Source organism: Bacillus sp. AY18-3 (assembly GCF_008042305.1).
GTDB classification, from domain to species: Bacteria; Bacillota; Bacilli; order Bacillales; family Bacillaceae_G; genus Bacillus_A; species Bacillus_A wiedmannii.
Genome location: NZ_QKQR01000015.1, coordinates 172353 through 287695 on the forward strand (window position 1 = coordinate 172353; position 115343 = coordinate 287695).

The following is a 115343-nucleotide window of genomic DNA, read 5'->3' on the forward strand; positions in this document are numbered from 1 at the left end:
TGGTGATCATGAAGTAAACGATGTAAAAGTGAAAAATGTATACGGCGCTTCAGTTGTTGAGCTTGCTTCTCATGAAGAAGTGAAAGAGTTATTAAACTGTGAAGTTGGTTCTTTAGGACCGATTGGTGTAACAGGTGATATCGAAATTATCGCAGACCATGCTGTAGCATCAATTGTTAACGGATGTTCAGGAGCGAACGAAGAAGGGTTCCATTATGTAAATGTAAATCCAGAACGTGACTTTAAAGTAAGTCAATATACAGATTTACGCTTCATTCAAGAAGGAGACCAGTCTCCAGATGGAAATGGAACAATTCTTTTCGCACGCGGAATTGAAGTTGGCCATGTATTCAAATTAGGAACTCGTTATAGTGAAGCAATGAACGCAACATTCCTAGATGAAAACGGAAAAACACAACCACTTATTATGGGTTGTTACGGTATCGGTGTATCTCGTACAGTGGCAGCAATCGCAGAGCAGTTTAATGATGAGAACGGTTTAGTTTGGCCAAAAGCTGTTGCACCGTTCCATGTGCATGTAATTCCAGTAAATATGAAATCTGATGCGCAACGTGAAATGGGTGAAAACATCTACAACTCATTACAAGAGCAAGGGTACGAAGTATTACTAGATGATCGTGCAGAACGTGCAGGTGTTAAATTTGCAGATGCAGATTTATTCGGCCTTCCAGTTCGCGTGACAGTTGGTAAAAAAGCAGACGAAGGTATTGTAGAAGTGAAAGTACGTGCTACAGGCGAGTCTGAAGAAGTGAAAGTAGAAGAACTTCAAACATATATTGCAAATATTTTAAAATAAGAAGAGGTACCTCGTAATGAGGTACCTTCTCTTTCTTTGTAAACGTATTTTGTAAAAGAAGAAGGGAGAAATCTTTCTTTGTAGTACGTTTCAATTTATAATAGCAAATGGAAGGAGAGTGCTTATGTCTTTAACAAATGAACAACAAGAGCGATTTCAAATTTTGCTCCAGCAGTTGCAAATACCAGACGACCTTATAAATCAATATTTACAAGGTGGTGGCATTGAAAGGCTCGTTATTGATAAAACGAATAAAAGTTGGCATTTTGATTTACAAGTGCCACGAATTTTGCCTACAGAATTATATGAATTGCTAGAAACAAAGCTTAAGCAATCATTTTCTCATATTGCAAGAACAACATTTGCATTAGAAACAGAGAATAAACAATTTACAGAAGAAGAAGTGAGGGCGTATTGGCCACTTTGTACGGAACGAATTACATTTTCACCTATGTTTGCTTACTTAAAAAAGCAGCTTCCGCAGGTGAATGGAGTGAAGTTGCTAATAAATGTGAATAATGAGCTGGAATCTACTGCTTTAAAGAAAAACGTTGCGAAACCAGTAGGGGATCAATACGAAACTTTTGGATTCCCGCGTTTTCAGTTAGACACACATATACAGCAAAATACAGAAGAAATGCAAAAGTTTCGTGAGCAAACGCAGCAAGAAGATCGTGAACGTGTTATACAAGCTATGGAAGAAATGGCAAAGAAGCAAGCTGAAGAAAGTAGCGTTGTGCATGAAGGACCGGTTGTACTCGGATATCTTATTAAGCCGGATGAAGAGATTACACCGATGCGAGAAATTCAAGATGAAGAAAGAAGAAAAACAGTTCAAGGGTATGTCTTCCATGTAGAAACGAAAGAGCTACGTAGTGGCCGTACGTTATTAACTTTAAAAATAACAGACTATACGGATTCAATTATGATCAAAATGTTCTCGCGTGACAAAGAAGATATTCCAATGCTGCAATCCTTGAAAAAAGGAATGTGGGTGAAAGCGCGTGGTTCTGTTCAAAATGATACATTCGTTCGAGATTTAGTAATGATTGCAAATGATATAAATGAAATAACAGGACCGTCTCGTAAAGATAAAGCGCCAGAAGGTGAAAAACGTGTAGAGCTGCATCTTCACACACCGATGAGCCAAATGGACGCTGTTACTCCTGTTTCTAGACTTGTTGCCCAAGCAGGTAAATGGGGACATGAGGCAATCGCTGTTACAGACCATGCTGTTGCGCAGTCTTTCCCAGAGGCATATTCTGCGGGTAAAAAGGCTGGGGTTAAAGTTATATATGGTGTAGAGGCGAATTTAGTTAATGATGGTGTACCGATTGCATATAACGAAGCGCATCGTTTACTTGCAGAGGAAACTTATGTTGTTTTCGACGTTGAGACGACAGGTTTATCAGCTGTATATGATACTGTTATCGAGTTAGCGGCTGTAAAAGTAAAAGGTGGCGAAATTATTGACCGCTTTGAATCTTTCGCAAATCCACATCAACCATTATCTGCGACGATTATTGAATTAACAGGTATTACAGATGATATGTTAACGGATGCACCAGAAGTGGACGAAGTGTTTAAAAAGTTTGAAGAATGGATGGGCGACCATACACTTGTTGCTCATAACGCAAGTTTTGATATGGGCTTTATTAACGTAGGTTTTAAAAAGGCTGGACTAGAAAAAACGAATAATCCTGTTATTGATACGTTAGAACTTGCAAGATTCTTATTCCCGGAAATGAAAAACCATCGATTAAATACGATGTGTAAAAAGCTTGATATTGAATTAACGCAACATCACCGTGCGATTTATGATACAGAAGCAACGGGATACTTACTTGTGAAAATGTTAAAAGATGTGATTGAAAAGGGATTTGAATATCACGATCAATTAAATGATAGCATGGGGCAAGGGGATGCGTATAAGCGTGGACGTCCAAGTCATATGACGTTACTTGCGACATCAGATGTAGGGTTGAAAAATTTATATAAACTTGTTTCCTATTCTCACCTAAATTACTTTTACCGTGTACCACGAGTACCAAGGTCACTATTAAAAAAATATCGTGAAGGAATTTTAGTAGGAACGGCTTGTGATAAAGGTGAAGTGTTTGAGGCGATGATGCAAAAAGCTCCTGAAGAGGTAGAAGAAATTGCGCAGTTCTATGATTACATTGAAGTAATGCCTCCAGAGGTGTTACGTCATTTAGTAGAGCGTGAACTTGTTCGAGATGAGGGACAATTAAAAACAATTATTTCTAACTTAGTAAAACTAGGTGAGACGTTAGATAAACCAGTTGTTGCTACAGGAAACGTGCATTATATAGATCCAGAGGATGCAATGTATCGCAAGATTTTAGTCAGTTCGCAGGGCGGAGCCAATCCGTTAAACCGACATTCATTACCACCTGTACATTTCCGTACAACGGATGAAATGTTAGAGTGTTTTTCATTCTTAGGTGAAGACGTAGCGAAAGAAATTGTTGTAACGAATACACAAAAGATTGCATCATTAATTGGTGATGTTCATCCAGTGAAAGATGATTTATATACACCGAAAATTGAAGGTGCAGATGATGAGACGCGTGATATGAGTTATAAAATGGCGCGTAGCATTTATGGTGAAGAGTTACCTGAAATTGTAGAAGCGCGTTTAGAAAAAGAATTAAAAAGTATTATTGGGCATGGATTTGCCGTAATTTATTTAATTTCACATAAGCTTGTGAAAAAATCGTTAGTAGACGGATATTTAGTAGGTTCGCGTGGATCGGTAGGTTCATCATTCGTTGCAACGATGATGGAAATTACAGAAGTAAACCCATTACCACCACACTATGTATGTCCGAAGTGTAAGCAATCAGAATTCTTTAATGATGGTTCTGTAGGTTCTGGTTTTGACTTGCCGGATAAAGAATGTCCTGCATGTAATGTTCCATACGTGAAAGATGGACATGATATTCCGTTCGAAACGTTCCTTGGATTTAAAGGAGATAAGGTACCCGATATCGATCTGAACTTCTCCGGGGAATACCAACCACGTGCCCATAACTATACGAAAGTACTGTTCGGTGAAGATTATGTATACCGTGCGGGTACAATAGGTACAGTTGCGGAAAAAACGGCTTATGGATATGTAAAAGGTTATGCAAATGATCATAATTTAACGATTCGAAATGCAGAGATTGACCGCTTAGTAGCAGGATGTACGGGCGTAAAACGTACAACTGGACAGCATCCAGGTGGTATTATCGTTGTGCCAGATTACATGGATATCTTTGATTTCTCACCAATTCAGTTTCCGGCAGATTCAATAGGGGCTGAGTGGAGAACGACACACTTTGATTTCCACTCCATTCATGATAATTTATTGAAACTTGATATACTAGGACACGATGATCCTACTGTTATTCGTATGTTACAAGATTTAAGTGGTATTGATCCGAAAACAATCCCAACAGACGATCCGGAAGTAATGAAAATTTTCTCAGGCCCGGAATCGTTAGGGGTAACGGAAGAACAAATTAACTGTAAAACAGGTACACTTGGTATACCAGAGTTTGGTACGAAATTCGTAAGGCAGATGTTAGAAGAGACGAAACCTACGACATTCTCTGAGTTAGTCCAAATCTCTGGACTATCACATGGTACAGACGTATGGCTTGGTAATGCAAACGAGTTAATTTATAACGGTACATGTACGCTGAGTGAAGTTATCGGTTGTCGTGATGACATCATGGTATATTTAATCTATCAAGGTTTAGACCCATCATTAGCCTTCAAAATCATGGAGTCAGTTCGTAAAGGTAAAGGTGTACCGGAAGAATGGGAAGATGACATGAAAAGTAATAATGTACCAGGTTGGTATATTGATTCATGTAAGAAAATAAAGTACATGTTCCCTAAAGCCCATGCGGCTGCTTACGTACTTATGGCTGTACGTATTGCATACTTTAAAGTACATTTCGCGCTTCTATTCTATGCGGCATACTTTACAGTTCGTGCAGATGACTTTGATGTAGAGGCGATGGCGAAAGGTTCAGCATCTATACGTGTAAGAATTGATGAAATTGCGCAAAAAGGTTTGGATGCAGCGCCGAAAGAGAAAAGTTTATTAACAGTACTAGAAATGACACTTGAAATGTGTGAGCGTGGATACTCATTCCAAAAGGTTGATTTATACCGTTCGCATGCAACAGAATTTATTATTGATGGGGATACTTTAATTCCTCCATTTAATGCAGTGCCTGGACTTGGTACAAATGCAGCTTTAAGTATTGTAGAAGCACGCAAAAATGGAGATTTCTTATCAAAAGAAGATTTACAGCAGCGCAGTAAGGTTTCGAAAACAATTATTGAGTATTTAGATAGTCAAGGTTGCTTAGGCGATCTACCTGATCAAAACCAGTTATCACTGTTCTAATAGGTAGGAAAATTCTTTGCAAATCAACATTTGCTATGGTATACTATTAACCGAGATAACCATGTCATGTATATTGTGTAAAAAAAAGAGTGGGGAAACCCACTCTTTCGTGTTACTATCTACGTTTTATTGATGTGGAGAGGTAAGAAATTTCTGTCGTATATACATATTTTGTTACAAGTTTTACTTCTTAAATTTGGTAATACTAAGACAGATATTCCCTGCTTAACGGCAGGGGCTTTTGTTAGCTAACGAGAAAGAATAAGATGGACCGTTTTTATGGACGGGGTCTTTTCTTGTAAATGGTACATGGCGGCAGGAAGGAGGCTGTTTATGGATAAGAAAGTCACAGAAGTTGTAGAAGCATTTGCGCAGCCAATCGTTGAAGAGTTAAATCTTGAACTTGTAGATGTAGAGTATGTGCAAGAAGGACAAGACTGGTTCTTACGCGTATTCATCGATTCTGAAAAGGGAGTCGACATTGAAGAATGCGGTGCGGTAAGTGAGCGTTTAAGCGAAGCTTTAGATAAAGAGGATCCAATTCCTCATCTTTACTTTTTGGATGTATCATCTCCTGGAGCGGAACGCCCATTAAAGAAAGAGAAAGACTTCCAGCAAGCGGTAGGAAAACAAGTGGCAATTAAAACATATGAGCCGATTGATGGTGAAAAAATGTTTGAAGGAAAGCTACTTTCCTACGATGGTACTACAATTACATTATTATTAACAATTAAAACACGTAAAAAAGAAATCCAAATTTCAATGGATAAAGTTGCAAATGCGCGACTTGCTGTTACGTTTTAGTTAGAAGGGGGATCTTCATGAGCACTGAGTTGTTAGATGCCTTGCTCGTATTAGAGTCAGAAAAAGGAATTAGCAAAGATATTATTATTGATGCGATTGAAGCAGCGTTAATCTCTGCTTATAAACGCAATTTTAACCAAGCACAAAACGTTCGTGTGAGCTTTAACCCAGAAGTGGGAACAATTCAAGTTTTAGCACGTAAAGACGTTGTTGATAATGTGTTTGATCCACGTCTTGAAATTTCTGTTGAAGAAGCAAGACAAATTAATCCAAACTATCAAGATGGTGACGTACTAGAGATTGAAGTAACACCAAAAGATTTCGGTCGTATTGCAGCACAAACTGCAAAACAGGTTGTAACACAACGAGTGCGCGAAGCAGAGCGTGGTGTTATTTACTCTGAGTTTAGTGACCGTGAAGAAGATATCATGGTGGGTATCGTACAACGTCAAGATGCTCGTTTCATCTATGTAAGCTTAGGGAAAGTAGAAGCTTTATTACCTGTAAGTGAGCAAATGCCAAACGAACAGTACAAACCACATGATCGTATTCGCGTATTCATTACGAAAGTAGAAAAAACAACGAAAGGACCACAAATTTACGTATCACGTACACATCCTGGTCTTTTAAAACGTTTATTCGAAATGGAAGTTCCTGAAATTTATGATGGAACTGTTGAAATTCGTTCTGTAGCACGCGAAGCAGGCGATCGCTCTAAAATTTCTGTACATGCAGAGAACATTGATGTTGATCCAGTAGGTTCTTGTGTAGGACCGAAAGGACAACGTGTACAACGCATTGTAGACGAACTAAAAGGCGAAAAGATTGACATCGTTCGCTGGTCAAATGATCCAGTAGAATATGTTGCAAATGCTTTAAGCCCATCACAAGTTGTTAAAGTGCTTGTAGATGAAGAAGAAAAAGCAACAACAGTTGTTGTTCCAGACCACCAACTGTCATTAGCTATTGGTAAGCGTGGACAAAATGCACGTCTTGCAGCTAAATTAACAGGTTGGAAAATTGATATTAAGAGTGAGTCTGATGCGAAACAACTTGGTATTGTAACAGAAGAAGATAGCGTAATCGCATTCGGATTCGATTCAGTTGAAGACGAAATCGAATAGAGGTGATGAGTATGAGCAATCGAAAAGTTCCGTTACGAAAATGTGTTGCAACGCAAGAAATGAAATCAAAACGAGAGCTCGTTCGCATTGTTCGTTCCAAAGAGGGAGAAGTGTCCATTGATTTAACTGGAAAGAAATCAGGACGAGGTGCTTATTTATCAAAAGATAAAGAAAGTATTCTTCAAGCCCAAAAGAAAAATGTTTTGGAACATCATCTAAAAGCGAAAATCGACGGTTCTCTATACGAAGAGCTTCTTGAGCTTGTTGAGAAGGAGTCGAAATAAGTGTCCGATTGGAAATCGTTTTTAGGACTAGCAAACCGGGCTCGGAAAATTATTTCGGGTGAAGAACTTGTTTTAAAAGAAGTACGAAGTGGCAAAGCAAAACTTGTATTGCTATCTGAAGATGCGTCAGCAAATACTACAAAACGCATCACGGATAAAGCGACGTATTACAACGTACCAATGAGAAAGGTCGAAAATCGACAACAATTAGGGCATGCGATTGGGAGAGACGAGCGAGTCGTTGTAGCTGTGTTAGATGAGGGCTTTGCGAAAAAGCTGCGTAGCATGCTCGATACAAATTACCGGGGGTGAAGGTATGAGTAAAATTCGAGTGCATGAATATGCAAAACAACATAATATCTCAAGTAAAGATCTTATGACAAAACTAAAAGAAATGAATATCGAGGTTTCGAATCATATGACAATGTTAGAAGATGAAGTAGTAAATAAATTAGATAATGCGTATCAAACTGAAAAACCTTCTGTTGCAGATGAGTTTGAAGTAGAAGAAAAAGTTGTTCGTAGTAAAAAGAACAGCAATAAGAAAAAGAAAAAAGGCAAAGGAAATGAAGACAAACGTCAAGATAACTTTGCTGGAAGACAACAAACACAAACTGTAGAAACACCAGATAAAGTTACTTTCTCTGGAAGTCTTACAGTAGGTGAGCTTGCTAAAAAATTAAGCAAAGAGCCATCTGAAATTATTAAGAAGCTCTTTATGCTTGGAATTATGGCAACAATTAACCAAGACTTAGATAAAGATACAATTGAGTTAATTGCTACTGATTATGGTATTGAAGTAGAAGAAGAAGTAGTTGTAAGTGAAACTGAATTTGAAACATTCATCGATGAGCAAGATGATGAAGAGAACTTAAAAGAGCGTCCAGCTGTAGTTACAATTATGGGGCACGTTGACCATGGTAAAACAACTTTACTTGACTCTATCCGTAATTCAAAAGTAACTGCAGGCGAAGCAGGTGGAATTACTCAGCATATTGGTGCATACCAAGTTGAAGTAAATGACAAGAAGATTACATTCTTAGATACGCCTGGTCACGCGGCATTTACAACGATGCGTGCTCGTGGTGCGCAAGTAACGGATATTACAATCCTTGTTGTTGCAGCTGATGACGGTGTTATGCCACAAACAGTTGAAGCAATTAGCCATGCGAAAGCAGCTGGAGTACCAATTATTGTAGCTGTGAATAAAATGGATAAACCAGCGGCAAATCCTGATCGTGTAATGCAAGAATTAACAGAATATGAATTAGTTCCAGAAGCTTGGGGCGGAGATACAATTTTCGTACCAATTTCTGCAATTCAAGGTGAAGGAATTGACAACTTATTAGAAATGATTCTTCTTGTAAGTGAAGTAGAAGAATATAAAGCAAATCCAAACCGCTATGCAACTGGTACTGTAATCGAAGCACAGCTTGATAAAGGTAAAGGAACTATCGCGACATTACTTGTTCAAAACGGTACACTTCGAGTTGGAGATCCAATCGTTGTTGGTACTTCATTCGGACGTGTTCGTGCAATGGTAAGTGATATTGGTCGTCGTGTAAAAGTTGCTGGTCCATCAACTCCTGTTGAAATTACAGGTTTAAACGAAGTACCACAAGCGGGAGATCGTTTCATGGCATTCGCTGATGAGAAGAAAGCTCGTCAAATCGGTGAATCACGTGCACAAGAAGCGTTACTTGCTCAGCGTGGTGAAAAATCTAAATTAAGCCTTGAAGATTTATTCCAACAAATCCAAGAAGGCGATGTAAAAGAAATTAACTTAATTGTGAAAGCAGACGTACAAGGTTCTGTAGAAGCAATGGCAGCGTCACTTCGTAAAATTGATGTTGAAGGTGTTAAAGTTAAAATTATCCATACAGGCGTAGGTGCGATTACAGAATCTGATGTTATTTTAGCTTCTGCATCTAATGCAATTGTAATTGGATTTAACGTACGCCCTGATGTGAATGCGAAGCGTACAGCTGAATTAGAGAATGTTGATGTTCGTTTACACCGTATTATCTATAAAGTAATCGAAGAAATCGAATCAGCAATGCAAGGTATGCTGGATCCAGAATTCGAAGAAAAAGTAATCGGTCAAGCGGAAGTACGCCAAACATTCAAAGTAACAAAAGTTGGAACAATCGCAGGTTGTTACGTAATTGACGGTAAAATTACACGTGATAGTGGCGTGCGTATTATCCGTGATGGCGTAGTAATTTTCGAAGGACAACTTGATACGTTAAAACGTTTCAAAGATGACGTAAAAGAAGTTGCACAAAACTATGAGTGTGGTATTACAATTGAGAGATATAATGATCTTAAAGAAGGGGACATCATTGAAGCGTACATTATGGAAGAAGTGAAGCGATGATTATCGCTTCACTCTCATTCGAGTGTATGATTTACGATGTGCATTCTTTAAAAGAGAAACGAGCAATTTTGCAACGGGTGCTAACTCGTGTGAAGCAGCGTTATAATGTAGCTGTTTCAGAAGTAGGGCATCAAGATGTATGGCAACGTACAGAAATTGCAATTGTTTCTGTATCCTCTAATCGTGTTATTTGTGAAAAAGAAATGAATCGTGTACTCGAGTACATCGATTCATTTCCTGAAATTGAACGTACAATAACACAATTGGAATGGTATTGAATGAGGTGAAGAGTTATGAAATTACGTGCAAACCGTGTAGGCGAGCAAATGAAAAAAGAATTAGGCGACATCATCAGTCGTAAAATTAAAGATCCACGTGTTGGATTTGTTACAGTAACAGATGTACAAGTGAGTGGAGATTTACAAATTGCTACAGTATATATTTCTGTTTTAGGTGATGAGGAACAGAAAGAAAGTACATTAAAAGGTTTAGCGAAGGCAAAAGGTTTCATTCGTTCAGAAATTGGCCAGCGTATTCGTCTTCGTAAAACACCGGAAATTTCCTTTGAGTTTGATGAGTCTATCGGATATGGTCATCGAATTGATACACTTTTACATCAAATTAATAAAGACGGTAAACGTGAAGAATAATGGATAGACATTTGTCTATCCATTTTTTCAATGCAAAATTAAATTTGGATAATTACTATGAAAGAATTATGATGAGGTGAACATATATGGAAGGTGTAGTATTATTACATAAGCCAAAAGGCATGACATCACATGATTGTGTATTTAAATTAAGAAAGATATTGCGTGAGAAACGAATTGGTCATACAGGAACATTAGATCCAGATGTAACAGGAGTATTACCTATTTGTGTAGGACGAGCAACGAAGATTTCACAATTTTTAACAAGTGAGACGAAAACATATGAAGGTGAAGTAACACTTGGATTTTCAACGACAACTGAAGATGCTTCTGGTGAAGTTGTTGAAAGGAAAAATGTAGATCGTGTTATTACTCGTAAGGAAGTAGAAGGGGCTCTTGCTGCATTAACAGGTACGATTGAACAAATGCCTCCGATGTTTTCAGCTGTAAAAGTTAACGGAAAAAAATTATATGAATATGCAAGAGCAGGACAAGAAGTTGAACGTCCAGTTCGTACAATTACAATTCATGAATTTGTATTACTAGATGACCGTGAAGTGTTTGAGGGAGAAAATATTTCATTCCGTTTCCGTGTAACGTGTAGTAAAGGGACATATGTAAGAACGTTAGCAGTAATGATTGGTGAAAAACTTGGTTTCCCATCACATATGTCTCACCTTGTAAGAACAGCTTCTGGTGAGTTTTTATTAGAAGATTGCATATCATTTGAAGAAATTGAAGAAAACGTGCAAAATGGAACAGTAGAGTCTATCTTCATTTCAATTGATGAAGCATTAAGTAAGTTTCCGAAAATGGTTGTAGATGAAAAGCAAGCAGAGAAAATAAAGAATGGTATGTTCTTAAAAAATGAATTGCAAATAACGGCGCCATTTATAACAGTGTTTGATACAAATAATCGTTGCCTTGCAATTTATGAGCACCATCCAAAACACCCTGGTATGCTAAAGCCGATGAAAGTACTTGTGAATAATCAAGAACTAAAGCTATAATGAATTATTGGAAGGATTATTACAGAAAAAGGTGAATTCAAGCGTGAAACTTATTCATTTAACTCATCCACATGAACAAAATAAATTAGAATTACCACCTACTGTAATGGCATTAGGATTTTTTGATGGCATTCATTTAGGACATCAATGTGTGATTCGAACTGCGAAACAAATAGCTGATGAACGAGGATATAAAAGTGCAGTTATGACATTTTATCCGCACCCATCTGTTGTTTTAGGAAAAAAGGAAGCGCATGCGGAGTATATTACACCAATGTGTGATAAAGAAAAAATAGTCGAAAACTTAGGGATCGATATATTATATGTTATTAAATTTGATGAATCGTTTGCAGGCTTATTGCCACAACAATTTGTAGATGATTATATTATTGGTTTGAATGTAAAGCATGTAGTAGCAGGGTTTGATTATTCATATGGACGTTTAGGAAAAGGAAAGATGGAGACTTTACCATTTCATGCAAGAGGGGAGTTTACACAGACTGTGATTGAAAAAGTTGAATTTCAAGAAGAGAAAGTAAGTTCTACAGCATTACGAAAGTTAATTCGAAATGGCGAAATGGAACAAATTCCATCTATTTTAGGTAGAGCATATACAGTAGGGGGAACGGTTGTACACGGTGATAAGCGTGGACGTCAAATTGGTTTTCCCACAGCTAATATAGGTTTAAGTGATGAGTATCTATTACCACCTGTAGGTGTTTATGCAGTGAGATTAAAAGTTCAAGATGAATGGTACGATGGTGTATGTAATATTGGATATAAACCAACTTTTAAAGAAGATGAGCGTCAATTATCTATTGAAGTGCACTTATTTGAATTTAACAAAGACATATATGATCAAAATGTTACAGTAGAGTGGCATATGCGTATAAGAGAAGAAAAGAAATTCAATGGCATCGATGAGTTAGTTGAACAAATTGCAAAAGATAAGAAAATAGCACAAGAATATTTTGCGAACGAAAAGAATATACTTGCTTTTTCAAATGAAAAGTAGTATTCTATGTTATGTACTTTATGACAACCATTGCTTGGCATTGCGACTCACCGACGCTTGCTAGGTAATTGGGGGTTTAATTAATAGGAGGTGAAATAGGATGGCTTTAACACAAGAGCGTAAAAATGAAATCATTGCACAATTTAGAACTCATGAGACTGATACTGGTTCTCCAGAGGTTCAAATTGCTGTCCTAACGGAGCAAATTAACACTCTAAACGAGCACTTACGTACTCACAAGAAAGATCATCATTCACGTCGTGGTCTATTAAAGATGGTTGGTAAACGTCGTAACTTACTAACTTACCTTCGTAATAGCGATATCACACGTTACCGTGAATTAATCACAAAGCTTGGCTTACGTCGATAGTCAAAGAAGCGGGAATATTCCCGCTTTTTTGTTAGGTAAAAATATATCTTCTACCCTTTATAGCTTACTTCATTTTCGGTAATACTAGAGGTAGAATATTGTGATATACTATCCATTTACATAGAAGAATTGAATACTTTAAATTGAGAGGGGTACTTAAATGAGTCAAGAAAAGCAAGTCTTCTCGATAGATTTAGCTGGTCGTCAGCTAACAGTTGAAACAAGTCAGCTTGCGAAGCAAGCGAACGGAGCAGTATTAGTAAGATATGGCGATACAGCGGTTCTATCTACAGCAACTGCATCAAAAGAACCAAAAAATGTAGATTTCTTCCCACTTACAGTAAATTATGAAGAGCGTTTATATGCAGTCGGAAAAATTCCTGGCGGTTTCATTAAACGTGAAGGTCGTCCGAGTGAAAAAGCAATTTTGGCAAGTCGTTTAATCGACCGTCCAATTCGTCCGCTTTTCGCAGATGGTTTCCGTAACGAAGTACAAGTTGTCAGCATAGTAATGAGTGTTGATCAAGATTGTTCTTCTGAAATGGCAGCTATGCTTGGTTCTTCATTAGCGTTATCGATTTCAGATATTCCATTTGAAGGCCCAATCGCGGGTGCAACAGTTGGTCGTATTAACGGCGAATTCGTTATTAATCCAACAGTAGAACAGCAAGAACAAAGTGATATTCACCTTGTTGTAGCTGGTACGAAAGATGCAATTAACATGGTTGAAGCAGGAGCAGATCAAGTGCCTGAAGAAACAATGTTAGAAGCAATTATGTTTGGACATGACGAAATTAAACGTCTAATTGCATTCCAAGAAGAGATTGTACAAGCTGTAGGTAAAGAGAAATCAGAAGTGAAACTTTATGAAGTTGACGCTGATCTTAATCAAGCTGTACGTGAAATGTCTGAGAAGGATATGCATTCTGCAATTCAAGTACATGAGAAACATGCACGTGAAGATGCAATTAACGAAGTGAAAAAGCGTGTAATTGAGCATTACGAAGCGCAGGAAGCTGACGCTGATACATTAGGACAAGTAAGTGAGATTTTATATAAAATTGTAAAAGAAGAAGTACGTCGTCTTATTACAGTTGAAAAAATCCGCCCAGATGGCCGTAAAGGTGACGAAATCCGTCCATTAGCATCAGAGGTTGGTATTTTATCTCGTACACACGGTTCTGGTTTATTCACACGTGGACAAACACAAGCATTAAGTATTTGTACATTAGGTGCATTAGGCGATGTACAAATTTTAGATGGTCTTGGTGTAGAAGAATCAAAACGTTTTATGCACCATTACAATTTCCCATCATTTAGTGTTGGTGAAACAAGACCGATGCGTGGACCAGGTCGTCGTGAAATTGGTCACGGTGCACTAGGAGAACGTGCTCTTGAGCCTGTAATTCCATCTGAAAAAGATTTCCCATATACAGTACGTCTTGTATCTGAAGTTTTAGAATCAAATGGTTCTACTTCACAAGCAAGTATTTGTGGTAGTACTTTAGCAATGATGGATGCTGGTGTTCCGCTTAAAGCTCCAGTTGCAGGTATTGCAATGGGTCTAGTTAAAACTGGTGAGCATTACACAATTTTATCTGATATTCAAGGTATGGAAGATCATTTAGGTGATATGGACTTTAAAGTAGCAGGTACAGCAAAAGGTGTAACTGCACTGCAAATGGACATTAAAATAGATGGTCTATCTCGTGAAATTTTAGAAGAGGCATTACAACAAGCAAAAGTTGGTCGTGTGCACATTCTAAATCATATGTTATCTGTTATTGCAGAGCCACGTACTGAATTATCAGCTTATGCTCCAAAGATTATTACAATGACAATTAACCCAGATAAAATCCGTGACGTTATTGGGCCGAGCGGTAAACAAATCAATAAAATTATTGAAGAAACTGGCGTTAAAATTGACATCGAGCAAGATGGTACAGTATTCATTTCTTCAATAAATCAAGAAATGAATGACAAAGCTAAGAAAATTATCGAAGATATCGTTCGCGAAGTACAAGTAGGTGAAATCTACGAAGGAAAAGTGAAACGTGTTGAGAAATTCGGTGCTTTCGTTGAATTATTCAGCGGTAAAGACGGATTAGTTCACATTTCTGAACTTGCACTTGAGCGTGTAGGTAAAGTAGAAGACGTTGTGAAAATCGGTGATGTAATTACAGTTAAAGTTATCGAGATTGACAAGCAAGGTCGCGTGAATCTATCTAGAAAAGTATTGCTAAAAGAAGAGCAAGAAAAAGAAGCTGCTAAAGAAGAAAACAAACAAGAGCAGCAATAAGTAAAAGCCAGTTAAACTGGCTTTTTTTGTTATGTAAAAAATATGATTTACATATATTTTTATGTCAGTATAGGTATAGTTTTCATTATAACGCTCAAATTAACAAAGATAAGAAGAAAAAAGGTTTTTATATAGTTAATGGGAGGGTTTATATGAAAGCTCGAGTATTGGCATACATATGTATATTCTTTTTATATGTCAGTGTAGGCTCTTATTCCGTTTTTGCACAGGATAACTTATATGAAGAAATTCAAAAACATGCAAAACAATATGAGATTGCACCTCAAAATGCGATGATTGATAAGATATGGAAATCAACACCAGGATATAATGGAAGACAAGTTGATATCGAAGCATCCTATAATAATATGAAGAAACTAAAGAAATTTGATCAAAGAAATCTTGAATTCAAGGAAGTATCACCGAGTGTCCACTTAGAAGATTTATCACCAGCCCCAATTTATAGGGGACATCCAAATAAAAAGATGGTGGGATTAACAATAAATGTGGCGTGGGGAAACGAGTATTTGCCTCGTATATTAGAAATATTGAAAAAACATGATGTGAAAGCGACTTTCTTTTTAGAAGGACGTTGGGTGAAGGAAAATTTGCGATTTGCCAAAATGATTGTTGATGCAAATCAAGAAGTCGGAAATCATTCTTACACACACCCTAATATGAAAACGCTATCTTCTGATGAAATCCGAGATCAGTTACAAAAAACAAATCGAATGATCGAAGCAGCTACGAATCAAAAGGTAAGATGGTTTGCTCCGCCGAGTGGAAGTTTTCGGGATGAAGTCGTGAAAATTGCAGATGATTTCCAAATGGGAACGATTATGTGGACTGTAGATACAATTGATTGGAAGCGACCTGAGCCAGAGGTACTATTGCAGAGAGTGATGAGAAAAATACATCCAGGTGCTATCGTATTAATGCATCCAACGTCATCTACAGCAGAAGCATTAGATACAATGATTACAAAATTGAAGGAACAAGGATATAAAGTAGGGAATATAACAGAATTACTGGATGAAAAACGTGTGGATTAAATACATTTGCATGACATTCATCCTTAAACTTGTTATCATTAAATAATAGCACTTATTTAGAGAAACTGGCAGTAGGAGGAAAGTTTTTGATTAAAAAATATACTTGTAAAAATGGTGTAAGAATTGTTATGGAGAATATACCAACTGTAAGATCGGTTGCGATTGGTATTTGGATCCATGCGGGATCAAGAAATGAAAATGAAAAAAATAACGGGGTTTCCCACTTTTTAGAGCATATGTTCTTTAAAGGAACAGAAACACGTAGTGCACGCGAAATTGCAGAATCATTTGATAGCATTGGTGGGCAAGTGAATGCTTTTACTTCAAAAGAATACACTTGTTATTATGCAAAAGTGCTAGATGAGCATGCTAAATATGCTTTAGATGTATTAGCAGATATGTTCTTTAATTCAACATTTGATGAGGAAGAACTGAAAAAAGAGAAGAATGTCGTATGTGAAGAAATTAAAATGTACGAAGATGCTCCAGATGATATTGTGCATGATATGTTAACGAAAGCAACATATGAAACGCATCCGCTTGGATATCCTATTTTAGGAACAGAAGAAACGCTTGATACGTTTACAGGTGATACGCTACGCCAATATATCAAGGATCATTACACACCTGAAAATGTCGTTGTTTCAGTTGCAGGAAATATTGATGAAGCCTTTTTACAAACAGTAGAGCAATATTTCGGTAGTTATGAAGGAACAACAAATCGTGAACAAGTACATAGCCCAATTTTCCATTTTAATAAGGTAGCACGTAAAAAGGAAACAGAACAAGCTCATTTATGTTTAGGATATAAAGGCTTACAAATGGGACACGAAGATATTTATAACTTAATTGTATTAAATAACGTTTTAGGCGGTAGTATGAGTAGCCGTTTATTCCAAGAAGTACGTGAGCAACGCGGGTTAGCCTATTCAGTATTTTCTTACCATTCTTCTTATGAAGATACAGGTATGTTAACGCTGTATGGTGGAACAGGTAGCCAACAATTAGATACACTGTATGAAACAATGCAAGAAACATTAGAAACATTGAAAAATACAGGTATTACAGAAAAAGAGCTTATTAATAGTAAAGAGCAATTAAAAGGAAACTTAATGTTAAGTTTAGAAAGTACGAATAGCCGTATGAGCCGTAATGGTAAAAATGAATTGCTACTTCGTAAGCATCGTTCACTTGATGAGATTATTGAAAGTGTAAACACAGTAACAAAAGAAAATGTTGATGAGTTAATTCGTAACATGTTTACAGATGAATTCTCTGCAGCATTAATTAGTCCAGATGGAAAACTTCCAAAAGGAATAAAACTATAATTGCTTTATATGAAGTATGTAAAAATAACCGTATCTCTTTTAAATGAGATACGGTTATTTTTTTTGGATATACAGAATAGGTACTGATTATAGATAACTTAAATTCATAATTCGGTAGGGGGAGAGTGTATGCGATTAAGTGAATTAAGTGGCAAAGAGATTGTAAATTTAGAAAGAGCAGAAAAAATGGGAGTTTTAGGTTATGTTGATTTAGAGATTGATGAGAAGGATGGCCAAATACAGGCTCTTATCATACCGGCTGGGAAATGGGGAGGTTTTAAAAAGGAACCACAAGAAGTAAGAGTCACGTGGAGCCAAATTAAGAAAGTAGGGCACGATATGATCCTTTGTGATATTACGGATCATTCAAATTCGAAGTGAAAGGTGGCCATTTTGGTCATCTTTTTTTGTTTATTCTCCTCTGAGTAAAAGCTCACATGAATCGAGCGTTTACCGGAAATCAATTTCCCGTATAATGTCCTCTTATATGTCGAATGTTGAGATGGAGGTCTAACTGCATACAAATAGCGGGATAAATCATACTTGCTTTTGTTTTTCAATCACCTAAAACTCGTACATTACATATGATGTGGAGGAAAAAGAAAAAGTAGGCACTTTTCTTATAAATGACAGAAAAAGAAGGTGAATTAGGGAATGTTGACTGAGATGCATATTGCTGTCATAGGAGGAGATGCAAGACAGCTAGAAGTAATTCGCAAGCTAGTTGAATTGGATGCGAAACTTTCATTGATAGGGTTTGATCAGTTAGATCATGGCTTCACAGGGGCAGCAAAAGAAAGTATACAAAATTTAGATTTCACTTCTGTAGATGCAATTATTTTGCCAGTTGCAGGTACAAATGCCAAGGGAGAAGTAGATACTATTTTTTCAAACGAAAAAGTTTCTATAACGAAAGAACAAATTGAAAATACACCAGAACACTTTACTATATATTCAGGTATTGGTACGCCTTACTTGGAAAATCTCGTATCTACTACAAACCGCAAACTTGTTAAATTATTTGATCGTGATGATGTGGCAATCTACAATTCTATACCAACTGTAGAAGGTACATTAATGATGGTAATTCAACATACCGACTATACAATTCATGGTTCCAATGTAATGGTTTTAGGATTTGGTAGAACAGGGATGAGTGTTGCCAGAGCATTTCAATCATTAGGAGCCCATGTCAAAGTTGGAGCAAGACGATCGGAACATATTGCACGTATTACAGAAATGATGTTTTCCCCTTTTCATATGCAAAATATTGAGAAAGAAGTAGGAAATATCGATATTGTCATTAATACAATTCCGCATCTCGTCGTGACAGCGAATGTTATTTCGAAAATGCCGGCTCATACGTTAGTAATTGATTTAGCTTCTAAACCAGGCGGTACCGACTTTAGATATGCGGAAAAAAGAGGAGTCAAAGCGCTGTTAGCACCTGGATTACCAGGTATTGTTGCTCCAAAAACAGCAGGACAAATTTTAGCGAACGTTCTTTCTCAGTTACTAGCAGAAGACGTAATAGCAAGAAAGGAGAATGGGGAATGAATTTAAAAGGGAAAAGAATAGGGTTTGGTTTTACTGGTTCACATTGTACGTACGAAGAAGTAATGCCTCATTTAGAAAAATTAATTGCTGAGGGAGCAGAAGTACGCCCCGTTGTTTCTTACACTGTTCAATCAACAAACACGAGATTTGGAGAAGGAGCAGAGTGGATTAAAAAGATTGAAGAAGTAACAGGATTTAAAGCAATTAATTCAATCGTTGGCGCAGAACCACTAGGACCTAAAATTCCACTAGATTGTATGGTAATTGCACCACTAACAGGAAATTCTATGAGTAAATTTGCAAATGCAATGACAGACTCTCCAGTACTAATGGCAGCGAAAGCGACGTTAAGAAACGGCAAGCCTGTCGTATTGGCTGTTTCGACGAATGATGCTTTAGGGCTGAATGGAGTAAATCTAATTACACCAACAAGGTGACAACAAAGCACGAACGCTTATATGTCGCCAGCTTGAGGGAGCTTAGGGTAAAGCACAAGTTCGAAATCATCGAGTCTTTGCCACTTTTCCTTTTTATAAACAGCCTTTTCTAAAACTGACTTTAGGAGGCTGTTTTTCTTTTTGGGATCATCTGTTTTAAAGTACAGATCAAGAACATGCTCTACTTGAGGTATTGTATCTTTCTTCACTTTTTCTTTCTTAATTTCTGTTTTAATTTCTTTCTTTAAGTTTTCCATCGTGGAAGTAATTTCAGTAATACGATCAGAAACTACATTCGAGCGTTCTAAAAACATATCGACTGTGTAAACACCACGTTCTAATAAATCATGTAAATTATTTTTTTGTTTTTGGACATCCACTAATTCTTTTTCAAGTTTTCGTAATGCAGCTTCATTCATTTGAATAACTTGAGTTTCTTTTAATTTGTCATCTTGCTTATGTTTTTCAAAATCAGCTTTATAATTGATGTACCATTCTTTTAGTGCCTCGAGTAAACGCTTCTCAATTAATTCAGTATAACTTGATTTGTTTTCACAGCCACGGTGTTTACAATCCATCGTTTCTTTTCGGTTCTTCGGATAACGTTGTACCATGCTATAACCACATTTACTACATTTGATAATGCCAGCTAGAGGATTTTTAATTCCGTTCGTATTGTAAGGAACATGATATCTTGAGTTTAATTTTTCTTGTACTTGTTCAAATAAACTTTCAGGTATGATTGGTTCATGTTTGCCATCAGCAATAATCCAATCTGATTTATCTTGACGAGCACAACTTCTTTTTACGGCATCAGGCTGTTTTACTTCTTTTCGTTTTTGCCACGTTACTTTTCCGATGTACACATTATTTTTTAATATATCCAAGATGCTGTAGGGGTTCCATTCATTACCTAGCTTACTTTTGTAGCCAAGATCATTTAACTTGCTTCTAATTGCATTTGCTCCCATATCCTCATGTGCATACCAATCAAATATCATTCTTACAACTGAAGCTTCTTCTGGATTAATCGTTAAAGTACGTTCTCGCTTATTTAAGCGATGGATATCATATCCGAATGGTGCATGTGTGCCAAGATAATTCCCAGCCTCTACACTGGCAACACGACCTCGTTGCATACGTCGTGTAATAATCTTTAACTCCTTACGGGCCATAAACGCTTCAAATTCGCTGTATTCTTCATCCCACTCATCATTAAGGTCATAAGTCTTCCTAGGTGTCATAATCTTCGTATTCGAGCGTTTAAACGTCTCTAAAATGATTCCTTGTTCTTTCATACCACCACGACCTAAACGGTCCATATCCATACAAAGAACAACATCATATTTGTTATCTTCAATTTCTTCGAGCAGTGCTAACATCTCAGGACGTTTCACTAAGCTCTCACCAGAAACGATTTCCTCACGGACAGATAAAACATTTAGGTTCATTTCCTTGGCAATTTTCAGCAGGGTAGTGCGGTGCTTTGCTAAAGTTTCACCTTCGCCACGTGCTTCGGCTTCGAGGTCGGCACGGGACTTTCTAAGGTAGATTGCGGTTTTCATAGTTAAACCTCCTTATTGATATGTATTATATGAATTGTAATGATTGGAATGAAGTAAATGATAATATAAAAAGCTAGCCGGATTTAATATGATTCAAAAAGCCCATGAATTGGACTTTCTAATCATGAATTACTTTATTGTATTCAAGCCAGTTTTTTGTTTCTGGATTATAAAGAAAAATTGTATTTTGTTCCTGTAAATCATTTACTCTTACTAGAACCCATTCTTTAGTTGAACGAGTATGGAGATGAATTAATTCTTCATTTTTGACATTAGTTTCTGAAATGAACTTTACAGTATAGTAAACTTTTTTTAATTCACCTATTTCTTTAAGATAGAGATACATAATCGCAATTAGGAAAACCCAAATTACTATTGGACCAACTAAAAATTGAATAGCCTGTTGAGATGTTAGATCAAATTTTAGTATTTGTTCTTTAGCTAAATAGAAATGCATGGCTTGGGTAAGTAGACTAGCAACCACAAGTATAATATATATAAGTTTGTTTAGACCCAAATACATAAAAATGATGCCATTTTTGATAAAAATAAGAGCATTTTTAGTTTTATTATGTTGGTTTAGCCACTCATTTTTTTTGTTAATAAAATTTTGGTAACTGTTAATTGTGTATAAATAATTTAAAGCGGTACGAATTATTTTAAATACAATATAGATTAATATAGAAATGATTAAGGTGAAAACTAACATAATATCTATAGTATATATTGTATTTAATTTAACTTTTGTTGGTTTAGGAAGACCAATAAAATATAAGGAGAACGATACAAGTTGGAATAGAAGATAAAATCCAATAAAGGCCGTAATAGATTGTGTCATCTTTGTTAAAAATCTAATGTGTTTTCCTTCAAATATTAAATCAAAATTGGTTTTCTTATTATAGAGAATTAGAACGCCCAAAAAAGAGGCTATGGATAGAATTATTGGAAAAGCTTTAGATAATCCTTCAGAAAAAGAAGCTATATCTTTTATAAAAGTCATTTATATCAGTTCCCTTCTACAACTTTATATAACAATGAATATTAATATGTAACTAATATGTATCGGTCTTTAAATGAACGTGTGAGTTGCTTAATCACCTGATTTGTTGCACCTTGCTATTTTATCTTGATAATCAAGTGCCTGTTTTTTTGCAATCGGATTGTCATCCATTTTTTCTAATTGAGATAACGCAGAACGTGCTGTATCGCAATCCATTCTTTCAATTTCTTGTCTCTCGAATCGTTCACGGCGAGAGGCTGCAGCCCTATCGAAAGCTTCTTCTTTTTCCTTTGGATCAGCGGCTTGAATTTTCCTTATTTGCTCCTCCTTGAACCGCTCCATTTCGGGCCCTTCTATTTTTGGTGCTGATTGATTACTGGAAACATTTTCTTCGAGTTGTTTTTCTTGATTCTGATGTTGTTCTACTTTGGCTGCTTGTTCTTGCTTCGCTTTTGCTCCCGCTTGGCGTTGGACTTCAGCTTCCTGACGTTGTTGTTCTTCTTGTTTTACTTTTTCCTCTACCTGATGTTGTTCTTCTGCATTCTTTGTTTCTTCTTGTGCGTGTTGTTCGTCTTCTTTAACTGGATTGTTAGTATCACAACCAACTAGTCCAATAGATAAAAAGAGCGCTGTAAATGGTACTAGGTACTTTTTCATTATTAACCCTCCATAAGTTAATAGAATTGCATCTGCTTTCTTAACAAATATAGGTTTTTAAACGGGCGAATCCTCCAGGAATCCCATAAATCTCCGCAACTTCTTGAATAGATAAACGAGTATCCTTATAAGCAGAAATCATTTCATCGGTAAGTAACAATTCCACAGCAAATGTATTTGCTTCAATTTCTAATCGATCCACTGAAAAGAAGGTTTGGTTACGCAAGAAGGGAGTATTTGCTTTGGGATGAAGTACAGCATGACCTAATTCATGTGCACAAACAAATCGTTGAGTAGTTTCGTTAATTTGATTATTAATATGAATGAATTTAAAGCGTTTATAAGTGTTGTAAAAACCAAGAGTATTCCCTAGGTCTTCAAACAACACTATAATATCTTTTCGTTTAGCAATTTCAAAGGGGTTTGTTGTGCCGTGTTTTTTTACGATTTTCAGTACGTAGTCTTTAATCTTCATTTCTCGCTCCGTTCAATCTTTTTTGTACTTGTTTGGAGTGAATTTTTGTTTGGCTAATTGTTTTGCCATGCGCATAGAGTTTTCTAGAGAAATACGAATCATTTCTTTTGTGTGTTCATCTATCGGTTCTCCATCAAACATTAAAGCATCTTCGCTATTTTCTAAGTCTTTTAAAGTCTTTTCTAAGTCACGAGCGATATCACGAGTATCTTTTTTGTTTAAATCAGGAAGTGCATTAGACACTCTCGATTCATCTTCTCTTCCTAATAAATAATCTGTTGTTACTCCTAAAACATTCGCTAAATCTTTTAGCATTTCGTTTGAGGGAGTGCTATGACCATTCTCATAGTTACTAATGGTGCCTTTAGTGGTATTTACTTTATCTGCTAATTCTTGCTGAGTGAGTTTACGCGTTTTACGTGTTTCTTTTAGTCTTTGTCTCAACACTTTTAGCACCTCCCGTTAATAAAAAGTACAAAGATATTGTACCTTATATAGATTAATTGTAAAACTTTGTACAAGATAATTGTACAAATGTATTGACGTACAAGTATCTTATACTTATAATAAAAGTACAAAATACTTATACAAGGAGCGAGACAGTGATCAAAAATATCAAATTAATTAGAGCTAGGAAAAAAATTAAGTTAACCCAACAAGATCTTGCAAATAGAATGCAAGTTACAAAATCTACAATAAGTAATTGGGAAAATGGTTATAGTAATCCAAATCTTGAAAAGGCTATCAGATTAGCAACTATTCTTGGTCGTGATATAAAGGATTTAATTTGAGGTACAAGAGTACAAGAATCTTATACTTTATGGTGGGAAGTAGGTGAGGAAATGCCAACAACTAACATGGCAGTACCAACAGACCCGTCGCATAAACATATAAAAAGCACTTCAAGAGGTGACACCATGAGCCAACAAGAAGAATATGCGGCGACTTATGAATTTGGAAAAACGAAAGTCCATGTTGTGGCTCCTGAGCCAAAATCACAAAAGGATATTGATAAAATCCGTCAAGCATATTACAAGGCTGGTTGGGCCATCATCAAAGAAATACAAGTGAAAGAAAATGTTGAGGATTAGTTCCTCTCTTTTACATGAAAAATAGACAAGTTAGGTATGTACTAAATTCATTGTAACCATTTGAAAACTAAATATGGAGGCGAACAGATATGGGAACAAGCATATACTGCAATTCAGCAATAGGAGAATTATTACAGAATGCTAGAGAATGTTGTGATAATGTTCAGCTGAAAACGAAGAAAGGATTATCTAAGTACCTTGGTATTACACATGAAAGATTAACCCGTATTGAATCTGGACTTTCTAAACCAGAATTTGAGCTTGCGATGGATTGGTGCCATGCAACAGGAGCAAAGTTGAATCAACAAGCGATTAAACATATTTATGGTGTTGGATTACCGCCTACAGATCCACGTTTAACTCAAGATGTAAATCTACAATTGATGAACTACATTAAACAAGCTGAAGAGGGGATTGCGGCAGCAAAGGAAATCATGAACTTACAAGTTTCAACAAGGTCATGGAAGTTAGATGAAAAGAAGAAACATGAATACGCAGTTCATGCAAAAGAAATCTTCGATACAATCCAAGCTACTCAGTGTGTAGTACAAGCTCTGGAACAAGTTCATTTTGGCATTATGGAACAAATACAAAGAAGTTGGTTGCAAAAAGCTATGTCAGAGAACGTTATTATTCAATCGGTGGATAGCTTAATGGCTTTAACAAAAATGCTGTAAAGGAGGAAGAAAAATGACAGTAGATTATAAGAAACCAAGTTTAAGAGAATATAAGGAATTAATTCGCTATGATGCAAAACTAACTGGTGAAATTAAAACAGCGCAAATACTTGGCGAGGATTCAAAATCAGTTGAGTTAAAACAAGAGAAGAAATTGTTGGGGATTCGAATCAAAATTATTGAAGCATCATTCATTTTGAAACATAAATGGGCAAAAGAAAAAGCTACCGCCTAGACAACAGTAGCTCTGAAAAATATCGTAAAGCAATTATAACATTATATAAATCATTTGGACAAGCCACTGTGCTTGTCGTTATGACCAGAAAGGGGATTGTTCCTCCCATACCCCTACAACGTTCCTTTCTGGTTGTAACGATGCGTACAGCATTAATTTAATTAGAAAGGAGATGTAATTCATGAATGATAAAAACAATCGTCTTCAAGATCTAGTTCTTCCAGGAGATTTCTCATTCGCTAATAAACTTCATAACTGTATGGCTGTATGTATTCATAACATGTTTAATGCAGAATCAACCGAAGAATCAAATCACTGGGAAGAAGAGCTGGAGCGATGTATGAGGGAATTTAAAATGCTTCGTGATACAAAAGAGGAACATGAGGCATCGATGAGTTATCGTGTAGTGATTAAAGGTTTAAGAGCAAGAGGAGTTAACGCTTCGTTAGTAACACGTAGAAAATAAAAAGATCTATCACTTGGCAGAGTGATAGACAAACGGTTTTGCAAAAGATCTTAGGATTAATTATATCAAATTAGCATTCGTATAACAACGGAGTGTGCTACATGCTTTTAAACAAATCATTACATAGGGTGTTGCTGAACCCTAAAGTGTCTCAACAAGCAACATCAGAGCAACATCTAATTTACTTAGCAAAACAATATCTCAAAATAGGATACAAGAATTATCGCTTATTACGTGTAGAGGACGGATTCGCGATATGTAAACGGGAGGATGAATAATATGGCAGTTTATAGACCAGTACATGTTTCATTTTGGCAGGATTCATTTGTTTTAGATCTTACACCGGAGGAAAAGTATTTCTACTTATATTTGATGACAAACAGTAAGACGTCTCAATCAGGAATCTATGAGCTTCCACTTCGAATCATTGAAACTGATACAGGCTACAATCGTGAAACTGTTATGAAGCTATTAGAACGTTTTGCTGAGTACGGAAAAATTAATTACAACCAAAAAACAAAAGAGTTGTTCCTAATCAACTGGTTGAAATTCAATCCGATTAAAAATGTAAACATTGAAAAGTGCGTCTTAAAAGAGATTCAATCTGTGAAGGACCAGGATTTTTTAGTTGATTTCTATGAAACTTGTTTGCAATTAGAACGAGAACAAGATTTTAAAATCCCTCGTATTAAGGAGTATTTATCAGTCCGTTTGGAGGGGCTTATAAGGGGCTTACAAGACCCTAGCAAGGAAGAAGAAAAAGAAAAAGAAGAAGAAAAAGAACAACAACAAGAAGAACGCGCAGATGCGGAAGATGTTGTTGAGGTTAATCCAATTTCTTTTTATGAACAGAACTTCGGATTGGTTACACCTTTTATTGCAGACGGTATTTATGCTTGGGTAGATGATTTAAATGCAGAGCTTGTTATAAAGGCCATGCAAATTGCTTTAGAGAAAAACACGAGAAATATGAATTACGTAAATACGATTTTAAGAGATTGGCATCTTAAGGGATTGAAAACAGTAGCAGATGTTGAAGCCGCTGATCAAGCATTTCGCGCTCAACGATTAGCAAAAGGACAACAAACTATGCAAGCACCTTATCAAAATAAAGGTTTATCAGCATCGACTCAAAACGTATTGCAGCAGCAAGAAGCATGGAAACAAAACATTCCAACAGAAGAAGAACTTGCAGTACTTAACCAACAAAATGCGTGGTTGGCCCAATGAGTAACGCTATGATTCGTAATGTAGAAGCTGAACAAAGTGTTTTAGGTAGCATTATCCAAGAAGGCGATTTAATTAAAGATTGTCAGCTAAAGGCAAAACAGTTTTCTTTACCAACGCACCAAGTGATTTTTAAGGCGATGAGAGAGCTAGAAGATGCTGAGGCACCGATAGATCTTGTTGCTCTCATTGGAAAATTCGATGAAGGATTTATGTATCAAATTGGCGGGATTGAATTCTTTGTAAATCTAACAGAAGTTGTAACCACAACTAAAAACTTTTCGTATCACGAAGGACTGGTGATTGAAGCTTGGAAGATGAGACATGCTCAAGAGGTTGCTGGTAACTTATATAACGGCCTTCAGCAAAATAAAGATATGAGTGTTATTAGTAAATCAATTGATGAACTAAGTGCCATTGAAGAAACCGGTTACTCAGATGAATTTAACTTGAAAGATACACTTGTTGATTTGTATAAAAAAATGCAAATTGATGTAGGTGATTTAACTGGTATTCCAACTGGTTATGATGACTTGAACAGAATGACAGCTGGATTACAAGAAGGAGATTTAATTATTGTCGGCGCCCGTCCTTCTATGGGGAAAACCGCATTTGTATTAAACGTTGCTTTTCATGCAGCAAGTGCTCAGACAGCAACAGGAGTTTTCTCGCTAGAGATGGGAGAAGAACAGTTACTTAAGCGGATGATCTCAAGTACTGGAAATATAGATGCTACGAAATTAAAGAATCCTAAAAAACTATGTGATCTAAAGGATTGGGAAAAGATTAGTCAAGCAATGGGATTGATAAATGATTTGCCATTAGAAATTTATGATAAAGCAAATGTCACGATGCAAGAGATTTACGCTAAAACTAGGAAACTAAAGCGTAAGCACCCTGATAAAAAGGTTTTAATCGCAATTGATTATTTACAGCTTATTGTAGGGGATCCCAAGCACAAAGGAAATCGTATGCAAGAAATTGGTGAGATTAGCCGCAAGCTGAAACTTATGGCACGTGAGTTAAATGTGTGTGTAGTCGCGTTATCACAATTAAGCCGTGCTGTTGAAAGCAGGCAAGATAAGAGACCATTACTGTCAGACTTACGTGAGAATGGTCAAATTGAGCAAGATGCGGACTTAATCGCGTTCTTATATCGTGAAGATTACTATGACCGTGAAACCGAAAATAAAAACATTACAGAAATCATTTTGGCGAAACAGAGAAATGGTCCAGTAGGTGTTGTGGAATTAGCATTTATTAAAGAGTTTAGTAAGTTCGTAGGTTTAGAGCGAAAGTTTGATAACCAACAGAGGGCTTAAAGATGCTGTTACGTCAGGAAGTAGAACGTAGAAAGCTAGCAATTATTCGTAAACTATTGGGATTAGGGTTAGCTGAGATTAATGGACAAACATTAGATCAACTAACGTTAACGCAACTAGAAGGAATTTTACTTGCAAGTTTGCAAGTATTGGAGGGAAGCAACAATGCCCAAGCAACTAACAATCTTTGATGTGGAATCAGTCATATCATTTGATCCTAAGAAAGCTCATATCCATCGTTTAAATTCAAAACTAAGGTATGCAGATATGGTTGTGCAAATACCACGCCAAGCAAAAGCAATCGATGAATTAAAACCGACGACAGCACCGGATGAACGTTATGAGTTATTTGAGGATTACGCAATTGGGATTTGGCGTTATAAACGAGCGGAGGATAAACAATTTGTATGGGAAGATGCTGAAGAAATATGTAAGCGAGCAAGAGATGAAAAAGAGCCGATTCCGATTCGGCTCCATCTATCACTGGAACAAGCATTTATTCCAGAAAACGTTGTTCAATATTTGTAGACAAATAAAAAAAGCTGAGATCACTCTCAACTTACTCGACAAAGTAATTATAACACATTTGGGAGTGGTTTCGGTGGTAATTATCAAAGAAAACGTTGCGGAAATGAAGGCTGAAATAGACTTGAAAACGAATGGTATTTACATTGTTAAAAATGGTCAAGTTCAATTAATTCAACCACCTCAAGGAGGATTTGGTGAACAATCATTTACATATAAAGATGGAAAAATAATTCGCATGGACGAAAGAAAAACTCAGTTAATTTAATATACAATTTGAATTCTGTAAAGAAAAAAGAAGCATAAATGAGCTTTGGAAAAGGCATTGGACGCTGGGGAAGTTGTGTGTTGTGTCGGAAATATATAAAAAAAGGCACTTTCATAAGTGCCTTTTGACAGATTATCGACTTACATTTATGTAGCTTGTAAGTTCTCTATGCCAATAACTAGATCCCCAGCCACCACTTGCTACAACGTCATATTGCCCTGATGTAAGTCCGCTTGTTGGAAAGTAAACTGTCGTACTTCCGCCGTTAATGCCAAAATAAGCATCTCGTCTTGCAACAGGGTTGTTATTACCTTTTTTGTATAACTCAACAGCAATATTTCCAGCAGAAGTTGATACTTTAACATCAATTGAAGTTGCTGCTCTAGTATAATTATTAGCATCAGTAGATAGAGTTAGATTACTGTGGCCTTTTGACCCCATTGCAAAGGCATCAGATGTACCAAAGAGAACTCCACTTGATAAAATAGCTGCTGTTAAAATTGTTTTCCCTAATTTTTTCATTTCTATTTCCTCCCTTATAACTTGTAAATGTTATATACAAATAACAATATAACCCATTACATAGTTTTGGTCAACAAAAAAATGGATAAAATGTAAAATATACCTATTTAGCGAGTGAGTAGATAGTAAATACCAATACAGTAAGTGTTGAATCATCCCATAATGTTTGGGATGATTTCCTTATATTTTTTGAAGATTTTTCATGCAAGTCACCCTTGTTGAAATTTTGTATCATTAAAAATAATCTCATACAGAGAAACAGAATTAAAGCCTAAAACGTAAATATGCAATATTGCATATTTATCTTAGGCGAAGTAATCCTTTGAGAGAAAGGGAGAATATATCAAGACGAGACGTGAGCAACTAGCTTTTATGACTGGACTAGTAAAATACAGAATAGATCTTTGTTTGGCAGCGGCATATCAATTTGGTGAAAGAAATGGAATTAAAGAAAACATTCATGTGGGGCTTCGTTCAAAAGGAGAACAAAAGGCTCAGTGGTTAATGGAGCAATTAATGAATTTAAAATTAGTTGAAAATAGAAACAGGGTAGCAGTTCCGTATCTAATGGTATTTCATGAAATGATTAACACTTGTATGAGATTTTTACATGAAGAAGAAAATTAAGAAAAAAATGCTATTTGAGTAGAAAGGAGCAGATCGTGAAGTGAGAAAAGTAGAAATAACGGTCGAAGAAAGATTAGTAAGTTCAGTATCATATGAATTTATGTTACCGAAACATGTATCAGTTGTAGAAATAATTGACTACGACATAGAAGAAAATTGAGCATAAAGGTGGGATAAACAATGGATATGGATATCGAAGGACAACTATCTATTTTCGATATCGCTGAAACAAAAAACAAGCTGTATGAAGTCTTGGAAGCTAATGGCTATCATTGCGAGATTAGAAGTTATTATTTACACAATGATTATATGGGAGAAGTTAAGTACTTCTACATTAGAACAACAGATGACGTGATTATTGATATGTGTCTAAGTGAGTTTCCTGAAGTATTTGCGGAGTATGAGGGATTCAGTGAAGCACAGATCAAGAAGATATACAAAGGAAGATTACAGTAACAATGCTATTTAAAAAAAAGAGAAGCCTTTAATTAAGTCGCTCCTCTTAATGCCAATATACAATAACTATTCCATTATAATGTATGAGCGTAAAATATTTAATAATTATCTTTATGGTAAAAATTTCATTTTGTTTAGTTTAAAACGAAAAAAAGAGCACTTAATAAAGTGCTCTTGTGACGAGCTTCCTTTTGCAATGACTATTTTATAAAGAAAGGAACGCAAAATATTATATGCGAGTCCAGTCAAATAGGTGTTTTTTTATAAATAAAGAGCAGCTAGCAAAAGCTAACTGCTCCACTCATGGAATATGGTTCGAAATGGGTTGTCTACAGTATTGACGGAATATTGAGTTTTATTCAAGGTTGGTTCCAAAAAAGTGACATGCCACCAAAATATAAAATGATTAAAAGGACAATTACTATGAAAGCAATTAAAGAAATTTTCTTCCAGGATTTTTTCATTAGTAGACCTCCTTTATGAAGAATATTAACACTTTATAAGAAACTGAACAAAATAATCCTTAAATAGAATGTAAGGTTAGTAGAAATGAGTAGTGTATGTACATATTACGTAGATTCAGATAAATGTTTTTGATGCAAAGCAAGAGTGGAGATGTTTTGGGGAATACATAACAAAATGTGATTAAGACACTTCCGGATGTGTTAAGTAGTAATATAGTCAAACTGGCTATTTTAATGAATAGATGAAAAATAATATTTGGTAGATTTTATATGGTATTATAATTGATAGGAGAAATATGGAGTGGAGGAAATAGAATGAGTATTGATTTAAGATTAAATGACTATATGCATAATATTAAAACTTTAAGAACTTTCGTTTCTGCGATAGAACCAGTATTAATTAAAGAAGCAGACGAAAATTTCAAGAAAAATGGTAGTGATTTATTACCAGTACTAGTGGCTATGCATGGACAAAACCCAGATATGGTAGACCTTGATGAGGAGAAGAAAAAACGTATTATAAAAAAATTTGATTTAGAAATCACTGATAAAAATAAAATTAAATTTAAAAATCATGAAGCCGCTAAAAAATTTAATGAAACATTTGATAAAGTGAGAATGATGCAAAAGCAAATTGAAATGCTCTATGAAAATTCTTTAATGAATTTAGTTATGTATTTTGAGACACTAATCAGTAATTTAATAAAACAGCACTTATCAGAACATGGAGATGTAAAGAAGAAGACATTATCTTTTGAACAAATAAGCCAGATGGGTTCAATAGAAGAAGCAAAAGAATTCCTATTAGATAAAGAGGTTCACGATTTAATGTACCAGGGGTTTGACGATTGGATTGCCTATTTAAAAAGACAATTGAAATTGTCAATGGGGTACTTAGAAAACTGTAATAATCAAATTATAGAGATATTGCAAAGAAGGAATTTGATTATTCATAATGGCGGTAAAGTTAATAATATATATTTATCTAGAGTAAAGGGAAAACGGGATCAAGAGTTGAAAATTGGTGACAGGGTTTTGGTGAAAAAGGAATATCTAGATGATGCAATTGATTTAATTGAGAGCATAGGGACTTTAATACTTCTTGAATATTGGAAAAAAAGAAAAGCGGACGACACAAAACGTGGGTATGTATTAGGAGAACTTACTTATGAACATATGAAAGAAGATAGATGGGGTATAGTTAAATCTTATTCTTACTTTTTAATGAATGATAATGGATTGCCTCAAGGAACCCGGTTGACAGCTAAAGTAAACTATTGGCAAAGTCATAAGTGGCTAAATGAATTTGAAATGGTAAAAAATGATGTTATGAATGCTGATTTTTCGGCTAATAGTAGAGATTATCAACTTTGTCTACTAGCATTACAAGATAAAAAGGAACGTTTTATTGAGTTATTGCCAGAAGTGTGTCCAAATGATATCCCTTTAGAAGCTTTTAGGGAATGGCCAATATTTAAAGAAATGAGAGATTTGGAGGCGACAAAAGAATTTATAAAAAAACAAAGCTCTAAAATAACTGTAATGACCCCGGAAATGGAAAAAGAATTAGAACTTACAGAATCTGAAATCGCAGTGGGGATAGAAACATTAGATGCAGAGAAGAATATGCAGGATAAAAGATAGATTAGGTATGTATAGTTAGGTTCTTTTGGGAATATTCTTTTTTAAAATGAATTTTGTTAAAGGATAAAAACAGAGGTGTTATATTAAATATAAAAAAAGATCGACAAGTTTGGAACTGCTCAATCAAAAGAACATGGTATACTACTAATAATAATTAAACATATTGTCCTACTGGAAGAACCAGCGGACACTGAACTACAAAGAGTATTGGTGATATTGCTCTGTAGTTTGGTGTCCGCTTTTTTTATTTTGCTTAGAGGTGATGGGAATGAAAAAAATTCGTAATCAGCAGCAAAAGAAACAGAATAGGCATTATAAGAAAGAAAAGTTAAGTATTCGAGATATAGAGGAATTAATGGGCGTCCGTAAACCAAGGTATGAGCGTGGTCATGGCGGAGCTCTTAGACAAAAATAAAATTTGGAGGAATTAATATGAAAAAACAATTAACCTTTAAAATGCCAGTTGTAGATGGAAAGAAAACAAAACAAGCGGTCGAAGAAGTATTTGAAGTGTATCGTCAGTATTTAGCAACAATGCCAAATGATATTTTACCTAAAGTTACACCATCGTATTCTATTATTCCTCCATCATTTACAAATGCATTTCACAGTTCTACAGAAGAGATTGCTATCGAAAGAATAGAATACGAGCAAGAGCGAAATGAATTTATGATTTGGATCTATGACGGTGTTAATCGCCTAAAGGATGATGAACGCCGAATAATATTAGAAAGATTTATGAGAGACCTACCAGGATATGATCCTGACATTTGGCTAGAACTAGGAGTAGGAAAAACAAAGTATTACAAATTAAAAGGGCAAGCATTATTACGGTTGGCTTTCATTTTAAAAATAGAAGTGTATAAAAAGAATCATAGACAAACAGAGGTGAAAAGTGCATGAATTTAGTTCAGCCAATTCGTGATAAAGAAGCTATTCAAGAAATTAAAGAGTTTTTTAAGGAACAGAATGAGCGTAATTACATTTTGTTCCTTTTAGGAATTAATACTGGCTTACGGATTTCTGATATATTACGTCTTCGAATTCGTGATGTAGAAGGCTGGAGTATCTTTATCCGGGAAAAGAAAACAAAGAAAATTAAAGAAGTGAAGATGCCATCTGAACTAAAGAGAGCGATAAGGGAATATGCGAATGGAAGACCGAAGAATGAATTCCTTATTAAGAGTAGAAATGGTAAAAATAAACCAATTACTAGATCAATGGCCTATGTAATATTAAATCAGGCAGCAAGAGAATTTGGTTTGGAGCGAATTGGTACTCATTCACTTAGAAAAACATATGGATATCATCACTATAAGCAGTTTAAAGATGTAGTGGTTTTGCAAAGAATGTTAAATCATACGGATCAAAAGGAAACATTAAGATATATCGGTATTGAACAAGATACATTAAATGATTATCAAAAGAAATTCAAAATCTAAGGATTTTATTTTTTTATGCATTTTTTGAATTTGCTACAAAAGAAATGTGTCAAATTGGTTTTGCTGATGTGTTGAAAAGCTTGATGGTTCTAAGCGGAATTGCGATGGACTAATTCAACAGAATATGGTTTGTAGTGAATTTATTTTTAAAGATTATTAAAGCTAAAACTCAAAAACTGTTCAAAAAGAGGATTTTAAATGATGGAAAATTTAATAATATACTAAAATTAGATATTTATAATTGACGATTTTTGAATATAAAAGGATAATTTAGGTAAATGATGCGGATATCGTGTCATAAATTAATGAGGGGGTTTTATTGATGACAGGTGTTTCGGTTTTAGCGTACGAAATCTTAGTAGCAATGTTTAATGAGCAAGAGAAGGAGGATTCTAACATGAAGTCATTGACACCTAGTTTTTTTAAAGTAGATTCGAAAGAATTTGCTAGTGCTGTCAATGAATTGGAGGAATGTGGATATATTACAGAATCTAATATTTCCTTCGGAGGGCAAGGGAATTTACCTTTGACTGCTTGGCTAGATAACGCGATTGTTACAAACTTAGGTGCGTTATGTGTAAAGGCAAACTCATAGTTTGAAAGTAACATTTGTGATTAAAAGCAATTTTAAATTGCAATAAAATTTTAAGTGAGGTAATTATTTTATGAGTAGAGCAGGGTACGATACAGCACAGATTTGTAAGAATGGACATGTCATTACAAATCGTTTAGAAGATAGTCCAGAGCATAGCCAAAGTTATTGCAGCAAGTGTGGTGAGGAAACCATAACATGTTGCTTGAGTTGTTCTGCGAAAATAAGAGGTAAATATCATGTTCCTGGTGTAGCAGTACTATCTACAAAACAAATGAAAGCACCAAGATTTTGTTATCAATGTGGAAATGCATATCCTTGGACAGAAAGAGCATTAAGTGCAGCTAAAGAGCTAACTGCAGAATTGGACGAACTTACAGAAGAAGAGAAAAATATGTTAAATAGAAGCATTGATGAACTGGTTCAAGAAGGACCACAAGTTGTAGTAGCAACAACAAGATTTAAAAAAATCATGAAAAAGTTGGGTGACTCATCTGTTGTAGGTGGGTTTAGAGATATCCTTGTAGATGTCGCGAGTGAGGCAGTAAAAAAGCAATTATGGTCGTAATGAATAAAACGCGAACGATTTGCGAACGATTTGCGGACGAAATTAGATTTTAGACGTGTTATATTTGTATTGTGAGAAACGGCGGAAAACGTTTTTTACATTCCTTTATAATTCAAATGGATCGTTAGGACCATGGGTGATGGTTGAAGATTGGATGACACGTTGACTTCGTAGTTCAATTATTAGAAACTAATAAAACCTGTTGTATAAACGAGGAAGGGCTTGTGCTCTTCTTTCAATCGCTGACTACGAGACATATTAGTAACTACGGGAGAGTGACGTACAGTCGGCGATTGAAAGAGGTGTAGAACCTCTTAACCAAACTGAAGTAAATATGCAGTACACGACATGACTTGTCTATTTAGTAAAAGAGCTACCACATTGGATAGCTCTTTTTGTATTTATTAGAGATAAAACTTCACGTACCGTATTTTAATTATAAGAAAGTTTTTAGCATTGGAGGGTGAGCGGTGAAATCGAGAACAATTGTTATATGTGATAAATGTTCGGGTAGCTTTAGATTCAAATCTTTAAAAAGAAAGTTATTTAACGGAATTGAAATGTATTACATCAAGTGTAGACATTGTGGTAAAGAAACCGTTTCTTATTACACCGATGAAAAGATTCGACAGCAACTTCAAGATAATGAAGTGGAGCGTAAAGAATTAAGAGAACGAATAATGGTTGCTGAAAGTCAGGAAGATATCAAAGGGTATGTGGAACAGATTAATCAGCTTGCTAAAAATGTTAGGAAACAAATGGATAAATTGAAAAATGACTTAGGAAAAAAAGACGAATCCAATGTATGAAGAATTCGTCTTTTTAGTATTAACCTTTAGGTGGATAAGGATCGTTTCCATGACTATCTCTTTCACGAATTTGTCCGTTTCTACCATGAATAAATAATTCGGAATTCTGATTACGAGAGATTCCACGTGCGGAATCAATAGCTTCTTGTTGAGTCCGATGTATGGAAGTAGCTTTTGAATTACCAGCACCTTTTACTTGCCATCCACCATTAGGATGGGGAGTAACATGTTGATTCTTTTTCATAGTATCACCTCCTTCCAAATAAAAGAAATTCGACAGTATTATTTAAAATTCCTTCTTTAGTATGTTGTGAAATGTCGAAAATACATGATGATAAGGAGTTGGGTCTTTGTCTTATAAACCCAAGAAGTCTTGCGCATATCCAATGTGTATTAACTTAACGACAGAACAGTATTGCGAAAAGCATAAGCAAGAAGCTACAAAGTCATATGACAAGTATCAGAGAGATAATCAAACTACAGCGTTCTATAAAAGTGTTGGGTGGAGAATAACGAGAGCGAAAGCTTTATCACGTGATTGTTATTTATGCCAACGATGTTTGAAAGATAAGAAGTTAACGCCAGCTGATATGGTTCATCACATTGTTGAAGTGAAAGAGGATTGGTCAAAGCGATTGGACATTAACAACCTTGAAAGCTTATGTAACAGTTGTCATAACAAAGTGCATGGAAAGAGAGGATGAAATAAATGAAAGAGAATTATAAATCAACAACTCATATTGGAGATATGGTAGTTGGTATACAGATGGGAACGAAAGTGTTTCAAAAGAAGCTACGTGCTATTGGTAATCATGCGCATGAATTAGCTGATGAGCTTCAAAGGATTGATAAGGAAGAGGAACACAATACATTAGCAAGCTACTCGACAGATGAATTGATTGAAGAGATTAAGAGTCGTGCAATTAAAGTATCAGGATCAAGTGTTAAAGCGGTAGCAATTGATGTTTTAAAACTTGCTAAAGATATAGAATTAACCATCAAAAAAATATTTAATAAAAAAACAACAATCCCCCCATCTTTTTATTTCTGAAGAGGTTCTTCTGGGGACCGGTGCCCCGCTTCGTGTTTCGCGCGGAAGGTCTCTTAAAGGGGGGGACCCTCTGAAAATCGACCACTTTTTTTAAAAGGTGGTTATTTTTTATCCATAAAATGTAAGTGTGGTGAGAGCATGGATGAAGACTTAAGAATAAAGTACAAGCCACCGACCCACCTCAAGAAGATTGGAAAAGATACTTGGTTTCGTATTTGGAGAATTTTAGAGGCGGAAGGTAAGGCTGGTATTAATGATCCAATAGCAATAGAGATGATTGCTTACAGTTATCAAATGTATAAGGAGATGGCAGCGCAAATAAAAAAGGATGGTCTAACTATGGACTATACTAATAAAGCAGGTGCCACCAATCGAACAAAGCATACCCTTATTCCGGAGCTTCCGAAATATATGCAGCAAACACGACAGTATTTAGGTGAGCTTGGATTAACTGGCGCAAGCCGTAAGAAACTTCAAGAAGAACTAGTTAAAGAAGTAGAAGATGGTTTCGATGACTACTAAACCAGTTGATACGCATGACTATGTAACTGAATATGCGAAAAGGGTTATCAGTGGGAAGATAGTTACTAGTAAAAAAGTGCGTAAGGCTTGTCAAAGGCATATTCGAGATTTACAACGTCAAGATGATGAAACATTTCCATATGAGTACAGTGTAAAAGAAGCGAATAGAGCGATTATATTCATTGAACGTTTTTGTAAGCATAGTATCGGTAAGATGGCAGGTAAGCCACTTTTACTTGAATTATGGCAGAAGTTTAATGTTGGTAGTCTTTTTGGTTGGGTGGAAAAAGAAACGGGTTATAGACGGTTTTTAGAAGCCCTCATTATGATTGCTCGCAAAAATGGTAAAAGTACCCTAGCATCAGCAATAGCTTTATATTTATTTATGAAAGATAACGAGTATGGAGCGCGTGTATATACGCTAGCAAATAAACGTGATCAGGCTAAATTGGTATTTGAAGAAGCTAAGCGAATGGTTAAACAGTCGCCAGCGTTAAGGCGAAGGGTAAGGATAATACGAGATAAGCTGTATTACAATGCTATGAATTCTGAGCTAGAACCACTTGCTAGTGATTCGAAGAAACAAGATGGTTTAAATACACATGGAGCAATCTTTGATGAAATTCATGAGTATAAAGATCGTAAGTTAATAAATGTTATTCAATCATCTTATGATGCTCGTACACAGCCACTTATTTTGCATATTACGACAGCTGGTTTTGTTCTTGATGGTCCTTTGATGAAGTTTTATGAGGTTGCGGATAAAATGTTAAACGAAACGGTCGAGCATGATCGTTTTTTTGCGTTTATTGCAGAGATTGATCCGGAAGATGATTGGAAAGATGAGGAGTGCTGGGTTAAAGCGAATCCAAACTTAGATGTTACAATCACTCTCGAAAAATTAAGGGAAGCCTATAAAACATATGTTTTAAATAATGAAGTTAATGAGTTCAAGACGAAGCGTCTTAATTTATTTGTAAATGCAGCTGAGAAATGGCTTGAATGGGATGTAATTAAGAAAAACTATGAAAAAGAATATGATATTGATGTTCTTGAAGGTTGTATGTGTATCGGTGGTGCGGATTTATCTGAAACGACGGATTTAACAAGTTCCTTTTTAGAATTTCCACAAGAGGATGGTTCAGTGAAGTGCATTCATCATAGTTTTATCCCAGAGGCTAAATTGTTAAATAGTGAGGATAGAGCAAATTATGAACTTTGGGTCGAAAAAGGGTATTTAACGGTTATTCCAGGAGAAGTAATTGACTACGATTTCGTTACAAATTGGTTTGTTAGAATGTCTGAAAAGTACCATATTCAAGAAGTTTGCTATGATCCATTTAACGCAGCGCAGTGGTTTACCCAGATGCAAAATTTAGGGTTTGAGATGGTTAAGGTCCAACAAGGATTTAAGTCAATGAACTTATCGATGAAGGATTTTGAACGTCTATTATTGCAAGGGAAAGTTAACTTTAATGGTGATTTGATGTTTAGATGGTACATGAGTAACGTTAAAACGCAAAAGGATAGTACTGGTAACATAAAGCCCGTAAAAGCAAATAAATATTCAAGGATTGATGGTGTTGCAGCGGCATTAACGGCACATTTTAGAGCCATGATTTATTTACAAAACATGCCTCAAGAATCGAATCTCGAATTATGGACTTTTGATGATTAGAGGAGGTGAGAAAATGAATTTTTTGCAAGGATGAGAAGAAGGAAGCAGCCGACGGAAGAACGAGCAAAAGAGCAATTTAGTAATTTTGTAAAGTGGTTTGAACCTTTTAATATTTTTCGGAAAAGAACAGGTATTACTTTAGCAAATAATGAAACTATCTTTTCAGCTATTACGCGTCTTTCTAATTCTATAGCAAGTATGCCTTTAAAGCTCTATCATAACTATATTCCTGTTGATAGCGACCTGGGAGACATGATTTCTAATACTCCCAATGGAAATTCTACAAGCTTAGATTTTATAAGAACGATGGAAGTTTTGCGAAACTCAACGGGAAATGCTTATGCATTAAAAAGGTATAATTCTTTATACCAAGTAGAAGCTTTAGATATTCTAGATTCATCAAGGGTGGAACCCGTGATTGAGAAAGATACGATGGCTCTATATTATCGTATTGATACGGAGAATGGACAATATTATGTACATAATATGGACATTATTCATGTGAAGCATATTCATGGTTTTGGTTGGAAGGGTATTAGTCCAATTGATGTATTAAGAAATAGTATCGATTACGATGACAAAATAAAAGAATTTAGTTTGGAACAATTGGAGAATGGTGTAAAGGCTAATTTTATTTTAGAGGTTGCATCAATTTTAGATGAAAAGAAAAAAGAAGTGGCTTTTAATTTGTTTCGTGATTTTTACAAAAAGAATACTGGTGTTTTAATAGAAGATCAAAGTATGAAGATAAGAGAAGTGAAAAATCGTGATTTTATTGACCCAAAAGTATTTGAAGTAGAAAAAATCACACGTAATCGAATTGCCGCTGTATTTAATATGCCGCCACACATGGTTGGGGTATTAGAGAATGTAAATAATTCAAGTTCAGAACAAATGGCTCTGGAATTCATCATGCATACATTATTACCAATTGTAAGAATGTATGAACAAGAATTTGATAGGAAGTTATTAACCGCTGAACAACGAAGAAAAGGATATAGTCATAAATTTAATATGAATGGTATTCTCCGCGCTGATATGAAAACACGCGGAGATTTTTATTTTAAAGGTGTTAGATCTGGTTATATGACTCCAAATGAAGCGAGGATGCACGAGGAAAAGGCACCGATGCCAGGTGGAGATAAATTGTTTGTTAGTCGGGACTTAGTTCCTATTGATAGTCCAGAACTTTTTAAAGGAGGTGAATAAAGAATGAAGGGAAAGAAAAGAAGCCAATCAGTAGAACAGGACATTGTAGCTGATGATTATGAAAAACGGACATTTTCTCTTAAAGTAAAGAACGTACAAATACAGAAACGTGATCATCAAGGTCAGCAATCTGAAGTGTTAACCGGATATGCGGCGGTATTTGACCAATTTACAGAACTGACAGATTGGTGGGGGGATGTTTTTTATGAAAAATTAACCAAGGATTCAATGAATAATACTTTGTCTGATGGACATAAGATCTTCGCTTTATTTAATCATAGCTGGCGCGATTTATTAGGTTCAACTGGCGATAATTTGACTTTAGATATTCGAGAGGACGGTTTATATTTTGAACTTGTACCTATGAATTTTGAATTTGATCGTAGAATTGTGGAAATGACAAGAAGCGGAACGATTGGGGGATGTTCAATCGGTTTTAGCATTCTTGATCAGGAATGGGAAGAGCGAGACGGAGAATGGTTCCGAATTATTAAAGAGATTGTATTATACGAAATTACATTCACTCCAATTCCAGCTTATCCTCAAACCACAATTCAAGTAGATTTGCGGAAGGTGGAGAGTGGAGAATTTGAGGAACGAAGTGCAACTAATCAAGTTCAAAAGCCAAAAGCACCCACGCAAATTATTTCGGATGAAGAAAGACAATTATTATTAAGCGATGTAAATACAACTTTAAAAGACTTTGAAAAATATAAGAAATAACAGGAGGAATAAGATATGAAAATTAAAAGTAAATTCCCATTCCGAGTTGGGTTACAATTTTTTGCAGCACGATCTAAAACAATGATGGATATGAAACGTGATTTACAGATGTTAGGTGAAGAAGTTGTAAACGCAAGTGAGGCATTAAGATCTAAATTAACGGATGCAACAATTACATCTGAAGAGTTAGCTGATTTAAAGAGAGCAAAGTCATTCGCGCAGGAAAGATTTGATGCAGCAGAAGCTGAATATAAAGAAATGGAGCAAGAGCAACGTTCTAGACTACAAAGGCAGGAGCCTATTTTAGCAGCCGAGAATAATGAAGAACGCATGATTGCAGCGAAAGCAGAATACTATCGTTCTATTTTAACAGGACAATCTGTTAGTGAGGAAACAAGAAATCTATTAGGGACAAAACAAACGACATCAACTGGTGGGGAAAAATTCTTACCAACAACACTATCTAATCAAATTGTATCTGAACCAAAACAAAAGAATCCGCTTCGTCCAAAAATGACATTAACTAATATTAAGGGGCTAGAGCGTCCGAAAATTAGTTTTGAGCTTGATGATGATGATTTTGTTACTGATGAAGAGACAGCGAAAGAATTGGAAGTCACAGGGGATAAAGTTTCGTTTGGACGCCATAAAGTGAAAGTTAAAGCGCGTATTTCTGATTCGGTTATTCATGGAAGTGATTTGGATTTAGTTACAGAAGTTGAATCAGCACTTCAAGCAGCACTTGCAGTGAAAGAAAAACGTTTAACATTTGCAGAATCTCCTAAAAAGGGAACTGAGCATATGTCATTATATGAGCCAGGTAAAATTAAAGCTGTCACTGGTGGAAATATGATTGAAGCAATTATTAATGCTTTAGGTGACCTAGGTGATGATTATCAAGAAAATGTAAGTGTAACAATGCGTCGTCAAGATTATTATGCATCACTAAAAGAATTAGCAAATGGATCTACTGATTTATATAAATTACAGCCAGAAGAAGTAATTGGTGCACCAGTTACATTCTGTGAGCTTGCTAAGTCTCCTGTTATTGGTGATTTTACTTTCTTACATGGTAACTATGATGGTGGTGTAATTTACGATGCTGATAAAGATGTAGATAAAGGTGAATATATCTTTGTATTAACAGCTTGGTATGATCAGCATAAAGTGCTGAGTTCGGCATTCCGAATTACAGAAGTAAAACCTACACCCTAAGGAACCCCAAGAAATTGGGGATTCTAAAGGAAGTGGTGATGTAACGAATGCAGAACCAGCAAAAGCAAGAACTAGAGCAAGTAAAACTGTATCTAAGGATTGATGGAGATGAGGATGACATAAACCTCATCTCTTTTATTAATGCAGCACATCTATATTTGCGGAATGCAGGTGTTTCTTGTAAAAGTAATGATTTATATGATCTTGCAGTGAAAATTTATGTTTCTTTACACTATGATGATATGTCAAAGGCACAAACTGAAAAGTTAGAAAGGTCATTAGAAAGTATTGTCGTTCAGCTAAAGTATGAGGTGGATTTATGAGTGCGTTAAAGAAAAACAAACGTGTTATCTTACAGAAAAAATCGACTGATTATGAAACAGACGAAGAAGGAAACCCACTTGAACCATGGCAAGATGTAGTGAAAGTTTGGGCAGCAGTTAATCCCCTAAGAGGACGAGAATTTTGGCAAGCGGCATCAGTTAATGCTGAAAATACCATTAGAGTAGAAATTCGATATCGAAAAGGGATAACGAGTGATATGCGAATTTTGTATGGTGAGCGTATCTTAGAAATTACTAATGTTATAGATGTTGAAGAAAAGCATAAGGAAATGCACTTAATGTGTAAAGAGGTGTTAGACAATGGCTAACATGGAGTTACAGGGCATGACAGAGTTAATGCTTAAGGTTCAACAAATGGGGCGAAAAGGAGCATCAGCGCAAACTAAAGCTGTAAAAGCTGGTGGTAAAATTTTTCAGGAAGGCTTCTCACGTGAAGCCACAAGGAGTCGTAGTCCACGTAAAGCAACGGTAAAACAGTCTTGGAGAACTGGTCAACATGGAGCAGATAATGCGAAAATCAGTGCTGTTAAAAGTAAAGAGGGCGTTAAATATGTTAATGTTGGCTGGTTAAAGGGAGATAATTCTCCCTTTTTCTATATGAAATTCCAAAACTGGGGGACTAGTACGATGCCACATCCGCCGAAAAAGGGCTTTGCTGAAAAAGTAGTTATGGCAGGTGAAAGAGAGTCTCTACGAGCAATGAGGAATGTATTAAAACAGGAGTTGATGCTATGAGGGACTTAATGAAAGAAATTAAACAAGGTCTTGAAAATAATAAAGAACTTGTTGATCTATTAGGCGGTAAGAGGATAGGACATCTCATATTTAATGGGGATAAAAATAATCCTTATATTACATTTTCAGAAGTAAATAACCAAGATGGTGATTTTGCTGATGATAAGGCTTATAACAGTGATTTGTTATACCAAATTGATATTTGGTCAAAGAAGCCAATTACAAATAAATATAAAACAGAAGTCGATAGAGTAATGAAATCTATCGGCTTTTCTCGTTTTTCTACAGCCGATTTGTATGAGGAAGATACTAAAATTTATCACTACGGTATGAGGTACCGTACAAAGATTAGTTTAATTGAGGAGGAATAATATATGAATGGACTTCCAGTAGGATTTCGTGATTTACATTGGGCGGAATTATTAAAGGATGATGAAACAGGTGTTGAATATGGTGAACCAATTCGTATTGCGGGTGCAATCGAAGGCAAAACCTCACCTAAGTCTGAAACCGTTAAATTAGAGGCTGATGATGGTATTTATGCATCTTCTTCTAAGTTTGGTGGTGCTGATGTAGAGTTTAACGTTGCAGATTTACCATTTGCTGTATATGCAAAGTTATTAGGTAAAAAGGTAGTGAAAGGACAGGTTGTTGATCGAACAACAGATGTTGCGCCTTATGGTGCAATTATGTACCGTATCCCAAAAGATAATGGCAAATTCCGTTATGGGGTATTATATAAATTGAAATTCGAGCAACCAGATGAGGAAAACAAAACTGGTGGAGAAAAAGTGGAGTATCAAACATCTAAAATTAAAGGCTCAGCAATGGAACGTAAATTTGATAGAGCATGGCGCAATCGTCTTGATGAAGATGAGCCAGATTTTGATGAAACAGCGGCTAAAAATTGGTTTAAAGAAGTCCCGGCACCACCTGATGGAACCGTTAAACCATCTAATGCACTAGCTAAAAAAGACTGATAGGGAATTCCTATCGGTCTTTTTTTCTTATAAAAATACTAAATAGTGAGGGATTCTTATGAAAGAACCAATTTTAAAGTTAAGACAAGCTGATGGTAATTTAAGACCATTTTACTTACCGGGTTTCATATCTGGATTAGTAGCAAGAAATGCTTCTGAATTAGCGGATAAACTAAAAGAAGACAATGTACCATTTGAATTAATTGAACAAGGTGCTCAATTTGTTTCAGATGTTTATGAAAATAAATTTTCAAGTGATGAATTTTTAACAGGAACACACTCGCAATATTTGGCAGTAGTTATTTTTGCGGTATGTCAGTCTGTTTTAGGGAAAGTGGCTGAGGCAGCTAATTTACTTGAAAATGTATATACAGTACAAAATAAAAAAAAGAATCCTCGACCAAGAAACAAACGCAAGAACAGGCCACATACTCAGAAGCCATAATGGATCTATACAATATGCTAGAGGAACATCATGGGCTAAAACAAAATGAAATAGATGAAATTGATATTGTTTATTTCATGCGACGTATGGCTAGAAAAAAACAAAATGATGAACCGAAGCTAGCGACGGCAGAACAAGTACCTTGGTTATAAGGGAGGTGGTAGCTTGTCACAAGATATGGAGTTAGGCGTTAAGGTCTCGATGGACTTGCGGAACTTTGATTCCGGTGTAGCTGGCATGAATCGGAAATTAAAAATGGTGGATTCAGAGTTTAAAGCAGCAAGTGAAGAGGCAAAACGTTATGGTGATTCAGTAGCACAACTAAGAACAAAAATGGATTATTTAACACAAAAGTTAGATATTCAAAAGCAAAAAGTATCTCATTTTAGTCAAGCAATTGAGAAATTAAGAAATAAACAGCAACAATTACGTACTTCTAGTGAAAATTTAGCTGGAAAGATGCAACGTTTAGAAAGAGAGTATAAACAAAGTGCTCAAGCAACTGGTAAAAACTCTGAACAAACAAAACGTTTAAAGCAAGAGTTAGATAGTGTTAAAGCTCAGTATACAGCGAATATTCAAAGTTTAAGTCGAGTGAATGCAGCAATTGAAAAGAATGCTACCAACCTAAATAGGGCAAGGGAAGCTGAAGCGAGACTTAAAAATCAAATTCATCAAACGAATGAAGCTTTAGAGAGACAAACGTCTCTTTTTCATAGAGCTGGAGAAAGAATGCGCTCAATCGGGACCCGAATGCAAGATGTCGGGGCTATGATGGGCGCTTCTTTTATGGCTGGAGCTACCACGATGGGATACGCTCTTGGGAAAACAATTACAACGGCAGCTGACTTTGAATCAGCGATGTCACGTGTAGCGGCTTTATCTGGTGCATCAGATGCTGAATTACAAAAATTAACGCAAACAGCTAGAGAGCTTGGAGCTTCAACATCATTTAGTGCGAGTCAAGCGGCAGAAGGTATGCAGTATTTAGCAATGGCTGGCTTTAAAACAAATGATGTTATCGCAGCGATGCCGGGCTTATTAGATCTTGCAGCGAGTGGGCAAATGGACCTTGGAGCAGCGGCGGATATTACATCAAATATTATGTCTGGTTTTGGAATTGCAGCACAAGATGCAGGAAGGGTAGCAGATGTATTAGCAAAGGCAAGTACAAATGCAAATACAGATGTTGCTCAATTAGGTGAGGCAATGGTTTACCTTGCTCCAGTATCTAAATCATTAGGTTGGTCACTTGAAGAAGCGACGGCGGCCGTTATGGCAATGTCTGATGCGGGTATTCAAGGTGCTCAGGCCGGGGCAGCATTCTCGACTTCGATGGGACGTTTAGCGAAGCCAACTGGTGAAATGGAAAAAACAATGAAGAAGCTGAAAATAGAAATATTTGATGCTAATGGAAAAATGAAATCCATGCCAGGTGTAATTAAAGAGCTTGAAAAAGCTACTCGAGGAATGACTGACCAACAGAAATCAGCAACGCTGACAACTATTTTCGGTGCAGAAGCGTATAAACATTGGGCCGTTTTAATTGATAAATCATCAGATGCTTTAGCTAGTAATACAGATATGCTTAAAAAGAGTGCCGGTACAGCCAAAGAAATTGCAGCTAAACAGTTAGATAATTTAAAAGGTAAGATAGTAATCTTACAATCTTCAATTGAAAGTGCATCTATAACGATAGGTCATGCATTAATACCAGCGATTGATGCGATTGCTTCTGGTGTACAAAGTGCTGTTGATTGGTTTAATAATCTCGATGAAGGTACACAACAGATGATTGCAACAGGTGCAGCATTAACGGTTGGAATTATGGGGATAGTTGGCGTATTAGGACTTATGTCTATGGCTATTGGAGCATTATTAGCTAATCCAGTGGTTATCGCAATTGCGGCGGCTACAGGAGCTGTTGCTGGCTTAAGTTTAGCTGTAATAAAACTTATGGAAGATACAAAGAAAGCTGATAATGATGCACGTAATTTTGGTGATGGTGTTTCAGAAGGAACAAAAAAAGCAGCATCTGGTTATGTGAAAATGCGCGACCAAGCACTTGTTGCGTTAAATAATCTAGCTTTTTCTACAGGAGAAAAGGCTAAAGAGGCTGTACAAAAGGCGCATGAAGAGTTTGCTAAGTTGACTGATGAGGCTATGAAGGCTTTAGAGAAGGATAAAGCTAAGTTTAATAATTTTATGGGGAAATTCTTCGGCGATGCAGCTGATGAAGGAACAAAAAAACTTAGTGAACGTATTAGGGCTAAAGCTAGTGAATACTATGCTCAACAAGAAGAAGCGATTCGTAATGCCGATAAAACGATGCATGATCTAATTAATAAATATGGAAATAATCTATTTGATATGTCGGAGAAAGATTTTCAGCGCTATACGGCAGCATGGCAAGCATTTGATAAATCAACAGCTACATCCGTTTCTAAATCGATAGGAGAATTGAAAAAAGTAAACGATGCTTTTAATAAAATCGATAAAGGCGTTTCATTAGAACAAGCACAGAAACATGTAGTTGAATTAACCAATTCTACTACGAAATCTCTGTCAGAAATTTCAAAGGCTAGAGATAAAGATGTAGACAATGCGAAAAAGTATGCAAAACAAATTGGACTCCAAGGTCAAGAGGAGACCGCATTTATTGATCAGGTAAAGCGTAAATACGGTGAACAAGAAGTCGCTGTACGAGAGAATTATTTTACAAAGATGAATAAAATCCGTGATGTACTTGGTGCAAAACAATCTGAACTAGACTTTGAAGGACAAATGACGAAAGCTGAGAAAGATCGTTTCGACGCATTTCTAGTAGGTACAGGTAGTGCCTCAGCTGGATTTGAAGATTTATATGATAAGAACAATAAATTCTTTGATAAGTTAAAGAATAACTTCGATAAATCCGTAACAGACTGGACGAAATATGAAGAAAGTGTAAAACGTTTTGGAGATGCTTTACCAGAGTCTTTAAATAAGTTTTATGACACCTTAAAGTCTGGTGGAGAAAAGGCGAAAATAGCAACCGAATTACTTGCTATTGAAATGGAGAATGGGGTCAAAGCAGTAGACCTTGGCCCAGCAGGTAAAGTGAAAGTTGACGAGTTCATAGCAGGAGTGCAAAACGGGATTTACAACATAGAGCATGTAGCTATTGCTACAATTAATCAAATGCGAGATACATTTGGTCAGCAGAGTTTGACACAAGAAGGTATCGATACAATGAAATCTTATGTGGATGGGCTTCGTGAAACTGACAACATAAAAGAAATTGCAAAAAATTTAAAGTTAGATCTTCAAAGTGAAACGAAAATTGATCTTGGACCATATGGACAACATACAGCTCAAACTTTTGCCGACGGGTTAAAAGATGGAAGTATGGGGATTGATTCAGTATATATCTATTTTCAACAGAAATTAAAAGGTGTTACACAAGTTGACTTGAACCAAGAAGGACGCCAAACGATAGCAACATTAAAAACTGGTCTTCAAAATGGATTTTTAGATATAAATCAAGTTTTGGAAAAATTCAAGTTAGATGTTAAATCGGATGTGAAAGTAGACGTAAAAGGTGAAGGACAATTCACCGTTCAAACTCTTGCTGAGGGATTATCCAGTGGACAAATAAATGTTGATACCGCAATTCAGGCGATTAAAGGTCTTGTAGAGCAAGGGGCAACTATTGATCTAACTGAAAAAGGAAAGCAAACATCACAAACACAGGCTGATGGTATGCAACAAAATCAACAAGCACCATTTTCAGTAGCTGAGCAAACAAAACAAGGTATAGAAAATACACTCGGAGCCACTAGTGATGGTAACGGTGGTCCTAAATCTATGTTAGATATGTATAATGGCATGCTTGGTAATCAAGCTCTTGTAAATCAACAGGCAGATGCAACAAAGAATAATGTTCAAAGTACACTTGGAAGTACAACAGATGGTAATGGTGGCTCTAATTCAGTTAATATGATGCATGGAAATATGATTAATACACAAGGACTTGTATTCAATCAAGCTGGATTTATTAATAGTAATGTTCAAGGTACTTTAGGAAGTACAACAGATGGCGGTGGTGGTTCGAAAGCTGGGGGCATGATGGCTGGAGGCCTAGGTTCGCAACAAGGTAATGTACAAGGAAATGCTGTAGGACTAGCAAACTCAGCAACTGGTGGGATGAATACAGTAAATGGCCGTGATCCAGGTATAAAAGGTGGAACAGAGTTTGCGAGAGGAGCCTTGAGTCAAGAAGGTAACGTGCAATCTTCCGGTAAACAAATAGCTGAATCAGGAAAGAATGGTATGAGTAGTGTTTCAACGAATTCGGCTGGAATGAATTTTATTTCTGGATTTATTACTGGTATGCAAAATAAAGAAGGACCTTTAATGAGTGCAGCTAGAGGTCTAGGTAATATGGCACTTGGTGCTATGAAACGTGCGTTAGACATTCGCTCACCATCTCGTAGAGCAAAGTCTGAAGTTGGTGAAATGGTCGGAGAAGGTGTTATTTTAGGGCAAGAGAATAAAATTCCAGCATTGAAAAAAGTAGCACAAAAAATGGCTGATGCATCTATACCTAAAGTAAACCCCAGTGATATTTCACGTGCCACAAGTTACCTAAGAAGTTCTACTAGTAATGTAAGTACTGGAGATAGTTATCAATCTAGTAACTCGCCTTCATCAAGAAAGGGAGCTTCATTTGGAAGTATGCCAATGCAACGGAATACTCCAATTCAATTAGTAATAAATGATCAAGTTCTCGGGGAGGCAGTTATTCCTTGGGTGGATCTTGCTCAAGGCCAGCGAGTAAATACAACATTATTCTTTTCGGGGGCGAGATAATGCACTTAACAATAATAAGAAAAAATGGGAAACGATATAAGTTGTCTCAAGAAACTGGATATCATGTTTTATATTTTCGTCCAGATTCTATAAAAGTGAATTCTATATCAGATAAAGTAGATGGGAGACCTGGCGCTGTTAGTTCTGGTATAGAAATTGAAGGCAGGCCGATTCGAACATCAATTGTTTTTGAAGCATATGACTTTCCAGATTATGCATTAAAACGAAATGAATTCTTTCAAATTCTTGATTCGAGAGAAGATTTTTATGTGATATATAGTGAAGAACCGGGAAAACGTTGGCTAGTAAGGGCTAATCAATTTACTCCTGAACCTTTAACTAGAGTGTGGGGACAATGTGATATCATTCTTGAATCTGATTTTCCATATGCAGAATCCATTGGTACCACGATGGATTCTTTTACTTTCGACTCAAATCTCTGGCAAATAGGTCAAGGTTTAATTGCAGAGGATACAAAGTATACACATGATACTACATCTTTCCGTATCTTCAATGCTGGTGATGTATTAATAGATCCTAAGTGTATGCCATTAAAAATAAAGTATAAAGGTAAGTCTAACAATCTATCTATAAAAAATGTTACTACAGGTGATCATTGGAGTTACACGGGTAGCACGACAACAGAGCGAGATGTTATTACTCTAGATGGTGTCAAAGCATATCGAAATGTGCTAGGAAGTATTTTTAAAAATACGAATTGGGGACTAATCACATTAAAGTCTGGATGGAATGACTTTGTGTTAACTGGTGCAACAGGTGATTTTAAAATAGAATTCGATTTTCGTTTTTATTATTTGTAGGTGAAGAGAAATGTTAGTAGTGAAAGATATTAATCAACAAGAAGAAATGCTAACAGATTATAAAGAGGTGAAGAGAAAGAGACGTGTGAATGGTGAACACTCTCTTTCTTTTTATTTACTGAATACTCCTAATGTGAAACATGCTTATCATTTGGTAGATAAGCGAGCAAGTATTATGGATCAATCTGATGAATATATTGCATTAGGAATTAGTAAACGAGGCCATTATGGGAAGCTCGTTACAGCACCACATATTTTTTTCGATGACATGATGGACTGGCAATACGAGTTATATAACGGATACGCCAATTTTAAACAGTGTATGGATTTCATTTTTAATGGGACAGGCTGGAAATATGTTAATCAAGGAGCGTTTGTAGCAACGAAATTTGAAAACTTTGGTGATGACACACGGTCAGCGCTTTTACAAAAGGCTTTAAATCTTTATGAAGCTGAGATGGAAATTAATTATTCATCTAAAACAGTTACGTTTAAAAATCAAATTGGAAAAGAAACTGATGCACAGTTCCGTTATGGCCATAACCTTAAAACGTTTGAAGAAGATACGGATATGTCTAATTTTGCAACGGTTATTCGTGGTTACGGTAAAGATCATAATGATCAAGAAATTATGGTTGAATATGTATCGCCAATGGCTAAGATTTATGGGCGTATTCATCAGAAGCCAATCCGAGATGAGCGATATAAATCAAAAGAAACATTACTGGAAGCTTGTAAGAAAGAAATTAATGATGTACCAGATACAAGATTTAAAGTGAGTATTGTTAGTTTAATAGAAAATGGATTATCACCACTTCACAAGTTTGGTTTAGGTGACTATGTATACATGCTATATGAAGAAGCCGATGTGAAAGTGAAAATTCGTGTCATCGAAATTGAGGATGACCCAACAGATCCAACTAAGCCACCAGTAATTGAATTATCAACTTTTAAAGAATTAAAAACGGCGAGTGCCGTTCAAGCGCAATTTAAACAAACGCAGAAACAAGTGCAGCAACTTATGGATGACGGTGGTAATTTAAATCTAGCGTTAAAACGTCTATACATGAATACCGAAACATTTGCTGATAACACTGGCGTTTGGTATATAAATCCAGAAGATAAAAACAGATACGTCCATATTGGTGCAGGAGGCCTCGATGTTCATCGTGGTCTTATTCGAGTTGAAAGAGAAGATGGTTTTGCAACAATTATTGGCGGTGCTATACAGTATGGGTTTGATATCGCAGGACATTATCCTCCATATCGGGGGATTCATGTAGTAGAAGATGGTTGGTGGTTAACGTCTACCCATGATGTTTTAGATAGTTGCCAATTTTACACCTTTGAACACAAAACAAGATATGTAAAATTAAAGGCACAGATTTTTACTGAAGAAGGCGGAGAAGTTGAAATCGCAATGGTTTCTGCTGATAGTGGTCAACAAATCATGAGTAAAGTTTCATCTAAACAGACTGACGCACCATCACAAAACGATGATGTCGATCTTGTTTATGATTTAGGTGTTCCAAATGGTGAACTTAAAAGTTTTTATTTCCGCATGAGAAATAAAGTCAAAGGAAAGAAAGCATATACGCGTGTGTTTCGTGTGTGGTTAGAAGGTTAATAGAGAAGTATTAAAAAACGAATTTTATATAAAAACAAACTTTAGGAGGAATTATTTATGAAATCAGTTCAAATTTACTTAGGGAAACCTCAAACAAACAAACAAATTAGTAGTGTGTGACGTGCAACAAAATCAGCAAATTACCGTAAAACAATTCATCTTCAATAATGCATTAGAAAATGAACAAACAGTAATATTGACACTTAATACGATTGATATCATGACTGTTAAAGTGAAACCTGGCGACAATGTACGCGATACATTTATTGTTCTAAATTCCGGAGATAAACTACTAATTCAACAGGAAACAGAAAATGCAGTAAATGTAATGATTAACGGAACTACAGAATCAACAACTCAATATTAAACAGGGAGCCTTTTTGGCTCTCTTTTCTTTATATAAAAATCATGCCAAACAACAATGTTAAAGAAAAGATAGGTGATGTAAATGCCAATGAATTTAGATCGATGGGGCAATGATTTGTATGACAGACGATTACGTAATGAAACCAATAAGAACTGGGATAAAATTGAAGGTTCCTACAACAATATCGAAAAAAACAGTAGCAAAGCGACATTAGATGCCACGACAGCAATAACAAAAGCAAATACAGCTAATGAATTATCTAAAAGTGTACAAGAACAACTAAATAAAGTAACCATTCAAGGCGATTCTTCAGTTGAAGCAGCGCAAGCACGTGTATCACTAAACGGAACTACTTTTAATGTCCTAAATGATAGATTGAATTACATGGAAGCCAGTAATCCTGAAACAGGAATTATCGCCTTTACACACGATGATGGTTTTTTTGAAGATCGTTTAACATATAGCATTTTTAAAGAATACGGTCTTCCTTGCACTTTCGCTCTTATTAAAGACAGAGTATTTAGTTATAACTACATCGACTACTATCGCCAATACCAACGAGATGGATTCACTATTATGTCACACAGTTGCACTCATCAAGATATGAGTACAGAAGTAATGTCATTACAAGAAGCAGAATATGAAATTTCTAATAGTGCTAATTGTTTTAGTAAATTTGGATTAAGTGTAAATGGATGGGTAACTCCAAATAGTACACTTAATGATAAATATTTAGACTTAATTAAAGCGAACTATGATTATGCGGTTACAAGATTCAATGGAATCTTGGATGCAGACGCTGTAGGACATATAAAAAAATCGCATGATCCGTATAAATTGTACCGCTACAGTTTAACTCACAATAGTCTAGATAGAATCAAAAAGGCGATTGATAATTGTATTAAAGAACGTGGGTTACTATTATTTTACGATCATCGTACTGGAGCAGGTTCTGGTCATGTGGAAGAAGCGAAATTGAGAGAGATACTAGCCTATGCGAAATCTAAAGTAGAAAGCAAGGAATGTCGTGTACTCAATATGAACGATTCAATCAGTTCATTCTTTGGAACACAATTGATTGATAAAACAAAAGGAAGTGCAACAATTAACGTTTCGCCAAGTTTATTTGATAATACAGGGGCAGGATTAACAGAGAAAAAGTGGTTTTTTTCAAAGCATGGTAATGATTTAGGAGAAACCTACAAAATAGTATCGTTGAACAACGAAAATATCGGTATGGTTGAGTATTATGGAATGATACCAAAAGGAAAAGGGAATAGCTTACAAACAAAATTACTACTAAGTAATATGAATATGAATAACATCGAAAGTCAGAATGTGTATTTCGCACAAGATGTTTGGGTAGATGGTGATGTTTCAAAAGCTAAATTTACTTTTGAAGTAAGATTCTATGCTAAAGATGGAAGTTATGACGGTACTCACGTTCATAAAATTAATGTAGGCAATAAACGAATGAGATTCGAGTCTGTTTCTACGCCTTACAAGTTAATAGATTTTAGTTACGTAATGGTATATATTCGGTTTGAAGCTTTAGAAAATATTGAATCGGCTTTTAAATTTTATCTAGGGAAACCTGTTATTTCTTTTGGGATTCCTAAGGAGGATCTTACTCCTGTACAGGAAACGCCAAGTTTAGATAATAAAGAAATAAGATTATCTCTTGATGCAAGTACTTCGTTAGGAACACCTTGGTCTCCAAGAACTTGGATTAGTTATTCGTTACCAACATACGAAAACAGTTATCTAAAAAGCTCTTCGAGTGCCACTTTCGAAGTGAAGGTGAGTGGGTTCTACAATATTAATTTCAACGCGCATTTTAATGTAATAGAATCTGGTTCGCCGAATGCTTTTTCTCGCATGGTTTTTGATATTGGTAAAAGTGGATTTGGACCAAATGCAGCAGAAAGAAGTATTTGTTATTTCAGGCCACCGGATGACCGTTTTTCTGTTCAAACAAATCATCTATTGTATTTAGAAAAAGGAGAAAAAATTTATATTCGTGGTTTTTATGATGACACAATAGGTACATGTACTGAGTATAAAGAAAAGGCGACTGTAAGTGTAGTGTATATGGCGTCTAAACTTTAATGAATGTATTTGACACAGGTCAAGTTATCATTGTGAAATCTCCAAGAATTAAGATTAATAAAAAGTGATTTAAAAAATGTTACTCTTGATGTTTATTAAATCACTAAGTTAAATTAATCCTGTGAATCTACGTCGTCATGATTATTACCGTCTGAATGATCATGAGCGCTTTTTATAGATGCTGTAATAAATGCAGTTGTCATCACGGCATTCGTCCAATTTGCTTCAGCATCATTAGCATTTGTTCCTGAATCATTTTGATTACTATTTTCTTGTGTTGAGGAGTGATTTTTTAATTCTTTTTCAATAGATTTGTTAGGTTTTTTCTTCCTACCAAAAATCTTCATGAATACTTGTATTATAAAGCATGCAATGAAGACTACTAGAAGAAAGAAAAAGAGAACTAAGGATAGATTAATTATATCTTCCATACTTATACCCGCTTTCTATATCATTAAATGAAATGGAATTTTATGTTTTTATATTAGTATGCAGGTCATTAAAGTAGTTGTGCTATTAAAAGATAACAAAAAAATATTTAATTGTAAAAAATCAAAGGATACAAGGGATATGAATTTTCAAAAGTTGGTGGTTTGAAAAAGTATTTCATTATTATTTGAACAATGATAAGATTGCTAGGGGACAATATATATTGATTTTATAATTAGGGAGATATGTTTAATAATGGTTAAGCAAATAGCTATTTTAGGTTCTTGTGTTACAAGGGATAATTTCAATTCCCTTTTCAACAAAAATTACAAAATATTTTTTGATGTGGTGGCATATCATCATCAATCTTCTGTACTGAGTCTTATGTCAAAGCCACTTCCTTTTCTAGAAGGGGAAGACTTGACGGGTTTAAGGGATTTTGATAAATGGCATTTAAGGTCAGAACTAAGTAAAGAGTTTTTAGGTTTATTAGCAAATAAAAATATTGATTATCTAATTATAGATTTTTATGGAGACCTCTATAATAGTGTAATTAAACTAGATGATGAAAATTACTTAACGGATAATCCTAAGTTTAAGAATTTATCTTTTTTCAAAAATCATCAAAATAGAATAAATATCAAGGATGAAAAAGATCTATTTTTAGGTTTATGGAAAGAAAAGATTGATGCTTTTTTCAAATTTATAAAAGAAGTTACACCGAATACTAAAGTTATTTTGAATCAATCAAGATTCGCAGATACTTTTGAAAATGGAAAAAGCTTAACGGCATTTAGAAAGCAAATGAATATCCAAACTATAGATGTAGATGAAATGAATGCTATTTGGGATATTTTAGACAACTATGTAATAGACAACTATGATGTAATAACCATTGATATGAATGAAAAAACATATCATTTAAGCGAAACGCACCCATGGAAGGCATTTTATGTTCATTACACAATGGATTTTTACGATGATTTTTTTCATAAATTTTTAAATTTTGATGTTAATCAATTGCAGAGTGAGATGGAACATACAAAGAAAAAGGTAGAAAACATGGTACATGAAATGGAATGTACAAAGAAGAAAACAGAAGACATGGCACATGAGCTTGAAACGTCAAAAAAGACAATTAGTTTAGTGACAAACCAGATTAATGATTTAAATCAAATTAATCTAGATCTTCTCTCTAAGATAAATGTAATGGAAAATGAAAATTTTATTGAATTCATTAAAAGAAAACGCGCTTTTAAGAAAGAAGACAGGTAATAGTCTTCTTTTTTTATTTTTAAGTATGGTAAAATAACCCTAAGCAATAACGACTGGAGGATTTACTAACATGAATTTAAAGAAGATTGCTATTATATCTGTAGCAATAAATGTAGCTTTTCTAATAGTAGGAGGTTATTTCTTCTACAATATGAATCATTATTCTGGTACCAATAAAGAAGTATCAGTCGCGAATAATAATAAAGAGAAAACAGCAGAAACTAAATCAAATAATAATAGTACTGAATCGATACCAACAGAAACGAATAAAGATAAAAAATACGGCATTTCTCCGCAGTATAAAGTTCGTTCAACACTTATTAATAGTGATAATAAATTAGAATCAGGAGTATTATTTTTAGGTGATAGTTTAACAGATTTCAATGAATGGGATGAAGCTTTTCCTGATATTAAAACTTATAATCGGGGAATTAGTGGTGATACAACTGTAGGATTAATCCATCGATTAAATCAAGTTATCAGTTTAAAACCGACTAAAATATTCCTTATGATTGGCGTTAATGATTTGGCAGCGAAAACACCAAAAGAAAATGTTCTAAAAAACTATAAGAATATCCTTGAACAACTTACAGTAAAACTTCCTAACACAAAAATATTTATTGAAAGTATGCTTCCTGTTAAACCATTATCTAAGACAACAAACTTAAACAACTCCGATATTAATTGGTTAAATAAAGAACTTGAAAAATTAGCTAAAGAAAATAACCATACTTTTATCGATTTACATTCTTTATTTACAGATGAAAAAGGGGAATTGAAAAAAGTATGGACGGTTGATGGGGTACATCTAAATGGAGAAGGATATAAAATATGGGAAAATAAAATAAAGAGCTATGTTTACTAATAATTAATTTTTAAACAAAATACGGCTTTTATTATAAAGTAGAATCGATTTGGGAAACGTTATACGAAGGAAAAGTGACAGTTAAAGGATCGATACCAAGTAAGGTAATATAAATTAACTTTAAAGAGAGACGATATTCGTCTCTTTTTTTATTTCGAAAGGAGCTGAACCAATGACGATTGAAATTGGTGTGCTAATTGCAGTGTTATCGCTTGCAATTAGCTACTTAGCATATTCTTTAAACAAAACAAAGACCATCAAATCTGATGGGCAACAAAGCGCAGAAATGAAAGCGGAACTAGGATATATCCGCAAAGGTGTTGATGATATCCGAATCGATTTAAAAGCAAGTGAAAAACAAATGATTGCTCTTGGAGAACGTGTAACACGAGTTGAAGAAAGTTCTAAGCAAGCTCATAAGAGACTTGATAATTTAGAAAAGGAGGCTAATTAAATATGAAAGAAAAACTTAAAAATAGAGGTTTATGGGTTGCTCTGTTTGCTTTGTTAGGGATGGTATTAATGGATACTATCCCTAATTTTAATTTGGGACGATATCAGGAATACGTTGATGTTATTCTGTTTATTTTAGCTGCTGCAGGTGTTATCTCAAATCCATCAGTTGGGAAATGGTTTGCAGATAATCCGAACAAGGGAGCGGGTGAGTAATGGGACACATTGTAGATATTTCAAAATGGAACGGTAATATTAACTGGCCAGTCGCAAAACAGTATTTAGATTTCGTAATTGCTCGAGTACAAGATGGTTCAAATTATGTAGATCCACTATATAAAGGATATGTACAAGCGATGAAGCAACATGGAATACCATTTGGTAACTATGCATTTTGTCGTTTTGTTTCGGTTGAAGATGCAAGAGTAGAAGCGCGCGACTTCTGGAATCGTGGTGACAAAAGCGCGACAGTTTGGGTTGCTGATGTAGAAGTGAAAACAATGGATGATATGAGAGCAGGAACGCAGGTGTTTATCGATGAACTATACCGATTAGGTGCTAAGAAAGTTGGTTTATATGTTGGTCATCATATGTATGAACCTTTCGGTATGGCAAACGTGAAATCTGACTTTGTATGGATTCCACGATACGGCGGCAATAAGCCAGCGTATCCTTGTGATATTTGGCAGTACACAGAAACAGGAAATGTACCTGGTATCGGTAAGTGTGACCTTAATTCACTTATAGGGAATAAGTCACTGTCTTGGTTTACCGAATCAGCAACGCAGGAATCTGTACAAGCACCCAAACAAAACATCATCCAATCAGGAGCTTTTTCACCTTATGAAACTCCTGATGTTACGGGGGCATTAACATCCTTAAAAATGACCGCTAAATTCATTTTGCAACCAGATGGATTAACATATTTCATTTCCAATCCAACATCAGATGCACAATTAAAAGCAATGAAAGAATACCTTGACCGTAAAGGTTGGTGGTATGAAGTTAAATAAAACATACTATGTAACAGCAAATGAAGCACATGTATATGTGAAGTGAAAAGTAAAAAAAGATGCTCTAATTAGAGCATCTTTTTTTAATAGTTTGCAGGTTGTAGTAATCCTCTTTTATCCGCATTATGAATCATTGTTACAACTTCAGCTCTTGTTGCATAATCTGTTGGACGAGAACCGTCATAAATTTTATTTCTTACTGCCCAAGCGTTTGTTGTAGAGAATCCAGGCCATGTTTTGTTAGTATAAGCAAGATTTCTGAAATTATAAATGAACGAAGCCATTTCTTGACGAGTTACTAAGTTAAGAGGACGTCCATCTGCAACTCTTAGTTGTCTTGCAAAGTTATGAGCCCCGTCCATACCAATACCTGGAGCATCATTCCATGCTCTTACCATAATTAGCCATGCGTTTTGACGAATTTCCAGATTATCACGTAAATCCGCTGTGATGTAACCTTTATTTAAAGCCCAATTCATATGTGTGTCTGCCCAATGCGCTGATGCTGCTTTAGGCGAAAGTGTTGCGAAACCAACAGATAGCATAACAACTGCAGTAGCAACAACCATAATTTTTTTGATTTTTTTTAACATATTTTCCATTCCTCCCCTATGTGTTTGCGACTTTTAATATATTAAAGTATTTTGTTTTAAAAGTAAATAGATATATAGATGTTATTTAAGGAATAATTTGAGAAATTAACAACAAAATGGAATTATATATTAGAAGTGATTTCTTACAAAAGAATAGTTTTATGAATAAAAATTATTACCTGGTTTTATATGTAGATAATTATATATTGATTTTCATCTTTATAAATGTTAGTGTAAATATACACCGTTTCTTATTTATCTATGAGTACTGTCTGTAGAACGAATAGAATAAATTGAAAAAGATCCCCTGATGCACTCATATGCAGAAGGGGATCTTAATTTTTATGAGATTTAAAATTTACTTTTAGATAATGCTTTAAGTACTGGCTTTACAATTAAACCTATTAAACGAAAGCCTTTAAATATAGAGCGTACAACTTTCATGAAGATGCCCCCTGAAAGAAATTATATATTAAGTATGTATTATTTCTTTTCTTTAACTTCAATGAAGTTTAATACTTTAACTTTTGAATCATCATTTTCAAATTTGGTGTTATATAAGTCTACTCTAGTACAACTTTTTTATAGCTTTCATATACATGTCTGACCCTTGATTTATTAAGATAAAACCATCATTAACCTCAGATTTATTCATATTATCTAGGTAAACGTATACGTCTTCTATCCCGTCACGCATAATTTTCAACGAACGTAAAATAAGTTCATGAATATCTTTTTGCCCATCACCAGGTGTTAGAGCATTGAATTTGTTTGTTACGTTTGATACATTAGCTAATGCGTCTCTGAAACGCTGTTTTGATGTACTTAGCGTACTATCTTCATTAATTATCTTAGACATTTCACCCATAGAGGTTTCTAACTCTTTAGTTAAATCCATAACCTCAGTCTTATAAGCTTTGGCTGCTGGGCTTTCTTTAGCAGTTTCTTGTTTGTCTGATGCATCTAGAGATGTACTATCTTTTAAATGGTCTTTAGATACCTCACAACCTCCACCCACAAGCATGAGTGTAAGTGCGAGATATACTAGTTTCATTGCTTTCATTTTAGTGTATTCTCCTTGTGATATTATTTGTTTCTCTAGTTAGGGCTCTTTTCATTACTTAAGCCAACTCATGTAAGGTGTCTACTTTTGATAATGTCAATTCAACACCTTTACGCATAGTCTCCATTTTATGGATTACTATTACCTAAAGCGATAACCGCAGAAATATATTCTTCATTTAATCCTTTTCGAATTATAGCCATACATGTCCCAGACTCATCACCTAAGAATGCTGTTTCAGGAACGCTATTTTTCAATATTTCACTAGTGAATGTAATGATTTCTCTTTCAGGATCTTGAGCATCTATATAACGATCTTTCTCTATAGCATCGACTGGAAGTATATTTTTTACTTCTGTCATGACATCGGATAATGAACGACTTTGTTTTCCTGATTGGGAAAATTGAAGGGTGATATTATTTGCTCTGCCTTCTAAAAACATTGCTATAATATAATCGTTTGCAAATCTAGCGATTGAAGCGGACCCTTTATTTGAACCGTATTCTTTTACAAAGTTTTCTTCTGTATCACCTAGACCAGCTTTAACAGAAATTTTATTTGATTGTGTAGCCGGTAATTGTTTTTCCTTATCTGGTGTAGATTCTTTCTTTTCTTTTTGTTGTTTCTCTTTTTCTTCAGCTTCGGCTTTTTCTTTAGCTTCTTTTTCAGCTTTCTGTTGTGCTTCTTCCTGTTTGCGTTTTTCTTCGGCAGCCTTTTTCTCTTCGTTAGCTTGTTTAGCTTTTTCTTGTTCTTCTTTTTCCTGTGCTTTTTTCTCTTGTTCTTTAGCTTTCTTTTCCTTTTCAATTTTTTCTTTTTCTTGGTTTTCTTTTAATACTTTTTCTTCAACTCTTTTTTTATCAATTGCAACTCGTTCTTCTGGAGTTATCGACTTGCTAGCAAACACGCTTGCTAAAATAAACGAAATGAATAATAACGGCAAGAAAATTAATATAACTCGACCTCTTGTTTTTGTGTTGCCAAAACGAACGACCTTTCCTGGTTTGATTAGACCTATAATTAGTGCAATTACCGATAGTATTGACACTAATAAAAACAAAAACATTAATGCAGTAAACAAATAAAAACCTCCTTATATATGTAAATCAAGATATAGTTATAACAGGAATAAATGGTTGAGTTACATAATTATTGTAAAAAATCTAATGTATACTTTCTTAAGCTCGCATAAACCCACATTCAAAAAACTTGTCCATTAAGTTACTTATAATCCTTTTGAATGAGTTATTGTATTATAGAAGAAAAAAGAAATACTTATATTGTCATCACCCTGTTGGCGTCAACCTCATGCGCCTAATGGCAACAAAAAACATCTACTTCGTCCCATTCGGTCAAGATGCACCAGAGAAAAAACCAAACTCAATGGTAGCTCGCATGGAGCTGCTGGAAGATACAGTATTAGAAGCGCTGCAAGGGAAGCAATTGCAGCCGGTTGTCGTAGAAAAATTCAGATATATGAATTAAAAAACGAAAAAAAACGGACAATTTTTGATGAAACCATCATTCTTACTGTAGAATATGATAAAATTAACGTTATTAAGATTAGAAGGGGTATTGTATACTCCTTCTAATTCTAAGTTATAGAAGGATTGGTATCTAGAAAGGGGCATAGTGATGGAAAAGCAAAAAACTTTTCATGTCGCTGTAGTTGGAGCAACCGGCGCAGTTGGTGAACAAATGTTAAATACTTTAGAGAAACGAGAATTTCCAATCGGGAAGTTAACGTTACTTTCATCTAAACGATCTGCAGGTAAGAAACTTGTATTTAAAGGCGAAGAATTTACAGTTCAAGAGGCAACTCCTGAAAGTTTTGAAGGAGTAGATATCGCACTATTTAGTGCTGGTGGATCTGTATCAAAACAATTAGCGCCAGAAGCAGCAAAGCGCGGTGCGATTGTTGTTGATAATACAAGTGCATTCCGTATGACAGAAAACGTGCCACTTGTTGTACCTGAAGTAAATGAAAACGACTTAAAAGAACATAATGGTATTATTGCAAATCCAAATTGTTCTACAATTCAAATGGTAGTAGCTCTTGAGCCAGTTCGTCAGCAATATGGTTTAAAACGAGTAATCGTTTCCACATATCAAGCTGTATCAGGTGCTGGTGCGGCAGCGATTGAAGAACTTCATGAACAATCACAAGCAATCTTAAATGGTGAAGAAGTGAAGGCGAATGTTTTACCTGTATCAGGTGATAAGAAACATTTCCAAATTGCTTTCAACGCGATTCCACAGATTGATAAATTCCAAGATAATGGATTTACGTTTGAAGAAATGAAAATGATTAATGAAACGAAAAAAATTATGCATATGCCTGAATTAGAAGTAGCGGCAACATGTGTACGTTTACCAGTTGTATCAGGTCACTCTGAGTCTGTTTACATCGAAGTAGAAAAAGAAGGTGTAACAGTAGAAGAATTCAAGAGCTTACTTGCAAATGCGGAAGGTATCGTTCTGCAAGATAATCCAGAAGAGCAGTTATATCCAATGCCAGCTACTGCAGTAGGTAAAAACGAAGTATTCGTTGGAAGAATCCGTAAAGATTTAAATAACGATAAAGGATTCCATCTTTGGGTCGTATCTGATAACTTATTAAAAGGCGCTGCATGGAATTCTGTTCAAATTGCAGAGCGCTTAGTAAAATTACAATTAGTGTAAACGGCTAAGAGAAGGTGCAAAATATGAAAATTATTGTTCAAAAATTTGGTGGCACATCCGTACGTGATGAAAATGGACGTAAGCATGCGCTTCATCATATAAAAAAATCGCTAGATGCGGGTTATAAAGTAGTTACTGTCGTATCTGCTATGGGCCGTAAAGGTGAACCATATGCAACTGATACTTTGTTAAGTCTTGTAAATCAAGAGGGATCTCGCATTTCTAATCGTGAGCAAGATTTATTATTATCATGCGGAGAATTAATCTCAGCAATCGTCTTCTCTAACATGTTAAATGAGAACGGTATAAAAGCAGCGGCATTAAATGGTGCACAAGCTGGTTTTGTAACAAATGATGATTTTACAAATGCTAAGATTATTGAAATGAACTGCGATCGTATACATGAAGAGCTAGAAAATCTAGATGTAATCGTCGTTACAGGATTCCAAGGACAAACGAAAAAAGGTGATACGACAACACTTGGACGCGGAGGTAGCGATACTTCAGCTTCTGCATTAGGTGTTGCGCTTCATGCTGAATTTATTGATATCTTTACAGATGTAGAAGGTGTTATGACTGCGGATCCTCGCATTGTAAAAGATGCACGTCATCTTCAAACGGTAACATACAATGAAATTTGTAACATGGCATATCAAGGTGCAAAAGTCGTTCATCCACGTGCAGTTGAAATTGCGATGCATGCCAAAGTACCACTTCGTGTACGTTCTACGTATTCTGATAGTGAAGGTACGCTGATTTCAGCATCGGACGGTGCGACAAAAGGCCGTGATGTAGAAGAACGTCCTGTTACAGGTATCGCTCATGTATCAAATGTGACGCAAATTAAAGTGCTTGCAAAAGAAACAGCATATGATTTGCAACAGCATGTGTTTAAAGAAATGGCGAATGAAGGAATCAGTGTCGATTTAATTAACATTTCACCTACTGGGGTAGCTTATACGGTGAGTGATAGTGTATCAAGTCGTGCAGTTGAATTATTAAAAAACCTTGGATATGAGCCAATTGTGACAGAGCATTGTGCAAAAGTATCTATTGTAGGAGCTGGAATGGCAGGATACCCAGGGGTTACTGCGAAAATCGTTACAGCTTTAGCGGAAAAAGGTATTCAAATTCTGCAATCGGCAGATAGCCATACGACAATTTGGGTTCTTGTAAAAGAAACTGATTTAGTGGAGGCTGTAAATGCATTACATAGTGCGTTTGAGCTTTCAAAAGAAAAGCAACTGGAACAATAAGGAGTGAGACCATGATAGATTTTGGGACAATTGCAACCGCGATGGTAACTCCGTTTGATAAAAACGGAAATATCGATTTTGCGAAGACAACGAAATTGGTAAATTATTTAATAGATAACGGTACAACAGCAATCGTGGTAGGAGGAACGACAGGAGAATCTCCTACATTAACTTCAGAAGAAAAAGTAGCGTTATATCGCCATGTCGTATCTGTTGTCGATAAAAGGGTGCCCGTAATCGCTGGAACAGGTAGTAATAATACGCATGCTTCTATTGACTTAACTAAAAAGGCAACAGAGGTTGGTGTTGATGCAGTAATGCTAGTAGCACCGTATTATAACAAACCGAGTCAAGAAGGAATGTATCAGCACTTTAAAGCAATTGCTGAAAGTACGCCGCTTCCGGTTATGCTATATAACGTTCCAGGACGATCTATTGTACAAATCTCCGTTGATACAGTTGTTCGTTTATCAGAAATAGAAAACATTGTTGCGATTAAAGATGCAGGCGGCGATGTGTTAACAATGACAGAAATCATTGAAAAAACAGCGGACGACTTTGCAGTATACAGCGGTGATGATGGTTTAACGTTACCAGCTATGGCAGTTGGAGCGAAAGGTATCGTTTCTGTAGCATCTCATGTGATTGGAAATGAAATGCAAGAAATGATTGCAGCATTCCAAGCAGGAGAATTTAAAAAGGCGCAAAAATTACATCAATTACTTGTAAGAGTAACGGATTCATTATTTATGGCGCCAAGCCCAACGCCAGTAAAAACAGCGTTACAAATGGTTGGGTTAGATGTAGGTTCTGTACGTTTACCACTTCTTCCATTAACAGAAGAAGAAAGAGTAACGTTACAATCTGTTATGCAATCTATCCCTCGTTAATAAAAAATGACCTAGTGTAGAACTAGGTCATTTTTTTATGGTATGAAAATCTTTGCCGCTCTTTTTTACCTACCATATTACTCCATGTGTTTGATCGTTTTTTCATTATGTATTGCAACATGTACAAGAAAATAATTGTACCCCTTTAAATGAATCAAAAAAACACAGTTATTATAGAATAAACATTTGTATAAACGTAATAAACTATCGATTCTGTTTTTCAGAGGAATTGTCTCAAATGTGACGTGATTCATAAAAAAGCTTCATTTTATAAGTGTTTTTGTTCGATTCTAGAAAAATAAGTCTTGAAAATCCATATAATGAAATAAATTTAGCGTATTTATGGCTATTTCTTCAAAATAATATGGAGTATAAAATCGGAGTAAATATAAAGGAAATACGTTCGATACTTTTGTTGTAATTCCGTTCTTTTACTTTCTCTTTCGCACGATTTAACTTGTGTTCTATTTCTTGTATCAGGTATAATATGGCTAAGTAGCTTAGTACGGGTATGCTTAGCAAAATTGGTAAAAATTATAATTTGATTACATTTTCATATCATATCGAATAAGATATTTGATTTATATAATGAAAGAGAGGTGAAACCTGGTTTAAAAAATAAACAAGGACATGATATCGCATAACGGTAAGGACATTCGTCTTGGACGGTGAATATATGGTGGTTGTAGAGTTTCCCCTGGTGTCTCTGCAATTTTAGTGAAATCAGTGTTTGAAAGATTTTTAAACCAGGCAACAACATGAAGAGAAAAGAGAATGAGTCTGTTAAAGTATTTGCTCTTGGTGGAGTAGGTGAAATCGGGAAAAACATGTACTGTGTTGAAATTGATTCTGAAATCTTTATTGTAGATGCAGGATTAATGTTCCCAGGAGATGAAATGTTTGGAATTGATATCGTTATTCCTGATATTACATATTTAGTGGAAAACCAAGAGCGAGTAAAAGGTTTATTTATTACTCACGGTCATGAAGATCATATTGGTGGAATTGTTTACGTACTTCGTAAATTATCAATTCCAGTGTATGCAACGAAATTAACAGTAGGACTTATACAAGAAAAACTTGGCGAAGCGGGTATGTTAGGCCGTGTAGACTTAAAAACAATCGATTCAAATTCAACAGTAGAGTTTAATACTACAACGGTGTCATTCTTTGGAACGACACATAGTATTCCAGATTCTGTTGGTGTTTGTTTCCATACATCAAAAGGTGCTATCGTATACACGGGAGACTTTAAATTCGATCAAACTCCAATTGGAAATAGTGGAGCAGACCTTGGAAAAATGGCACAAATCGGAAATGAAGGCGTACTGTGCTTATTATCTGATAGTACAAATGCTGAGCGTCCAGGCTATACAGGTTCTGAAAAAGAAGTTGGTGTAGAAATTTCTAAAGTGTTCTACGGCGCAGAAGGACGTATTATTATTGCTTCATTTGCATCGAATGTACATCGTATTCAACAAGTATTTGATGCAGCTGCTGAAACAGGACGAAAAGTAGCGGTTGTAGGACGTAGTATGGTGAAAGTGGTAGATATCGCAAGACGTCTTGGTTATTTAGATGTTCCAGAAGGTATGGTTATTTCACTACAAGAAGTAGACAATTTCCCAGAGAAAAAGGTAGCTATTTTAACGACAGGTAGCCAAGGTGAACCGATGGCAGCCCTTTCTAGAATGGCGAAGCAAGCTCATAAACAAATTTCAATTCGTAAAGGCGATACGGTTATTATTGCGGCTTCTCCAATTCCGGGTAATGAAATATCTGTATCGAAAATTATTGACTTGTTATTTAGAGCTGGAGCTGATGTTATTTATTACGGTGAAAGAAAAGTTCACGTTTCAGGTCACGGTAGCCAAGAAGAATTAAAGTTAATGTTAAATTTAATGAAACCGAAATATTTTGTACCCGTACATGGTGAGTTCCGTATGCAAAAAGCACATGCATATTTAGCTGAAGATGTAGGTATTGCAAGAGAGAATATCTTTATCGTAGAAAAAGGTGATGTGATTGCTTTTGGTGACGATGACGCAAACTTAGTTGGCAAAGTACAAGCTGGTAATGTGTTAATTGATGGATTAGGTGTAGGTGACGTTGGTAATATCGTTCTTCGAGATAGAAAAATGTTATCTCAAGATGGAATATTAGTAGTTGTTGTAACACTTGGTAAAGATGAAAAGAAAATTATCTCTGGTCCAGAAATCATTTCACGTGGTTTTGTGTATGTTCGTGAATCAGAAGCGTTAATTGACCGCTCTACAGAGATTGTACGTATGATTGTTGAGCAATCGATTAAAGAGTATTCAATTGAATGGTCTATGTTAAAACAAAATATTCGTGAATTATTAGGGCAGTTCTTGTACGAAGAGACAAAGAGAAAACCTATGATTTTACCGATTATTATGGAAGTATAAAAAAGATCACCTTTACGGGTGATCTTTTTTTCTTTTTAAACTCTATCGAATGAAATTTATAACTTAAGAAATAATAGTTATATACGAGTGAAAGGGGATGCGATATGACAGAACGTGATCGTTATACAAATGAAGGGAAAGAGGCTGAGCCGAAAGAAACTGGGAAAGAAGCTTCGATAGTGGAAAAAATTCAACAGCTAGGGCAAACGAATGTACCACAAATGAATGAATCAAGTATTCATTGTTTAACAATCATCGGGCAGGTGGAAGGTCATGTTCAGTTGCCGCCGCAAAATAAAACAACAAAATATGAGCATATTATTCCGCAAATTGTTGCGATAGAACAAAATCCGAAAATTGAAGGTTTGCTTTTAATATTAAACACGGTCGGAGGTGACGTTGAAGCAGGGTTAGCAATTTCTGAGATGGTAGCTTCGCTTTCAAAGCCAACGGTATCACTTGTTCTGGGCGGAGGGCATTCTATCGGTGTACCAATCGCCGTCTCTACGGATTATTCATTTATTGCGGAAACTGCGACGATGACAATTCATCCCATTCGTCTAACAGGTCTTGTTATAGGTGTGCCGCAAACATTTGAGTATTTAGATAAAATGCAAGAAAGAGTCATTCGATTTGTGACGAAGCATTCGAAAGTAACCGAAGATCGTTTTAAAGAACTTATGTTTGCGAAAGGGAATTTGACGCGAGATATTGGGACGAATGTAATTGGTGGCGATGCAGTGAAATATGGTCTTATAGATGATGTCGGTGGCATTGGGAATGCGATTCGAAAACTGAATGAATTAATAGATGCTCGCATGGATAATAGTGCAGAAGGGACAATGTTACAATGATTTTATACACAATTATGCCAGAGCAACTTGTATATCCAGCTGATTATTCGCAATGTGAAAGCCAAAAAGTTGTAAATATAAACGGTGTTGAATTAATGGTTTCTGAAGAAGAACATGGGTGTTATTCTATTGTACGTGTGTTAAGTACGGATCCGCTACACTACTTAGAGTTTGAGCCTGGCCAGAAAATAACCTTTTAGCAAAAAGAAGGATTTTGTTTAGAAGCTATGGTATAATATAAAAAACAAGACGGTTGAGCAGCCATGAGAGGGCTGCTTTCTTCTGTTTATTTAACAATTTACAAGAAGTGTAAAAATAGAAGATATAAGACCTGAAAAAATAGAGAAAACAGACATATAAGTAGTGCTTTTTTAAGGAAGCCCTACTTACATGTAGAACACGAGGTGAAGAAATGGCAAAACAAAAGCAAAGAGGGACGAAGGCAAAAGCAAGACGCACGATAAAGCCAACTTTGTATTATGAAATCGTCGGTTTAACTCTTTTTGCACTTTCAATCATTACGATTTTACAGCTAGGTGTTGTAGGGAAATCGTTTGTGTTATTTTTTCGCTTCTTCTTTGGTGAGTGGTACATAATTGGTGTGTTAGGTGTAATAGCTTTATCGGTTTCGTTTGTTATCAAACGTGGATGGCCGAACCTTTTAAATAAACGGTTAATTGGTTTTTATTTAATAGTATTGGCGATATTAATGTTTAGTCATATTACATTATTTAACCTTCTTACGAAAGATGGAGCAGTGCAAAATACTTCTGTTATTGTGAGTACGAAAGATAACTTCTTTCTTGAAATGAAAAAGGGGCCGGATAGCGTTCATTTAGGCGGTGGTATGTTTGGTGCGCTTATGTTCGCGACGTGTTACTTCTTATTTGACGAAGTAGGAGCTTATATCATTGGCATTATTTTAGTGATTCTCGGCATACTTTGTATAACAAATAAGCATATTGGTGAAGTGCTTGCCCCTGTAGGAAGAATCCTTAGAAGTCAATTTGAAATAATGCAAGGGGATTATAAAGATTGGAGATCCAAAAGGACGGCTGAACAAACAGAAAAGAAAAAAACAACGAGAAGCACAAGGAGTAAACGTGCTGCAGAACAAGAAGAGATTATTGAGCCGATGGAAGAAATCTCAATTGATCCTCCAATTATTTCGAATTTCACTGAGAATTATCCTGTAAATGAAGAAGAGAATAAACGAATTAGCGAAGAACAGGAAGCAGAGTTAATAAATTCACCGTCTATTGAAGAGGCTCCGCCTGTTGAAGAATCTAAGAAAAAGCGTGGAGAAAAGATTGTAGAATCTTTAGAGGCAGAAATAAGTGCCCCGCCAATGCAATTTTCAAATGTAGAAAATAAAGATTACAAGCTTCCTGCACTTGATATATTGAAATTTCCTAAGAATAAGCAAGTTACAAATGAAAATGCAGAAATTTATGAGAATGCTCGTAAATTAGAACGTACATTCCAAAGTTTTGGAGTGAAAGCGAAAGTAACAAAAGTACATAGAGGTCCTGCAGTTACAAAATATGAAGTGTATCCTGATATGGGAGTAAAGGTAAGCAAAATCGTTAGTTTAAGTGATGATTTAGCACTTGCTTTAGCTGCGAAAGACATTCGTATTGAAGCACCTATTCCCGGGAAATCAGCTGTAGGGATTGAAGTTCCGAACTCAGAAGTATCTATGGTAACGCTTAGAGAAGTTCTTGATTCTAAGGCTAATAATCATCCGGAAGAGAAGTTGTTAATTGGTCTTGGACGAGATATTACAGGTGAAGCTGTATTAGCCCGTTTAAATAAAATGCCCCATTTACTAGTAGCTGGTGCGACAGGTAGCGGGAAAAGTGTATGTATTAATGGTATTATTGTTAGTATTTTAATGCGTGCAAAACCACATGAAGTAAAATTAATGATGATTGATCCGAAAATGGTAGAGTTAAATGTATATAACGGTGTTCCGCATTTATTAACACCAGTTGTAACTGATCCGAAAAAAGCATCACAAGCTTTGAAAAAAGTCGTGAGTGAAATGGAACGACGTTATGAATTATTTGCTCATAGTGGCACGCGTAACATTGAAGGATATAATGATCATATTAAAGAACATAATAGTCAATCAGAAGCGAAACAACCGGAATTACCTTATATTGTAGTAATAGTGGACGAGTTAGCCGATTTAATGATGGTTGCTTCATCAGATGTAGAGGATGCGATTATGCGTTTAGCACAAATGGCTCGTGCGGCTGGTATTCATTTAATTATTGCGACGCAGCGTCCATCGGTTGATGTTATTACGGGAGTTATTAAAGCGAATATTCCATCACGTATTGCATTCGCGGTATCTTCTCAAACGGACTCTCGTACAATTCTTGATGGTGGTGGTGCAGAGAAACTGCTAGGTCGTGGAGATATGCTGTTTATACCAATTGGTGCATCGAAGCCTGTACGTGTACAAGGTGCATTTTTATCCGATGATGAAGTTGAGAGAGTTGTAGAGTATGTTATTGGTCAGCAAAAAGCGCAATATCAAGAAGATATGATTCCGCAAGATGTTCCTGATACGAAGCAGGAAGTAGAAGATGAATTATATGATGAAGCAGTTCAGCTTGTAGTGGAAATGCAAACAGCATCTGTTTCTATGTTGCAACGTAGGTTTAGAGTAGGTTATACGCGAGCTGCCCGTTTAATTGATGCAATGGAAATGAATGGTGTAGTAGGTCCGTATGAAGGTAGTAAACCACGAGAAGTGCTCATTAATGATGTACAAGAAAAAAGTTCATAAAAAAAGCCTAATTGTTTTTACAATTAGGCTTTTTTATATGCTAGTTTTGTTATATACTATATTCAGCAATAAAGAAAGGGCTTACATCTAAAGCGATTCTTTAGAATACGAATACTTTTATTATGTTTTTAATGAATGTTCGATATTTAATGTAGAAAAATGTTAAATTTTGTTGACACGTATGGGAGCAAGTGGTAAGATTACTTCGAAAAGAATCACTGCCTCATATAATCTTGGAGATAAGGTCCATAAGTTTCTACCCGGCAACCATGAATTGCTGGACTATGAGGGGAAAAGTGTGTAACAAAGGATGTAAGAGATCTTTGTGCCGAACTTTTTCTCGAAATGAGGAATGTTTATGGTGCGAAGTTTTTTTTATGCAGTAAAGAGTGAAAATTTCATCTTGAAAAATTATTAATATTTATTCGACAATTAAGTTTATTTTTAGTATTTAGCAATTTTTATTATGTTGTAAGTTGAAAAAAGAGAAAAGAAGTCTTACATCAGAGGTCGAATAATTGAAATGCGGGGGAGTCTTATGTCAGTAAAATCCGATAGTCGTCACCTATATTTACGGGTGATTGATCACATCAAAGAAAAAATTAAAGATGGAGCTTACAAAGAAAGACAGAAGTTACCATCAGAGTTTGATTTAGCGAAAGAACTTGGTGTAAGTAGGGCGACTTTAAGGGAAGCGCTGCGTATTTTAGAAGAAGAAAATGTTGTCATTCGTAGACATGGTGTAGGAACATTTGTAAATGCAAAGCCGTTATTTTCTTCTGGGATTGAACAACTTTCTAGTATTACAGATATGATTTCTAGTGTGGGGAAAACACCAGGAACTATCTTTTTATCATCATCTACAACAAGTTTAACAGAAGAAGAAAAAGAGAAGTTTAATAGTGAAGACGGTTTTAATGCCGTAATGATTGAGCGTGTGCGTACAGCAGATGGGGAACCTGTTGTATATTGTATCGATAAACTTGCAAAAGAAATCTTGCCAGATTTATCGGGATACAACGAAGAATCATTGCTTACAGTGATACATAACAATACGCACAAACGTATCACATACGCAGTTGCTCACATTGAGCCGATTGGCTATCATCCGAAAATCTCACCGATTTTAGAATGTGAACCGGAAACGGCACTGCTAGTTTTAAAACAAATGCACTATGATCAAAATGATGAGCCAATCTTATATTCTATCAATTACTTTAGAGCTGATAAGTTTAGCTTCCACGTATTAAGAAAACGTATGTAAGTAAGTTCCATTTTAGGGAGGTGACAGCAAGAAGTTAGGGACAGCAGCGTAAGAATAAAGAGATATATATAATTTTAGGAGGGGTTTCTAGTATGAAGAAAAAAACAGGTCTTTTATTATCATTAACATTAGCAGCAAGCGCGATTTTAGGTGCATGTGGTAACTCGGATAAGGCGAGCAGTGACAAGAAAGAAGATAAAGAATTCAAAGTTGGTATGGTAACGGATGTTGGGGGTGTTGATGATAAATCATTCAACCAATCTTCTTGGGAAGGTTTGAAAAAGTTTGGTAAAGATAATGGATTAAAGGAAAAGACAAATTATCGTTACCTACAGTCTGAAAAAGAAGCAGATTATATTCCAAACTTAAAGAAATTTTCAAAAGATAAGTATGATTTATCTTTCGGAATCGGTTATAAATTAGAAGGTGCAATTAAAGAAGTAGCAAAAGAAGCTCCAAAACAACAATTCGCAATTGTGGATACTGTTGTAGATGCACCGAACGTAACAAGCATCACATTTAAAGATCATGAAGGTTCATTCCTTGTAGGTGCGGTAGCGGCTATGTCAACAAAATCTAATAAAGTAGGATTTGTTGGTGGAATGAAGAGTGATTTAATTAGTAAATTTGAAAATGGATTTAAAGCGGGTGCAAAGGCAGTAAATCCAAATATTGAAATCGTATCTGAATATGCGGAAGCATTTGATAAACCTGAAAAAGGTACAGTTCTTGCATCAGCAATGTATGGACAAGGTGTAGATGTAATTTATCATGCTGCTGGTGGTACTGGTAACGGCGTGTTCACTGAAGCGAAAAACCGTAAGAAAAAAGGTGAAAATGTTTGGGTAATCGGTGTGGACCGTGACCAAAACCAAGAAGGTATGCCTGAAAACGTAACATTAACTTCAATGGTAAAACGTGTAGATATCGCTGTTGAAAAAGTAGCACAAGAAGCGAAAGATGGTAAATTAAAAGGCGGTAAAATAGAAGCGTTTGGCTTAAAAGATGACGGTGTTGGTATTGCAAAAACAACTGACAACGTGAAAAAAGTTAACCCTGAAATTTTAACAAAAGTAGAAGAGTTTGAAAAGAAAATTACAGATGGTGAAATTAAAGTACCAGCTACAGATAAAGAGTATAAAGAATATGAAGCTTCTCTAAAAAAATAAATAGAGAAATAGCAAAGGTTAGTTCATAGAACTAACCTTTGTATGTATAAAACTTCCAAATTGCTTAATAAGTTAATAGTGTAATAGGGGAATGTTCCCTGTTAAAAGGAGGAACAAAATGGAATACGTAATTGAGATGAATAACATTACGAAAGTATTCCCAGGCATTGTAGCGAATGATGATATTACGCTGCAAGTAAAGCAAGGAGAAATACATGCTTTACTTGGAGAAAATGGTGCAGGGAAATCCACATTGATGAATGTACTATTTGGTTTGTATCAACCAGAACAAGGTGAAATTAAAATTAAAGGAAAGTCTGTAAACATTACCAATCCGAATGTGGCAAATGACCTTGGTATTGGAATGGTTCATCAGCACTTTATGCTTGTTCATAATTTTACAGTTACAGAGAATATTATTCTCGGAAATGAACCGAAGAAAAACGGGAAAATTGCTGTTGAGGAAGCTGCTAAAGAAATTCAAAAACTGTCTGAACAATACGGATTAGCTGTAGATCCATATGCGAAAATACAGGATATTTCAGTTGGTATGCAGCAGCGTGTTGAGATTTTAAAAACACTTTACCGTGGGGCAGAAATTTTAATATTGGATGAACCGACAGCTGTGTTAACACCGCAAGAAATTCATGAGCTAATTCAAATTATGAAAAAGCTTGTACAAGAAGGAAAATCTATTGTTCTTATTACACATAAGTTGAAAGAAATTATGGAAGTTTGCGATCGTTGTACGATTATTCGTAAAGGAAAAGGGATTGGAACGGTTGACGTTGCAAATACGGATGAAAATAAACTTGCAGAATTAATGGTCGGACGTCAAGTGAATTTTAAAACAGAAAAAATAGACGCGAAGCCAAAAGAAGAGGTACTTTCAATTGCAAATCTTGTTGCTCACGATGCACGTCAACTACCTGCTGTAAAAGGCCTTGACTTAACTGTTCGTGCGGGGGAAATTGTTGGAATTGCAGGGATTGATGGAAACGGACAAAGTGAATTGATAGAAGCAATTACTGGTTTACGAAAAGTTGAGTCAGGTTCTATTGCAATTAAAGGAAAAGAAATAACAAATTGGCCTGTTAGAAGGATAACAGAAGAAGGAATTGGTCATATTCCAGAAGATCGTCATAAACACGGCCTTGTTCTTGATTTTTCTGTTAGAGATAATATAGTTCTGCAAACGTACTATAAAAATCCGTTTTCAAAGAAAGGGATTTTAAATTTTAGTAAAATTACAGAAAAAGCAAAGGCACTTATTGAACAGTTTGATGTACGTACACCTAGTGAGCAAACGTTAGCGCGCGCTTTATCCGGGGGGAATCAACAAAAAGCAATTATTGCACGTGAAGTAGACCGTGATCCAGATTTATTAATCGCGGCACAGCCAACACGTGGTTTAGATGTAGGAGCAATTGAATTTATTCATAAGAGATTAATAGAGCAAAGGGATAAAGGAAAAGGTGTATTACTTTTATCTTTAGAGTTAGATGAAATCTTAAATGTTAGTGACCGAATTGCTGTTATTTATGAAGGGAAAATTGTAGCAATTGTTGATGCGAAAGAAACGAATGAACAACAGCTTGGATTGTTAATGGCTGGAGGAACAAAGAAGGAGCAGGTGGGTACAAATGGCTAAAAAACTTTTAACAGAACGAACGATAAATATTTTAGTCCCAGTACTATCCGTTATTTTTGGCTTACTTGTCGGAGCAATTGTAATGCTAGTTAGTGGCTATGATCCAATTGTTGGTTATAGTGCACTTTGGACAGGAATGTTCGGTAGCCCAAGTGCAATAGGTGAAACGCTTCGTACAATGATCCCGCTTATTCTTGCCGGCTTATCAGTGGCGTTTGCATTTCGTACAGGTTTATTTAATATTGGGGTAGAGGGACAATTACTAGTTGGTTGGCTTGCAGCAGTTTGGTTCGGTTATGCAGTTTCGCTACCAGCTGTTCTTCACATTCCGTTATCTATTTTATTTGCAGCATTGGTAGGTGGAATTTGGGGTTTCATCCCTGGATATTTAAAGGGGAAATTTCAAGTTAATGAAGTTATTGTAACGATTATGATGAACTATATTGCGTTATACGTAACATATGACATTATTAAGCGTTTCTTGCACGAGGGTAATGATAAAACGTACGACATCAAAGCGAGTGCGTCATTATCTTCAGACTGGCTTGCTGCCATCACTGATGGTTCGCGCCTTCACTGGGGAATTGTTGTAGCAATTTTAATCGCTATTTTAATGTGGTTCGTATTAGATCGAACAACTTTAGGGTATGAATTAAAGTCGGTAGGATTTAATCAACATGCCTCCCAATATGCTGGTATGAAAGTTTCTCGCAATGTAGTATTCTCTATGACAATTGCTGGTGCATTTGCAGGGATTGGTGGTGCGATGGAAGGGTTAGGAACATTCCAAAGTATGACAGCAATGTCTTCGTTTACAGGAGTAGGATTTGACGGGATTGCCGTAGCCTTACTTGGGGGGAATAATCCGTTTGGTATTATCCTTTCAGCTTTATTATTTGGTGGTTTGAAAAGTGCTTCCCCTCAAATGAACTTTGAGGCAGATGTACCATCAGAGCTTATTAATGTGATTATTGCATGTATCATCTTCTTTGTTGCATGTAGTTATGTGTTAAGATGGGCGCTTACACGCATGAGCAAGGAGGGGAAATAAATGAGCTTTTTAGATATATTAGCCATTCTTGTGACGGGTACGTTATATACATCAGCACCTATAATTTTTACAGCACTAGGTGGTGTATTTAGTGAACGATCAGGTGTTGTAAATATTGGATTAGAAGGACTAATGCTATTTGGTGCATTTATTGGAGTTGTTACAAACTTATTAATGGGTGATACATGGGGAACGATGACTCCGTGGATTGCGTTATTATTTGCGGCAATCGGTAGTGGGTTATTTGCATTACTTCATGCGGTAGCATCTATTACATTCCGAGCGGATCAAGTTGTAAGTGGTGTAGCGATTAACTTCTTATCTCTTGGATTAACGGTATTTGCAATTAAGAAGATTTTTGATAAAGGACAGACTGACTTTATTCAGTACCGTATTGAAAAGATTGATATTCCAGGCCTTTCGGATATTCCGGTTTTAGGGAAAATATTCTTCTCTAACGTACCGATAACGTCGTATATTGCTATTATTTTAGCATTCGTTGTTTGGTATGTTATTTATAAAACACCGTTCGGTCTTCGTCTTCGTGCGGTTGGTGAGCATCCAATGGCAGCTGATACGATGGGAATTAACGTATATAAAATGCGCTATATTGGTGTTTGTATATCAGGTGTGTTTGCTGGAATTGGTGGAGCAATTTTTGCAATGTCAATTTCTAATAACTTCTCAGGGGCAACTATTACTGGACAAGGTTTCTTAGCGTTAGCTGCCATGATCTTTGGGAAGTGGAATCCATTAGGTGCATTAGGTGCAGCGCTATTCTTTGGTTTTGCACAATCGTTAAGTGTAACAGGTGGAACAATTCCTGTATTAGATCAAATTCCGAGTGTTTTATTAACGATATTACCGTATGTATTCACAATATTAGCACTTGTTGGTTTTGTAGGTCGTTCTGAAGCTCCGAAAGCGTTAGGAACGCCGTATGAAAAAGGAAAACGATAAGTATAAAAAAGCTCGCACATTAGTGCGGGCTTTTTTACATAGAATATATGTAATACGGAATTTTACTATGTTCCTTACATATGAAAGTTTTTAGAAAGAGCCTCATGTAAGTATAGTGAGGAAGAAAAGTTGATTTTTCATTTCTAAAAACTGTATATTGAAGAGGAATATTCCTATATACGTAAAGGAGGGCTATAAATGAAACTAATGGAACAACAGTTACATGAGTTAGGTGGTTTGCGAGTACATATTATTCCGACTGATAAATATAAAACAAATACTTTTGTATTTCGTTTTAAAGCACCTTTAAATGAGGAGACGGTGACAGAGCGTGCCCTATTGCCATACGTATTGCAAAGTGCGACAGAAAAGCTTCCTTCTGTAATTCGTCTTCGTCAATATTTAGAAGAATTATACGGATCTTCTTTGGCAGTAGATGTAAGTAAAAAAGGAGAAGACCATATTATCTCTATTTATGTAGACATTGCAAATGAAGTATATTTACATGATGCACCACCGCTATTTGAAAAAGCGCTTTCTATGTTATCGGATATCGTTTTACATCCAGCAACAGAGGGGAATGGTTTTTTACCTTCTATCGTAGAAAGTGAAAAGAGAGCGCTCTTGCAACGAATTGAAGCTACGTACGATGATAAAATGCGCTATGCAAACGAGCGTTTAATTGAAGAAATGTGCAAAGTAGAACCGTATCGTTTAAGTGCACATGGGAAAAAAGAGATTGTTTCTTCTATTACAAATGAAAGTTTGTATCAATATTATCAAAAAGTGTTAGCAGAAGATGAAATGGATCTATACATTATTGGTGATATTTCAGAAAACGCAGTGGATCTTGTAAGTAAGTATTTTTCTATTTCAGCGCGTCCTGCGAGAGAAAGAAATGTACTTCTTCATAAGAGAAATAATGAAGAAAAAGAAGTTGTTGAAAAACAAGAATTAAAACAAAGTAAATTACACATTGGTTATCGTACGTTTATTACGTATAAAGACGAAGATTATTTTGCGCTACAATTGTTCAATGGATTGTTTGGAGGATTTTCTCATTCGAAGCTATTCGTTAACGTTCGTGAAAAAAATAGTTTAGCGTACTATGCGGCATCCCGCTTTGAAAGTCATAAAGGCTTATTGTTTGTCATGTCAGGGATTGAAGCGAAAAATTATGAAAAAGCTGTTGAGATTATTAAAGAACAAATGTCAGCGATGCAAAATGGTGATTTTTCTGAAGAAGAGATGCATCAAACGAAAAGTGTTATTCAAAATCAAATATTAGAGGCGATTGATACACCACGCGGATTTGTGGAGATGCTGTATCATGGTATTATTTCAGATCGTACGCGTCCGGTTGAAGAATGGCTTACAGGCATTGAAAGTGTGACGAAAGAAGAGATTGTGAAAGTTGCTAAAAATATTGAACTAGATACAATTTACTTTTTACAAGGAACGGAGGGAGAATAAATGGAGAAAATTGTTTATGAGCAATTAAAAGAGACACTCTATTATGAAAAACTTCCTAATGGATTAGATGTATATATTTTACCAAAGCAAGGATTTAATAAAACATTTGCAACGTTTACGACAAAATATGGTTCTATGGATAATACATTCGTACCACTAGGTAAAGAAGAAATGGTTCGTGTGCCTGATGGAATTGCTCATTTTCTTGAACATAAATTATTTGAAAAAGAAGATCACGATGCTTTCCAATTGTTTAGTAAACAAGGAGCATCAGCAAATGCTTTCACATCTTTCACAAGAACAGCATACCTGTTTTCATGTACATCAAATGTAGAACAAAATTTAAATACATTGTTAAACTTCGTACAAGAGCCTTACTTCTCTGAAAAAACAGTTGAAAAAGAGAAGGGGATTATTGGGCAAGAAATTCAAATGTATCAAGATAATCCAGATTGGCGCTTATACTTTGGATTAATTGATAGCTTGTTTGTAAAGCACCCAATTAAAATTGATATTGCAGGGACAATCGAGTCTATTAGTAAAATTACGAAAGACTTATTATATGAATGTTATGAAACATTTTATCATCCGAGCAATATGTTATTGTTCGTTGTGGGGGCAATTGATCCAGAGAAAACAATGGATTTAGTACGTGAAAATCAAGCGAAAAAAGATTATAAAAACCAGCCAGAAATTGTACGTTCATTTGAAGAAGAACCAGATGAGGTAAATGAAAAGAAGAAAATTATTTCCATGCCTGTACAAACACCGAAATGTTTAGTTGGTATTAAAGCGACAAATTTAAAAGAAAAAGGGAAAGCCCTTTTAAAACAAGAAATTGCGCTTACGTTACTTTTAGATTATTTATTTGGGAAAAGCTCCGTTCATTACGAATCTTTATATAATGAAGGTCTTATTGATGATTCGTTCTCGTATGATTATACGGAAGAGAATAACTTCGGTTTTGCAATGGTTGGCGGCGATACGAAGCAACCTGATGAGCTGGAAGAGCGTTTGAAAAGCATTTTACTAAATACAAATTATGATCAATTAGATGAGGTGGCATTAGAACGAGTAAAGAAAAAGAAAATAGGTGGCTTTTTACGCTCGTTGAATTCGCCGGAATATATTGCAAATCAATTTACACGATATGCGTTTAATGAATCTAGTCTGTTTGAGGCATTGACTGTATTAGAAAGTTTAACTGTTCAAGATTTACAAGAAGTAGCCAAATTATTATTATCAGAAGAGAAAATGAGTGTTTGTCAAGTTTTACCGAAAAAATAAAAGATTTCATAATAATACCCTCATCTTATCATTGATAAATTGTAAGATGAGGGTATTATTTATAGGAGAAAGATTTTGTTGAGATAAGAGAGGAATTGTATGAAAAAGTATGCATTAGTAACTGGAGGAAGCGGAGGGATTGGCTCTGCTATTTCAAAACAATTAATTCAAGATGGATATACAGTATATGTTCATTATAATAACGGTGAAGAGAAAGTGAACGAGTTGCAGAAAGAATGGGGTGAAGTGATTCCTGTTCAAGCGAATTTAGCTTCTACTGATGGGGCAGAGCAGTTGTGGGAACAAATTGAACATCCTCTTGATGTTATCGTATATGCAGCTGGGAAGAGTATCTTTGGACTCGTAACAGATGTAACGAACGATGAATTGAATTATATGGTAGAACTTCAAGTGAAGAGTATCTATAAATTATTATCAAGGGCGCTGCCATCGATGATTCAGCGGAGAAGTGGTAATATTGTACTTGTTTCTTCTATATGGGGCCAAATCGGCGCATCATGTGAAGTGCTTTACTCGATGGTAAAAGGTGCACAAAATTCATATGTGAAAGCTTTAGCGAAAGAAGTTTCATTAAGTGGATTAAGGGTTAACGCGGTGGCGCCAGGTGCAATTGAAACGGAAATGTTACAAGTATTTTCAGAAGAGGATAAGAATGAAATTGCTGAAGAGATCCCGTTAGGCAGGTTGGGATTACCAGAAGAGGTAGCGAAAACAGTGTCATTCCTCGTATCACCAGGAGCATCTTACATAACTGGACAAATTATCGGAGTAAATGGTGGTTGGCATTGCTAAAAATTTCTTACATAAAAAATGAAAAACTGTACAAATTAAGCATGATTCTATTACTAAGTAGTGAGGTGCTTACACATGTCAGTTTTAGATAATTTTGATCAATGGAAGAGCTTTTTAGGAGAACGTTTAGAACAGGCATCAGGAAAAGGTCTTGATGGTGGTGCTGTATCAGATATGGCATTTCGTGTTGGAGATTATTTAGCAAATGAAGTAGAAGCGCGCAACGATCAAGAGAAATTATTGTCTGAGCTTTGGAAAGTTGCTGATGAACAAGAGCAACATACAATCGCAAACTTAATGGTGAAGTTTGTACAGCATAAGTAAAAAATAGAGAGGAGATTCTCCTCTCTATTTTTTTTGTATAATAATTGAACGGGATAGATTATACATTTAGCTTCCCTATTAAGGTGAAATCATATAATATAGTACGTAGGTGTAAAGTAAGCAAGGGGAGTGATCTTGGATGATTGAATGGTATTTTGAATATGAAATACATAAAAACCGACCTGGCTTGCTTGGTGACGTTTCTTCGTTAATCGGTATGCTCGGCATTAATATTGTCACAATTAATGGTGTAGATAATGCACGACGTGGATTACTCCTTATGTGTGATAATCAAGAGCAAATCTCTAGACTTGAATCAATTTTAAATACGATGGATAACATAACGGTAACGAAATATCGTCCGCCAAAGTTAAGAGATAAGCTAGCGGTTAGACATGGTAGGTACATACAACGAGATGCAGATGATAAGAAGACATTTCGATTTGTACGTGATGAATTAGGGTTACTTGTAGACTTTATGGCTGAAATAATGAAAAAAGAAGGTCATAAACTAATCGGGATACGAGGAATGCCTCGTGTCGGAAAAACAGAATCCATTGTTGCCGCAAGTGTTTGTGCAAATAAAAGATGGTTATTTGTATCATCTACTCTTATTAAGCAAACTGTTCGTAGTCAATTGATTGAAGATGAGTATAGCGACGACAATATTTTTATCTTAGATGGAATCGTGTCAACAAAGCGTGCTAACGAAAGGCATTGGCAGCTTGTTCGTGAAATTATGAGATTACCTGCAACGAAAGTTGTGGAACATCCTGACGTATTTGTGAGTCAGTCAGAATACACATTGGATGATTTTGATTATATTATCGAGTTGCGTAACGATTATGATGAAGAAATTCAATATAATTTAGTAGATGAAATTGAGCAAGGTACGCAAAATAATTTCTCTATGTTTGACTTTTAAAGAAATATTGAGGTGTTAGTAGTGACAGAATTAGGACAAAAGCTGAAAGAAGCAAGAGGAACGAAGGGCTTGTCTATGGATCAGCTGCATGAGATTACAAAAATTCAAAAACGCCATTTAGTAGCGATTGAGGAAGGCAATTATGATGTATTGCCCGGAGCTTTTTATGCGCGTGCATTCATTAAACAATACGCAGATGCGGTTGGGTTAAATGGAGAGGAACTGCTTGTAGAATATCAGAGTACGATACCACAATCTGAAAAACGCGACGTTCCACAAGTATCAACAGGACAGAAAACACAAGAAACAATGCAAAAATCTTCATCATGGCCAATTGCAGATCATATGCCGAAAGTTTTAGTTGCGCTATTAGTAATTGCATTTGGAGTGGTAATTTGGTTTGTTTTCCAAGCGTTAACTGGAAAAGGTGATGAGAAAGTTCCGAATGCTCAAAGTGAGAAAATTGAAGTTAAAAAAGCAGAAAACTCTCCGTTAGATACGAAGAAAGATGAAGTGAAAGCGGAAGCGGAAGAGCCGAAAAAAGAGGAACCAAAGAAAGAAGAGCCAAAGAAAGAGGAACAACCAGCACAACCAACGGGACAAGAAGAAGTAAAAGTAGTTGGTACAACTGGTAAAGTATCTACTTTGGAAATTCATAACAATAAAACATTAGAACTGGAAATATCGGGTAAAGGTGCGAGTTATGTAGATGTTAAAGATGATGCGGGAAATGTGATTCTAAACGCTACAGTACAAGAGGGCCAAATAGAAAAACGTGATGTATCAACATTAAAAGAAGTGCGACTTAATATTGGGAATGCAACGAATGTTGAAGTTAAACTGAATGGCCAAGTGGTCGCTTATCCATTGGATCCAGAAAAAGAACTTCACCAAAGATTGGTGATAAAAAACCAAGGGATAGGGCAACCTGCACAATAATAGTCATCGCCTCGATGACTTTTTTCAATGAACAAATGTTTTTGATATGATGGAGGAATAGCTGTGAATTTACCAAATAAAATTACAATATCTAGAATCTTCTTAATTCCAATTTTTATGGTAATTATGTTAGCGCCCTTTGATTGGGGTTCATACACAATTGGTGATGTTGATTTACCAATTCAACATTTAGTAGGGGCACTTATCTTTATTATTGCTTCGGCTACAGATTGGATTGATGGACATTACGCAAGAAAGTATAATCTTGTAACGAATTTAGGGAAGTTTCTTGACCCGTTAGCTGATAAATTACTTGTTTCAGCAGCGCTTATTACATTAGTTGAGATGCAATACGTACCTGCTTGGATCGTTATTGTAATTATCAGCCGTGAGTTTGCAGTAACTGGTTTACGCCTTGTACTTGCTGGAACAGGAGAAGTAGTGGCAGCAAATCAGTTAGGGAAAATTAAGACGTGGACACAAATTATTGCAATTGCGGCGTATTTATTACACGATGTACCTTTAAATTTAATCCATATCCCAGTTGCTGATATTTTCATATGGATTGCATTAATCTTTACTGTTATTTCAGGGTGGGATTATTTCTGGAAAAATAGAGCTGCTTTTGTAAACTCAAAATAGAAGTTTATGGGGGAATTGGGATGAATGCTGAAATTATTGCGGTTGGAACTGAATTATTACTTGGACAAATTGCAAATACAAATGCCCAGTTTTTATCTGAAAAGTTAGCTTCAATCGGAATTAATGTGTACTACCATACTGTAGTTGGAGATAATAACAAGCGATTACAGCAGGCGATTGAAGTTGCGGAAGAACGTGCTGACATACTTATTTTCACAGGTGGATTAGGCCCGACAAAAGATGATTTGACGAAAGAAACGATATCTTCTAGGTTGGGTGAAGAGCTTGTATATGATGAAAAGGCATTAGCATCGATAAGCGAGTACTTTAAGCGTACAGGTCGCGAGTTCACAGAGAATAATAAAAAGCAAGCGCTCGTTTTGAATGGAGCAACTGTATTTGCGAATGATCACGGCATGGCACCTGGTATGGGGCTAAATAAGAACAGGAAAGTTTATATTTTATTACCAGGACCACCGAAAGAGATGAAGCCGATGTATATAAGTTATGTAGAGCCTTTTTTACGTAACTTTACAACAGGAGAAAACATTTATTCTCGTGTGCTGCGCTTTTTCGGGATTGGGGAATCTCAATTAGAAGTGAAAGTTCAAGATTTAATTGATGGACAAACGAACCCGACAATCGCCCCCCTTGCGAATGATGGAGAAGTGACACTACGTTTAACTGCCAAACATCAAAATGCTGATGAAGCTGCGAAACGCATTCAGCATATGGAAGATTTGATTTTAGAAAGAGTAGGAAAATTTTTCTACGGGTATGATCAAGAGTTTCTGCATGATAAGGCGATAGAGTTATTGAAGAAAAAAGGATTAACTTTAGCGTGTGCAGAAAGTTTAACCGGTGGTCTCTTCGGCAATCAAGTAACAGAAAGTGCTGGTGTGTCTTCAGTATTTAAAGGCGGTGTCATTTGTTATCATAATGATGTGAAGCAACATGTTTTACATGTACCTGCGGAAGTGTTGTCTACTGATGGTGCAGTTAGTAAAGAATGTGCTCGTTATCTTGCTGAAAATGTTAAGGGCTTATTAAAAGCGGATATCGGAATTAGTTTCACTGGGGTAGCAGGACCGGATGCTTCAGAACATAAAGAGCCGGGAACAGTATTCGTTGGATTGGCGATTAAGGATGAACCAACTGTAGTCTTTCCTCTTATTTTAAGTGGAAGTCGTCAACAAATTAGGGAACGTTCGGTGAAATATGGATTTTATCATTTGTATAAAAAGCTAGAAGAGATATAAGTTTCTTCTAGCTTTTTTTATGGTTAAACTCATTTTTATTTAATGGAAAATAAAAAAATCGAATAAATGTTCGATTTTGTTGGCAAATTGAATTGAAAATAGGTATAATAAGATTAGCAATTCAGTTAAGGAGGAATTTTGAATGAGTGATCGTCAAGCGGCGTTAGATATGGCGTTAAAACAAATAGAGAAGCAATTCGGTAAAGGTTCAATTATGAAATTAGGAGAACAAGCGGAGCGTAGAGTTTCTACAATTTCAAGTGGTTCTTTAGCACTTGATGTGGCATTAGGGGTAGGCGGATACCCACGTGGCCGTATTATCGAAATTTATGGACCAGAAAGTTCAGGTAAAACAACAGTTTCATTACATGCAATCGCGGAAGTACAGCGTCAAGGTGGACAAGCAGCGTTTATTGATGCGGAGCATGCAATGGATCCTGTATATGCACAAAAATTAGGCGTTAACATAGATGAATTACTATTATCACAACCTGATACAGGGGAGCAAGGACTAGAAATCGCAGAAGCACTTGTACGAAGTGGCGCGGTTGATATTATCGTAATTGACTCTGTAGCAGCTCTTGTACCGAAAGCTGAGATTGAAGGAGACATGGGTGACTCACACGTAGGTCTACAAGCTCGTTTAATGTCTCAAGCACTTCGTAAGCTGTCAGGTGCAATCAATAAATCAAAAACAATTGCAATCTTTATTAACCAAATTCGTGAAAAAGTTGGGGTTATGTTCGGGAACCCAGAAACAACTCCAGGTGGTCGTGCGTTGAAATTCTATTCAACAGTTCGTCTTGAAGTGCGTCGTGCGGAGCAATTAAAGCAAGGTAACGACATCGTTGGTAATAAAACAAAAGTAAAAGTAGTTAAAAATAAAGTGGCGCCACCATTCCGTGTTGCTGAAGTTGATATTATGTACGGAGAAGGTATTTCAAGAGAAGGTGAAATCTTAGATATGGCTTCTGAACTTGATATCGTTCAAAAGAGTGGTGCTTGGTACTCTTATAATGAAGAGCGTTTAGGGCAAGGTCGTGAAAATTCGAAGCAATTCTTAAAAGAGAATACGGATTTAAGAGAGGAAATTGCCTTCTTTGTTCGTGACCATCACGGAATTGGTGAAGACTCTGGTGCTGAAGAAACGGAAGATTCAAATCTTCAAGATTAAAAAATAAAAGACACGGTTCCGTGTCTTTTATTTTTAATTATTATGAAAGCGTTGTATATCGTTGGAGATAAAATATTTAATCTGCCTAAAAGGCTATGTATAAAGAGGGATATATGCATGTTTTGTATGCATAAACTGGAATTCACTAAGGTTTTCCAGGATAATATGCTGTCTTCTTTTTAAATTCATATATGAATTAGAGCTGAAGGTAAAGAAAGTAAAAGTAGACAACGCTTGACAATGAAAATTGCGATAGATACAATGAGAATGTATATTTTTTCTTATATACGAAACACTCTTCTCAAGAAGAGAAGTAATATTCGGAGTAAGACTTAAATCTTGCCGAAATAATAATATGACATTTTAATTGTGAAATGAAGAAAGTCCCTTAAAAAAGCGGGACGACGGTCTTTGCTGTATGTTGGTATTCAATGTACATGCCGACAGTCTTTTTTCATTCATAGCAAGGGGAGGTGAAATCATGAGTAGTACAGTTTGGATACTCATCTCCATTTTGCTTGCAACAGTCGGTGCAGTTGTTGGCTTTTTTGTTCGAAAGTCTATTGCTGAAGCGAAGATTAATGGTGCAGCTAACGAAGCGAAACGTATTCTAGACGAAGCGAATCGTGAGGCTGAAGCACTTAAGAAAGAAGCGCTTTTAGAAGCAAAGGATGAAATTCATACACTTCGTACAGAAGCTGAATTAGAAATTCGTGACCGTAGAAGCGAATTACAAAAACAAGAAAATCGTTTAATGCAAAAAGAAGAGAACCTTGATCGTAAAGACGAAACGCTCGATAAACGCGAGCGACAGTTAGAAAAGAAAGAGGAATCTCTTGTAGCGAGACAACAACAGATTGAAGAGTTGGAAAGCAAAGTGGGAGAGTTAGTTCAAAAGCAACAAACAGAATTAGAGCGCATTTCCAATCTGACACGCGAACAAGCGAAAGCAATTATTCTTGGTAAAGTAGAAAGTGAAGTTTCTCATGAAATTGCCGTAATGGTAAAAGAAAGTGAAGTTCGTGCGAAAGAAGAAGCGGATAAGAAAGCAAAAGAGATTTTATCTCTTGCAATGCAAAGATGTGCAGCTGATCATGTTGCTGAAACAACCGTTTCGGTTGTAAATCTTCCAAATGACGAAATGAAGGGACGTATTATCGGACGTGAAGGTCGAAATATTCGTACGTTAGAAACGTTAACAGGTATTGACCTAATTATCGATGATACACCAGAAGCGGTTATCCTTTCTGGATTCGACCCAATTCGTCGTGAAACAGCTCGTATCGCTCTTGATAAACTAGTACAGGACGGACGTATTCACCCAGCGCGTATTGAAGAGATGGTCGAAAAATCAAGACGTGAAGTGGACGAGTATATTCGCGAAGTCGGAGAGCAAACAACGTTTGAAGTGGGTGTTCACGGATTACATCCAGATTTAATTAAGATTTTAGGTCGTTTAAAATACCGTACAAGTTACGGACAAAACGTCTTAAAACACTCTATGGAAGTTGCATATTTAACTGGACTTATGGCAGCGGAGCTTGGTGAGGATGAAAAACTAGCAAGACGTGCTGGTCTATTACATGATATCGGTAAAGCAATTGATCATGAAGTAGAAGGTAGTCATGTTGAAATTGGTGTCGAACTCGCAACGAAGTATAAAGAGCATCCTGTAGTTATAAACAGTATTGCATCTCACCATGGGGACACAGAACCAACTTCTATCATTGCAGTTTTAGTTGCAGCAGCAGATGCATTATCAGCTGCAAGACCTGGAGCTCGTAGTGAAACACTTGAGAACTATATTCGTCGTCTTGAAAAGTTGGAAGAGATTTCAGAGTCTTATGAAGGCGTAGAAAAATCATTCGCAATTCAAGCAGGACGAGAAGTTCGTATTCTGGTAAAACCAGATACAATTGATGATTTAGAAGCTCATCGTTTAGCTCGTGATATTCGAAAACGTATTGAGAATGAACTGGATTACCCAGGACACATTAAAGTAACTGTTATTCGTGAAACACGTGCAGTGGAATACGCAAAATAAAGTGGTGAAACACCACTTTATTTTTTTGTGTTGGAATTGGTTAAAATAAAGGGAATTAGTATACAAGTGAAACAAACTTATAATAAATATATTGTAAGGAAATCACTTGAAGCTATAGTAATAAAAAATGTAGTACATAGGAAGGGTAAGACATATGAGAATATTATTTGTTGGGGATGTAGTAGGATCTCCTGGTAGAGGTATGATTCAACAATACGTACCGGCATTAAAGAAGAAATATACACCTACAGTAACTATTATTAATGGAGAAAATGCAGCAGGTGGACGTGGAATTACGGAAAAAATATATCGAAACTTTTTAGAATGCGGGGCACAAGCGGTTACACTTGGAAACCACGCTTGGGATAACCGTGAAGTATTTGAATTTATTGATGACGCAAAATATCTTGCAAGACCAGCTAACTTCCCAGAAGGAACTCCAGGAAAAGGACTTATCTTTGTGAACTGCAATGGAACAGAAGTGGCAGTTATTAACTTACAAGGACGTACATTCCTTCCTCCAATTGATTGTCCATTCCGTAAAGTGGATGAATTAATTAACATTGCAAAAAAACGTACGAATATTATCTTTATTGATTTTCATGCGGAAACTACAAGTGAAAAACAAGCGTTAGGTTGGTATGTAGATGGTCGTGCTACAGCAGTAGTGGGTACACATACACATGTTCCTACAGCAGATAATCGTATTTTACCAAGCGGAACTGCATATATCACAGATGTTGGTATGACAGGTCCTTACGATGGGATTTTAGGTATGGATCGAGAAGCGGTATTGAAGAAGTTTTTAACAAACTTACCAGTACGATTTGAAGTGACAAGTGGTAGAACACAATTAAGTGCAGTGCTAGTTGATGTGGATCCTAATACAGGAAAAGCTAAGAAAATCCAGCGTATCTTAATTAATGATGATCAGCCATTTTTTGAGTAATTTCTGGGTAAGATTTAGAAAAGTTATTATTTTTTAATTTTTTAGAAAAATTACAGGAATTTAGCAGGAATACGCGTCATTCCTCGTGAATATAAGTTAAAGTGAAATAATTGCTAATACTTTTTATAGAAACGAGGAGGAAACGCGGAATGGAAATATTAAAAGTTAAAGCAACGTCGGTCCCTAATTCTGTAGCTGGTGCACTTGCAGGTGTTATTCGCGAACGCGGAACAGCAGAAATTCAAGCCATTGGTGCAGGTGCATTGAACCAAGCGGTAAAGGCAGTAGCAATTGCAAGAGGATTTGTAGCGCCTAGTGGTTTGGACCTGATTTGTATCCCAGCGTTTACGGATATTATGATTGATGGGGAAGAACGTACAGCAATAAAATTAATTGTAGAACCTCGTTAAGCTTAAACAACCTGTTTGCAGTATGCAAACAGGTTGTTTTTATAATGGAGGAATGAAAATGAAAATTTTTGATGCTCATTGTGATGTGCTTCTTCAGTTATGGAGTACACAAGGGAAAAAGAATTTTAAACATGATCCGCAATTACATATTACATTTGAACAATTAAAGAGAAGAAAAGGAAGTATACAATGTTTTGCTATATATGTGCCAGAAACAGTGGCATATGAAAACCGATTTGAAGTAGCATTACAAATGGTAGATATTTTTTATAATGAAATTTTATCCCTACCAGGTGTGAAGTTTATTCAGACAAAAGATGATATTAACATGTTAAAACAGGACGAGATTGGAGCGATATTAACACTAGAAGGATGCGAAGCAATTGGAAGAGATGCAATGAAATTACGGTTGTTGTATCGCCTAGGAGTACGTTCTTTTGGACTAACATGGAATTATGCCAATCTATTAGCTGATGGTGCGCTAGAGACACGTGGGGCAGGTTTAACGACTTTCGGTAAAGAAGTTGTACAAGAACTTAATACGTTACATGCATGGACTGATGTGTCTCATCTAAATGAAAGAAGTTTTTGGGATGTTGTAGAAAGTGCAAAAAATCCTATTGCTTCCCACTCAAACTGTATGAAACTTTGTCAGCATCCACGTAATTTAAACGATGAACAACTTAAAGCTCTTATAAAGCGAAATGGCATGATAGGTGTCACTTTTGTACCGCAGTTTCTAACAAATGAAAAACAAGCGAATATAGCAGATATAGTAAGACATATCGAATATATTTGTTCATTAGGTGGAGAGAACAATATAGGATTTGGTTCAGATTTTGATGGGATTTTAGAAACGGTTGTAAATGTATCAGCGTATCGAGATTATGAAAATGTAATGAATGAGCTTTGTAAACACTATGCTGCATCTACTGTAGAGCGATTTTTATATGATAATTTTGTTGAACATATAAGTTTTTGAGATTTTCGTTTTAAAAATCCAGAAAAATTAGAATTAATTCATTTGATATTATTGCTTTTTTTAAGACCTAATACTAGAATGAAAAACAAAATAGCTTTATACTAAAGATTCAGGGAAATCAGAAGAGGCATAATTTGCGTCCGTTGTAGTTTATTTGTATAAAAAATGCTAAACTATTACTGTAAAAAAATACACTACAATGAATGCAGCCAAAAGGGGTGTAGGAGATGATTAGTCAACTTTCATGGAAAGTTGGAGGCCAACAAGGTGAAGGAATTGAAAGTACAGGAGAAATCTTCTGTATTGCATTAAACCGATTAGGATATTACCTATACGGTTACCGCCACTTCTCATCACGTATTAAAGGCGGCCATACAAATAATAAAATTCGCGTAAGTACAACAGAAGTACGCGCGATCTCAGATGATTTAGATATTCTAATTGCTTTTGATCAAGAAACAATTGATTTTAACTTCCACGAACTACGTCCAGGTGGAATTGTAGTTGCGGATGCGAAGTTTAATCCAACAATACCTGATAATACAGATGTAAATCTATATGTGATACCGTTTACAGATATTGCTTCAGAATTAGGCACATCATTAATGAAAAACATGGTTGCTGTTGGGGCATCAAGTGCGGTATTAGGATTAGATGAAACAGCTTATTTAAATGTTGTTGAAGAAATCTTTGGTCGTAAAGGAGAGCAAGTTGTTCAAAAGAATATGGACGCAATTAAGCGCGGCTCTCAATATATGAAAGAATTGCTAGGTGAGAAAGTAAACATGATGCAGCTTGAAAAGGCTGATGGTAAGAAACGCATGTTTATGATTGGAAACGATGCAATCGCATTTGGAGCGGTAGCTGGTGGTGCTCGCTTTATGTCTGCATATCCAATTACACCTGCATCTGAAATTATGGAATACTTAATTAAAAAATTGCCAAAAGTTGGCGGGACAGTAATCCAAACTGAGGATGAAATCGCAGCTTGTACAATGGCAATCGGTGCAAATTATGCTGGTGTTCGTACATTAACTGCATCTGCTGGTCCGGGTCTATCTTTAATGATGGAAGCGATTGGTTTAGCAGGTATTACAGAAACACCATTAGTAATTGTTGATACACAACGTGGTGGTCCAAGTACAGGATTACCAACGAAACAAGAGCAGTCTGATTTAATGGCGATGATTTACGGTACGCACGGTGAGATTCCAAAAATCGTAATGGCGCCAAGTACAGTTGAAGAAGCTTTCTATGATATTGTAGAAGCATTTAACCTAGCTGAAGAATATCAAGTTCCTGTTATTTTCTTAACAGATTTACAGCTTTCTTTAGGAAAACAAACGGTAGAACCGCTTACGTTAGATAAAGTGGAAATCCGTCGCGGTAAGCTTGATTTAGAAGCGGAATTACCAGAACGTGAAAATAAAGCATACTTCAAGCGTTATGAAGTAACAGAAGATGGCGTTTCACCACGTGTTTTACCTGGTATGAAAAATGGTGTTCACCATGTTACAGGTGTAGAACATGATGAAACTGGTAAACCATCTGAATCAGCAATAAACCGTAAAGATCAAATGGACAAACGTTTCCGTAAAATGGAGAACTTGAAGTTTAACACCCCTGTCTATAAAAATGTTAAGCATAAAGAAGCGGACGTATTGCTTGTTGGGTTTAACTCAACTCGTGGTGCAATCGAAGAGGCGATGGAGCGCTTAGAACAAGAGGGTATGAAAGTAAACCATGCTCATGTACGTTTAGTTCACCCGTTCCCAACAGCTGAAATCGATCCACTTGTGAAAAATGCGAAGCGTGTTGTAGTGGTAGAAAACAACGCAACAGGTCAGCTTGCTAACATTATGAAAATGAATCTTGGTAACGGTGAGAAAATTTCTAGTCTTTTAAAATATGATGGGAATCCATTCTTGCCGAAAGAGATTTACAACGAATGCAAAAAAGGGGTTGTATTAAATGGCAACATTTAAGGACTTTCGTAACAGCGTAAAACCAAACTGGTGCCCAGGTTGCGGAGACTTCTCGGTGCAAGCTGCAATTCAACGTGCGGCAGCTAACGTTGGTTTAAATCCAGATGAACTTGCTGTTATCTCCGGTATCGGCTGTTCAGGTCGTATTTCAGGTTATATTAATTCATATGGTGTGCATAGTATTCATGGTCGTGCCCTTCCAATTGCACAAGGTGTGAAAATGGCAAATCGTGATTTAACAGTTATCGCATCAGGTGGTGACGGTGATGGATTTGCGATTGGTATGGGACATACAATCCATTCTATTCGTCGTAACATCGACATTACGTACATCGTAATGGATAACCAAATTTACGGATTAACAAAAGGGCAAACTTCACCGCGTAGTGAAGCTGGATTTAAAACGAAAAGCACACCACAAGGTTCAATTGAACCGTCACTAAATGTTATGGAAATGGCTTTAACAGCTGGTGCTACATTTGTGGCGCAAAGCTTTTCAAGTGATTTAAAAGAACTAACACAAATTATTGAAGCTGGTATTAACCATAAAGGATTTTCATTAATTAACGTATACAGCCCATGTGTTACTTACAATAAAGTAAATACTTACGATTGGTTTAAAGAGAATTTAACAAAACTAAGTACAGTAGAGGGATATGATCCATCTAATCGCATGATGGCTATGCAAACGTTAATGGAAAATAACGGATTAGTAACAGGTTTAATATATCAAAATACAGCGCAACCTTCATACCAAGAACTTGTAAAAGGCTATAGTGAGAAGCCTTTAGTGCAAGCTGATTTAAATATGGATCAGAAAATGTTTGATGAACTCGTAGCTGAATTTATGTAATGCAAGAAGAGGAGGTTGCCATTTGGTAACCTTTTTTTATGAGTAAAAAATATAGGATAGTCTTATTTACTTAGAAAATTCAGAATGGTAAAATAATATATAAATCGTTGTATGAAAATGGCGAGTTCATTGCTGATGAAATGTAAGATCAGACAGAGCCTCTTTCTTGTTAAAATTGGCGCAACGCTTCATACTATGGTAATGTTTATAGGGATAAAGCAATATGCTTTTGGATAGGACAAAAAGAAGTATGAAAAGGGAATGTCTATTTGTGTGGGGAAGACTTCATTCTTATGAATGATTAGATTGATTACTCAAGTTTCAAAGGACAAGTTATCTCTCAAGCTATCTAACCATTTTTGAGGTGAGTCAAAGCGCATTAAAATGGACTATAGAGTGTGTATAGTTAAGGGTGAAAGGAGATTACCAATGAACGAGCAACAACGATTAGCAAGTCGACAAGCAAATTCCTCTACGAAAAAAGAAGAGAAAGATTATAGTAAATACTTTGAAAGTGTATACCAACCACCTTCCTTAAAAGACGCGAAAAAACGAGGAAAAGAAGAAGTTAAAATTGAACGGGATTTTGGCTTATCTGAAGAATTTCGCAATTTTGGTACAGGAAGAAAGTTCTATATTCGTACATATGGTTGTCAAATGAATGAGCATGATACGGAAGTAATGGCGGGTATTTTCACCGCACTTGGATATGAGCCAACCTTTTCAACTGAAGATGCAGATGTAGTTTTATTAAATACTTGTGCAATTCGTGAAAATGCTGAAAATAAAGTTTTCGGTGAACTAGGTCATTTAAAGTCATTAAAAAGAAGAAATCCGGACCTTTTAATTGGTGTATGTGGTTGTATGTCTCAAGAAGAATCTGTTGTAAATAAAATTATGCAAAAAAATCAGCATGTAGATATGGTGTTTGGAACGCATAATATTCATAGATTGCCGTATATTCTTAAAGATGCGATGTTCTCGAAGGAGACGGTAGTTGAAGTTTGGTCAAAAGAAGGGGATGTAATTGAAAACCTTCCGAAAGTACGCCGTGGTGATATTAAAGCTTGGGTAAATATTATGTATGGCTGTGATAAGTTCTGTACATATTGTATCGTGCCGTATACACGTGGAAAAGAGCGAAGTAGACGTCCAGAAGACATTATCCAAGAAATTCGTCATTTAGCTGCGAATGGTTATAAAGAAATTACATTACTTGGCCAGAACGTAAATGCATATGGTAAAGACTTTGAAGATTTTGAATACGGTCTTGGCGATTTAATGGACGAACTCCGTAAAGTTGATATTGCCCGTATTCGTTTTACAACGAGCCATCCACGTGATTTCGATGATCACTTAATTGAAGTGCTTGGAAAAGGTGGAAACTTAGTAGAACATATTCACTTACCAGTTCAATCTGGAAGCACAGATATGTTAAAAATTATGGCGCGCAAATATTCACGTGAGCATTATTTAGAACTTGTAAGAAAAATTAAAGAAGCAATTCCAAATGCAGTATTCACAACTGATATTATCGTTGGTTTCCCGAATGAAACAGATGAGCAATTTGAAGAAACGATGTCGTTATATCGTGAAGTAGGATTTGATACTGCCTTTACCTTTATTTATTCTCCGCGCGAAGGTACACCAGCTGCAAAAATGAAAGATAATGTACCGATGGAAGTGAAAAAAGAACGTCTTCAACGCTTAAATACACTAGTAAATACGTTGGCGATTGAAAAGAATAATCGTTACAAAGGTCAAATTGTAGAAGTGTTAGTTGATGGGGAAAGTAAAAATAATCCAGAAGTACTCGCAGGTTATACTCGTACGAATAAACTTGTAAACTTCGTCGCTTCAAAATCTTTAATTGGTCAGCTTGTGAAAGTAAAAGTAACGGAAGCAAAAACTTGGTCTCTTAACGGGGAATTAGTTGAAGAGCCGATTGAGGTGGAATAATAGATGAAAGCATATTCGAAAGATGAAATTGTTGAACAAGCGAAAGAATTAGCAAAAATGATTTCTGAAACAGAAGAAGTTGATTTCTTTAAGAAAGCAGAGGCGCAAATTCATAAAAATGAAAATGTAAAGCGCGCAATTGATGAAATTAAAGCACTGCAAAAACAAGCAGTAAACTTGCAGCATTACGGGAAATGGGAAGCTTTGAAAAAAGTAGAAGCTGACATTGATGCATTGCAAGATAAGTTGGATAGTATCCCAGTTGTGCAAGAATTTAAATCTTCACAAACATATGTAAATGACTTACTGCAGCTAGTTGCAAGTACGATTTCTAACAACGTAACAGATGAAATATTAATTTCAACTAATGGCGATGTATTGAAGGGTGAAACGGGCGCAGCGGTAGAAAGTAAAAAAGGAAATTGTGGTTGTTAAAGAGATGTCGAATTGACATCTCTTTTTTTAATGGGTTAAACGTAAGTTCTTCTCGAAAAAAGAATGACACATTCCGCTATTGTCACGCATATGATTAAGTGAATAGTGATTGAGGAGGGTTACGAATGTCCGAATTTAGAGAGATTATTACAAAAGCAGTGGTTGGAAAAGGACGTAAGTATACAAAGTCAACGCATACATGTGAATCGAATAATGAGCCAACAAGTATTTTAGGGTGCTGGGTAATTAACCACTCGTACGAAGCAAGAAAGAATGGAAAGCATGTGGAAATTGAAGGTTTCTATGATGTGAACACTTGGTATTCATTTGATGGTAATACAAAGACAGAAGTTGTAACAGAACGTGTGAACTACACTGATGAAGTGAGTATTGGGTATCGTGATAAAAACTTTTCTGGTGATGATTTAGAAATTATTGCTCGTGTCATTCAGCCACCAAATTGTTTAGAAGCTCTTGTATCACCAAATGGTAATAAAATTGTTGTAACTGTAGAACGTGAATTTGTAACAGAAGTAGTTGGGGAAACGAAAATTTGTGTAAGTGTAAATCCTGAAGGCTGCGTAGAATCAGACGAGGATTTCCAAGTCGATGATGATGAGTTTGAAGAATTAGATCCGAACTTTATCGTCGATGCAGAAGAAGAGTAATAGAAAGCTAGGGAGAAGTTCTTCCTAGCTTTTTACTTTACATAAGTGATGCTTGAATGAACATGATTCCTTATGAAATGTGCTATAATGAGGAAAGACTCCTGAAATAGGAGATATGGATGTCCGTGAAGTGTGACATATATGAAAATTGATTACTATGTAAGAATTATGGAGGAAAAGTATGACTCAATATACCCCTATGATACAGCAATATTTAAAGGTTAAGGCAGACTATCAAGATGCCTTTTTATTTTTCCGATTAGGTGATTTTTATGAAATGTTCTTTGAAGATGCGGTTAAAGCAGCTCATGAACTTGAAATTACATTAACGAGCCGAGATGGTGGTAGTAGTGATCGTATACCGATGTGCGGTGTACCACATCATGCAGCTAAAAATTATATTGAACAACTTGTTGAAAAAGGATATAAAGTAGCTGTTTGTGAGCAAGTGGAAGATCCAAAAACAGCTAAAGGTGTAGTACGCCGTGAAGTAGTACAACTAATTACGCCAGGAACGATGATGGAAGGGCGTACTATTGATGAGAAAGAAAATAACTTCTTAGCAGCATTAACACATTTTGAAGATGGATCGTATGCTTTAGCTTGTAATGATTTAACGACTGGACAAAATACAGTAACGTTGTTAACAGGTTCAGTAGAAGATATTTTATTAGAAGTGTATGCAACTGGTTCAAAAGAAATTGTTGTAGATTCTACATTTTCAAAAGATGAATTAAATAAATTAACTGCAACATTAAAAATGACGATTTCGTATGAAGATGCAACAACGATTCCGGAAGGGTTAGAACATCTTGTGAAAAACGTTTCGCAAGCAAAGTTAATTAAAGCAGTTGGACGTTTATTTAACTATGTAATAAGAACGCAAAAACGTTCGTTAGACCATTTACAACCAGTGGAAATTTATTATACGAATCAATTTATGAAAATTGATGTGCATTCAAAGCGAAATTTAGAGCTGACAGAAACACTCCGAACGAAAGAAAAAACAGGATCATTATTATGGCTATTAGATAAAACGAAAACAGCTATGGGTGGTCGTATGTTAAAACAGTGGATGGAACGTCCGCTGATCCAAAAAGAAAAAGTAGAAGAGCGTTTAGAAATGGTTGAAACATTTGTAAATGATTACTTCTTACGTGAAGATTTAAAAGAAAAATTAAAAGAAGTATATGATTTAGAACGTTTAGCAGGGAAAGTTGCATTTGGTAATGTGAATGCACGGGACTTATTACAGTTAAGACGATCTTTACTTCAAGTACCGGCTATTTTAGAAGCGATTAGTTTGTTAGATAATGCTTATGCAGCAAGGTTAATTCAAGGTGCGGATCCATGTGAGAGCTTAACTGAATTACTAGGAAGAAGTATTCAAGAAAACCCACCGCTTTCTATTAAAGATGGAGATATTATTAAAGACGGTTATAATGACAAGCTTGATCAATATCGTTACGTTAGTAAAAACGGGAAAACGTGGATCGCTGAGCTTGAAAAACGAGAGCGTGATATTACAGGAGTTAAATCGTTAAAAATCGGGTACAACCGTATTTTCGGCTACTACATTGAAGTGACGAAGGCGAATCTTGCAGCGCTTCCAGAAGGCCGCTATGAGCGCAAACAAACGCTTGCTAATGCGGAACGTTTCATTACAGATGAATTGAAAGAAAAAGAAACATTAATCTTAGAAGCAGAAGAGAAAATTGTACAATTAGAATATGATTTATTTACAGCGCTTCGTGAAGAAGTAAAAGTATTTATTCCGAAATTACAACATTTAGCGAAAGTAATTAGTGAATTAGACGTACTGCAAAGTTTCGCGACAGTTAGTGAAGAAGAACAGTTTGTAAAACCTGTTTTAACAACTAAGCGCGAAATCTTTATTAAAGATGGTCGTCATCCTGTCGTTGAAAAAGTATTGAACGGGAAATTGTATGTACCGAATGATTGTATTATGCCGGAGAAGATGGATGTCTTTTTAATTACAGGACCGAACATGTCTGGTAAAAGTACGTATATGAGACAATTAGCACTTGTAACTGTTATGTCACAGATTGGTTGTTTCGTACCAGCAACAGAAGCGGTATTACCTGTATTCGATCAAATCTTTACGAGAATTGGTGCAGCGGATGATTTAATTTCGGGTCAAAGTACATTTATGGTCGAAATGTTAGAAGCGAAAAATGCAATTGCAAATGCATCAGAAAGAAGTTTAATTTTATTCGATGAAATTGGACGCGGTACATCTACGTATGATGGTATGGCACTTGCACAAGCAATTATTGAACATATTCATGACCAAATTGGTGCGAAAACGTTATTCTCTACGCATTATCATGAATTGACGGTGCTAGAAGAAAGTTTAGGACAATTGAAGAATGTACACGTTTCAGCTATTGAAGAGAATGGAAAAGTAGTATTCCTTCATAAAATCCAAGATGGAGCAGCTGATAAAAGTTACGGAATTCACGTTGCGCAACTTGCGGAGCTTCCAGATAGCTTAATCGCTCGTGCGAAAGAAGTGTTAGCGCAACTAGAAGGACAAGAAGAAATTATTATTCCAAAGCGTACAGAAGTGAAAGTACAAGAAGTGGCTCCAGAACCAGCTGTTGTAAAAGAAGAACCAGCAGAAATACAAGAGACGAAAGTAGAGACTGAGGAAGAATCGCAATTATCATTCTTTGGTGGAGGACAGTCTTCGAAAAAACAAGACAAGTCAGTTCTAGATGCAAAAGAAACGGCAGTACTTGCGCAAATTAAAAAAATTGATTTACTTGATATGACACCTTTAGAGGCGATGAACGAACTGTATCGCTTGCAGAAAAAGTTAAAGAAAGGATGAGTAAGTAGATGGGGAAAATTCGCAAACTCGATGATCAACTCTCTAACTTAATTGCGGCAGGGGAAGTAGTAGAGCGCCCTGCCTCAGTCGTAAAAGAACTTGTGGAAAATTCTATCGATGCGAATAGTACATCTATTGAAATCCACTTAGAAGAAGCTGGTTTATCAAAAATTCGCATCATTGATAATGGGGATGGCATTGCAGAAGAAGATTGTATCGTCGCTTTTGAACGACATGCGACGAGCAAAATTAAAGATGAAAACGACCTGTTTCGCATTAGAACACTCGGTTTCCGCGGTGAGGCATTGCCGAGTATTGCCTCAGTTAGTGAATTAGAATTAATCACTAGCACAGGTGATGCGCCTGGTACACACCTTATGATTAAAGGTGGAGACATTATAAAGCAGGAGAAAACAGCGAGCCGAAAAGGAACAGATATTACAGTACAAAACTTATTCTTTAATACACCAGCGCGTCTTAAATATATGAAAACCATTCATACAGAGCTTGGGAATATTACAGATATCGTGTATCGTATTGCAATGTCACATCCAGAAGTATCATTAAAGCTGTTTCATAATGAAAAGAAATTGCTTCATACATCAGGAAATGGTGATGTAAGACAAGTACTTGCATCAATTTATAGCATTCAAGTTGCGAAGAAGCTTGTTCCAATTGAAGCTGAATCTTTAGATTTTACAATTAAAGGCTATGTCACATTACCAGAAGTAACGAGAGCATCTCGAAATTATATGTCAACGATCGTAAATGGTCGTTACGTTCGAAATTTCGTATTAATGAAAGCCATTCAGCAAGGATACCATACATTACTGCCAGTCGGACGATATCCAATCGGCTTCTTATCGATTGAAATGGATCCAATGCTTGTTGACGTTAACGTACATCCAGCGAAATTAGAAGTTCGTTTTAGTAAAGAACAAGAATTACTAAAGCTTATCGAAGAAACATTGCAATCGGCATTCAAAAAAATACAGCTCATTCCAGATGCAGGTGTAACAACGAAGAAAAAAGAAAAAGATGAAAGTGTGCAAGAACAGTTCCAGTTTGAGCATGCGAAGCCGAAAGAGCCATCTATGCCAGACATTGTTTTACCGACTGGCATGGATGAAAAACAAGAAGAACAACTGGCTGTGAAACAGCCAGCACAACTGTGGCAACCGCCGAAACAAGAATGGCAACCACCACAGTCGCTCGTAAGGGAAGAACAAAGTTGGCAGCCATCTACTAAACCGATAATGGAAGAACCAATTCAAAAAGAGAAATCGTGGAACAGTAACGATGAAGACTTTGAATTAGAGGAATTGGAAGAAGAAGTTCAGGAAATAGAAGGGATTGAAATGAACGGTAATGACTTACCACCGCTTTATCCAATTGGACAAATGCACGGAACATATATTTTCGCTCAAAATGATAAAGGCTTATATATGATTGACCAACATGCCGCGCAGGAACGTATTAATTATGAATACTTCCGGGATAAGGTAGGAAGGGTAGCGCAAGAAGTACAAGAACTACTTGTACCATACCGTATTGACCTATCTCTTACTGAATTTTTACGTGTCGAAGAGCAACTAGAAGAACTGAAAAAAGTTGGACTATTCTTGGAGCAATTCGGCCATCAATCCTTTATCGTCCGCTCGCATCCAACGTGGTTCCCAAAAGGTCAAGAAACAGAAATTATCGACGAAATGATGGAACAAGTTGTCAAACTAAAAAAAGTGGATATTAAAAAGTTACGTGAAGAAGCAGCCATCATGATGAGCTGTAAAGCATCCATTAAAGCAAATCAATATTTAACGAACGATCAAATATTTGCTTTACTGGAAGAACTACGTACAACAACAAACCCATATACATGCCCGCACGGAAGACCGATTCTTGTGCATCATTCTACTTATGAGTTGGAGAAGATGTTTAAGAGGGTTATGTAGGGATACTGTTCATAGAGAAAAAATGGTTTCTTGTTATTTTAATAAAATATAGAGTGAAATAAAAAGGAGCGATAGTAATAAGTCGCTCCTTTTTAATATAATTCTTTTCCAACTATATTTTTAAAAAACATTTATAAACTAGAGATAACCAGATAAGCTCAACCTATTTGTACTTTATATGTGTTTTCTCAATTTTTTTGTAAGGAAAGAGGCTTTTAATTTACAGATTTATCAGAATTATGTAGAGTGTAGATAAAACTATAAAATGGGGTGTTCTTTATGTGTACGAGTTTGACATTACAGACAAAAAACGGTCAGCATCTTTTTGCAAGAACGATGGACTTCACATTAGATTTGAATCAAGAAGTAATAATCATTCCTCGACATTACCAGTGGAATAATATAACTGGTGAAATCATTAATACGAAACATGCTACGGTCGGAATGGGAATTAATCATCAAGGAAGGATCATTATGGCGGACGGAGTAAATGAAGCAGGTATGACATGTGCAACACTATATTTTCCAGGATTCGCTACTTATAGTCAAAGCATAGATGACAACAAGACGAATCTGGCTCCATTTGATTTTGTGACTTGGAGTCTGACACAATTCAATTCTGTCAAAGAGTTAAAGAAATCTGTGGATAGCCTTACCTTTTTGGATATACCATTACCGGATTTAGGACTTACGCCACCACTACATTGGATTTTAGCGGATAAATGGGGAGATTGCATTGTACTGGAGCCGACAAATGAAGGATTAAAAATGTATGATAACCCACTAGGAGTGATGACGAATAGTCCGGAGTTTAATTGGCATTTGCAAAATTTAAGACAATATATTGGCCTTAAATCGCAGCCATTCGCGCCAACTGAGTGGAGTAACTTACCATTAAGTGCTTTTGGTCAGGGCTCAGGTTCAATGGGACTTCCAGGGGATTTCACCCCGCCATCAAGGTTTGTGCGAGCAGCATATGGCAAACAAAACATTCAAGGTATAGATAGTGAAGAAGAGGGAGTATCGGCCCTATTTCATATTTTATCAAATTGCGAGGTTCCTAAAGGCGGAGTAATAACAGAAGAAGGTGCATTAGATAATACCATATATACAAGCGTAATGTGTATGGAGTCCGGAACATATTATTATCATACCTACGATTGTAGACAAATTATAGCCATTCATTTATTTCATGAAAATTTAGATACAGATGAGATTAAAGCTTATCCGTTCCAACGGAAACAAAAAATATTTTATGAAAACTAAGTAGCTTTGAAACAACTTTTAGTAAATTTTTAAATATATATAATAGAGCAATAATGGCCAATATAATTGTTGGGTGCTTCTTTAACTTTGTGATTTATCATAAATTTACTCCTTTCTTCAATTACGCCAACGAGTAAATTTATGCTGGTAGGAGCATTGGCTAAGAAATTTATTTTTAATTAAACTAGTTTTTATTTTTTCTAGAGGAGCCATTAAAGTGCTACTAGGTAAAATAAATATGGGCGTACTTTATTTATAAATAGTAAAGAACAAAAAGGTATGGAAAATATCCATACCTTTTTTGTTCTTCCATTATCTATGTATAAAAAAGCGCTGTATATCAGCACTTTTTAAAAGTACATGAGTTGTATAAGAAAAATTGATTTATTACCTATAACTATGCAAGGTCTAATATAGATTCTTATTCAATTAATTGTTATAAGGGCCTATAAGGTTATTTGTTTTTATTATTATTAATTTTTTCCGTATATAACACCTGTTCTTTATAGTGTTTTTTAATTGGGAAAGTATGTGTACCAGAGCCGTTTTTGAAAGTTTTATTGATGGGGTTTTTTAGCGGGATTGTTGTAGTTTCAGTAAATTCATATGGGTAGTTTATTTTAGATTTATCTTCAAACATGAAAATGCCTCCTTTTAGGATTTCCTGAATTCTTTACTATAACATGATATGCATATAGATTTTTTTGGGACTAGTTATTTATAGAGGTTAATGGAATTAAATTACGTAACTACTGAAATATTTCAAAGGAAAACAATGTGAGAAATATATGATAATGCTTCTTTTATTTATTAGGGAAGGGAATAATGCATATATATTCGTTATAAATTGTTTTTATAATATGAGTTTATATAGACTTTTCCTGATAATATAATGCGGGAGATTATAGTGTTATTAGGTTATTAGGAACATTTAATGCTGTTTCATAACTGAAAGGAAATTGAAAAAAAACTGAAATTTTTCTCATAAAAATTCAATCTAACTTGAAAAATGAAAGGAAAATGAAATTTTCCAAAAGATATTCTTTGTTAAGATAAAAAGCATACATACAAAAAGTATTGACATATCTTAAAAATGTATTTTCAAGATATAGTGGGGGAAAAGATGAGAGTAGAAAAACAATTAATAAAAAAGATGTATTATGAAACATTCCTAATGGAGAATGAAACAAAACCACCTATTGATGTACTTGGAGAAGCTTATGTAAACGAAGAAAGAAATGAGATTTCTGATGGATCTTACATTCGTTTTGCACAAGGTGAATTTTATTATCGCCATCAAGATTTTGAAGCAGCTATTTTTAAATGGGAAAAAGTTAATAATGAATTAGCACCATGGGCACAAAAAAATATTGCCGATGCTTATTTCGAGCTTAATCAATTACCAGTTGCTGAAAATGTTTATACGTCCATTACTACTGATAATATAATATTGATGACGGAGATTAGATTACAATTACTTTCTCTTTACATAGAGCAAAATAATTTTGACTCTGCTTTCGCTGTTATTAAAGAAGCAGTTTCTTTAAATCCGGATTATCCAAATGTCACAAAAATTGCCCGTTCCTTTTATGAGGAGCAGCAAGATTTTGATAGTGCAGTAGAGCTTGCTGTGAATGAGTTAATTCGAACAGAATCTTATCCGTGGTTTGAGGTTTTAAAAGGATATATCGATAAAAGATTTACTAAACATATTTCACCAGATTATTTTTATGAAGTATTAGTTACGTTAAATAATGTAGATCAAGTACAATTTACGCAAATGGTTTCATCACTTTGGAATAGTTATAAAAACGAACAAAATTACTTATCATGGCTTAACACAATAAATGAATTTTTCTTACATATTGAAATACATTCGTCCGATATATGGGACAAAATTTCTTCTCTTTACGAAGGAACGTACTTTGAATTAATTCAAGGTCAATATATGCTTAAACAATTGCACGATATCATTCCAAACTTGTTAACAAATTGGTTAAAGGTTGTCAATCCATCTTATGCTGTATTTCCATCTGCAGCTGTATTGGCATGGGATGAGATTTTCCCTTCCGAAATAGATTCAGCAAATATAAAACATGCTGAAAACCTGTTGTTATATTCTATTAATCATGTGGATGGCTTAGAGTATAGTTTGCATCTTTTTGAATCTATTACAGAGTGGGCACAAAAACATAATATAGAAATGGGTCACCGATTTAGATGGTTAGTTGGCGAGCTCGCAGATTTAAGCACAAATCGCATTTTAGTAACGGGAACTTCAGGAAACGGAAAAACTACATTTATTAACTCTATAATAGGAGAAAATATATTAGAAAAATCAATTTCAAATGTAGTAGTTTTAAAAAATGATGTGCATACAGAAATTAACGCCATAACAGACTTAGCAATTACAACAACTGAAGATGTCTCGGATTACCATAATATGATGTCTCAGCACCATCAAACATATAGAGATAGAGCATGTGTTGAATTTAAATTACCATGCAGATTTTTAAGTGAAAATAAACTTACATTTGTAGTTACACCTGGATTTAATAGGAATAACGATACTAGAGATGAGGTATTCGAATATTTAAATTCTGTAGACGAATTACTATTCGTATTGAATGCGGATTCACCTTTTACTGACAAAGAACGTGATATTCTATTAAGCATTCAAGAATATACACCAAATTTACAAATTCATTTCTTATTAAATAAAATCGATAACATTTACAGTGATGCAGAAGTGAAAAGAGTATTACATGATACGCAAGCGAGAATAAACACATATTTCCCGCATGCGAGAATTTTCCCTTACTCTTCCTTATATACAAGTAGTCAACAATTAAATGATTTAACTGAGTTTATTCATTTTAACTTTAATCATAAAAATGTCGATGCAGAACGTACGGAAAAGCTATTGTTTTTCATTCGAAAAACAATTACATATCTATTGGATAAACGCGTGGAGAAAGAAAACAATTTAGTGGATTCTATTCATTGGAATGAAGATATGCTAGTGAAACTAAATGGTAGCATTAATAATCTTACTACTTTTGAGAAGGAAAAAATTCATTTCATTACAAAATCATATCGCACAATGAAAATGGAAATTACGAATGAACTTACTGAAAATATTCCGAAGATATTGCAGAGTTGTTCGGATTTAATTAGTGAAGAAAGCGATTTCGGGCACATTGATACGGAACTAAATAAAGCGATGAATGAAAGAGTACATAAATATTTAGAACAAACTGTATTACCTAATTTTGCTCTTTCTACGAAAAATTGGATTGCGATTTCTAATAATGAGCTCCTTCAAAGTCAATCGTACTTAGAAGAACTTAGTGAAGGACTTAATTCTTTATTTGGAGAAAATCGAATACAGTTAGAATGTGATTTTAAAGTGCTTGATGACTGGCGCAGAGATACTGACAGAATGACGACTAGAGCACAAATGGATGAAGTAAATATTTTACGTCGCTTTACGCCAGCACAATTTTTACTGAAAAGTGCTGGTAAATTATTTGGAGTTCTTCCTAAAAACAAAGGTATGCTATATAACAAATACAAACAGTATGTAGAAAATGAAGATTATACTGAGGTAACGGCTTCTATTATGAAGAAATTTTTCTTGCAATTTGAGCTATTTGAAAACACGCAAGAGCGGGATATTAACATATTCTTTAGGAATCCATTTAACTCCTTGAAACAAGCTGTAGAAAATACTCATTTAGAAATACAAGAAAAACAAGAGATGTTACATAAGATGAAATCACAACCTGAAGTTTATCATGATTCTATCATGCTCTTTGAATTGAGATTACGTCAATGTGAAGTAATTTTAAATATAGGTGATGATCATACCTATACAGATGTAACTTTAGAAACAAGCGTAGAATAAAAGTAAAATATACGAGGTTTTTATATGACATTGCATCATATGTTATACGATAGTAAAAGGGAGCAACTTATTACAGTTGCTCCCTTTTATATTTAGATTATTTTTCAGTCTCTTTAATTTTAGTTTGTACTTCGCCAGTTTTAATTTTATTACTTTCTGAGAAACGTAATAAATCGCCTTCAATAATTTTGTCAGACATTCGTAATTCATTTTGTGCACGGTTAATGAGTGCTTGTGCTTCTTTTTTTGGTAAATCTACAATTTCACCTGTTATGCGGTCATAGAAAGTGTTGTTTGTGTATACATACTTCTCTGTAATAAAGCTACCATCACGTAAAACAACAAAACCGGTATATTCATCTGAAAACATATCATGACCAAAACGGATATCGTTCGTAGTATTAATCCCTAATAAATTTAGAATAGTAGGTTTTATATCGATTTGCCCCGTAGGTTTTGAAATCGTTTGACCTTCTGTTTGGCCAGGCATATGAATATATAAAGGTGTGCGTTGTAAATTTAAAGTATCAAATTCTGTTATTTGATCTTTTTCTAAAAACTGTGCCATTGCACGATTGTGTTTTTCAGAAATACCATAATGATCACCATACAACACAATAATAGAATCATCATACATTCCCTCGGCTTTTAAACGCTCAATAAATTTTTTAATTGATTCGTCTAAGTAACGTGCTGTTACGATATAACGATCAAATACGCCATTACCAGAGTTGTATGGTTCAATGAATTTTGTATCTTCATCATAAGTAAATGGATAATGGTTCGTTAAAGTAAGGAAACGAGCGTAAAATGGTTGGTCAACAGTTTTTAATATATCTACTGATTGATCAAAGTATTCGATATCTTTTAATCCCCAATTTAAATTTGTTTTGGGCGTAATTTTGTAATCAAGTTCATTATAGTAACGATCATAACCGAGAGCAGAGTACATAATGTTACGATTCCAAAATGTTGCGTTATTCGCATGGAATACAGAAGTGAAATAACCTTGCTGACGTAAAATCTCTGGAGTCGCAGTATAATCATTGTTACCGTGCGTGAAAAATACAGCTCCTCGATTTAATGGATACAGCGACGTATCGATTAGAAATTCAGAATCGGACGTTTTTCCTTGCCCAGTTTGGTGGAAAAAGTTATCGAAGTAATAGCTTTCATTGATGAATTCATTCAAGAATGGTGTAACTTCTTGACCGTTAACTGATGCGCCTATTAAAAAGGTTTGCAGGGATTCAAGAGTGACAACAATTACGTTTTTTCCTTTCGCTGCACCAAACATGTTAGGGTTTGGCTCACTTTGGTTTGCCTTTACGTAGTTTTCAGTTTCTTGTAATTTACTACTATCAGCAAGTGCTTTTTGTGATCCTGCTTTTACTTGCAGTGTTAAATCATATATTTGATGAGTGTATAGTCCTAAATTTTTAACAAGCATGACTCGGTCGAATGATCTCGTTAATAGTTCAGGGCGCTCTTTTTCTGCAAGGTGTAGATTCGCAAAAAATACACCAATCGTTAAGAGAAAATATACGAAGCGTGCCGGATGAGTTACACGTCCGGTTTGGAAGACTAGTGCCTTCTTCTTTAACAAAATAAAGAAGAAAATAATGTCTACGAATGCGAGAATAATTTTGTAGTTCAATATTTCTATAATACTGCCGCCTAATTGGCCAAAGTTTGATGTTTGTCCAAGTACTGGTAACGTAACGAAATCACTATAAAAATCATAGAACATTACATTCCCAACAAGTACGATTGTTAATAAGAGATTAATACATAGCGCTATATAATTTCGCTTTTCACCGGTTGCAAATAATGCTAATCCGACAAAAGCTAATGATGCAGCGAGAGGGCTAATAAACAAAATAAGCTCTTGTGTAGAAGACTCAATTTTTAAATCAAAACTGAATCTTGTAATAAGATATGTTTTTAACCATACTGCTAACGCAATTATTAAAACAAAGCTTATATTTTGCATTTGTAAATTAATTTTATTTTTCATTTTTACACCTTCTTTATACGATTTATTTAACTTGTGTTATATATTATATTTTCATAACTATTAGAGTGTAATGAACCATTTAATGGTTTCTAAAGGTAACAATATGAAGTATTCATATACGTACAATAGGGAATTTTAAAGCGCAAATCTATTTTTGGAAATAGAACAGAAATAGTCATAGTTGTAGTAAAAAATACTTATAGACATCCTAACATATTAAACACTATGATGATGTTACAAAATATCGAACAAATGAAAGTGGAAATGAATAGAGGCTTTTAAAACTGTTGACATTCAATTTGTTAGAATTGAATGTCGATAGTTTTACCATACATAGTTATGTTAAATATGTATCTCGTAAAATCCCGATTTTTGGTGGGATAATCATTAGCGGGGGAAGGACAAGGTACATAAATAAAGCGTTATGGAAGTTAAAATATTTGATTGCTATCTTAATGAAAGAAATTAAATATGAGATAAATATTTTCCAACATACAACCCACTTGCAGCAGCTTGAGATAATGAATGAGTGACGCCTGAACAATCTCCAACTAAAAATAGTCCATGCACACTTGTTTCAAAATGGTTATTTATTTTTATCGTAGGAGCATAGAATTTTCCGTCAATTCCATATAATAAAGTATCTTTATCGATCGGTTCTTGGATGAATTGTTCTAAACGTAATAAAAATTCTTTAAGCCCTTCAATATATAATGAAGGAATTTCTGTATGCAAATCGCCATAATCTCCTTGTAGTGTAGGCTGTATACGGTTATGTTTCATGCCTTTCTCTGTTGTAGGTTGTTTATTTAGTAAGTCCTCTAAGCGCTGTATAACAATTCGATCTCGTCCTTGGTTAATGCTTTTAATAATTGAACTTGCGTATACATTTGCTTCTTTGAGAGTTGAAAAATAGTGCGGGATAAATAAAGTGAAATTTAAGTTAGGTGTGCCAGTTCCTTCCTCTCGAAAATTTTGACCGTCAGGCATAACTAAACCTTCTTCGTACTTTCTAATGATGCGTCCTTTCGGATTCATACAGTACGTAGTTGCTGTGAATTGTTCATGCTCATAAGAAAGTTTTGTCTCAAATGTATCTTTTAATATAGAACGTAATTGGTGTTCTTTCATCTCTACTCTAATACCTAAATCTACACGAGTTTGTTCCTGAGAAATATTTAGAGAAGTGCACATTTCTTTTAACCAATCCGCTCCGGAACGTCCAGTTGCAAACACTAGTTGCTTAGATTGAACTATTCCTTCATTTGTCTCTATTGTAAAATGATCTTTCTGTTTCATAATATGTTGTACATCTATATGAAATTGAATATTTATTTTCGTAAGTAAAAATTCATAGAGCTGCTGAAAAATGTCACTTGAAAGGGTAGTACCAAGATGTCTTACTTCTGTTGTTAGCATTTGTAAACCACACGTTTCAGCTCTCTTATTGAGGTTTGGATTTTCTGTAGAGTATTTTGAAACAGAACTTCCTCCGAACTGACATAGAATTTCATCTACTTCAGCCATGAGTTGAATAAAGCTTTCTTTACCGACTTTTTGCTCAAGTTCTCCGCCAAATCCGTTTGTATAATTAAATTTCCCTTCAGATTTTCCTAAACCACCAAATCCGAAATATTTATCACATGTAGTACAAGTACACACTTTTCCTTCGTCTAAAGGACAATGGCGATCTTCTAGCGTTTTACCTTTATCAAGAATTAAAACCTTTTTGTTACTTTTAGTCAGTGAATAAGCCATAAAAATGCTACTTACTCCAGCACCGATAATTGTAACATCATACATATTTTTTCACCTGCTAACGAATAGTTTGTTTTTATTTTTCTAGTGTATAACAATTTTATGAAGTTAAGAAATAGCTTTTATTAATAAAAAGGGAGTTTTTGAACTCGATGCTTCTTTAATTTTTCGGAGTGATGAAGTAAATATAAATGTCTTTATTTAAAAGAAGAAATAGTTTTCAAAGATCACTATGTCATATGATAAATAAATTCTTACATATAAAAAAACAGACCTTTTAAGTGAGAAGGTCTGTTTTTTATATGTTATTTAGCGAAGACGTGGTTACCAATTACTGCTACTGTTTGACGTGTCGTAATCCATTTGTCTGTTGATGTTTTTGGATTGTAAAAATAAAGCCAATCAGAATGTATTCCATTTGTGGAGATAGCTTCTTCTACTGCCATTTTTGCTTCTGGGCTTGCAGGCTGATTAATTCTTCCATCTGTAACAGGAGTAAAGGCATATCCGTATTTAATAGGTTCATAAATAACGCCTGTTATTGTATTTGGAAAACCTTTTGCATTTACACGATTTAGTATAACTTTTGCTACAGCTACTTTACCTTTATAAGATTCGCCACCTGCTTCAGCGGTAACTAAGCGTGCCATTAAGTCTTTTTCTTTTTCTGAAATGCTTGAGTTAATTTTTAAATGTTGTCCTGTATAAAGCTTGTTTCCGGCTGTATTGTTAATTTGTTTTATCGATTGAACGGTAACGTTGTAACGCTTTGCTATCGTTTCTAATGAATCTCCCTGTTGTACTTGATAAATAATTTGTCTAGAAATGTTCGCAGGTTTGGGTTTGGCATTTTGACGAACGGTGATTTCATTTGAGTTCATGGACCCTGGAATATTTAACTGCTCACCAATAAAAGTTTGATCGTTTCCTTTATTATTAGCCTGTTTAATGGATTGTATTGAAACCCCGTATTGTTTACTAATGCCCCAAAGTGTATCATTCTTTTTTACTGTATGAATGGTAGATGCTTCAGCTGTACTTTGATGACATACGAATGTAATTGCAACTGCAGATATAGGGATTATATGTTTTATTTTTAATAATTTCATTGTAAATCCTCCTAGCAAAAATAAGGTGAAATTGTTAAGTAATATAGTTCAGAATGTTTATACATAATATTTTAATATAATTATATTAGCACGTATAAAATAAAAAATCATCATAAGTTTCTTATTTATGTAGTGTAGAGTCCGAATATGAAATATTGCATATGAAAATACATTGAAGTTCATATTGCTGATTACTATAATCTATTTAGTAGAAAGGGAATATGTTATATAAGTAAAATCATTATAGAATAATATAATGATTACATATTATTAATAGGAGGAGTGATGTAATGAATATATTTAAAAGAATATCTGTTTCAGCTGTAATTATTTCAATGTTTTTAGGAATAGGGGACACGGTCAATAGTGTAAAGGCTGATTCTGTAGAACAGCAGAGTAAATTAGGGATAGAACAAGAAACAGATAAGCAAATCATTGTAAAATTCAGAGCGGATTTGAAATTTCCATATGAAGATGGTATTGAAAAACAAATACAATCTCAAACGAACGATAAAGTACTAGAAGATTTTTTTGCAGAATATCCAGATGTAACATTTAATCGTTTATTCACATCTGTAAGCCCGGAACAAATACAAAACCTTGAAGTGAAAGCACCCAATAATATATCTACAAGTTTATTAAACTACTATATTCTTCAAACTCAAAATGGTGAGCAGGAAGAAGAACTAGTAGATAAGTTAAAGACATCTTCTTTAATAGAAGATGTGTATGTGAAGAAACAAGAAAAAATAACGCCACCGGAAGTACAACCATTAAGTGTATCTTTTAATCCTAATAACAATCCTAGATATAAAAAACAAGGTTACCTTGATGCGGCACCATACGGTATTAATGCGCCCTTCGCCTGGGGAGTTCAAGGCGGTAATGGAAATGGTATAACTTTTGTTGATATGGAATATGGATGGCTATTAAATCATGAGGATTTAGTACATCAAAATATTAAATTAATGTCTGGAAGAAATATAGATCAGCACGTTGGACATGGAACGTCAGTATTAGGAATTGTATCCTCTGAAGATAATGCAGTGGGGAATATTGGGATTGCGCCAAAAGCGAAAGCGAAAGTGATTTCTCAAATAAGAGATAACGGGCAGTATAATACAGCTGATGCAATATTAAGTGCTGTAAATCAGTTAGAAGCTGGGGATGTTTTATTATTAGAGGCACAAGCTTCCTTTGATGGATATGGTGATAAATATTTACCTGTTGAAATACAACCAGATATCTTTGATGCGATTCGTGCTGGTACAGATAAAGGTGTTGTCATTATAGAAGCTGGAGCAAATGGATGGAATGATTTAGATCAATTTAAAGATAGAAATGGTAAACAAGTCTTAAATCGTAATAGTAAAGATTTTAAAGATTCAGGTGCAATTATGGTAGGCGCGGGCTCTTCATCTTTCCCTCATGAGCGTATGTGGTTTTCAAATTATGGAAGTCGGATTGATGTGTACGGCTGGGGAGAAAATGTAGATACAACTACAGCCGAGCAAAGTCGAAGTGCTGTAAATCTTTATACTTCAAGCTTTAGTGGAACATCTAGTGCTTCACCCATTATCGCAGGAGCAGCGACTTTAGTACAAAGTATTGCTAAAGAAAATTTAGGACAACCGTATAGACCAAGTGAATTAAGAACGATATTAAGTAACCGTAACACTGGAACGAAATCTAAAGATCCATCTTCAGATAAAATTGGTGTTTTACCAGATTTGAAGTCTATACTAGTAGATTTAGGGTATGAACGAAGAGAACTGAACGGTGGGAATGAGTTACAAGTAACAGAAAATGAACCAAATAATGAACGTAGACAGGCAAATAAAGTTAACTTTTATACACCAATAAAAGGAACACTACATAATCGTGATAAGGTAGATGTATTTACTTTCCAAATTGACTCACCAGAAAACATTAATATTTCTCTACTAAATGAACAAAACATTGGAATGACATGGGTACTTCATCATGAATCAGATTTAAACAACTATGTAGCATATGGTGAAAATGAAGGGAATGTAGTTAAAGGAACTTATAATGCAAAGCCAGGTAAATATTATTTATATGTTTATAAGTATGAGAATAAAGATGGTTCATATATATTGAATATAAAATAAACGAAAGGAACTTCAGATGAAGTTCCTTTAAATTTTTCTAATTCAGTATATGTGAATGATTTTTTAACTTTACTTCTATGCAATATTTCATATTGATGAAATGTTATTTATTTTTTATTCACCAGATTATATTATATTCAATAAGTTTGATATAAAACAGAAAAAGGAGGAATAATAATGAGCAATAAGAAGTTTATTTTGAAATTATTCATATGTAGTATGATATTTATCACATCTGTATTTGCTTTACACGATAAGCAAGTCGTTGCAGCTAGCTCTGTTATTGAACTTGAAAATTGGTCAAAATGGATGCAACCTATACCTGATAACATCCCGTTAGCACGAATTTCAATTCCAGGAACACATGATAGTGGTACGTTTAAATTACAAAATCCAATAAAGCAAGTATGGGGAATGACGCAAGAGTATGATTTTCGTTATCAAATGGATCATGGAGCTCGCATTTTTGATATAAGAGGCCGTTTAACAGATGATAATACGATAGTTCTTCATCATGGGCCATTATATCTTTATGTAACACTGCATGAATTCATAAACGAAGCGAAACAATTTTTAAAAGATAACCCAAGTGAAACAATTATTATGTCTTTAAAAAAAGAGTATGAGGATATGAAAGGGGCAGAAGGTTCATTTAGTAATACGTTTGAAAAAAATTATTTTGTTGATCCTATCTTTTTAAAAACAGAAGGAAATATAAAACTTGGAGATGCTCGAGGGAAAATTGTACTACTAAAAAGATATAGTGGTAGTAATGAATCTGGAGGATATAATAATTTTTATTGGCCAGATAATGAGACGTTTACGACAACTGTAAATCAAAATGTAAATGTAACAGTACAAGATAAATATAAAGTGAGTTATGATGTGAAAGTAAAATCTATTAAAGATACGATCAAGGAAACGATGAACAATAGTGAGGATTTAAATCATCTATATGTTAATTTTACAAGCTTGTCTTCTGGTGGTACAGCATGGAATAGCCCATATTATTATGCCTCTTATATAAATCCCGAAATTGCGGCATATATTAAACAAGAGAATCCAAAAAGAGTTGGTTGGGTGATCCAAGATTATGTTAGTGATAAGTGGTCACCGATTCTCTATCAAGAAGTTATAAGAACTAATAAGTCACTTTAATTTTCACCATAATTTCATAGAAACAATGTAACGCTATTAAAAGTCTTGTGGAATTCCCATAAGACTTTTTAGTATTGGATATTATGAGAATCAAAGTTCTTTGAATAGGTTTATATAGTTAATATAATAATTTAATGCAGTTATAAAATCGACACAAAAAAATGTCGATAAATGTCGAATATTATTGTAATATAAAACATATAAGTATAATATACAGATGAGGTGGAATTGTTGTCTTTTATTAAAAATAGTAAAATTGGAACGAAATTAAATGTGTTAGTCATTATATCGAGTTTGGCTTGTATCATGTTATCTTCTCTAGGGTTTTTAGGGCTTCAAAAAGGTGAAAATACATCTTCTAGTATGTATGACGAAAGGCTATTACCAATTGAATGGATAGGAACTGTAGAATCAAATTTTTACCATGTTAATATGAATTTTATGGAGATTATGATATCGAAAGATGAAAAAAGAATGAAAGAACTAATAACAGAAATGGATAAGACTAGGAAAGAAAA

Annotated in this window: 112 protein-coding genes, 2 pseudogenes and 1 riboswitch (2 of these 115 cut by a window edge); of the genes and pseudogenes, 99 read left to right on the forward strand and 15 right to left on the reverse strand. The window is 35.3% G+C overall.

Annotated elements, in window-relative coordinates; all coding sequences use genetic code 11:
- From DM800_RS15295 to dpaB, 18 genes and pseudogenes are all read left to right on the forward strand, one after another.
- On the forward strand, positions 1 to 817 hold the 3' portion of the coding sequence (locus tag DM800_RS15295) for a proline--tRNA ligase (protein WP_147787122.1). Its footprint begins 884 nt before the window's first position; the window shows 817 of its 1701 coding nt (coding positions 885–1701); the start codon falls outside the window, past its left edge; its stop codon occupies positions 815 to 817.
- Positions 818 to 941: 124 nt separating this feature from the next.
- The gene (locus DM800_RS15300) at positions 942 to 5243 is read left to right on the forward strand and encodes a PolC-type DNA polymerase III (RefSeq protein WP_048545990.1); all 4302 of its coding nucleotides are present in this window, start codon (positions 942 to 944) and stop codon (positions 5241 to 5243) included.
- A 333-nt stretch (positions 5244 to 5576) separates the two neighbouring features.
- The gene (gene rimP / locus DM800_RS15305) at positions 5577 to 6047 is read left to right on the forward strand and encodes a ribosome maturation factor RimP (protein ID WP_000359099.1); all 471 of its coding nucleotides are present in this window, start codon (positions 5577 to 5579) and stop codon (positions 6045 to 6047) included.
- A gap of 17 nt (positions 6048 to 6064) precedes the next feature.
- Positions 6065 to 7171 (forward strand): transcription termination factor NusA, encoded by a 1107-nt coding sequence (nusA, locus tag DM800_RS15310; RefSeq protein ID WP_000102596.1) that lies wholly within the window; start codon positions 6065 to 6067, stop codon positions 7169 to 7171.
- Between the two features lie 11 nt (positions 7172 to 7182).
- Positions 7183 to 7455 (forward strand): RNase P modulator RnpM, encoded by a 273-nt coding sequence (rnpM, locus tag DM800_RS15315; RefSeq protein ID WP_000071127.1) that lies wholly within the window; start codon positions 7183 to 7185, stop codon positions 7453 to 7455.
- On the forward strand, positions 7456 to 7767 hold the full coding sequence (locus DM800_RS15320) for a YlxQ family RNA-binding protein (RefSeq protein ID WP_001286521.1): 312 nt from the start codon (positions 7456 to 7458) through the stop codon (positions 7765 to 7767).
- 4 nt (positions 7768 to 7771) lie between these two features.
- Complete coding sequence (infB, locus tag DM800_RS15325) at positions 7772 to 9832, forward strand: translation initiation factor IF-2 (RefSeq protein ID WP_000036353.1); 2061 nt, start codon at positions 7772 to 7774, stop codon at positions 9830 to 9832.
- Positions 9829 to 10110, forward strand: coding sequence for a DUF503 domain-containing protein (locus tag DM800_RS15330; protein WP_000582364.1), 282 nt, complete (start codon positions 9829 to 9831; stop codon positions 10108 to 10110). The genes infB and DM800_RS15330 overlap by 4 nt, the downstream gene beginning before the upstream one ends.
- Positions 10111 to 10125: 15 nt before the next feature.
- Entirely contained in the window at positions 10126 to 10482 is a 357-nt protein-coding gene (rbfA, locus tag DM800_RS15335) for a 30S ribosome-binding factor RbfA (protein ID WP_000776445.1), read from the forward strand.
- Positions 10483 to 10568: 86 nt separating this feature from the next.
- Entirely contained in the window at positions 10569 to 11492 is a 924-nt protein-coding gene (gene truB, locus DM800_RS15340; RefSeq protein ID WP_147787123.1) for a tRNA pseudouridine(55) synthase TruB, read from the forward strand.
- Between the two features lie 43 nt (positions 11493 to 11535).
- Positions 11536 to 12507, forward strand: a complete 972-nt coding sequence (gene ribF, locus DM800_RS15345) for a bifunctional riboflavin kinase/FAD synthetase (protein WP_098856881.1) — start codon at positions 11536 to 11538, stop codon at positions 12505 to 12507.
- 100 nt (positions 12508 to 12607) lie between these two features.
- Entirely contained in the window at positions 12608 to 12877 is a 270-nt protein-coding gene (rpsO, locus tag DM800_RS15350) for a 30S ribosomal protein S15 (protein ID WP_001229392.1), read from the forward strand.
- Between the two features lie 160 nt (positions 12878 to 13037).
- A complete protein-coding gene (pnp, locus tag DM800_RS15355; protein WP_046957398.1) occupies positions 13038 to 15176 on the forward strand; it encodes a polyribonucleotide nucleotidyltransferase in 2139 nt (712 codons plus the stop codon).
- 152 nt (positions 15177 to 15328) lie between these two features.
- Positions 15329 to 16228, forward strand: coding sequence for a polysaccharide deacetylase family protein (locus DM800_RS15360; protein WP_088064282.1), 900 nt, complete (start codon positions 15329 to 15331; stop codon positions 16226 to 16228).
- Between the two features lie 86 nt (positions 16229 to 16314).
- On the forward strand, positions 16315 to 17556 hold the full coding sequence (locus DM800_RS15365) for a M16 family metallopeptidase (protein ID WP_000593006.1): 1242 nt from the start codon (positions 16315 to 16317) through the stop codon (positions 17554 to 17556).
- A gap of 129 nt (positions 17557 to 17685) precedes the next feature.
- Entirely contained in the window at positions 17686 to 17937 is a 252-nt protein-coding gene (locus DM800_RS15370; RefSeq protein WP_001239751.1) for a YlmC/YmxH family sporulation protein, read from the forward strand.
- Between the two features lie 273 nt (positions 17938 to 18210).
- Positions 18211 to 19113 (forward strand): dipicolinic acid synthetase subunit A, encoded by a 903-nt coding sequence (gene dpaA / locus DM800_RS15375; protein ID WP_000954740.1) that lies wholly within the window; start codon positions 18211 to 18213, stop codon positions 19111 to 19113.
- Positions 19110 to 19535 (forward strand): annotated as a pseudogene (dpaB, locus tag DM800_RS15380) (dipicolinate synthase subunit B); the annotation flags it as partial. The gene dpaA and the pseudogene dpaB, both read left to right, overlap by 4 nt.
- Positions 19536 to 19567: 32 nt before the next feature.
- On the opposite strand, the gene DM800_RS15385 reads toward dpaB, so the two are convergent.
- From DM800_RS15385 to DM800_RS15405, 5 genes are all read right to left on the reverse strand, one after another.
- Positions 19568 to 21115, reverse strand: coding sequence for a recombinase family protein (locus DM800_RS15385; RefSeq protein ID WP_147787124.1), 1548 nt, complete (start codon positions 21113 to 21115; stop codon positions 19568 to 19570).
- A 118-nt stretch (positions 21116 to 21233) separates the two neighbouring features.
- Complete coding sequence (locus DM800_RS15390; protein WP_147787125.1) at positions 21234 to 22115, reverse strand: hypothetical protein; 882 nt, start codon at positions 22113 to 22115, stop codon at positions 21234 to 21236.
- 90 nt (positions 22116 to 22205) lie between these two features.
- Positions 22206 to 22772, reverse strand: a complete 567-nt coding sequence (locus tag DM800_RS15395; protein ID WP_147787126.1) for a hypothetical protein — start codon at positions 22770 to 22772, stop codon at positions 22206 to 22208.
- A 40-nt stretch (positions 22773 to 22812) separates the two neighbouring features.
- On the reverse strand, positions 22813 to 23247 hold the full coding sequence (locus DM800_RS15400; RefSeq protein ID WP_098276623.1) for an ImmA/IrrE family metallo-endopeptidase: 435 nt from the start codon (positions 23245 to 23247) through the stop codon (positions 22813 to 22815).
- Positions 23248 to 23259: 12 nt separating this feature from the next.
- Positions 23260 to 23694 (reverse strand): helix-turn-helix domain-containing protein, encoded by a 435-nt coding sequence (locus tag DM800_RS15405; protein WP_061654403.1) that lies wholly within the window; start codon positions 23692 to 23694, stop codon positions 23260 to 23262.
- 155 nt (positions 23695 to 23849) lie between these two features.
- Between DM800_RS15405 and DM800_RS15410 the strand changes: the two genes are divergently transcribed.
- The 10 genes from DM800_RS15410 (at position 23850) to DM800_RS15455 (ending at position 29058) form a co-directional block, all read left to right on the forward strand.
- Positions 23850 to 24038 carry a helix-turn-helix transcriptional regulator gene (locus DM800_RS15410; protein WP_098276624.1) on the forward strand — a complete coding sequence of 63 codons (189 nt, stop codon included), beginning with the start codon at positions 23850 to 23852 and terminating at the stop codon, positions 24036 to 24038.
- 51 nt (positions 24039 to 24089) lie between these two features.
- On the forward strand, positions 24090 to 24338 hold the full coding sequence (locus DM800_RS15415) for a hypothetical protein (RefSeq protein WP_071758798.1): 249 nt from the start codon (positions 24090 to 24092) through the stop codon (positions 24336 to 24338).
- Positions 24339 to 24427: 89 nt separating this feature from the next.
- The gene (locus DM800_RS15420) at positions 24428 to 25015 is read left to right on the forward strand and encodes a sporulation sigma factor-processing peptidase (RefSeq protein ID WP_147787127.1); all 588 of its coding nucleotides are present in this window, start codon (positions 24428 to 24430) and stop codon (positions 25013 to 25015) included.
- A 13-nt stretch (positions 25016 to 25028) separates the two neighbouring features.
- Positions 25029 to 25250 (forward strand): RNA polymerase subunit sigma, encoded by a 222-nt coding sequence (locus DM800_RS15425; RefSeq protein ID WP_147787128.1) that lies wholly within the window; start codon positions 25029 to 25031, stop codon positions 25248 to 25250.
- A gap of 181 nt (positions 25251 to 25431) precedes the next feature.
- On the forward strand, positions 25432 to 25716 hold the full coding sequence (locus DM800_RS15430) for a hypothetical protein (RefSeq protein WP_147787129.1): 285 nt from the start codon (positions 25432 to 25434) through the stop codon (positions 25714 to 25716).
- Positions 25717 to 25995: 279 nt separating this feature from the next.
- Complete coding sequence (locus tag DM800_RS15435; RefSeq protein ID WP_147787130.1) at positions 25996 to 26946, forward strand: DnaD domain-containing protein; 951 nt, start codon at positions 25996 to 25998, stop codon at positions 26944 to 26946.
- Positions 26943 to 28265, forward strand: coding sequence for a replicative DNA helicase (gene dnaB / locus DM800_RS15440; RefSeq protein WP_147787131.1), 1323 nt, complete (start codon positions 26943 to 26945; stop codon positions 28263 to 28265). Before DM800_RS15435 ends, dnaB begins: the two co-directional genes overlap by 4 nt.
- Before the next feature lie 2 nt (positions 28266 to 28267).
- Positions 28268 to 28456 carry a hypothetical protein gene (locus DM800_RS15445; protein ID WP_147787132.1) on the forward strand — a complete coding sequence of 63 codons (189 nt, stop codon included), beginning with the start codon at positions 28268 to 28270 and terminating at the stop codon, positions 28454 to 28456.
- A complete protein-coding gene (locus DM800_RS15450) occupies positions 28431 to 28793 on the forward strand; it encodes a cell division protein SepF (RefSeq protein WP_147787133.1) in 363 nt (120 codons plus the stop codon). The genes DM800_RS15445 and DM800_RS15450 overlap by 26 nt, the downstream gene beginning before the upstream one ends.
- Positions 28794 to 28866: 73 nt before the next feature.
- On the forward strand, positions 28867 to 29058 hold the full coding sequence (locus tag DM800_RS15455; RefSeq protein WP_147787134.1) for a DUF3954 domain-containing protein: 192 nt from the start codon (positions 28867 to 28869) through the stop codon (positions 29056 to 29058).
- A gap of 132 nt (positions 29059 to 29190) precedes the next feature.
- Here the strand turns inward: DM800_RS15455 and DM800_RS15460 are convergent, their stop codons facing one another.
- Positions 29191 to 29580 (reverse strand): hypothetical protein, encoded by a 390-nt coding sequence (locus tag DM800_RS15460; protein ID WP_147787135.1) that lies wholly within the window; start codon positions 29578 to 29580, stop codon positions 29191 to 29193.
- A gap of 372 nt (positions 29581 to 29952) precedes the next feature.
- On the opposite strand from DM800_RS15460, the gene DM800_RS15465 reads away from it, so the two are divergent.
- The 9 genes from DM800_RS15465 (at position 29953) to DM800_RS15500 (ending at position 36182) form a co-directional block, all read left to right on the forward strand.
- Positions 29953 to 30207 (forward strand): hypothetical protein, encoded by a 255-nt coding sequence (locus DM800_RS15465; RefSeq protein WP_255446998.1) that lies wholly within the window; start codon positions 29953 to 29955, stop codon positions 30205 to 30207.
- A gap of 180 nt (positions 30208 to 30387) precedes the next feature.
- On the forward strand, positions 30388 to 30663 hold the full coding sequence (locus tag DM800_RS15470; RefSeq protein WP_147787137.1) for a hypothetical protein: 276 nt from the start codon (positions 30388 to 30390) through the stop codon (positions 30661 to 30663).
- A 779-nt stretch (positions 30664 to 31442) separates the two neighbouring features.
- A complete protein-coding gene (locus DM800_RS15475) occupies positions 31443 to 32771 on the forward strand; it encodes a hypothetical protein (protein ID WP_147787138.1) in 1329 nt (442 codons plus the stop codon).
- 268 nt (positions 32772 to 33039) lie between these two features.
- On the forward strand, positions 33040 to 33186 hold the full coding sequence (locus DM800_RS29230) for a hypothetical protein (RefSeq protein ID WP_179955683.1): 147 nt from the start codon (positions 33040 to 33042) through the stop codon (positions 33184 to 33186).
- Positions 33187 to 33203: 17 nt separating this feature from the next.
- Positions 33204 to 33674 (forward strand): ArpU family phage packaging/lysis transcriptional regulator, encoded by a 471-nt coding sequence (locus DM800_RS15480; protein ID WP_147787139.1) that lies wholly within the window; start codon positions 33204 to 33206, stop codon positions 33672 to 33674.
- Positions 33671 to 34213 (forward strand): tyrosine-type recombinase/integrase, encoded by a 543-nt coding sequence (locus tag DM800_RS15485; RefSeq protein WP_147787140.1) that lies wholly within the window; start codon positions 33671 to 33673, stop codon positions 34211 to 34213. Before DM800_RS15480 ends, DM800_RS15485 begins: the two co-directional genes overlap by 4 nt.
- Before the next feature lie 322 nt (positions 34214 to 34535).
- Entirely contained in the window at positions 34536 to 34808 is a 273-nt protein-coding gene (locus tag DM800_RS15490; RefSeq protein ID WP_147787141.1) for a hypothetical protein, read from the forward strand.
- Positions 34809 to 34878: 70 nt separating this feature from the next.
- Entirely contained in the window at positions 34879 to 35373 is a 495-nt protein-coding gene (locus tag DM800_RS15495) for a DUF2321 domain-containing protein (protein ID WP_147787142.1), read from the forward strand.
- Between the two features lie 470 nt (positions 35374 to 35843).
- A complete protein-coding gene (locus DM800_RS15500) occupies positions 35844 to 36182 on the forward strand; it encodes a transglycosylase (RefSeq protein ID WP_147787143.1) in 339 nt (112 codons plus the stop codon).
- Positions 36183 to 36201: 19 nt separating this feature from the next.
- Here DM800_RS15500 and DM800_RS15505 read toward each other — a convergent pair whose 3' ends face one another.
- Positions 36202 to 36426 carry a DUF2188 domain-containing protein gene (locus DM800_RS15505; protein ID WP_147787144.1) on the reverse strand — a complete coding sequence of 75 codons (225 nt, stop codon included), beginning with the start codon at positions 36424 to 36426 and terminating at the stop codon, positions 36202 to 36204.
- Between the two features lie 106 nt (positions 36427 to 36532).
- Between DM800_RS15505 and DM800_RS15510 the strand changes: the two genes are divergently transcribed.
- From DM800_RS15510 to DM800_RS15595, 19 genes are all read left to right on the forward strand, one after another.
- Positions 36533 to 36886: an HNH endonuclease signature motif containing protein gene (locus tag DM800_RS15510; RefSeq protein WP_147787145.1), complete on the forward strand. Its 354-nt coding sequence runs from the start codon at positions 36533 to 36535 to the stop codon at positions 36884 to 36886.
- Positions 36887 to 36891: 5 nt separating this feature from the next.
- A complete protein-coding gene (locus DM800_RS15515) occupies positions 36892 to 37233 on the forward strand; it encodes a hypothetical protein (protein ID WP_147787146.1) in 342 nt (113 codons plus the stop codon).
- Positions 37234 to 37371: 138 nt separating this feature from the next.
- Positions 37372 to 37755 carry a phage terminase small subunit P27 family gene (locus DM800_RS15520; RefSeq protein WP_147787147.1) on the forward strand — a complete coding sequence of 128 codons (384 nt, stop codon included), beginning with the start codon at positions 37372 to 37374 and terminating at the stop codon, positions 37753 to 37755.
- A complete protein-coding gene (locus tag DM800_RS15525; RefSeq protein ID WP_255446999.1) occupies positions 37745 to 39433 on the forward strand; it encodes a terminase large subunit in 1689 nt (562 codons plus the stop codon). Before DM800_RS15520 ends, DM800_RS15525 begins: the two co-directional genes overlap by 11 nt.
- A gap of 30 nt (positions 39434 to 39463) precedes the next feature.
- Complete coding sequence (locus DM800_RS15530) at positions 39464 to 40642, forward strand: phage portal protein (RefSeq protein ID WP_147787149.1); 1179 nt, start codon at positions 39464 to 39466, stop codon at positions 40640 to 40642.
- Positions 40643 to 40645: 3 nt separating this feature from the next.
- Positions 40646 to 41365, forward strand: a complete 720-nt coding sequence (locus DM800_RS15535; protein WP_147787150.1) for an HK97 family phage prohead protease — start codon at positions 40646 to 40648, stop codon at positions 41363 to 41365.
- Between the two features lie 15 nt (positions 41366 to 41380).
- A complete protein-coding gene (locus DM800_RS15540; RefSeq protein WP_000695231.1) occupies positions 41381 to 42580 on the forward strand; it encodes a phage major capsid protein in 1200 nt (399 codons plus the stop codon).
- Between the two features lie 47 nt (positions 42581 to 42627).
- Positions 42628 to 42903, forward strand: coding sequence for a head-tail connector protein (locus DM800_RS15545; protein WP_147787151.1), 276 nt, complete (start codon positions 42628 to 42630; stop codon positions 42901 to 42903).
- Positions 42900 to 43232, forward strand: a complete 333-nt coding sequence (locus tag DM800_RS15550) for a phage head closure protein (RefSeq protein ID WP_147787152.1) — start codon at positions 42900 to 42902, stop codon at positions 43230 to 43232. Before DM800_RS15545 ends, DM800_RS15550 begins: the two co-directional genes overlap by 4 nt.
- Positions 43225 to 43659 (forward strand): HK97-gp10 family putative phage morphogenesis protein, encoded by a 435-nt coding sequence (locus tag DM800_RS15555; protein WP_147787153.1) that lies wholly within the window; start codon positions 43225 to 43227, stop codon positions 43657 to 43659. Before DM800_RS15550 ends, DM800_RS15555 begins: the two co-directional genes overlap by 8 nt.
- Positions 43656 to 44030 (forward strand): tail completion protein gp17, encoded by a 375-nt coding sequence (gene gp17, locus DM800_RS15560; RefSeq protein ID WP_147787154.1) that lies wholly within the window; start codon positions 43656 to 43658, stop codon positions 44028 to 44030. Before DM800_RS15555 ends, gp17 begins: the two co-directional genes overlap by 4 nt.
- A gap of 3 nt (positions 44031 to 44033) precedes the next feature.
- Positions 44034 to 44639, forward strand: a complete 606-nt coding sequence (locus DM800_RS15565) for a major tail protein (RefSeq protein WP_147787155.1) — start codon at positions 44034 to 44036, stop codon at positions 44637 to 44639.
- A 58-nt stretch (positions 44640 to 44697) separates the two neighbouring features.
- Positions 44698 to 45084: a phage tail assembly chaperone G gene (gene gpG, locus DM800_RS15570; protein ID WP_147787156.1), complete on the forward strand. Its 387-nt coding sequence runs from the start codon at positions 44698 to 44700 to the stop codon at positions 45082 to 45084.
- Positions 45084 to 45236 (forward strand): hypothetical protein, encoded by a 153-nt coding sequence (locus DM800_RS29235; RefSeq protein WP_165570308.1) that lies wholly within the window; start codon positions 45084 to 45086, stop codon positions 45234 to 45236. Before gpG ends, DM800_RS29235 begins: the two co-directional genes overlap by 1 nt.
- Positions 45237 to 45249: 13 nt before the next feature.
- Positions 45250 to 49935: a phage tail tape measure protein gene (locus DM800_RS15575; protein ID WP_255447000.1), complete on the forward strand. Its 4686-nt coding sequence runs from the start codon at positions 45250 to 45252 to the stop codon at positions 49933 to 49935.
- Positions 49935 to 50756 carry a phage tail family protein gene (locus DM800_RS15580; protein WP_147787157.1) on the forward strand — a complete coding sequence of 274 codons (822 nt, stop codon included), beginning with the start codon at positions 49935 to 49937 and terminating at the stop codon, positions 50754 to 50756. Before DM800_RS15575 ends, DM800_RS15580 begins: the two co-directional genes overlap by 1 nt.
- Before the next feature lie 10 nt (positions 50757 to 50766).
- Positions 50767 to 52383 carry a phage tail protein gene (locus tag DM800_RS15585; protein WP_147787158.1) on the forward strand — a complete coding sequence of 539 codons (1617 nt, stop codon included), beginning with the start codon at positions 50767 to 50769 and terminating at the stop codon, positions 52381 to 52383.
- A gap of 121 nt (positions 52384 to 52504) precedes the next feature.
- Entirely contained in the window at positions 52505 to 52750 is a 246-nt protein-coding gene (locus DM800_RS15590; protein WP_255447001.1) for a hypothetical protein, read from the forward strand.
- An 81-nt stretch (positions 52751 to 52831) separates the two neighbouring features.
- Complete coding sequence (locus DM800_RS15595) at positions 52832 to 54859, forward strand: polysaccharide deacetylase family protein (RefSeq protein ID WP_147787159.1); 2028 nt, start codon at positions 52832 to 52834, stop codon at positions 54857 to 54859.
- Between the two features lie 113 nt (positions 54860 to 54972).
- Here the strand turns inward: DM800_RS15595 and DM800_RS15600 are convergent, their stop codons facing one another.
- A complete protein-coding gene (locus DM800_RS15600) occupies positions 54973 to 55290 on the reverse strand; it encodes a DUF4834 family protein (protein WP_098358281.1) in 318 nt (105 codons plus the stop codon).
- Positions 55291 to 55543: 253 nt separating this feature from the next.
- On the opposite strand from DM800_RS15600, the gene DM800_RS15605 reads away from it, so the two are divergent.
- The 5 genes from DM800_RS15605 (at position 55544) to DM800_RS15625 (ending at position 58894) form a co-directional block, all read left to right on the forward strand.
- Positions 55544 to 56563 (forward strand): DUF6270 domain-containing protein, encoded by a 1020-nt coding sequence (locus DM800_RS15605; protein WP_147787160.1) that lies wholly within the window; start codon positions 55544 to 55546, stop codon positions 56561 to 56563.
- A gap of 70 nt (positions 56564 to 56633) precedes the next feature.
- The gene (locus DM800_RS15610) at positions 56634 to 57428 is read left to right on the forward strand and encodes an SGNH/GDSL hydrolase family protein (protein WP_147787161.1); all 795 of its coding nucleotides are present in this window, start codon (positions 56634 to 56636) and stop codon (positions 57426 to 57428) included.
- A gap of 172 nt (positions 57429 to 57600) precedes the next feature.
- Complete coding sequence (locus tag DM800_RS15615) at positions 57601 to 57882, forward strand: hypothetical protein (RefSeq protein ID WP_098358284.1); 282 nt, start codon at positions 57601 to 57603, stop codon at positions 57880 to 57882.
- 2 nt (positions 57883 to 57884) lie between these two features.
- Positions 57885 to 58097 carry a hypothetical protein gene (locus DM800_RS15620; RefSeq protein ID WP_147787162.1) on the forward strand — a complete coding sequence of 71 codons (213 nt, stop codon included), beginning with the start codon at positions 57885 to 57887 and terminating at the stop codon, positions 58095 to 58097.
- Complete coding sequence (locus tag DM800_RS15625; protein WP_147787163.1) at positions 58097 to 58894, forward strand: GH25 family lysozyme; 798 nt, start codon at positions 58097 to 58099, stop codon at positions 58892 to 58894. Before DM800_RS15620 ends, DM800_RS15625 begins: the two co-directional genes overlap by 1 nt.
- A gap of 83 nt (positions 58895 to 58977) precedes the next feature.
- Here DM800_RS15625 and DM800_RS15630 read toward each other — a convergent pair whose 3' ends face one another.
- The 3 genes from DM800_RS15630 to DM800_RS15640 all read right to left on the reverse strand — a co-directional run bounded on the left by DM800_RS15630 (position 58978) and on the right by DM800_RS15640 (position 61629).
- Positions 58978 to 59487, reverse strand: a complete 510-nt coding sequence (locus DM800_RS15630) for a protein phosphatase 2C (protein ID WP_147787164.1) — start codon at positions 59485 to 59487, stop codon at positions 58978 to 58980.
- Positions 59488 to 60055: 568 nt separating this feature from the next.
- Positions 60056 to 60550 (reverse strand): hypothetical protein, encoded by a 495-nt coding sequence (locus DM800_RS15635; protein WP_147787165.1) that lies wholly within the window; start codon positions 60548 to 60550, stop codon positions 60056 to 60058.
- Between the two features lie 128 nt (positions 60551 to 60678).
- Positions 60679 to 61629, reverse strand: a complete 951-nt coding sequence (locus DM800_RS15640; protein ID WP_255447002.1) for a hypothetical protein — start codon at positions 61627 to 61629, stop codon at positions 60679 to 60681.
- Between the two features lie 215 nt (positions 61630 to 61844).
- Here DM800_RS15640 and spoVFB point away from each other — a divergent pair.
- The 34 genes and pseudogenes from spoVFB to DM800_RS15815 all read left to right on the forward strand — a co-directional run.
- A pseudogene (gene spoVFB / locus DM800_RS15645) lies at positions 61845 to 62033 on the forward strand (dipicolinate synthase subunit B); the annotation flags it as partial.
- 150 nt (positions 62034 to 62183) lie between these two features.
- The gene (gene asd, locus DM800_RS15650; protein ID WP_000414854.1) at positions 62184 to 63230 is read left to right on the forward strand and encodes an aspartate-semialdehyde dehydrogenase; all 1047 of its coding nucleotides are present in this window, start codon (positions 62184 to 62186) and stop codon (positions 63228 to 63230) included.
- Between the two features lie 23 nt (positions 63231 to 63253).
- The gene (gene dapG / locus DM800_RS15655) at positions 63254 to 64486 is read left to right on the forward strand and encodes an aspartate kinase (RefSeq protein WP_147787166.1); all 1233 of its coding nucleotides are present in this window, start codon (positions 63254 to 63256) and stop codon (positions 64484 to 64486) included.
- 11 nt (positions 64487 to 64497) lie between these two features.
- Positions 64498 to 65376 (forward strand): 4-hydroxy-tetrahydrodipicolinate synthase, encoded by an 879-nt coding sequence (gene dapA, locus DM800_RS15660; RefSeq protein WP_000564777.1) that lies wholly within the window; start codon positions 64498 to 64500, stop codon positions 65374 to 65376.
- Positions 65377 to 66134: 758 nt separating this feature from the next.
- Positions 66135 to 67805 (forward strand): ribonuclease J, encoded by a 1671-nt coding sequence (locus DM800_RS15665; RefSeq protein WP_147787167.1) that lies wholly within the window; start codon positions 66135 to 66137, stop codon positions 67803 to 67805.
- Positions 67806 to 67909: 104 nt separating this feature from the next.
- The gene (gene tepA, locus DM800_RS15670) at positions 67910 to 68659 is read left to right on the forward strand and encodes a translocation-enhancing protein TepA (RefSeq protein WP_000139829.1); all 750 of its coding nucleotides are present in this window, start codon (positions 67910 to 67912) and stop codon (positions 68657 to 68659) included.
- The gene (locus DM800_RS15675; RefSeq protein ID WP_000605020.1) at positions 68656 to 68859 is read left to right on the forward strand and encodes a YlzJ-like family protein; all 204 of its coding nucleotides are present in this window, start codon (positions 68656 to 68658) and stop codon (positions 68857 to 68859) included. Before tepA ends, DM800_RS15675 begins: the two co-directional genes overlap by 4 nt.
- A gap of 212 nt (positions 68860 to 69071) precedes the next feature.
- Complete coding sequence (locus tag DM800_RS15680; RefSeq protein WP_147787168.1) at positions 69072 to 71456, forward strand: DNA translocase FtsK; 2385 nt, start codon at positions 69072 to 69074, stop codon at positions 71454 to 71456.
- A 203-nt stretch (positions 71457 to 71659) separates the two neighbouring features.
- A riboswitch (purine riboswitch) is annotated at positions 71660 to 71761 on the forward strand.
- A gap of 233 nt (positions 71762 to 71994) precedes the next feature.
- Positions 71995 to 72720, forward strand: a complete 726-nt coding sequence (locus DM800_RS15690) for a GntR family transcriptional regulator (protein ID WP_000114176.1) — start codon at positions 71995 to 71997, stop codon at positions 72718 to 72720.
- 92 nt (positions 72721 to 72812) lie between these two features.
- Entirely contained in the window at positions 72813 to 73889 is a 1077-nt protein-coding gene (locus tag DM800_RS15695) for a BMP family lipoprotein (protein WP_088610159.1), read from the forward strand.
- Between the two features lie 118 nt (positions 73890 to 74007).
- On the forward strand, positions 74008 to 75540 hold the full coding sequence (locus DM800_RS15700) for an ABC transporter ATP-binding protein (RefSeq protein ID WP_147787169.1): 1533 nt from the start codon (positions 74008 to 74010) through the stop codon (positions 75538 to 75540).
- On the forward strand, positions 75533 to 76591 hold the full coding sequence (locus DM800_RS15705; RefSeq protein ID WP_087985041.1) for an ABC transporter permease: 1059 nt from the start codon (positions 75533 to 75535) through the stop codon (positions 76589 to 76591). Before DM800_RS15700 ends, DM800_RS15705 begins: the two co-directional genes overlap by 8 nt.
- Positions 76592 to 77551 (forward strand): ABC transporter permease, encoded by a 960-nt coding sequence (locus DM800_RS15710; RefSeq protein WP_000008857.1) that lies wholly within the window; start codon positions 76592 to 76594, stop codon positions 77549 to 77551.
- A 198-nt stretch (positions 77552 to 77749) separates the two neighbouring features.
- On the forward strand, positions 77750 to 79024 hold the full coding sequence (yfmF, locus tag DM800_RS15715; protein WP_147787170.1) for an EF-P 5-aminopentanol modification-associated protein YfmF: 1275 nt from the start codon (positions 77750 to 77752) through the stop codon (positions 79022 to 79024).
- Complete coding sequence (gene yfmH / locus DM800_RS15720) at positions 79025 to 80311, forward strand: EF-P 5-aminopentanol modification-associated protein YfmH (RefSeq protein WP_048545969.1); 1287 nt, start codon at positions 79025 to 79027, stop codon at positions 80309 to 80311.
- 99 nt (positions 80312 to 80410) lie between these two features.
- Positions 80411 to 81124, forward strand: a complete 714-nt coding sequence (ymfI, locus tag DM800_RS15725) for an elongation factor P 5-aminopentanone reductase (protein ID WP_000759593.1) — start codon at positions 80411 to 80413, stop codon at positions 81122 to 81124.
- A gap of 75 nt (positions 81125 to 81199) precedes the next feature.
- Positions 81200 to 81448, forward strand: coding sequence for a DUF3243 domain-containing protein (locus tag DM800_RS15730; protein WP_000114455.1), 249 nt, complete (start codon positions 81200 to 81202; stop codon positions 81446 to 81448).
- Positions 81449 to 81587: 139 nt separating this feature from the next.
- Complete coding sequence (locus DM800_RS15735; RefSeq protein WP_000574107.1) at positions 81588 to 82373, forward strand: DUF3388 domain-containing protein; 786 nt, start codon at positions 81588 to 81590, stop codon at positions 82371 to 82373.
- Positions 82374 to 82394: 21 nt separating this feature from the next.
- Positions 82395 to 83312, forward strand: coding sequence for a helix-turn-helix domain-containing protein (locus tag DM800_RS15740; RefSeq protein WP_147787171.1), 918 nt, complete (start codon positions 82395 to 82397; stop codon positions 83310 to 83312).
- Positions 83313 to 83375: 63 nt separating this feature from the next.
- A complete protein-coding gene (gene pgsA, locus DM800_RS15745; protein ID WP_046956497.1) occupies positions 83376 to 83954 on the forward strand; it encodes a CDP-diacylglycerol--glycerol-3-phosphate 3-phosphatidyltransferase in 579 nt (192 codons plus the stop codon).
- Positions 83955 to 83974: 20 nt separating this feature from the next.
- Positions 83975 to 85213 carry a competence/damage-inducible protein CinA gene (cinA, locus tag DM800_RS15750; RefSeq protein ID WP_060487536.1) on the forward strand — a complete coding sequence of 413 codons (1239 nt, stop codon included), beginning with the start codon at positions 83975 to 83977 and terminating at the stop codon, positions 85211 to 85213.
- A 142-nt stretch (positions 85214 to 85355) separates the two neighbouring features.
- Positions 85356 to 86387, forward strand: coding sequence for a recombinase RecA (recA, locus tag DM800_RS15755; RefSeq protein WP_075312643.1), 1032 nt, complete (start codon positions 85356 to 85358; stop codon positions 86385 to 86387).
- A gap of 481 nt (positions 86388 to 86868) precedes the next feature.
- Positions 86869 to 88431 carry a ribonuclease Y gene (gene rny / locus DM800_RS15760; protein WP_048545962.1) on the forward strand — a complete coding sequence of 521 codons (1563 nt, stop codon included), beginning with the start codon at positions 86869 to 86871 and terminating at the stop codon, positions 88429 to 88431.
- A gap of 154 nt (positions 88432 to 88585) precedes the next feature.
- Positions 88586 to 89380, forward strand: coding sequence for a TIGR00282 family metallophosphoesterase (locus tag DM800_RS15765; protein ID WP_001221093.1), 795 nt, complete (start codon positions 88586 to 88588; stop codon positions 89378 to 89380).
- Positions 89381 to 89529: 149 nt separating this feature from the next.
- On the forward strand, positions 89530 to 89790 hold the full coding sequence (spoVS, locus tag DM800_RS15770) for a stage V sporulation protein SpoVS (protein WP_000404341.1): 261 nt from the start codon (positions 89530 to 89532) through the stop codon (positions 89788 to 89790).
- A gap of 58 nt (positions 89791 to 89848) precedes the next feature.
- Positions 89849 to 90772 carry a dipeptidase gene (locus DM800_RS15775; protein WP_147787172.1) on the forward strand — a complete coding sequence of 308 codons (924 nt, stop codon included), beginning with the start codon at positions 89849 to 89851 and terminating at the stop codon, positions 90770 to 90772.
- 227 nt (positions 90773 to 90999) lie between these two features.
- Entirely contained in the window at positions 91000 to 92757 is a 1758-nt protein-coding gene (locus DM800_RS15780; protein WP_048545957.1) for a 2-oxoacid:acceptor oxidoreductase subunit alpha, read from the forward strand.
- Positions 92744 to 93610 carry a 2-oxoacid:ferredoxin oxidoreductase subunit beta gene (locus DM800_RS15785; protein ID WP_000190158.1) on the forward strand — a complete coding sequence of 289 codons (867 nt, stop codon included), beginning with the start codon at positions 92744 to 92746 and terminating at the stop codon, positions 93608 to 93610. Before DM800_RS15780 ends, DM800_RS15785 begins: the two co-directional genes overlap by 14 nt.
- Positions 93611 to 94039: 429 nt before the next feature.
- On the forward strand, positions 94040 to 95569 hold the full coding sequence (miaB, locus tag DM800_RS15790) for a tRNA (N6-isopentenyl adenosine(37)-C2)-methylthiotransferase MiaB (protein WP_087985036.1): 1530 nt from the start codon (positions 94040 to 94042) through the stop codon (positions 95567 to 95569).
- Between the two features lie 3 nt (positions 95570 to 95572).
- Positions 95573 to 96004 (forward strand): YlbF/YmcA family competence regulator, encoded by a 432-nt coding sequence (locus DM800_RS15795; RefSeq protein ID WP_000649386.1) that lies wholly within the window; start codon positions 95573 to 95575, stop codon positions 96002 to 96004.
- A gap of 125 nt (positions 96005 to 96129) precedes the next feature.
- Entirely contained in the window at positions 96130 to 96672 is a 543-nt protein-coding gene (gene cotE, locus DM800_RS15800) for an outer spore coat protein CotE (RefSeq protein ID WP_001288802.1), read from the forward strand.
- 181 nt (positions 96673 to 96853) lie between these two features.
- Positions 96854 to 99526, forward strand: a complete 2673-nt coding sequence (gene mutS, locus DM800_RS15805) for a DNA mismatch repair protein MutS (protein WP_147787173.1) — start codon at positions 96854 to 96856, stop codon at positions 99524 to 99526.
- Positions 99527 to 99534: 8 nt separating this feature from the next.
- A complete protein-coding gene (gene mutL / locus DM800_RS15810; RefSeq protein ID WP_147787174.1) occupies positions 99535 to 101478 on the forward strand; it encodes a DNA mismatch repair endonuclease MutL in 1944 nt (647 codons plus the stop codon).
- Positions 101479 to 101757: 279 nt separating this feature from the next.
- A complete protein-coding gene (locus DM800_RS15815) occupies positions 101758 to 102744 on the forward strand; it encodes a choloylglycine hydrolase family protein (protein WP_088064271.1) in 987 nt (328 codons plus the stop codon).
- A 454-nt stretch (positions 102745 to 103198) separates the two neighbouring features.
- Here DM800_RS15815 and DM800_RS15820 read toward each other — a convergent pair whose 3' ends face one another.
- Positions 103199 to 103384 carry a hypothetical protein gene (locus tag DM800_RS15820; RefSeq protein WP_000461129.1) on the reverse strand — a complete coding sequence of 62 codons (186 nt, stop codon included), beginning with the start codon at positions 103382 to 103384 and terminating at the stop codon, positions 103199 to 103201.
- Between the two features lie 483 nt (positions 103385 to 103867).
- Here DM800_RS15820 and DM800_RS15825 point away from each other — a divergent pair, with 483 nt between their 5' ends.
- A complete protein-coding gene (locus DM800_RS15825; protein ID WP_147787175.1) occupies positions 103868 to 106651 on the forward strand; it encodes a dynamin family protein in 2784 nt (927 codons plus the stop codon).
- 97 nt (positions 106652 to 106748) lie between these two features.
- Here DM800_RS15825 and DM800_RS15830 read toward each other — a convergent pair whose 3' ends face one another.
- From DM800_RS15830 to DM800_RS15845, 3 genes are all read right to left on the reverse strand, one after another.
- The gene (locus tag DM800_RS15830; protein ID WP_147787176.1) at positions 106749 to 108668 is read right to left on the reverse strand and encodes an LTA synthase family protein; all 1920 of its coding nucleotides are present in this window, start codon (positions 108666 to 108668) and stop codon (positions 106749 to 106751) included.
- Between the two features lie 465 nt (positions 108669 to 109133).
- Positions 109134 to 110471 (reverse strand): NAD(P)/FAD-dependent oxidoreductase, encoded by a 1338-nt coding sequence (locus DM800_RS15840; RefSeq protein ID WP_147787177.1) that lies wholly within the window; start codon positions 110469 to 110471, stop codon positions 109134 to 109136.
- A 260-nt stretch (positions 110472 to 110731) separates the two neighbouring features.
- On the reverse strand, positions 110732 to 111535 hold the full coding sequence (locus DM800_RS15845) for a cell wall hydrolase (protein ID WP_147787178.1): 804 nt from the start codon (positions 111533 to 111535) through the stop codon (positions 110732 to 110734).
- A 290-nt stretch (positions 111536 to 111825) separates the two neighbouring features.
- On the opposite strand from DM800_RS15845, the gene DM800_RS15850 reads away from it, so the two are divergent.
- The 3 genes from DM800_RS15850 to DM800_RS15860 form a co-directional block, all read left to right on the forward strand.
- A complete protein-coding gene (locus DM800_RS15850) occupies positions 111826 to 113667 on the forward strand; it encodes a S8 family peptidase (RefSeq protein WP_147787179.1) in 1842 nt (613 codons plus the stop codon).
- Positions 113668 to 113844: 177 nt separating this feature from the next.
- Positions 113845 to 114825: a phosphatidylinositol-specific phospholipase C gene (locus tag DM800_RS15855; protein ID WP_088064265.1), complete on the forward strand. Its 981-nt coding sequence runs from the start codon at positions 113845 to 113847 to the stop codon at positions 114823 to 114825.
- A 231-nt stretch (positions 114826 to 115056) separates the two neighbouring features.
- Positions 115057 to 115343, forward strand: partial view of a methyl-accepting chemotaxis protein gene (locus DM800_RS15860; RefSeq protein ID WP_088064264.1) — the 5' portion only. It continues 1429 nt past the right edge of the window; 287 of the gene's 1716 nt are visible here — the first part of the coding sequence; it begins with the start codon at positions 115057 to 115059; the stop codon falls past the right edge of the window.

Excerpts from the sequence above, each read along its gene's own strand:
- DM800_RS15300 (WP_048545990.1), top strand. The coding sequence starts at position 942 with ATGTCTTTAACAAATGAACAACAAGAGCGATTTCAAATTTTGCTCCAG.
- rimP (WP_000359099.1), top strand. The coding sequence starts at position 5,577 with ATGGATAAGAAAGTCACAGAAGTTGTAGAAGCATTTGCGCAGCCAATC.
- nusA (WP_000102596.1), top strand. The coding sequence starts at position 6,065 with ATGAGCACTGAGTTGTTAGATGCCTTGCTCGTATTAGAGTCAGAAAAA.
- rnpM (WP_000071127.1), top strand. The coding sequence starts at position 7,183 with ATGAGCAATCGAAAAGTTCCGTTACGAAAATGTGTTGCAACGCAAGAA.
- infB (WP_000036353.1), top strand. The coding sequence starts at position 7,772 with ATGAGTAAAATTCGAGTGCATGAATATGCAAAACAACATAATATCTCA.
- DM800_RS15330 (WP_000582364.1), top strand. The coding sequence starts at position 9,829 with ATGATTATCGCTTCACTCTCATTCGAGTGTATGATTTACGATGTGCAT.
- rbfA (WP_000776445.1), top strand. The coding sequence starts at position 10,126 with ATGAAATTACGTGCAAACCGTGTAGGCGAGCAAATGAAAAAAGAATTA.
- truB (WP_147787123.1), top strand. The coding sequence starts at position 10,569 with ATGGAAGGTGTAGTATTATTACATAAGCCAAAAGGCATGACATCACAT.
- rpsO (WP_001229392.1), top strand. The coding sequence starts at position 12,608 with ATGGCTTTAACACAAGAGCGTAAAAATGAAATCATTGCACAATTTAGA.
- pnp (WP_046957398.1), top strand. The coding sequence starts at position 13,038 with ATGAGTCAAGAAAAGCAAGTCTTCTCGATAGATTTAGCTGGTCGTCAG.
- DM800_RS15360 (WP_088064282.1), top strand. The coding sequence starts at position 15,329 with ATGAAAGCTCGAGTATTGGCATACATATGTATATTCTTTTTATATGTC.
- DM800_RS15370 (WP_001239751.1), top strand. The coding sequence starts at position 17,686 with ATGCGATTAAGTGAATTAAGTGGCAAAGAGATTGTAAATTTAGAAAGA.
- dpaA (WP_000954740.1), top strand. The coding sequence starts at position 18,211 with ATGTTGACTGAGATGCATATTGCTGTCATAGGAGGAGATGCAAGACAG.
- DM800_RS15385 (WP_147787124.1), bottom strand. The coding sequence starts at position 21,115 with ATGAAAACCGCAATCTACCTTAGAAAGTCCCGTGCCGACCTCGAAGCC.
- DM800_RS15390 (WP_147787125.1), bottom strand. The coding sequence starts at position 22,115 with ATGACTTTTATAAAAGATATAGCTTCTTTTTCTGAAGGATTATCTAAA.
- DM800_RS15395 (WP_147787126.1), bottom strand. The coding sequence starts at position 22,772 with ATGAAAAAGTACCTAGTACCATTTACAGCGCTCTTTTTATCTATTGGA.
- DM800_RS15400 (WP_098276623.1), bottom strand. The coding sequence starts at position 23,247 with ATGAAGATTAAAGACTACGTACTGAAAATCGTAAAAAAACACGGCACA.
- DM800_RS15415 (WP_071758798.1), top strand. The coding sequence starts at position 24,090 with ATGCCAACAACTAACATGGCAGTACCAACAGACCCGTCGCATAAACAT.
- DM800_RS15420 (WP_147787127.1), top strand. The coding sequence starts at position 24,428 with ATGGGAACAAGCATATACTGCAATTCAGCAATAGGAGAATTATTACAG.
- DM800_RS15425 (WP_147787128.1), top strand. The coding sequence starts at position 25,029 with ATGACAGTAGATTATAAGAAACCAAGTTTAAGAGAATATAAGGAATTA.
- DM800_RS15430 (WP_147787129.1), top strand. The coding sequence starts at position 25,432 with ATGAATGATAAAAACAATCGTCTTCAAGATCTAGTTCTTCCAGGAGAT.
- DM800_RS15435 (WP_147787130.1), top strand. The coding sequence starts at position 25,996 with ATGGCAGTTTATAGACCAGTACATGTTTCATTTTGGCAGGATTCATTT.
- dnaB (WP_147787131.1), top strand. The coding sequence starts at position 26,943 with ATGAGTAACGCTATGATTCGTAATGTAGAAGCTGAACAAAGTGTTTTA.
- DM800_RS15445 (WP_147787132.1), top strand. The coding sequence starts at position 28,268 with ATGCTGTTACGTCAGGAAGTAGAACGTAGAAAGCTAGCAATTATTCGT.
- DM800_RS15450 (WP_147787133.1), top strand. The coding sequence starts at position 28,431 with ATGCCCAAGCAACTAACAATCTTTGATGTGGAATCAGTCATATCATTT.
- DM800_RS15460 (WP_147787135.1), bottom strand. The coding sequence starts at position 29,580 with ATGAAAAAATTAGGGAAAACAATTTTAACAGCAGCTATTTTATCAAGT.
- DM800_RS15465 (WP_255446998.1), top strand. The coding sequence starts at position 29,953 with ATGACTGGACTAGTAAAATACAGAATAGATCTTTGTTTGGCAGCGGCA.
- DM800_RS15470 (WP_147787137.1), top strand. The coding sequence starts at position 30,388 with ATGGATATGGATATCGAAGGACAACTATCTATTTTCGATATCGCTGAA.
- DM800_RS15475 (WP_147787138.1), top strand. The coding sequence starts at position 31,443 with ATGAGTATTGATTTAAGATTAAATGACTATATGCATAATATTAAAACT.
- DM800_RS29230 (WP_179955683.1), top strand. The coding sequence starts at position 33,040 with ATGAAAAAAATTCGTAATCAGCAGCAAAAGAAACAGAATAGGCATTAT.
- DM800_RS15480 (WP_147787139.1), top strand. The coding sequence starts at position 33,204 with ATGAAAAAACAATTAACCTTTAAAATGCCAGTTGTAGATGGAAAGAAA.
- DM800_RS15485 (WP_147787140.1), top strand. The coding sequence starts at position 33,671 with ATGAATTTAGTTCAGCCAATTCGTGATAAAGAAGCTATTCAAGAAATT.
- DM800_RS15490 (WP_147787141.1), top strand. The coding sequence starts at position 34,536 with ATGACAGGTGTTTCGGTTTTAGCGTACGAAATCTTAGTAGCAATGTTT.
- DM800_RS15495 (WP_147787142.1), top strand. The coding sequence starts at position 34,879 with ATGAGTAGAGCAGGGTACGATACAGCACAGATTTGTAAGAATGGACAT.
- DM800_RS15505 (WP_147787144.1), bottom strand. The coding sequence starts at position 36,426 with ATGAAAAAGAATCAACATGTTACTCCCCATCCTAATGGTGGATGGCAA.
- DM800_RS15515 (WP_147787146.1), top strand. The coding sequence starts at position 36,892 with ATGAAAGAGAATTATAAATCAACAACTCATATTGGAGATATGGTAGTT.
- DM800_RS15520 (WP_147787147.1), top strand. The coding sequence starts at position 37,372 with ATGGATGAAGACTTAAGAATAAAGTACAAGCCACCGACCCACCTCAAG.
- DM800_RS15525 (WP_255446999.1), top strand. The coding sequence starts at position 37,745 with ATGACTACTAAACCAGTTGATACGCATGACTATGTAACTGAATATGCG.
- DM800_RS15530 (WP_147787149.1), top strand. The coding sequence starts at position 39,464 with ATGAGAAGAAGGAAGCAGCCGACGGAAGAACGAGCAAAAGAGCAATTT.
- DM800_RS15535 (WP_147787150.1), top strand. The coding sequence starts at position 40,646 with ATGAAGGGAAAGAAAAGAAGCCAATCAGTAGAACAGGACATTGTAGCT.
- DM800_RS15540 (WP_000695231.1), top strand. The coding sequence starts at position 41,381 with ATGAAAATTAAAAGTAAATTCCCATTCCGAGTTGGGTTACAATTTTTT.
- DM800_RS15545 (WP_147787151.1), top strand. The coding sequence starts at position 42,628 with ATGCAGAACCAGCAAAAGCAAGAACTAGAGCAAGTAAAACTGTATCTA.
- DM800_RS15550 (WP_147787152.1), top strand. The coding sequence starts at position 42,900 with ATGAGTGCGTTAAAGAAAAACAAACGTGTTATCTTACAGAAAAAATCG.
- DM800_RS15555 (WP_147787153.1), top strand. The coding sequence starts at position 43,225 with ATGGCTAACATGGAGTTACAGGGCATGACAGAGTTAATGCTTAAGGTT.
- gp17 (WP_147787154.1), top strand. The coding sequence starts at position 43,656 with ATGAGGGACTTAATGAAAGAAATTAAACAAGGTCTTGAAAATAATAAA.
- DM800_RS15565 (WP_147787155.1), top strand. The coding sequence starts at position 44,034 with ATGAATGGACTTCCAGTAGGATTTCGTGATTTACATTGGGCGGAATTA.
- gpG (WP_147787156.1), top strand. The coding sequence starts at position 44,698 with ATGAAAGAACCAATTTTAAAGTTAAGACAAGCTGATGGTAATTTAAGA.
- DM800_RS29235 (WP_165570308.1), top strand. The coding sequence starts at position 45,084 with ATGGATCTATACAATATGCTAGAGGAACATCATGGGCTAAAACAAAAT.
- DM800_RS15580 (WP_147787157.1), top strand. The coding sequence starts at position 49,935 with ATGCACTTAACAATAATAAGAAAAAATGGGAAACGATATAAGTTGTCT.
- DM800_RS15585 (WP_147787158.1), top strand. The coding sequence starts at position 50,767 with ATGTTAGTAGTGAAAGATATTAATCAACAAGAAGAAATGCTAACAGAT.
- DM800_RS15595 (WP_147787159.1), top strand. The coding sequence starts at position 52,832 with ATGCCAATGAATTTAGATCGATGGGGCAATGATTTGTATGACAGACGA.
- DM800_RS15600 (WP_098358281.1), bottom strand. The coding sequence starts at position 55,290 with ATGGAAGATATAATTAATCTATCCTTAGTTCTCTTTTTCTTTCTTCTA.
- DM800_RS15605 (WP_147787160.1), top strand. The coding sequence starts at position 55,544 with ATGGTTAAGCAAATAGCTATTTTAGGTTCTTGTGTTACAAGGGATAAT.
- DM800_RS15610 (WP_147787161.1), top strand. The coding sequence starts at position 56,634 with ATGAATTTAAAGAAGATTGCTATTATATCTGTAGCAATAAATGTAGCT.
- DM800_RS15615 (WP_098358284.1), top strand. The coding sequence starts at position 57,601 with ATGACGATTGAAATTGGTGTGCTAATTGCAGTGTTATCGCTTGCAATT.
- DM800_RS15620 (WP_147787162.1), top strand. The coding sequence starts at position 57,885 with ATGAAAGAAAAACTTAAAAATAGAGGTTTATGGGTTGCTCTGTTTGCT.
- DM800_RS15625 (WP_147787163.1), top strand. The coding sequence starts at position 58,097 with ATGGGACACATTGTAGATATTTCAAAATGGAACGGTAATATTAACTGG.
- DM800_RS15630 (WP_147787164.1), bottom strand. The coding sequence starts at position 59,487 with ATGTTAAAAAAAATCAAAAAAATTATGGTTGTTGCTACTGCAGTTGTT.
- DM800_RS15635 (WP_147787165.1), bottom strand. The coding sequence starts at position 60,550 with ATGAAAGCAATGAAACTAGTATATCTCGCACTTACACTCATGCTTGTG.
- asd (WP_000414854.1), top strand. The coding sequence starts at position 62,184 with ATGGAAAAGCAAAAAACTTTTCATGTCGCTGTAGTTGGAGCAACCGGC.
- dapG (WP_147787166.1), top strand. The coding sequence starts at position 63,254 with ATGAAAATTATTGTTCAAAAATTTGGTGGCACATCCGTACGTGATGAA.
- dapA (WP_000564777.1), top strand. The coding sequence starts at position 64,498 with ATGATAGATTTTGGGACAATTGCAACCGCGATGGTAACTCCGTTTGAT.
- DM800_RS15665 (WP_147787167.1), top strand. The coding sequence starts at position 66,135 with ATGAAGAGAAAAGAGAATGAGTCTGTTAAAGTATTTGCTCTTGGTGGA.
- tepA (WP_000139829.1), top strand. The coding sequence starts at position 67,910 with ATGACAGAACGTGATCGTTATACAAATGAAGGGAAAGAGGCTGAGCCG.
- DM800_RS15675 (WP_000605020.1), top strand. The coding sequence starts at position 68,656 with ATGATTTTATACACAATTATGCCAGAGCAACTTGTATATCCAGCTGAT.
- DM800_RS15680 (WP_147787168.1), top strand. The coding sequence starts at position 69,072 with ATGGCAAAACAAAAGCAAAGAGGGACGAAGGCAAAAGCAAGACGCACG.
- DM800_RS15690 (WP_000114176.1), top strand. The coding sequence starts at position 71,995 with ATGTCAGTAAAATCCGATAGTCGTCACCTATATTTACGGGTGATTGAT.
- DM800_RS15695 (WP_088610159.1), top strand. The coding sequence starts at position 72,813 with ATGAAGAAAAAAACAGGTCTTTTATTATCATTAACATTAGCAGCAAGC.
- DM800_RS15700 (WP_147787169.1), top strand. The coding sequence starts at position 74,008 with ATGGAATACGTAATTGAGATGAATAACATTACGAAAGTATTCCCAGGC.
- DM800_RS15705 (WP_087985041.1), top strand. The coding sequence starts at position 75,533 with ATGGCTAAAAAACTTTTAACAGAACGAACGATAAATATTTTAGTCCCA.
- DM800_RS15710 (WP_000008857.1), top strand. The coding sequence starts at position 76,592 with ATGAGCTTTTTAGATATATTAGCCATTCTTGTGACGGGTACGTTATAT.
- yfmF (WP_147787170.1), top strand. The coding sequence starts at position 77,750 with ATGAAACTAATGGAACAACAGTTACATGAGTTAGGTGGTTTGCGAGTA.
- yfmH (WP_048545969.1), top strand. The coding sequence starts at position 79,025 with ATGGAGAAAATTGTTTATGAGCAATTAAAAGAGACACTCTATTATGAA.
- ymfI (WP_000759593.1), top strand. The coding sequence starts at position 80,411 with ATGAAAAAGTATGCATTAGTAACTGGAGGAAGCGGAGGGATTGGCTCT.
- DM800_RS15730 (WP_000114455.1), top strand. The coding sequence starts at position 81,200 with ATGTCAGTTTTAGATAATTTTGATCAATGGAAGAGCTTTTTAGGAGAA.
- DM800_RS15735 (WP_000574107.1), top strand. The coding sequence starts at position 81,588 with ATGATTGAATGGTATTTTGAATATGAAATACATAAAAACCGACCTGGC.
- cinA (WP_060487536.1), top strand. The coding sequence starts at position 83,975 with ATGAATGCTGAAATTATTGCGGTTGGAACTGAATTATTACTTGGACAA.
- recA (WP_075312643.1), top strand. The coding sequence starts at position 85,356 with ATGAGTGATCGTCAAGCGGCGTTAGATATGGCGTTAAAACAAATAGAG.
- rny (WP_048545962.1), top strand. The coding sequence starts at position 86,869 with ATGAGTAGTACAGTTTGGATACTCATCTCCATTTTGCTTGCAACAGTC.
- DM800_RS15765 (WP_001221093.1), top strand. The coding sequence starts at position 88,586 with ATGAGAATATTATTTGTTGGGGATGTAGTAGGATCTCCTGGTAGAGGT.
- spoVS (WP_000404341.1), top strand. The coding sequence starts at position 89,530 with ATGGAAATATTAAAAGTTAAAGCAACGTCGGTCCCTAATTCTGTAGCT.
- DM800_RS15775 (WP_147787172.1), top strand. The coding sequence starts at position 89,849 with ATGAAAATTTTTGATGCTCATTGTGATGTGCTTCTTCAGTTATGGAGT.
- DM800_RS15780 (WP_048545957.1), top strand. The coding sequence starts at position 91,000 with ATGATTAGTCAACTTTCATGGAAAGTTGGAGGCCAACAAGGTGAAGGA.
- DM800_RS15785 (WP_000190158.1), top strand. The coding sequence starts at position 92,744 with ATGGCAACATTTAAGGACTTTCGTAACAGCGTAAAACCAAACTGGTGC.
- miaB (WP_087985036.1), top strand. The coding sequence starts at position 94,040 with ATGAACGAGCAACAACGATTAGCAAGTCGACAAGCAAATTCCTCTACG.
- DM800_RS15795 (WP_000649386.1), top strand. The coding sequence starts at position 95,573 with ATGAAAGCATATTCGAAAGATGAAATTGTTGAACAAGCGAAAGAATTA.
- cotE (WP_001288802.1), top strand. The coding sequence starts at position 96,130 with ATGTCCGAATTTAGAGAGATTATTACAAAAGCAGTGGTTGGAAAAGGA.
- mutS (WP_147787173.1), top strand. The coding sequence starts at position 96,854 with ATGACTCAATATACCCCTATGATACAGCAATATTTAAAGGTTAAGGCA.
- mutL (WP_147787174.1), top strand. The coding sequence starts at position 99,535 with ATGGGGAAAATTCGCAAACTCGATGATCAACTCTCTAACTTAATTGCG.
- DM800_RS15815 (WP_088064271.1), top strand. The coding sequence starts at position 101,758 with ATGTGTACGAGTTTGACATTACAGACAAAAAACGGTCAGCATCTTTTT.
- DM800_RS15820 (WP_000461129.1), bottom strand. The coding sequence starts at position 103,384 with ATGTTTGAAGATAAATCTAAAATAAACTACCCATATGAATTTACTGAA.
- DM800_RS15825 (WP_147787175.1), top strand. The coding sequence starts at position 103,868 with ATGAGAGTAGAAAAACAATTAATAAAAAAGATGTATTATGAAACATTC.
- DM800_RS15830 (WP_147787176.1), bottom strand. The coding sequence starts at position 108,668 with ATGAAAAATAAAATTAATTTACAAATGCAAAATATAAGCTTTGTTTTA.
- DM800_RS15840 (WP_147787177.1), bottom strand. The coding sequence starts at position 110,471 with ATGTATGATGTTACAATTATCGGTGCTGGAGTAAGTAGCATTTTTATG.
- DM800_RS15845 (WP_147787178.1), bottom strand. The coding sequence starts at position 111,535 with ATGAAATTATTAAAAATAAAACATATAATCCCTATATCTGCAGTTGCA.
- DM800_RS15850 (WP_147787179.1), top strand. The coding sequence starts at position 111,826 with ATGAATATATTTAAAAGAATATCTGTTTCAGCTGTAATTATTTCAATG.
- DM800_RS15855 (WP_088064265.1), top strand. The coding sequence starts at position 113,845 with ATGAGCAATAAGAAGTTTATTTTGAAATTATTCATATGTAGTATGATA.